The 113266-nt window shown below is 50.5% G+C and carries 116 protein-coding genes, 8 pseudogenes and 1 other annotated feature; of the genes and pseudogenes, 73 read left to right on the top strand and 51 right to left on the bottom strand.

All coding sequences use genetic code 11. The features are described 5' to 3' along the window. Positions 1–46 precede the first annotated feature (46 nt). Positions 47–874 (top strand): EamA family transporter, encoded by an 828-nt coding sequence (locus I6L74_RS20105; protein WP_059179165.1) that lies wholly within the window; start codon positions 47–49, stop codon positions 872–874. Between the two features lie 20 nt (positions 875–894). Beyond that, the gene (locus I6L74_RS20100) at positions 895–1785 is read left to right on the top strand and encodes an oxidoreductase (protein ID WP_059179164.1); all 891 of its coding nucleotides are present in this window, start codon (positions 895–897) and stop codon (positions 1783–1785) included. Between the two features lie 214 nt (positions 1786–1999). Here I6L74_RS20100 and I6L74_RS20095 read toward each other — a convergent pair whose 3' ends face one another. After that, a complete protein-coding gene (locus I6L74_RS20095; protein ID WP_059179163.1) occupies positions 2000–2296 on the bottom strand; it encodes a YciI family protein in 297 nt (98 codons plus the stop codon). Positions 2297–2517: 221 nt separating this feature from the next. Between I6L74_RS20095 and tonB the strand changes: the two genes are divergently transcribed. Beyond that, positions 2518–3237, top strand: a complete 720-nt coding sequence (gene tonB / locus I6L74_RS20090) for a TonB system transport protein TonB (protein ID WP_059179182.1) — start codon at positions 2518–2520, stop codon at positions 3235–3237. Positions 3238–3267: 30 nt separating this feature from the next. Here tonB and yciA read toward each other — a convergent pair whose 3' ends face one another. The 4 genes and pseudogenes from yciA to I6L74_RS21740 all read right to left on the bottom strand — a co-directional run. Then, entirely contained in the window at positions 3268–3666 is a 399-nt protein-coding gene (gene yciA, locus I6L74_RS20085) for an acyl-CoA thioester hydrolase YciA (protein ID WP_059179162.1), read from the bottom strand. Between the two features lie 123 nt (positions 3667–3789). Then, positions 3790–4329 (bottom strand): septation protein A, encoded by a 540-nt coding sequence (locus tag I6L74_RS20080; RefSeq protein WP_059179161.1) that lies wholly within the window; start codon positions 4327–4329, stop codon positions 3790–3792. A gap of 59 nt (positions 4330–4388) precedes the next feature. After that, the gene (locus I6L74_RS20075) at positions 4389–5132 is read right to left on the bottom strand and encodes a YciC family protein (protein WP_059179160.1); all 744 of its coding nucleotides are present in this window, start codon (positions 5130–5132) and stop codon (positions 4389–4391) included. A gap of 25 nt (positions 5133–5157) precedes the next feature. Beyond that, a pseudogene (locus I6L74_RS21740) lies at positions 5158–5253 on the bottom strand (YkgJ family cysteine cluster protein); the annotation flags it as partial. Positions 5254–5418: 165 nt separating this feature from the next. Here I6L74_RS21740 and ompW point away from each other — a divergent pair. Beyond that, the gene (gene ompW, locus I6L74_RS20070; RefSeq protein ID WP_059179159.1) at positions 5419–6054 is read left to right on the top strand and encodes an outer membrane protein OmpW; all 636 of its coding nucleotides are present in this window, start codon (positions 5419–5421) and stop codon (positions 6052–6054) included. On the opposite strand, the pseudogene I6L74_RS21555 reads toward ompW, so the two are convergent. Further along, positions 6051–6313, bottom strand: a pseudogene (locus I6L74_RS21555) (site-specific integrase); the annotation flags it as partial. The gene ompW and the pseudogene I6L74_RS21555 overlap by 4 nt on opposite strands. Positions 6314–6578: 265 nt before the next feature. On the opposite strand from I6L74_RS21555, the gene I6L74_RS20065 reads away from it, so the two are divergent. The 4 genes from I6L74_RS20065 to I6L74_RS20050 all read left to right on the top strand — a co-directional run bounded on the left by I6L74_RS20065 (position 6579) and on the right by I6L74_RS20050 (position 9164). Beyond that, on the top strand, positions 6579–7205 hold the full coding sequence (locus tag I6L74_RS20065; protein WP_059179158.1) for a YagU family protein: 627 nt from the start codon (positions 6579–6581) through the stop codon (positions 7203–7205). Positions 7206–7599: 394 nt separating this feature from the next. Then, positions 7600–7917 carry an ArsR/SmtB family transcription factor gene (locus tag I6L74_RS20060; RefSeq protein ID WP_059179157.1) on the top strand — a complete coding sequence of 106 codons (318 nt, stop codon included), beginning with the start codon at positions 7600–7602 and terminating at the stop codon, positions 7915–7917. Continuing rightward, positions 7914–8441, top strand: a complete 528-nt coding sequence (locus I6L74_RS20055) for a rhodanese family protein (RefSeq protein WP_059179156.1) — start codon at positions 7914–7916, stop codon at positions 8439–8441. The genes I6L74_RS20060 and I6L74_RS20055 overlap by 4 nt, the downstream gene beginning before the upstream one ends. Positions 8442–8663: 222 nt before the next feature. Further along, the gene (locus I6L74_RS20050) at positions 8664–9164 is read left to right on the top strand and encodes a GNAT family N-acetyltransferase (protein ID WP_059179155.1); all 501 of its coding nucleotides are present in this window, start codon (positions 8664–8666) and stop codon (positions 9162–9164) included. Between the two features lie 52 nt (positions 9165–9216). On the opposite strand, the gene I6L74_RS20045 is transcribed toward I6L74_RS20050, so the two are convergent. The 8 genes from I6L74_RS20045 to I6L74_RS20010 form a co-directional block, all read right to left on the bottom strand. Continuing rightward, entirely contained in the window at positions 9217–9531 is a 315-nt protein-coding gene (locus I6L74_RS20045; RefSeq protein ID WP_059179154.1) for a PTS sugar transporter subunit IIB, read from the bottom strand. 139 nt (positions 9532–9670) lie between these two features. Continuing rightward, positions 9671–9904 carry a sulfurtransferase-like selenium metabolism protein YedF gene (gene yedF / locus I6L74_RS20040; protein ID WP_059179153.1) on the bottom strand — a complete coding sequence of 78 codons (234 nt, stop codon included), beginning with the start codon at positions 9902–9904 and terminating at the stop codon, positions 9671–9673. Continuing rightward, a complete protein-coding gene (yedE, locus tag I6L74_RS20035; RefSeq protein ID WP_059179152.1) occupies positions 9901–11112 on the bottom strand; it encodes a selenium metabolism membrane protein YedE/FdhT in 1212 nt (403 codons plus the stop codon). The genes yedF and yedE overlap by 4 nt, the downstream gene beginning before the upstream one ends. Positions 11113–11315: 203 nt before the next feature. Further along, on the bottom strand, positions 11316–12125 hold the full coding sequence (gene trpA, locus I6L74_RS20030; RefSeq protein ID WP_059179151.1) for a tryptophan synthase subunit alpha: 810 nt from the start codon (positions 12123–12125) through the stop codon (positions 11316–11318). Beyond that, positions 12125–13318 carry a tryptophan synthase subunit beta gene (trpB, locus tag I6L74_RS20025; RefSeq protein WP_059179150.1) on the bottom strand — a complete coding sequence of 398 codons (1194 nt, stop codon included), beginning with the start codon at positions 13316–13318 and terminating at the stop codon, positions 12125–12127. The genes trpA and trpB overlap by 1 nt, the downstream gene beginning before the upstream one ends. A gap of 10 nt (positions 13319–13328) precedes the next feature. Beyond that, a complete protein-coding gene (gene trpCF, locus I6L74_RS20020; RefSeq protein WP_059179149.1) occupies positions 13329–14687 on the bottom strand; it encodes a bifunctional indole-3-glycerol-phosphate synthase TrpC/phosphoribosylanthranilate isomerase TrpF in 1359 nt (452 codons plus the stop codon). Between the two features lie 3 nt (positions 14688–14690). Then, a complete protein-coding gene (gene trpD, locus I6L74_RS20015) occupies positions 14691–16286 on the bottom strand; it encodes a bifunctional anthranilate synthase glutamate amidotransferase component TrpG/anthranilate phosphoribosyltransferase TrpD (RefSeq protein ID WP_059179148.1) in 1596 nt (531 codons plus the stop codon). Then, a complete protein-coding gene (locus I6L74_RS20010) occupies positions 16286–17848 on the bottom strand; it encodes an anthranilate synthase component 1 (protein WP_059179147.1) in 1563 nt (520 codons plus the stop codon). Before I6L74_RS20010 ends, trpD begins: the two co-directional genes overlap by 1 nt. 23 nt (positions 17849–17871) lie before the next feature. Then, positions 17872–17966: a sequence feature (Trp leader region), on the bottom strand. A gap of 159 nt (positions 17967–18125) precedes the next feature. Between I6L74_RS20010 and rnm the strand changes: the two genes are divergently transcribed. From rnm to rluB, 3 genes are all read left to right on the top strand, one after another. Further along, on the top strand, positions 18126–19010 hold the full coding sequence (gene rnm, locus I6L74_RS20005) for an RNase RNM (protein ID WP_096759586.1): 885 nt from the start codon (positions 18126–18128) through the stop codon (positions 19008–19010). Continuing rightward, positions 19007–19627: an L-threonylcarbamoyladenylate synthase gene (locus tag I6L74_RS20000; protein ID WP_059179126.1), complete on the top strand. Its 621-nt coding sequence runs from the start codon at positions 19007–19009 to the stop codon at positions 19625–19627. Before rnm ends, I6L74_RS20000 begins: the two co-directional genes overlap by 4 nt. Positions 19628–19726: 99 nt before the next feature. After that, entirely contained in the window at positions 19727–20602 is an 876-nt protein-coding gene (rluB, locus tag I6L74_RS19995; RefSeq protein ID WP_012017591.1) for a 23S rRNA pseudouridine(2605) synthase RluB, read from the top strand. Positions 20603–20637: 35 nt separating this feature from the next. Here rluB and cobO read toward each other — a convergent pair whose 3' ends face one another. Beyond that, positions 20638–21228: a cob(I)yrinic acid a,c-diamide adenosyltransferase gene (gene cobO / locus I6L74_RS19990; RefSeq protein WP_059179125.1), complete on the bottom strand. Its 591-nt coding sequence runs from the start codon at positions 21226–21228 to the stop codon at positions 20638–20640. After that, on the bottom strand, positions 21225–21986 hold the full coding sequence (locus I6L74_RS19985) for a YciK family oxidoreductase (RefSeq protein WP_059179124.1): 762 nt from the start codon (positions 21984–21986) through the stop codon (positions 21225–21227). Before I6L74_RS19985 ends, cobO begins: the two co-directional genes overlap by 4 nt. Positions 21987–22240: 254 nt before the next feature. On the opposite strand from I6L74_RS19985, the gene sohB reads away from it, so the two are divergent. Then, positions 22241–23284, top strand: a complete 1044-nt coding sequence (sohB, locus tag I6L74_RS19980) for a protease SohB (RefSeq protein WP_059179123.1) — start codon at positions 22241–22243, stop codon at positions 23282–23284. 45 nt (positions 23285–23329) lie between these two features. Here sohB and I6L74_RS19975 read toward each other — a convergent pair whose 3' ends face one another. Beyond that, positions 23330–23581 carry a YciN family protein gene (locus tag I6L74_RS19975; RefSeq protein WP_059179122.1) on the bottom strand — a complete coding sequence of 84 codons (252 nt, stop codon included), beginning with the start codon at positions 23579–23581 and terminating at the stop codon, positions 23330–23332. Between the two features lie 399 nt (positions 23582–23980). Here I6L74_RS19975 and topA point away from each other — a divergent pair, with 399 nt between their 5' ends. From topA to acnA, 6 genes are all read left to right on the top strand, one after another. Then, a complete protein-coding gene (topA, locus tag I6L74_RS19970; protein ID WP_059179121.1) occupies positions 23981–26578 on the top strand; it encodes a type I DNA topoisomerase in 2598 nt (865 codons plus the stop codon). Between the two features lie 186 nt (positions 26579–26764). Further along, positions 26765–27739 carry an HTH-type transcriptional regulator CysB gene (gene cysB, locus I6L74_RS19965; RefSeq protein WP_012017585.1) on the top strand — a complete coding sequence of 325 codons (975 nt, stop codon included), beginning with the start codon at positions 26765–26767 and terminating at the stop codon, positions 27737–27739. 338 nt (positions 27740–28077) lie between these two features. After that, positions 28078–28218 carry a YmiA family putative membrane protein gene (locus I6L74_RS19960; RefSeq protein ID WP_216979982.1) on the top strand — a complete coding sequence of 47 codons (141 nt, stop codon included), beginning with the start codon at positions 28078–28080 and terminating at the stop codon, positions 28216–28218. A gap of 2 nt (positions 28219–28220) precedes the next feature. Beyond that, on the top strand, positions 28221–28391 hold the full coding sequence (locus I6L74_RS19955) for a YciX family protein (RefSeq protein ID WP_096759585.1): 171 nt from the start codon (positions 28221–28223) through the stop codon (positions 28389–28391). 133 nt (positions 28392–28524) lie between these two features. Next, positions 28525–28623, top strand: coding sequence for a small membrane protein YmiC (ymiC, locus tag I6L74_RS21550; protein ID WP_337926255.1), 99 nt, complete (start codon positions 28525–28527; stop codon positions 28621–28623). Between the two features lie 163 nt (positions 28624–28786). Beyond that, a complete protein-coding gene (gene acnA, locus I6L74_RS19950; protein WP_059179120.1) occupies positions 28787–31462 on the top strand; it encodes an aconitate hydratase AcnA in 2676 nt (891 codons plus the stop codon). A 44-nt stretch (positions 31463–31506) separates the two neighbouring features. On the opposite strand, the gene ribA is transcribed toward acnA, so the two are convergent. Beyond that, positions 31507–32097, bottom strand: a complete 591-nt coding sequence (gene ribA / locus I6L74_RS19945; RefSeq protein WP_059179119.1) for a GTP cyclohydrolase II — start codon at positions 32095–32097, stop codon at positions 31507–31509. Between the two features lie 195 nt (positions 32098–32292). Here ribA and pgpB point away from each other — a divergent pair, with 195 nt between their 5' ends. The 5 genes from pgpB (at position 32293) to yciH (ending at position 35947) form a co-directional block, all read left to right on the top strand. Then, positions 32293–33066: a phosphatidylglycerophosphatase B gene (gene pgpB, locus I6L74_RS19940; RefSeq protein ID WP_059179118.1), complete on the top strand. Its 774-nt coding sequence runs from the start codon at positions 32293–32295 to the stop codon at positions 33064–33066. Between the two features lie 141 nt (positions 33067–33207). Next, positions 33208–33516, top strand: a complete 309-nt coding sequence (locus I6L74_RS19935; RefSeq protein WP_059179117.1) for a LapA family protein — start codon at positions 33208–33210, stop codon at positions 33514–33516. 6 nt (positions 33517–33522) lie between these two features. Next, positions 33523–34692: a lipopolysaccharide assembly protein LapB gene (gene lapB / locus I6L74_RS19930; RefSeq protein ID WP_096759529.1), complete on the top strand. Its 1170-nt coding sequence runs from the start codon at positions 33523–33525 to the stop codon at positions 34690–34692. 191 nt (positions 34693–34883) lie between these two features. Next, positions 34884–35624: an orotidine-5'-phosphate decarboxylase gene (gene pyrF / locus I6L74_RS19925; protein WP_072241864.1), complete on the top strand. Its 741-nt coding sequence runs from the start codon at positions 34884–34886 to the stop codon at positions 35622–35624. Next, positions 35621–35947: a stress response translation initiation inhibitor YciH gene (gene yciH / locus I6L74_RS19920; protein WP_059179114.1), complete on the top strand. Its 327-nt coding sequence runs from the start codon at positions 35621–35623 to the stop codon at positions 35945–35947. The genes pyrF and yciH overlap by 4 nt, the downstream gene beginning before the upstream one ends. Positions 35948–36045: 98 nt before the next feature. Here the strand turns inward: yciH and osmB are convergent, their stop codons facing one another. The 3 genes from osmB to I6L74_RS19905 form a co-directional block, all read right to left on the bottom strand. After that, positions 36046–36264 (bottom strand): osmotically-inducible lipoprotein OsmB, encoded by a 219-nt coding sequence (osmB, locus tag I6L74_RS19915; protein WP_059179113.1) that lies wholly within the window; start codon positions 36262–36264, stop codon positions 36046–36048. 259 nt (positions 36265–36523) lie between these two features. Further along, entirely contained in the window at positions 36524–37276 is a 753-nt protein-coding gene (gene yciT, locus I6L74_RS19910) for a DNA-binding transcriptional regulator YciT (protein WP_059179146.1), read from the bottom strand. A gap of 64 nt (positions 37277–37340) precedes the next feature. Beyond that, on the bottom strand, positions 37341–37523 hold the full coding sequence (locus I6L74_RS19905) for a YciZ family protein (protein ID WP_059179112.1): 183 nt from the start codon (positions 37521–37523) through the stop codon (positions 37341–37343). 193 nt (positions 37524–37716) lie between these two features. On the opposite strand from I6L74_RS19905, the gene I6L74_RS19900 reads away from it, so the two are divergent. Then, on the top strand, positions 37717–38586 hold the full coding sequence (locus I6L74_RS19900) for a crotonase/enoyl-CoA hydratase family protein (RefSeq protein ID WP_059179111.1): 870 nt from the start codon (positions 37717–37719) through the stop codon (positions 38584–38586). Here I6L74_RS19900 and pdeR read toward each other — a convergent pair. The 12 genes from pdeR to pspF all read right to left on the bottom strand — a co-directional run bounded on the left by pdeR (position 38583) and on the right by pspF (position 53086). Continuing rightward, the gene (gene pdeR / locus I6L74_RS19895; protein ID WP_059179110.1) at positions 38583–40574 is read right to left on the bottom strand and encodes a cyclic di-GMP phosphodiesterase; all 1992 of its coding nucleotides are present in this window, start codon (positions 40572–40574) and stop codon (positions 38583–38585) included. The two genes, I6L74_RS19900 and pdeR, sit on opposite strands and share 4 nt — an antisense overlap. A gap of 321 nt (positions 40575–40895) precedes the next feature. After that, positions 40896–42830: an exoribonuclease II gene (locus I6L74_RS19890; RefSeq protein WP_059179109.1), complete on the bottom strand. Its 1935-nt coding sequence runs from the start codon at positions 42828–42830 to the stop codon at positions 40896–40898. 88 nt (positions 42831–42918) lie between these two features. Further along, positions 42919–43920, bottom strand: a complete 1002-nt coding sequence (locus tag I6L74_RS19885; RefSeq protein WP_059179108.1) for a CMD domain-containing protein — start codon at positions 43918–43920, stop codon at positions 42919–42921. 172 nt (positions 43921–44092) lie between these two features. Further along, positions 44093–44881 carry an enoyl-ACP reductase FabI gene (fabI, locus tag I6L74_RS19880; protein ID WP_012017568.1) on the bottom strand — a complete coding sequence of 263 codons (789 nt, stop codon included), beginning with the start codon at positions 44879–44881 and terminating at the stop codon, positions 44093–44095. A gap of 229 nt (positions 44882–45110) precedes the next feature. Then, positions 45111–45872, bottom strand: coding sequence for a winged helix-turn-helix transcriptional regulator (locus tag I6L74_RS19875; protein WP_059179107.1), 762 nt, complete (start codon positions 45870–45872; stop codon positions 45111–45113). Further along, positions 45829–46482, bottom strand: a complete 654-nt coding sequence (locus tag I6L74_RS19870; RefSeq protein ID WP_082691924.1) for a helix-turn-helix domain-containing protein — start codon at positions 46480–46482, stop codon at positions 45829–45831. Before I6L74_RS19870 ends, I6L74_RS19875 begins: the two co-directional genes overlap by 44 nt. A gap of 258 nt (positions 46483–46740) precedes the next feature. After that, positions 46741–47547, bottom strand: coding sequence for a putrescine export ABC transporter ATP-binding protein SapF (gene sapF, locus I6L74_RS19865; protein ID WP_059179106.1), 807 nt, complete (start codon positions 47545–47547; stop codon positions 46741–46743). Between the two features lies 1 nt (position 47548). Next, positions 47549–48541: a putrescine export ABC transporter ATP-binding protein SapD gene (sapD, locus tag I6L74_RS19860; RefSeq protein ID WP_059179105.1), complete on the bottom strand. Its 993-nt coding sequence runs from the start codon at positions 48539–48541 to the stop codon at positions 47549–47551. Next, the gene (gene sapC / locus I6L74_RS19855; protein WP_059179104.1) at positions 48541–49431 is read right to left on the bottom strand and encodes a putrescine export ABC transporter permease SapC; all 891 of its coding nucleotides are present in this window, start codon (positions 49429–49431) and stop codon (positions 48541–48543) included. The genes sapD and sapC overlap by 1 nt, the downstream gene beginning before the upstream one ends. Next, positions 49418–50383 carry a putrescine export ABC transporter permease SapB gene (gene sapB / locus I6L74_RS19850; RefSeq protein ID WP_059179103.1) on the bottom strand — a complete coding sequence of 322 codons (966 nt, stop codon included), beginning with the start codon at positions 50381–50383 and terminating at the stop codon, positions 49418–49420. Before sapB ends, sapC begins: the two co-directional genes overlap by 14 nt. Next, positions 50380–52020, bottom strand: coding sequence for an ABC transporter substrate-binding protein SapA (sapA, locus tag I6L74_RS19845; protein ID WP_059179102.1), 1641 nt, complete (start codon positions 52018–52020; stop codon positions 50380–50382). Before sapA ends, sapB begins: the two co-directional genes overlap by 4 nt. Before the next feature lie 88 nt (positions 52021–52108). Next, a complete protein-coding gene (gene pspF / locus I6L74_RS19840) occupies positions 52109–53086 on the bottom strand; it encodes a phage shock protein operon transcriptional activator (protein WP_059179101.1) in 978 nt (325 codons plus the stop codon). A 174-nt stretch (positions 53087–53260) separates the two neighbouring features. On the opposite strand from pspF, the gene pspA reads away from it, so the two are divergent. From pspA to I6L74_RS19765, 15 genes and pseudogenes are all read left to right on the top strand, one after another. Further along, a complete protein-coding gene (gene pspA / locus I6L74_RS19835) occupies positions 53261–53929 on the top strand; it encodes a phage shock protein PspA (RefSeq protein WP_059179100.1) in 669 nt (222 codons plus the stop codon). Positions 53930–53983: 54 nt separating this feature from the next. Continuing rightward, positions 53984–54208, top strand: a complete 225-nt coding sequence (gene pspB, locus I6L74_RS19830; RefSeq protein WP_012017558.1) for an envelope stress response membrane protein PspB — start codon at positions 53984–53986, stop codon at positions 54206–54208. Next, positions 54208–54567 (top strand): envelope stress response membrane protein PspC, encoded by a 360-nt coding sequence (pspC, locus tag I6L74_RS19825; protein ID WP_059179099.1) that lies wholly within the window; start codon positions 54208–54210, stop codon positions 54565–54567. The genes pspB and pspC overlap by 1 nt, the downstream gene beginning before the upstream one ends. Before the next feature lie 14 nt (positions 54568–54581). Next, positions 54582–54803 carry a phage shock protein PspD gene (gene pspD, locus I6L74_RS19820; RefSeq protein WP_059179098.1) on the top strand — a complete coding sequence of 74 codons (222 nt, stop codon included), beginning with the start codon at positions 54582–54584 and terminating at the stop codon, positions 54801–54803. Between the two features lie 196 nt (positions 54804–54999). Next, positions 55000–56697, top strand: a complete 1698-nt coding sequence (locus tag I6L74_RS19815) for a sugar phosphorylase (protein WP_059179097.1) — start codon at positions 55000–55002, stop codon at positions 56695–56697. 15 nt (positions 56698–56712) lie between these two features. After that, positions 56713–58005: an ABC transporter substrate-binding protein gene (locus I6L74_RS19810; protein ID WP_059179096.1), complete on the top strand. Its 1293-nt coding sequence runs from the start codon at positions 56713–56715 to the stop codon at positions 58003–58005. A gap of 19 nt (positions 58006–58024) precedes the next feature. After that, the gene (locus tag I6L74_RS19805; RefSeq protein WP_059179095.1) at positions 58025–58906 is read left to right on the top strand and encodes a carbohydrate ABC transporter permease; all 882 of its coding nucleotides are present in this window, start codon (positions 58025–58027) and stop codon (positions 58904–58906) included. Further along, on the top strand, positions 58893–59735 hold the full coding sequence (locus I6L74_RS19800; protein ID WP_059179094.1) for a carbohydrate ABC transporter permease: 843 nt from the start codon (positions 58893–58895) through the stop codon (positions 59733–59735). The genes I6L74_RS19805 and I6L74_RS19800 overlap by 14 nt, the downstream gene beginning before the upstream one ends. A gap of 29 nt (positions 59736–59764) precedes the next feature. Next, positions 59765–60817, top strand: coding sequence for a D-guloside 3-dehydrogenase (gene ycjQ, locus I6L74_RS19795; protein ID WP_059179093.1), 1053 nt, complete (start codon positions 59765–59767; stop codon positions 60815–60817). 17 nt (positions 60818–60834) lie between these two features. Next, positions 60835–61623, top strand: coding sequence for a 3-dehydro-D-guloside 4-epimerase (ycjR, locus tag I6L74_RS19790; RefSeq protein WP_059179092.1), 789 nt, complete (start codon positions 60835–60837; stop codon positions 61621–61623). 11 nt (positions 61624–61634) lie between these two features. Continuing rightward, positions 61635–62693, top strand: a complete 1059-nt coding sequence (gene ycjS / locus I6L74_RS19785) for a D-glucoside 3-dehydrogenase (protein ID WP_436970126.1) — start codon at positions 61635–61637, stop codon at positions 62691–62693. Further along, positions 62687–64959: pseudogene (locus tag I6L74_RS19780) on the top strand (glycoside hydrolase family 65 protein). The gene ycjS and the pseudogene I6L74_RS19780 overlap by 7 nt, the downstream one beginning before the upstream one ends. After that, positions 64956–65636: a beta-phosphoglucomutase gene (pgmB, locus tag I6L74_RS19775; protein WP_059179090.1), complete on the top strand. Its 681-nt coding sequence runs from the start codon at positions 64956–64958 to the stop codon at positions 65634–65636. The pseudogene I6L74_RS19780 and the gene pgmB overlap by 4 nt, the downstream one beginning before the upstream one ends. A 9-nt stretch (positions 65637–65645) precedes the next feature. Next, positions 65646–66729: pseudogene (locus tag I6L74_RS19770) on the top strand (ABC transporter ATP-binding protein). A gap of 66 nt (positions 66730–66795) precedes the next feature. Continuing rightward, positions 66796–67710: an OmpG family monomeric porin gene (locus tag I6L74_RS19765; protein WP_059179089.1), complete on the top strand. Its 915-nt coding sequence runs from the start codon at positions 66796–66798 to the stop codon at positions 67708–67710. Between the two features lie 33 nt (positions 67711–67743). On the opposite strand, the gene I6L74_RS19760 is transcribed toward I6L74_RS19765, so the two are convergent. After that, positions 67744–68754: a LacI family DNA-binding transcriptional regulator gene (locus I6L74_RS19760; protein ID WP_059179088.1), complete on the bottom strand. Its 1011-nt coding sequence runs from the start codon at positions 68752–68754 to the stop codon at positions 67744–67746. Between the two features lie 153 nt (positions 68755–68907). On the opposite strand from I6L74_RS19760, the gene I6L74_RS19755 reads away from it, so the two are divergent. The 3 genes from I6L74_RS19755 (at position 68908) to tyrR (ending at position 73002) form a co-directional block, all read left to right on the top strand. Further along, the gene (locus I6L74_RS19755; protein WP_059179087.1) at positions 68908–70305 is read left to right on the top strand and encodes a YcjX family GTP-binding protein; all 1398 of its coding nucleotides are present in this window, start codon (positions 68908–68910) and stop codon (positions 70303–70305) included. After that, positions 70302–71351 carry a YcjF family protein gene (locus I6L74_RS19750; protein WP_059179086.1) on the top strand — a complete coding sequence of 350 codons (1050 nt, stop codon included), beginning with the start codon at positions 70302–70304 and terminating at the stop codon, positions 71349–71351. The genes I6L74_RS19755 and I6L74_RS19750 overlap by 4 nt, the downstream gene beginning before the upstream one ends. Positions 71352–71457: 106 nt before the next feature. After that, a complete protein-coding gene (gene tyrR, locus I6L74_RS19745) occupies positions 71458–73002 on the top strand; it encodes a transcriptional regulator TyrR (RefSeq protein ID WP_059179085.1) in 1545 nt (514 codons plus the stop codon). A 36-nt stretch (positions 73003–73038) separates the two neighbouring features. On the opposite strand, the gene tpx is transcribed toward tyrR, so the two are convergent. After that, complete coding sequence (gene tpx / locus I6L74_RS19740; RefSeq protein ID WP_059179084.1) at positions 73039–73545, bottom strand: thiol peroxidase; 507 nt, start codon at positions 73543–73545, stop codon at positions 73039–73041. Positions 73546–73640: 95 nt separating this feature from the next. Here tpx and ycjG point away from each other — a divergent pair, with 95 nt between their 5' ends. Beyond that, entirely contained in the window at positions 73641–74606 is a 966-nt protein-coding gene (gene ycjG, locus I6L74_RS19735; RefSeq protein ID WP_059179083.1) for an L-Ala-D/L-Glu epimerase, read from the top strand. Here ycjG and mpaA read toward each other — a convergent pair. Continuing rightward, the gene (mpaA, locus tag I6L74_RS19730) at positions 74597–75310 is read right to left on the bottom strand and encodes a murein tripeptide amidase MpaA (RefSeq protein ID WP_059179082.1); all 714 of its coding nucleotides are present in this window, start codon (positions 75308–75310) and stop codon (positions 74597–74599) included. The genes ycjG and mpaA overlap by 10 nt on opposite strands. A gap of 184 nt (positions 75311–75494) precedes the next feature. On the opposite strand from mpaA, the gene I6L74_RS19725 reads away from it, so the two are divergent. Then, positions 75495–77111 carry a peptide ABC transporter substrate-binding protein gene (locus I6L74_RS19725; protein ID WP_059179081.1) on the top strand — a complete coding sequence of 539 codons (1617 nt, stop codon included), beginning with the start codon at positions 75495–75497 and terminating at the stop codon, positions 77109–77111. A 168-nt stretch (positions 77112–77279) separates the two neighbouring features. Here the strand turns inward: I6L74_RS19725 and I6L74_RS19720 are convergent, their stop codons facing one another. The 3 genes from I6L74_RS19720 to I6L74_RS19710 all read right to left on the bottom strand — a co-directional run bounded on the left by I6L74_RS19720 (position 77280) and on the right by I6L74_RS19710 (position 80948). Further along, complete coding sequence (locus tag I6L74_RS19720; RefSeq protein ID WP_072241850.1) at positions 77280–77420, bottom strand: Ecr family regulatory small membrane protein; 141 nt, start codon at positions 77418–77420, stop codon at positions 77280–77282. Between the two features lie 74 nt (positions 77421–77494). Then, a complete protein-coding gene (locus I6L74_RS19715) occupies positions 77495–78727 on the bottom strand; it encodes a GGDEF domain-containing protein (RefSeq protein WP_059179080.1) in 1233 nt (410 codons plus the stop codon). Positions 78728–78818: 91 nt separating this feature from the next. Further along, complete coding sequence (locus tag I6L74_RS19710) at positions 78819–80948, bottom strand: putative bifunctional diguanylate cyclase/phosphodiesterase (RefSeq protein ID WP_059179079.1); 2130 nt, start codon at positions 80946–80948, stop codon at positions 78819–78821. 450 nt (positions 80949–81398) lie between these two features. On the opposite strand from I6L74_RS19710, the gene I6L74_RS19705 reads away from it, so the two are divergent. The 4 genes from I6L74_RS19705 to dbpA all read left to right on the top strand — a co-directional run bounded on the left by I6L74_RS19705 (position 81399) and on the right by dbpA (position 85540). After that, positions 81399–82553: a methyl-accepting chemotaxis protein gene (locus I6L74_RS19705; RefSeq protein WP_059179078.1), complete on the top strand. Its 1155-nt coding sequence runs from the start codon at positions 81399–81401 to the stop codon at positions 82551–82553. 144 nt (positions 82554–82697) lie between these two features. Further along, positions 82698–83681, top strand: coding sequence for a zinc transporter ZntB (gene zntB, locus I6L74_RS19700; RefSeq protein WP_059179077.1), 984 nt, complete (start codon positions 82698–82700; stop codon positions 83679–83681). Positions 83682–83955: 274 nt separating this feature from the next. Beyond that, complete coding sequence (ynaL, locus tag I6L74_RS21735; RefSeq protein WP_072241849.1) at positions 83956–84138, top strand: proline-rich small protein YnaL; 183 nt, start codon at positions 83956–83958, stop codon at positions 84136–84138. A 28-nt stretch (positions 84139–84166) separates the two neighbouring features. Continuing rightward, entirely contained in the window at positions 84167–85540 is a 1374-nt protein-coding gene (gene dbpA, locus I6L74_RS19695) for an ATP-dependent RNA helicase DbpA (RefSeq protein WP_059179076.1), read from the top strand. A 44-nt stretch (positions 85541–85584) separates the two neighbouring features. Here the strand turns inward: dbpA and ttcA are convergent, their stop codons facing one another. From ttcA to I6L74_RS19665, 6 genes and pseudogenes are all read right to left on the bottom strand, one after another. Then, positions 85585–86520, bottom strand: coding sequence for a tRNA 2-thiocytidine(32) synthetase TtcA (ttcA, locus tag I6L74_RS19690; protein ID WP_059179075.1), 936 nt, complete (start codon positions 86518–86520; stop codon positions 85585–85587). A gap of 49 nt (positions 86521–86569) precedes the next feature. Then, positions 86570–87808: a site-specific integrase gene (locus I6L74_RS19685; protein WP_059179074.1), complete on the bottom strand. Its 1239-nt coding sequence runs from the start codon at positions 87806–87808 to the stop codon at positions 86570–86572. Between the two features lies 1 nt (position 87809). Next, a complete protein-coding gene (xisR, locus tag I6L74_RS19680; protein ID WP_022651304.1) occupies positions 87810–88022 on the bottom strand; it encodes an excisionase family protein in 213 nt (70 codons plus the stop codon). 64 nt (positions 88023–88086) lie between these two features. After that, entirely contained in the window at positions 88087–88329 is a 243-nt protein-coding gene (locus I6L74_RS19675) for a DUF4060 family protein (protein WP_059179073.1), read from the bottom strand. A gap of 38 nt (positions 88330–88367) precedes the next feature. Then, on the bottom strand, positions 88368–89408 hold the full coding sequence (locus I6L74_RS19670) for a RecT family recombinase (protein WP_059179072.1): 1041 nt from the start codon (positions 89406–89408) through the stop codon (positions 88368–88370). 14 nt (positions 89409–89422) lie between these two features. After that, positions 89423–91858, bottom strand: a pseudogene (locus I6L74_RS19665) (RecE-related exodeoxyribonuclease); the annotation flags it as partial. A gap of 159 nt (positions 91859–92017) precedes the next feature. Between I6L74_RS19665 and I6L74_RS19660 the strand changes: the two are divergent. The 5 genes from I6L74_RS19660 to I6L74_RS21545 all read left to right on the top strand — a co-directional run bounded on the left by I6L74_RS19660 (position 92018) and on the right by I6L74_RS21545 (position 94680). Beyond that, the gene (locus tag I6L74_RS19660) at positions 92018–92557 is read left to right on the top strand and encodes a toxin YdaT domain-containing protein (RefSeq protein WP_059179071.1); all 540 of its coding nucleotides are present in this window, start codon (positions 92018–92020) and stop codon (positions 92555–92557) included. Between the two features lie 84 nt (positions 92558–92641). Next, the gene (locus I6L74_RS19655; protein WP_059179070.1) at positions 92642–93559 is read left to right on the top strand and encodes a replication protein; all 918 of its coding nucleotides are present in this window, start codon (positions 92642–92644) and stop codon (positions 93557–93559) included. Beyond that, entirely contained in the window at positions 93556–94245 is a 690-nt protein-coding gene (locus tag I6L74_RS19650; RefSeq protein ID WP_059179069.1) for a replication protein P, read from the top strand. Before I6L74_RS19655 ends, I6L74_RS19650 begins: the two co-directional genes overlap by 4 nt. A gap of 14 nt (positions 94246–94259) precedes the next feature. Continuing rightward, the gene (locus I6L74_RS19645; RefSeq protein WP_243398819.1) at positions 94260–94550 is read left to right on the top strand and encodes a hypothetical protein; all 291 of its coding nucleotides are present in this window, start codon (positions 94260–94262) and stop codon (positions 94548–94550) included. Continuing rightward, positions 94456–94680 carry a PerC family transcriptional regulator gene (locus tag I6L74_RS21545; RefSeq protein WP_367304373.1) on the top strand — a complete coding sequence of 75 codons (225 nt, stop codon included), beginning with the start codon at positions 94456–94458 and terminating at the stop codon, positions 94678–94680. The genes I6L74_RS19645 and I6L74_RS21545 overlap by 95 nt, the downstream gene beginning before the upstream one ends. A gap of 501 nt (positions 94681–95181) precedes the next feature. Here the strand turns inward: I6L74_RS21545 and I6L74_RS19640 are convergent. Together I6L74_RS19640 and darT are read right to left on the bottom strand one after the other, a co-directional pair. After that, positions 95182–96297, bottom strand: a complete 1116-nt coding sequence (locus I6L74_RS19640) for a macro domain-containing protein (RefSeq protein WP_059179068.1) — start codon at positions 96295–96297, stop codon at positions 95182–95184. Next, on the bottom strand, positions 96294–97625 hold the full coding sequence (gene darT / locus I6L74_RS19635; RefSeq protein WP_197717736.1) for a type II toxin-antitoxin system toxin DNA ADP-ribosyl transferase DarT: 1332 nt from the start codon (positions 97623–97625) through the stop codon (positions 96294–96296). The genes I6L74_RS19640 and darT overlap by 4 nt, the downstream gene beginning before the upstream one ends. Before the next feature lie 427 nt (positions 97626–98052). On the opposite strand from darT, the pseudogene I6L74_RS19630 reads away from it, so the two are divergent. The 12 genes and pseudogenes from I6L74_RS19630 (at position 98053) to I6L74_RS19575 (ending at position 104277) form a co-directional block, all read left to right on the top strand. Then, positions 98053–98251, top strand: a pseudogene (locus I6L74_RS19630) (DinI-like family protein). Positions 98252–98666: 415 nt separating this feature from the next. Further along, positions 98667–99269, top strand: a complete 603-nt coding sequence (locus I6L74_RS19625) for a DUF1367 family protein (RefSeq protein WP_059179066.1) — start codon at positions 98667–98669, stop codon at positions 99267–99269. Beyond that, a complete protein-coding gene (locus tag I6L74_RS19620; protein WP_072241846.1) occupies positions 99269–99475 on the top strand; it encodes a hypothetical protein in 207 nt (68 codons plus the stop codon). The genes I6L74_RS19625 and I6L74_RS19620 overlap by 1 nt, the downstream gene beginning before the upstream one ends. 2 nt (positions 99476–99477) lie before the next feature. Next, on the top strand, positions 99478–100083 hold the full coding sequence (locus I6L74_RS19615; protein ID WP_059179144.1) for a recombination protein NinG: 606 nt from the start codon (positions 99478–99480) through the stop codon (positions 100081–100083). After that, a complete protein-coding gene (locus I6L74_RS19610) occupies positions 100080–100220 on the top strand; it encodes a YlcG family protein (RefSeq protein ID WP_059179065.1) in 141 nt (46 codons plus the stop codon). Before I6L74_RS19615 ends, I6L74_RS19610 begins: the two co-directional genes overlap by 4 nt. After that, positions 100217–101032, top strand: a complete 816-nt coding sequence (locus I6L74_RS19605) for an antitermination protein (protein WP_059179064.1) — start codon at positions 100217–100219, stop codon at positions 101030–101032. The genes I6L74_RS19610 and I6L74_RS19605 overlap by 4 nt, the downstream gene beginning before the upstream one ends. Positions 101033–101372: 340 nt before the next feature. Then, positions 101373–101561 (top strand): annotated as a pseudogene (locus tag I6L74_RS19595) (lysis protein); the annotation flags it as partial. Between the two features lie 84 nt (positions 101562–101645). Then, positions 101646–101807 (top strand): hypothetical protein, encoded by a 162-nt coding sequence (locus tag I6L74_RS19590; RefSeq protein ID WP_156421717.1) that lies wholly within the window; start codon positions 101646–101648, stop codon positions 101805–101807. A gap of 100 nt (positions 101808–101907) precedes the next feature. Continuing rightward, positions 101908–102030 (top strand): hypothetical protein, encoded by a 123-nt coding sequence (locus tag I6L74_RS21585; RefSeq protein ID WP_255210204.1) that lies wholly within the window; start codon positions 101908–101910, stop codon positions 102028–102030. A gap of 347 nt (positions 102031–102377) precedes the next feature. Beyond that, positions 102378–103307: a hypothetical protein gene (locus tag I6L74_RS19585; RefSeq protein WP_128131052.1), complete on the top strand. Its 930-nt coding sequence runs from the start codon at positions 102378–102380 to the stop codon at positions 103305–103307. A 4-nt stretch (positions 103308–103311) separates the two neighbouring features. Continuing rightward, a complete protein-coding gene (locus I6L74_RS19580; protein WP_059179062.1) occupies positions 103312–103647 on the top strand; it encodes an STAS-like domain-containing protein in 336 nt (111 codons plus the stop codon). Positions 103648–103674: 27 nt separating this feature from the next. Continuing rightward, on the top strand, positions 103675–104277 hold the full coding sequence (locus tag I6L74_RS19575) for a hypothetical protein (RefSeq protein WP_059179061.1): 603 nt from the start codon (positions 103675–103677) through the stop codon (positions 104275–104277). A gap of 96 nt (positions 104278–104373) precedes the next feature. Here I6L74_RS19575 and I6L74_RS21730 read toward each other — a convergent pair whose 3' ends face one another. After that, the gene (locus I6L74_RS21730; RefSeq protein WP_436970143.1) at positions 104374–104649 is read right to left on the bottom strand and encodes a DUF6953 family protein; all 276 of its coding nucleotides are present in this window, start codon (positions 104647–104649) and stop codon (positions 104374–104376) included. Positions 104650–104657: 8 nt separating this feature from the next. Beyond that, positions 104658–104879: a YodC family protein gene (locus tag I6L74_RS19570; protein WP_059179060.1), complete on the bottom strand. Its 222-nt coding sequence runs from the start codon at positions 104877–104879 to the stop codon at positions 104658–104660. A 108-nt stretch (positions 104880–104987) separates the two neighbouring features. On the opposite strand from I6L74_RS19570, the gene I6L74_RS19565 reads away from it, so the two are divergent. The 3 genes and pseudogenes from I6L74_RS19565 (at position 104988) to I6L74_RS19555 (ending at position 107543) form a co-directional block, all read left to right on the top strand. Next, positions 104988–105995, top strand: a complete 1008-nt coding sequence (locus I6L74_RS19565; protein ID WP_059179059.1) for a terminase small subunit — start codon at positions 104988–104990, stop codon at positions 105993–105995. Then, positions 105973–107091 (top strand): annotated as a pseudogene (locus I6L74_RS19560) (terminase large subunit domain-containing protein); the annotation flags it as partial. The gene I6L74_RS19565 and the pseudogene I6L74_RS19560, both read left to right, overlap by 23 nt. Positions 107092–107141: 50 nt before the next feature. Next, positions 107142–107543, top strand: a complete 402-nt coding sequence (locus tag I6L74_RS19555; RefSeq protein ID WP_243398836.1) for a DUF8377 family phage-derived protein — start codon at positions 107142–107144, stop codon at positions 107541–107543. Here the strand turns inward: I6L74_RS19555 and I6L74_RS19550 are convergent. Further along, positions 107508–107870, bottom strand: a complete 363-nt coding sequence (locus tag I6L74_RS19550; protein ID WP_059179058.1) for a hypothetical protein — start codon at positions 107868–107870, stop codon at positions 107508–107510. The two genes, I6L74_RS19555 and I6L74_RS19550, sit on opposite strands and share 36 nt — an antisense overlap. Before the next feature lie 126 nt (positions 107871–107996). On the opposite strand from I6L74_RS19550, the gene I6L74_RS21525 reads away from it, so the two are divergent. Beyond that, a complete protein-coding gene (locus I6L74_RS21525; RefSeq protein WP_174521008.1) occupies positions 107997–109103 on the top strand; it encodes a tail fiber domain-containing protein in 1107 nt (368 codons plus the stop codon). On the opposite strand, the gene I6L74_RS19535 is transcribed toward I6L74_RS21525, so the two are convergent. After that, positions 109069–109776, bottom strand: a complete 708-nt coding sequence (locus tag I6L74_RS19535; RefSeq protein WP_072241844.1) for a phage tail fiber protein — start codon at positions 109774–109776, stop codon at positions 109069–109071. The genes I6L74_RS21525 and I6L74_RS19535 overlap by 35 nt on opposite strands. Before the next feature lie 130 nt (positions 109777–109906). Between I6L74_RS19535 and I6L74_RS19530 the strand changes: the two genes are divergently transcribed. The 4 genes from I6L74_RS19530 (at position 109907) to I6L74_RS19515 (ending at position 113048) form a co-directional block, all read left to right on the top strand. Beyond that, complete coding sequence (locus I6L74_RS19530; RefSeq protein WP_059179057.1) at positions 109907–110476, top strand: recombinase family protein; 570 nt, start codon at positions 109907–109909, stop codon at positions 110474–110476. Positions 110477–110628: 152 nt separating this feature from the next. Beyond that, complete coding sequence (locus I6L74_RS19525) at positions 110629–111048, top strand: translesion error-prone DNA polymerase V autoproteolytic subunit (protein ID WP_059179056.1); 420 nt, start codon at positions 110629–110631, stop codon at positions 111046–111048. A 3-nt stretch (positions 111049–111051) separates the two neighbouring features. Continuing rightward, positions 111052–112320: a Y-family DNA polymerase gene (locus tag I6L74_RS19520; RefSeq protein WP_059179055.1), complete on the top strand. Its 1269-nt coding sequence runs from the start codon at positions 111052–111054 to the stop codon at positions 112318–112320. 116 nt (positions 112321–112436) lie between these two features. Then, on the top strand, positions 112437–113048 hold the full coding sequence (locus tag I6L74_RS19515) for a hypothetical protein (RefSeq protein ID WP_059179054.1): 612 nt from the start codon (positions 112437–112439) through the stop codon (positions 113046–113048). Positions 113049–113266: the final 218 nt, after the last annotated feature.

Genomic DNA, 113266 nt, shown 5'->3' with positions numbered 1-113266 from the left:
CGACACTTCACTTTTAAAACAGGCATAGGTTGCTTAGCATCAGCCTATGCCAAGCCATATTATTTTCCTGACGCTATTCGCCGCTCTGCTGCATGCCAGCTGGAATACTCTGTTACGTGGGGCAACTGACCGATTATGGGCGATGACCATTATGTGCATGGCGATTGCCATGACCAGCGGCCTAATCGCACTGTTTGTGCCAGTGCCATCCACGGCCAGCTGGAAGTACGTGTTGTTTTCGGCGCTGCTGCATGTGGGCTATAACCTGTGTCTGATACGTAGCTATCAGAGCGGGGATCTCGGGCAATCCTATCCGATTGCGCGCGGCTGCTCTCCGCTATTGGTGACATGCGCGGCGGCACTCTTCGCCGGTGAAAAAATTGAACTGAATACGCTTGGCGGTATTACGCTGGTTTCCTGCGGTATTCTGATGCTCGCCATGAAGGGCTACAAACTGGCGATGCCGAATCTGAAATATGCGCTGGCAACCGGTGCTTTCATTGCCGCGTATAGCGTAGTGGATGGGATAGGTGTGCGATTGTCCGGCAATGCGCTCTCATACACCGTGTGGATGAGCGCCTTATGGGGAGGGCTGATGCCCGCACTCTATATCGCTTTGCGCGACAGAAGAAGTTTATTGCGCTGGCGGCCGGGTTTACCTCGTGCAGCGATAGGGGGCCTTGTCTCGCTACTGGCGTACGGGATCATTATCTACGCCATGTTGGGTGCCCCGATGGGCACCGTTTCAGCACTGCGCGAAACCAGCGTTCTCTTTGCCGCCATATTAGGTTACGTGTTCCTGGGCGAATCGCTAACGCTAAGAAAAACGCTTGCGTGCGTGGTTATCGCCACCGGCACGCTCATTATCGGTTAACGACATTGGGAGAATGCGACATGTCTGACAGTCCAACTATTGCCCTCATTGGTCCAGGCGCTATCGGTACGACTATAGCCGCGCTACTGCATGAGGTTGGCCGCAAGCCGTTACTGTGCGGACGTACATCCCATCCGAAATTAGTGCTGCGCTTCGATGAAGATGAAATTACCGTGCCGGGGCCAGTATTGAGCAACGCGGCGAATATCACTCAGCCGTGCGATCTGGTATTCGTTGCGGTGAAAGCGACCCAGACGGCATCGAGCGCAGGCTGGCAGGATAAACTGTGTGATGAAAACACAGTGGTCTGCGCGCTGCAAAACGGAGTAGAGCAGAAAAGCCAGCTGGAGCCCTATGTTAACGGCGCCACGGTCGTGCCTTCGGTCGTCTGGTTTCCTGCACAGCGTGAACCGGACGCTTCTGTCTGGCTGCGTGCAAAACCACGCCTGACGCTGCCGGATACGCCGCAGGCAAAAAGGATAGCTGATGCGCTTACTGATACACGTTGCACCGTCGAGCTTTCGGAGGATTTCACGTCCATCGCCTGGCGCAAACTGTTGCAGAATGCGGCAGCAGGTTTGATGGTACTCGCCAATCGCCGCGCTGGCATGTTCTCGCGGGAAGATATTACAGAACTGGCACTGGCTTACCTGCGCGAGTGTCTGGCGGTGGCACGTGCTGAAAAGGCGATACTGAACGATGACGTTGCGCGTGAAATCGTGGACGGTTTTCGTCGCGCGCCTGCAGACTTAGGCACTTCTATTCTGGCGGATCGTCAGTCTAACCGCCCGATGGAATGGGAGGTCCGTAACGCCGTGATCCAGCGGCTAGGAAAATTACATGGAATTCCTACGCCCATCAGTGACGTGTTGGTACCTCTGCTGGCGGCAGGAAGCGAAGGGCCTGGGTGAGGTTCCGCACTTTGGACTTAGCAAACAATCTCATCGCATTTGTCACGGGCTCAATGAACGCCGACCTTGTAAGCCCAGTTAAAAATAAAGCCCCGTCTATGCGGGGCTTCTTGTATCAATGTGATTAATGCGTGGCGCAGGCGTGAAATAAAGTCCTTTATTTCCGCTAGTTGATGTTTTTTAAAAAGCGCGTGAGGACGCTTTATTCACAACCTTAAAACACTTTCTTAAACGGGCGAACGGTGACTTTTGCGTAAACGCCTGCGGCGACGTACGGGTCGGCTTCGGCCCAAAACTGTGCTGCTTCCAGGGATTCGAATTCGGCAATCACCGTAGAGCCACTAAAGCCGGCCGCGCCGGGATCGTTGCTGTCAACGGCAGGCATTGGCCCTGCGGTGAGCAGTTTGCCTTCGTCGTGCAAAAGTTGCAGTCGCGCCAGATGCGCAGGGCGGACGGAAAGACGTTTTTCAAGAGAATCAGCAACATCCTCAGCGTAGATAACGTAAAGCACGGCGGAGCTCCTTAACCATAAAAAGTGGCATTTACGTTATGTGAAAGCAGCGATGACTGCAATGTAAAGATAACGACCTTGTTAAAACTGTAACAAACCGAGGCCAGGATACGCCGCTTGCGCACTTAAATTGCGAGAAGATGGAGTGTCTTATTGAATATGATTGCTATTTGCATTTAAAATCGGGGTCTGGTTTTTTAACTGTAACGATTATGACTTCGATGACCCTGAATTTACCTCGCCGCTTTCCCTGGCCGACGCTGCTTTCCGTTGTGATTCACGGTGCTGTTGTCGCGGGTCTGCTCTACACATCGGTACATCAGGTTATTGAAATGCCAGCGCCCGCGCAGCCGATTTCGGTGACCATGGTGACGCCCGCAGAGCTAGAGCCGCAGGTCGTCCCGCCACCACCAGCGCCTGTTGTTGAGCCGGAACCTGAACTGGAGCCGATCCCTGAGCCGCCGAAAGAAGCGCCAGTGGTGATCCACAAGCCGGAGCCAAAGCCGAAACCAAAGCCAAAACCAAAACCGGTTAAAAAGGTGGAAGAACGTCCAAAACGAGAAGAGCGTCCCGTTGAACCGCGTACGACGCAGACCGTGCAAAACACGGCGCCGGCGAAACCCGTGATGAATAACTCGCCGGCCACGGCAAAACCGGTCGTCTCGGCACCTTCTGGCCCGCGCGCGCTAAGCCGCAATCAGCCGCAATATCCTGCGCGTGCGCAAGCCTTGCGCATTGAGGGGCGTCTGCGCGTGAAGTTTGACGTCACGGCTGATGGACGCGTAGATAACGTGGAGATTCTTTCTGCCCAGCCTGCCAATATGTTTGAGCGCGAAGTGAAAGCGGCGATGCGCAAATGGCGATATGAAGCCGGGAAACCGGGAAGTGGATTGATTGTGAATATTGTGTTCCGCCTCAACGGCGGGGCGCAGATGGAATAGCAAAAAGCCTCCGCGATGGAGGCTTTTTTTTTATACCTGTGGAAGCAGGCGGGGTTTCCCGTCGTTATCCACCGCTACATAGATGAACAGCGCTTCAGTCGCCTTGTAGCGCTGGCCGATTGGCTCTGAGGCCACCTTTTTGACCCACACTTCAATATTAATGGAAACTGAGGTGTTACCGCGCTTGACGCAGCGGGCGTAGCAGCAGACCACATCACCCACCGCAACCGGACGCAAAAACGTCATCCCATCGACCCTGACCGTCACCACGCGGCCATGCGCGATCTCTTTAGCCAGGATCGCGCCGCCCATATCCATTTGCGACATTAACCAACCGCCAAAGATGTCACCGTTCGCATTGGTGTCGGCGGGCATTGCAAGTGTGCGTAAAACCAGTTCGCCCTGAGGGGCGTCATTCGTTGTTGTCATTGTAATTTATGCTCGTGACGGAAGACGACAGGCGGGATGCTACTATGATTTATACGCGGTGGGAAATACGAAAATCAGACGGGTATCAAATGGCCAGACGGCGTACCGTCTGGCATACAGGGATCAGTGCTTATCGTCCTGAGGCATGTGTTTGTAAATGTACACACCGCTGAGCAGGGTGAAAATCAGCGTCAGTGCCGTCAGACCAAACACCTTGAAGTTGACCCAGATATTTTGCGGCATCCAGAACGCAATATAGATATTCGCCAGTCCGCAAAGAATAAAGAATACAGCCCAGGCAATGTTCAGTCGCGACCATACTGCCTGCGGCAGGGTAATTTCTTTGCCCAGCATGCGCTGAATCAACGGTTTGTTCATGACCCACTGGCTGAAGAGCAGGGCACCGGCAAACAGGCCATAAATCACCGTCACCTTCCATTTGATAAATTCATCGTTATGGAAGAACACCGTCAAGCCACCAAACACGGCAACTAAGACAAACGTGATCAACGCCATTTTTTCGACTTTGCGATAGCGAATCCAGGTGTAGATCAGCACGACGGCGGTGGCGACGATTAAGGCGGTTGTCGCGGCGTAAATGTCGTACAGCTTATAGAATGCGAAAAACACGACAAGCGGTAAAAAATCAAGAAACTGCTTCATTCTTAGATTCCATTTTCTGCGTGGGGCAGAGCGCACGCTCGCACTCTGCCATCAGGATATTATTGGCGAATCAACGTATACAGGCGGAACAAGTAAACCAGTAATACGGCGGAGATCAAGTTACTGATGGTATTCGCAACCACCGCGCCAATGTTTGGCGTCAGCACAGCAAAATTCGGTGCAAACAGCAGCAATAACGTTTTTGCAAGCAGCCAGCCGATCACTGCAGGCGCAACCAGACGCATATTAGACCACGCCAGTTTTATGCTGCTGCGCATGGCGGTAAAAATCCCCATTTTATCCTGCACCAGCATCACAGGCGCAAAGGAGAGGATAATCGCCAACAGCACACCCGGCACCACAACCAGCATGATCCCTATTTGTACCAGTAAGGTGGTCAAAAAGATCAGGATGAACAGTTTAGGTAACACCGGCGCGCTGGCGCCGATAGCGCGCAGCGCGCTGACGCGTTGCCCCGCGGAAACCAACTGAACCATCAGCAATACTCCGCCCGCCATAATTGCGTTACCGATCAACCCGGAAAAGGTTGATGCCGCAGAGGCGCGCAGCAAAATCTGCTGCTGTTCAGGCGTCATGTTCTGCACCAGATCAAATAACCCTACGCTGCCAGCGAGATGGTCGCCCTGGCTGAGGCTGGCAATTTGCTCATCACTCGGTGAAAACGCATGGCCAAGCACGACGGTGATCAACGCGCAAAGCAAAGCGATCAGTAAAAAAGTAATGAACTGATTGCGGAAAAAATTCCCGGTGTCACGGTAGACGGACTTCGCCGTGATAGACATGCACTCTCCTTGAGTATTGCAGGTGTTAATAAGCGGGCAATTGTACCCTGGATAACTCTGTCGTGGCAGCACCATGACTTGTATGGAAAAGCATATCTTTGTAAAGCAAAGCGTATTGAGCAAATTTGACCTGATTGGCGCAATCAGGTTTCTCCATTTTTGTTAAAAATTAATCCAGATCAATAAATGTTAAATTGCTGAACCGAATGTGATCTGTGTTTGATCACTTCCTACTCATTTATAGTTATATTCTCCGCGCCAATAAAACCACAACGATGGAGCGGATATGAAAAAATTAGCAGTGGCAGCCCTGATCTTAAGCAGTCTCTCTGGTGGCGCTTATGCGCATGAAGCAGGCGAGTTCTTTATTCGCGCGGGTTCGGCAACGGTTCGCCCGACGGAAGGATCAGATAACGTATTAGGAAGTCTCGGGGGCTTTAACGTCAGCAATAACACGCAGTTAGGTTTAACGTTTACCTATATGGCAACGGAAAATATCGGTGTTGAGTTGCTGGCGGCTACGCCTTTCCGCCACAAGGTAGGAACCGGGCCGACGGGTAATATTGCAACCGTCCATCAGCTCCCACCAACGCTCATGGCGCAATGGTATTTTGGTGATGCCAATAGCAAGGCGCGCCCGTATATTGGCGCAGGCGTCAACTACACCACGTTCTTTGACGAGAAATTTAACGATAACGGTAAAGAAAATGGTCTGTCCGATCTCAGTCTTAAAGATTCCTGGGGCGCTGCGGGGCAGGTGGGACTGGACTATTTAGTCAATCGTGACTGGCTGCTGAACATGTCGGTCTGGTACATGGATATCGACACCGACGTGCGCTTCAAAGCGGGTGGCGAACAGCAAAGTGTCCATACACGACTGGACCCGTGGGTGTTTATGTTCTCGGCGGGTTATCGTTTTTAAATCTCATCTGCAAAACTGGTCGTTATACGGCCAGTTTTTTGCTTCTCTTGTCCACAGGTGTCGTGGTACATATTTGGCATTGATTGACCGGAATGACCACACAGTTATTGTGCGTTAATTCCCTGCTCACGGAAAAGGCGCTCGGACAAAGAGCGTTGCTCATGGAAGCTCGGCGCTATTCCTTTGCCTTCCCGTCATAATCACCGTCATCCCTCGCTTTGCTGAATGCAACCGTCAAAGAGCTTGGCTTGACCATGCCGCTATCACGAACTCACTGTCATGCATCACGCACCAGGCTCAATTTGCCTTGTGGTCACTATGATCAATTGCACGATCGGCACATCGACACGCTGGGTTCTGGATAATACTCGCCACAGGCAAAGCAACCCGTCCCAGCACGGGCTTCTTGTTTTGAAAGTAAATTTAATGAGATTGCCGTGAAAAGTGTGATCTGTATCAAAATGTGAATCGTCCAACTTAATGAATATTAAGGAACTGTAAATATTCATTTAAGTGGTGGAATTATGGCGGTAAAAGACTTTTTTGTGCAGACCGAACCTCGCAGACGGCGTTACGGTGTTGCATTGTTTATAGGGCTTATTTCAGGGGTGGTTTCGGCATTTGTGAAATGGGGCGCTGAAGTTCCCCTTCCACCGCGTAGTCCAGTTGATATATTTACCAGTGCGTGTGGACCTGAATCATTAATTCGGGCTGCCGGGCAAATCGACTGCTCCAGAAACTTCCTAAATCCTCCCTACATTTTTCTACGCGACTGGCTTGGATTGGTTGACCCTAATGCAGCTGTCTATACCTTTGCCGGGCATGCTTTTAACTGGGTTGGTGTAACGCACATTATATTCTCTACCGTGTTCGCCGTTGGGTATTGTGTCGTTGCAGAAGTGTTCCCTAAAATTAAGTTATGGCAGGGGCTGCTGGCCGGTGCGCTGGCTCAGTTATTTGTCCATATGATTTCATTCCCACTTATGGGCTTGACCCCACCGCTTTTCGACCTTCCGTGGTATGAAAACGTTTCTGAGATAGTTGGGCACTTAATATGGTTCTGGTCTATCGAGATCATTCGTCGTGACCTCCGAAACAGAATTACGCACGAACCTGACGCTGAAGTTTCTCTGAATTCGTCGTTCAGATAAACAAAGCAACAAACATTAAGAGCCCGCCAGAAGCGCGGGTTTATTCAAGGGCTGCCTACGGGCGGCCTTTTTATTTCCAGTATCTCAAGCAGAACGGCAAAGTCCTGGGCGTGGACAGCACACGAACAGCCAGTGGGCGCGAGGGTTTGAGGGCTTCCAGTCTGATACGCGGGGGATTATTGACCACGTTTGGAGCTCACTGTGAAGTTTATCGGGCGTTCTGATGCGGCCTGCACATCGTTACAAGCCAGATTAGCCAAATTCGTCGGTTTACCCGAAAGCCGGCTCACACCACAGACAGTACAGCGGCTTTGCATCGCTTGAGATTTTTCGATTGCGGACGAGTGTCTTTTGATTTAGAGTTTTCTAAATTTAGACAATTCTAAAGTTGAAAATGAAAAATACTCAGTTGCACCAATTGCAGGAAAGCGCCTCGCTGGCAACAACACTGCTTAAGTCGATGAGTAACAGCAAGCGACTATTAATCCTCTGCATTCTCATTGACAGGCCTGGCACCTCGTCAGGGGAGTTGGGGCAATTGACTGGCTTAACGCCCTCTGCAACCTCACAGCATCTGGCAAAGATGAAAGATGATGGTTTGATTGAGTCGGAGAGGGTGGCGCAACGCGTGAACTATTTCATCAAAGACCTGGCTGTTAAAAAAGTCATCTCTACCTTAAAAGACATTTTCTGTCCGGAGGACCTCAAATGATGCCTGAATCTGTATCACCGCTGGAAGCAAAAAAGCGTATTGAACAAGGGGCCTTACTCATTGATATTCGAGACCGTGCTGAATATCTGCGTGAGCACATACCTAATGCGCGCTCTGTGCCTCTTTCCGACATTGCGGAAGGTAAAAGAGTGGATGGCACAGAGCGACAGCCCGTTATTTTTCATTGTCAGTCAGGGATGCGCACGGCCCAGAACGCCACAACGCTCATCAACGCAGTAAATCCCGCGCCGGTTTTACTGATGACGGGTGGTATCAACGCGTGGAAGAGTGCCCAACTCCCCACGACTGAAGACAAAAGGCAGCCGTTGCCGATAATGAGACAAGTTCAGATCGTCGCAGGCACTCTCATTCTTACGGGCGTCGTATTGGGATACACCGTGAATAGCGGGCTGTTTTTACTGTCAGGCTTTGTCGGCGCGGGTTTACTGTTTGCCGGGGTGAGTGGCTGGTGTGGCATGGCAAGTTTACTGTTGAAAATGCCCTGGAACAGACCGGCGAAATAGCCATTGCCCACATTCCTTTTGATCAAGCTTGTTCAGTGTTTGTGATGGCCGTTTCAGGCACAGAGCTGTCATTAACAAGAACGATGCGCCGCATGTGGCTTCTCATCACTCTTCGTAATCAGCGGGGAGAGCGGTTAGATTAACCATACTGCGTGATTAAGCTCTCATGGGCTTTCGCTGAGTTTCTGTGTCTATGGCCTGGTTTTTTAAAGGAGAGCGAAAATGTCTGCGGATAATACCGTGAGTCTGCGATCAGCGGCGCAACATCGGCATATTGTCGAAAACCTTTTTCATTATTACGTTTACGATCTCGCTGAATATGGCAAATGGCCGTGCGGGAGTGACGGGCAATATAGCTATAACGCGTCGCTGTTGGACCCACACTGGGAGCGTAAAGACCACTGGCCGTTTCTGATTTATCACGCTGAGGAACTGGCGGGTTTCTGTTTGTTGCGACGCTATCCGCATAATCTTGAACGTTATGATATTGACCAGTTTTTCATCTTGCGCAAATTCAAAGGGATGGGCGTGGGCAAAGAAGCTTTTCGCCTTGCAGTGCAACATCGCCCCGGGCTTTGGCAAACCCGGGTGATGTTCGAAAACACCGCTGCACTGCAATTCTGGCGATCTGCTATTGGCTCAGTGAGTAAGGGTCATTTCGATGAACATATTTTACTGGATGATGCTTTAGAGATGCATTTCATTCTGTATGAGGTTCACTAACAGAGAAAACGGGTCTCACGGCGGCCTGTTTTCTCAGCATTTTGCCACTCTGTTACTGCGTCAGTTCCGGCATATTCTCAAGCGCAAACGCCAGCACTTTCTCACCATCCAGCGACGCAAACGGATAGCTTTCGATCACCGTCATGGGCAGTCCTTCAGCAATTTCTTTCCTTAGCTCCTCCAGTTTGTACTGAATATGGGGCGCGACTAAATAGGCGTCAAACGCCGGGGCGACGCTTGCAAAATTATCCAGACCGACGGCGCTGACCAGAATCTTAATGCCTTGTTCATCGGCAGAATGCTGCATTTTTTTAGCCAGAGACTGAGCGGTATTGCCGAACAGACAACAGATCAGTAATTTTTTCATTAGAATATCCTCATGGAAACTCAGGATACAGTATTCCCGCTCATCAAAAGAAAATGAGAGCTAACGCAATGTGCTGGTTGTTTTTTAGCCGTAACGGTGAGGGAAAACAACGCCCCGAGAGAGGGCGTTGTGTTGAGCGCTATTTCTGAATCAAATAACGAATAGTCGGGCCGTCCTGCTGAATGTCGAGGACGGTATATCCGTGGTTTTTCGCATCCAGCGGAATATTATTGATGGATTGGGGGCAATCGCTGACCACTTCCAAAATTTCCCCTTTCTTGAGCTGCGGCAACGCTTCGAGCGTGGCGACGGCAGGGTAAGGGCAGGGTTCACCCATCATGTCGAGGCGATAGTCGGGAACGATCTCTTTCATGCAGCATTCTCCTGTCTTTCAGATTGACGCGCTGCGCGGCGGAAAAAGCGTTTCTCCTGCGCGATAACCAGTAAAAACGCGATCAGGAGCAGGGCGTATGTCACCAGCAATCCGCCCAGGGGACCAAAGGTACTCAGCAGATTTACTTTATCCCAACTCGTCGCTAATGCGGGGGAAAGATCGTCCCAGTAGTACGCCAGAATCGTTGACCCGATGACGTTGCCGAGCCCCACCCACCAGTAATGCACCTGACCTTCAACTGCACGGTACATCCAGCCGGTTTCGCAACCACCCGCCAGCACAATGCCAAAGCCAAACAGCAGGCCGCCAATGACCGCATTTGGGCCAGCCCACATGATTTTGGGCTCAACGCCGAGCTGAACATAGCTAAAAATACCGATCGCACTTACGGCCATCCCGGCAATAATGGCTTTCGCCATCATCGTGCGGCCCGTGATCCACATATCCCGAAACGCGGAAGTAAAACAAATCTGCGCACGCTCGATCAATAACCCAAAGCCCACGCCGAACAGCATGGCCAGCCCGAGTTTTGGTTGATTCATCGCCGTACACAGCGCCCAGGCAACCATGGCGAAAAACACCAGCATACCCAGACGGAAACGGCGTCGTGCCTGATCGGGTTTTTGCGTCAGCGGTGAGGCTGCGCTGACTTTGGTCATTTTGACCGGAATGCGGAATATCGGCAGAAGCGTGAAGCGTGCGCCAAAGTACGAGCCGATGGCGGTCGCAACAGCAAAGAACCAGGCGTGAAGCGAAAACTGGGGAATGCCCGTGAAGAAGGCGGCCAGGTTACAGCCCATCGCCAGACGTGCGCCGAAGCCTGCGATAATCCCGCCCACAATCGCCTGTGCGATACGGATGCGGCTCCTGGGCATCCGCAGTTTGACGTTATTGGCCCATAGCGCGGCAGCAAAACAGCCGCCGAACATACCGATAATCATCATGCCGTCGATGCGTGTGAGCGGCGTGCCGTCCAGATGGATCAGCTTAAAGTAACCCCACTCTTCGGCGTGGATCCCGCCAAGCTGTAAAAGCTGTCCACCCCAGCGGGTAAACTCGCCCGTGACCGCCCAAAAGGTGCCGGTGATACCAAAATAGTAGGTAGAGAGGATCCCCGCAGCGATAACTGCAGGTACAGGGGACCAGAACTTAATCAGGTATGCCTGTTTGAAGTGTTGCCATGACATGTGTAAACCTCTGAACTCAGAAGGGGTTTGCGCGGCTGAGTGCCGGAAAGAAAACGGAATAATACGCTGCGGGGAATATTTGAAAAGCGAGGGCGTTCGAAAAGCTCGAACAGATCAATTCTGGTCTACCCCTTTTGCCCGCGTGCGCGGTACGAAAGCGGTAGTCAAGTTCGCCGCCCGGATGACGCCGGGCGGCGAGAGCCTTAGGCGTGGCGAGTCGCGGCTTTCATTACGGTGACAAAGTCGCGAAGCTCCGTCAGCATCTGATCGGGCTTATCGACGTTTTTCTCGATAATTTTCACAATCGCTGAACCCGAAATTGCACCCGCAGCATTAGCATCAATGGCGGCTGTCACTTGCTCCGGGGAAGAAATACCGAAACCCTGCAACGGCGGCGCGGCGTGGTATTCAGCCAGTTTTTCGACCAGGTGATGCAGCGGAACGGCCGCTTTATTTTCAGCGCCGGTCACGCCCGCGCGGGAAAGCAAATAGGTATAGCCGCGACCGTGAGAGGCAATCTGGCGCAGCAGTTCGTCATCGGCATTCGGTGGGCAGATGAAAATCGGTGCGATGTTGTGACGCATCGCCGCCTGTCGAAACGGCGCAGACTCTTCAATCGGTACGTCAGCGATCAGCACGGAATCCACACCGACGCGTGCGCACTCGGCGTAAAACTCATCGATCCCGCGGTTGAACACCAGGTTGGCGTACATCAGCAGGCCAACAGGAATGGTTGGGTATTTCTGACGAATAGTCGCCAGCATTTCAAAACACTGCGTTGGCGTCACACCGGATGCAAACGCACGCAGAGTTGCGCTTTGAATGGTTGGGCCATCTGCCAGCGGATCGGAGAAGGGGATCCCCAGCTCAAGCGCATCGGCACCGGCGGCAATCAGAGTGTCGATAATTTTCAGCGACTGCTCAGGCCCTGGATCGCCAAGCGTGACGAAGGGAACAAAGGCGCCTTCCTTGCGGGCTTTCAGTTCAGCGAATGCGTTATCGTAGCGTTCCATCAGATTTCCCCTCGTGCTTTCAAAATATCGTGAACGGTGAAGATGTCTTTGTCACCGCGACCGGAAAGGTTAACCACCAGTAACTGCTCTTTTTCCGGGGCCTCTTTAATCATTTTCAGTGCGTAAGCAAGGGCATGAGAAGACTCGAGTGCCGGGATAATCCCTTCGTTGCGGCACAGGGTTTTGAAGGCTTCCAGCGCCTCGTCATCGGTAATCGACACATAATCTGCGCGACCGATACTGTTCAGATGCGCATGCTGTGGCCCGACGGACGGGAAGTCGAGGCCTGCCGAGATGGAATACGATTCTTCGATCTGCCCTTCGTCGGTCTGCATCATCGGCGATTTCATACCGAAATAAATCCCCACGCGACCGTGCTTCAGCGGTGCGCCGTGCTCGCCGCTTTCAATGCCGTGACCGGCAGGCTCAACGCCAATCAAACCGACGCTGGTGTCATCAATAAAGTCAGCGAACATGCCGATGGCATTCGAACCGCCACCCACACACGCGATCACCGCATCCGGCAGACGGCCCTCTTTTTCGAGGATCTGCGCTTTGGTTTCTTCGCCGATCATGCGCTGGAATTCACGCACAATGGTCGGGAAGGGGTGTGGGCCCGCCGCCGTACCCAGCATGTAGTGCGCGGTATCATAGCTGCCAGACCAGTCGCGCAGCGCTTCGTTACAGGCATCTTTCAACGTCGCGGAGCCGCTGTGCACAGGAATCACTTCTGCACCCATCAAACGCATACGGAACACGTTCGGTGACTGACGCTCAACGTCTTTGGCACCCATATAGATGCGGCATTTCAGACCGAGCAGGGCGCTGGCCAGCGCCGACGCTACGCCGTGCTGCCCGGCACCCGTTTCGGCGATAATTTCCGTTTTGCCCATGCGTTTGGCGAGCAACGCCTGGCCGAGTACCTGGTTGGTCTTATGCGCGCCGCCGTGCAGCAAATCTTCACGCTTGAGGTACAGCGTGGTTTTGGTGCCTTCGGTCAAGTTACGACATTTGGTCAGCGCTGTCGGGCGACCCGCATAGTTTTTCAGCAGGTCGGTAAATTCGGCCTGGAAAGCCGGATCTTTCTGAGCGCTAACAAACGCCTCTTCGAGCTGGCGCAGGGCAGGCATCAGAATTTGCGGAACGTACATACCACCGAACTCGCCGAAATACGGATTTAATAGTGTTGTCATTTTCTCTTCCTTAATATGCACGCAGCGTCTTGAATACCGAGGCCAGTTTGCTGGCATCTTTGATTCCCGGTTGGGACTCTACGCCTGAATTGAAATCGAGACCTGCGCAGCCCGCTTTCGCGGCCTCTACGCAATTGTCGGGGCTTAAGCCACCCGCCAGCAGGACGTTATCCAGCTTCTCACCGTTCAGCAGCGACCAGTCGAAACGCTGGCCCGTGCCGCCCTGGCCGTTATCGAGCACGTACTTATCAACGTGATTCAAATCGCGAGGCGGTAAAGTGTTGCTTACGCTCTGCGCTTTCCAGATCTGGATCTGCGCAGGCAATGCCTGGCGCAGCGCGTCGATATAGTGCTGGTCTTCGCTGCCGTGCAGTTGAACGGCGGCGAGGGAGAGATTTTCGGCTTTTGCTACGACGTCCTCAACGGGCGCATCGCGGAACACGCCAACGTAGCTGAGCGGCGCGGCGGCCATCACGTCTCGTGCCTGGCTTTCTGAAAGAGTGCGCGGCGAGCCGTCAACGAAAATCAAACCGCCATAGATCGCGCCCGCTTCGAGCGCTGCCGCAGCATCCTGACCGCGAGTCAGACCACAGACTTTGTTTTCGCCCAGCAGCACGCGACGTACGGCGACGTTTAAATCCTCGCAGGACATCATAGCTGAGCCAATCAGGAAGCCGTTTGCGAAATGACTCAACTCGCGCACCTGAGCGTAAGTATTGATGCCCGATTCGCTAATGACCGTGACACCCGCACCCAGACGCGGAGCAAGCTGACGCGTACGGTTCAGATCAATGGACAGATCGCGCAGGTCGCGGTTGTTGATGCCAACGACGTTGGCCTCGAGCGCAATCGCGCGCTCCAGTTCTTCTTCATTACTCACTTCGGTCAGCACGCCCATATTCAGACTGTGCGCCACGGCTGCGAGCTGGCGATACTGTTCGTCATCCAGAACGGACAACATCAGCAGGCAGGCGTCAGCCTGATAAAAACGTGCCAGCCAGATTTGGTACGCGTCAATGATGAAGTCTTTGCACAAAATCGGCTGCGGCGCGATTTGGCTGACAATCGGCAGAAAATCAAAACTGCCCTGGAAATATTTTTCATCCGTCAGCACCGAAATGGCCGATGCGTGATGTTTGTAGACCTCAGCGATACGCGCAGGGTCAAAATCGTCGCGGATCACGCCTTTAGACGGCGAGGCTTTTTTGCACTCCAGAATAAAAGCGGTGCGAGCGCCCTTCAGGGCGTCATAAAAACGGCGGCTGCTTGGCACAACATCATTCTGAAAACTGGCCAGCGGTTGCTGTTCTTTGCGGGCTTCAACCCAGATGGCCTTATCGGCAACGATTTTTGCTAAAACGGTCTGCATTATTTACCCTCTTGCCGCAAGTGCGGTAACGCGGTCGTAAGCTGCGCCAGAACGCAATACGGCCATCACTTTCTGCGCGTTAACCTGGAGATCTTCTTCACCGTGTAAGCGCATCAACATCGCGACATTCGCGGCGACAGCGGCCTCGTGGGCGGCCTCACCTTTACCTTGTAGCAAGCGTGTCAGAATGTCACGGTTTTCTTCCGGTGTGCCGCCAGCGAGCTGTTCCTGGCGGTACGGCGTCAAACCAAAGTCTGACGCTTCTAACTGGTAGCTTTGGATTTCACCGTCGCGCAGTTCGGCAACCAGCGTTGAAGCATGAAGCGACACTTCATCCATCCCGCCGCTGTGAACCACGGCGGCACGTTGATAACCCAGAACACGCAGGGTTTCAGCAATCGGTAAAACCAGTTCAGGGCTGTAGACGCCAATCAGCGCCAGCGGCGGATGCGCCGGGTTGATCAATGGCCCAAGCACGTTAAACAGCGTGCGGGTTTTCAACTGCTGGCGAACCGGCATCGCGTGGCGGAAACCGGTGTGATATTTCGGTGCAAACAGGAAGCAGACGCCCAAATCGTCCAGCGCTTCACGCGAACGTTCAGCGTTCATCTCCAGGTTGATGCCAAAAGCGGCCAACAGGTCAGACGAACCCGAGCGGCTGGAGACGCTGCGGTTACCGTGTTTCGCAACTTTCATGCCACAGGCCGCTGCCACAAACGCGCTGGCCGTGGAGATATTGATACTGTTGCTGCCGTCACCGCCGGTCCCGACAATATCCGCAAACTGATAATCCGGGCGCGGGAAGGGGGCTGCATTTTCCAGCAGAGCGGTAGCGGCACCGGCAATTTCCTGCGGTTGCTCACCGCGCACTTTCATGCTCACCAGCGCGGCTGCCAGCTGTTCTGGCTTCAGCTCGCCGCGCACGACGGCGGAGAAAAGCTGGTGGCTCTCCTGCTGGGTGAGCGTTTGCGCCTGATACAGTTTTTCAAGAATCGGCTGCAGCGTATTGGTTTGCTCCAGTTTCTGTAGCGCCCAGTTCAGGGTTTGTTCCAGCAGGCGTGCGCCGTTGGAGGTCAAAATGGATTCCGGATGGAATTGCAGACCACATACGCGATCCGCATCGTGACGCACGGCCATCACCATGCCTTCGAAAGAGGCGTTGATCGTTAGACCCGCCGGAATGTTGCTGCCCACCAGCGAGTGATAACGCGCCACCGGGAGCGGGTTTGGCAGCCCGGCAAACATCGCCTGACCGTCGTGTTCAATGCTGGAGGCTTTACCGTGCAGGATTTCACCCGCCTGACCAACATAGCCGCCATAGGCTTCAACAATCGCCTGATGCCCCAGGCAAATCCCGATAATCGGCAGTTTGCCGCGCATACGGGTCAACAGCTCAGGCATACAGCCTGCTTCGCTTGGCGCACCGGGGCCTGGAGAAAGCATCAGCACCGGGTTTTGCATGGTTTCCAGACGTTCAATCAGCGTTTGCGCCGGGACATGATTGCGGTAAATCACCACGTTGTGGCCGTTTGCACGCAGCTGGTCTGCCAGGTTGTAAGTAAAGGAGTCGATATTATCGAGCAGCAGAATGTCAGCCATCAGAAAATCTCCTGTGCGTGATGTGCGGTGGCGATAGCGCGCAAGACCGCGCGTGCTTTACTGCGAGTTTCGTCAGCTTCAGACTGCGGAACAGAATCAAGAACGATGCCAGCGCCCGCCTGGACGGTGGCAATGCCGTCTTCGACATAGGCCGAGCGGATCACGATGCAGGTATCCAGATCGCCATGGGCGGTGAAGTAACCGACCGCGCCGCCGTAACTGCCGCGACGACGGCCTTCGGCACCCGCGATGAGCTGCATCGCACGCACTTTTGGCGCGCCGCTCAGGGTGCCCATATTCATGCAGGCGCGGTAGGCGTGCAGCGCATCGAGATCGTGGCGCAGCTCGCCCACCACGCGGGAAACGAGGTGCATCACGAAGGAGTAGCGGTCAACTTTGGTTAAATCCGCGACGTAACGGGTGCCCGGTGTACAGATGCGCGCCAGATCGTTACGCGCCAGGTCAACCAGCATCAGGTGCTCAGAAAGCTCTTTGTGGTCGGTACGCATTTCTAACTCGATGCGGCTGTCGAGATCGCGGTCCAGTGAACCATCCGCGCGGCGACCGCGTGGACGCGTCCCGGCGATCGGGTAAATCTCAATCTGACGACTGGTCGCATCGAATTTCAGCGAGCTTTCCGGTGATGCGCCAAACAGTGTGAAATCGTTGTCCTGCATAAAGAACATATACGGACTCGGATTGCTTTTCTTCAGCACGTCGTATGCGGCCAGTGGCGAAGGGCAAGGGAGCGAGAAGCGACGTGACGGCACCACCTGGAAAATCTCGCCTGCACGAATTTCTTTTTGCATCTGGCGGACAACCGCGCCGTACTGATCGTCCGTCTGGCTGACTTCACACTGCATGTGCTCGATACTTTGCACCGGTAACGCAGTGGGTTCTTCCGTCATCTGCTGTTGCAGCTGTTCGATACGTTGCTCAAGGCGCTGTTTTTCGGCAGTGGAAGGCGTGAAAAGACTGGCCTGAATGCGGGTGTATTTCTTCTGATGGTCAATCACCATCAGGGTCTCTGCCAGATAGAAGCAGTAATCCGGGCAGCGGTTGCCTTGCTCGGTTTCGGGTAAATCTTCAAATCCGGCAACCAGGTCATAGGCAAACAGCCCGCCAAAGAACATCGCTTCACGCTCGTTCTCAGGAACATCAACCAGATTTTGCAGCAAGCGGAACGCATCAAAAACGGACAGCGAGCACAGACGCGCATCTTCATCCAGCAGTTGGCTTACCGCAGGGAAGTGCAATGTACGGGATTCTGGACGTTTTTCATTTTCGATGCCCGCAGGCAGTGCGGCATCGAGCAGCGGCAGCAACGACGCGCCGTTCTCGGATAAAGCCTGAATAGTGACGGTGTCACCTAAAGCCGTAATCCGTAATGCGCTGTCTACCAGCAGCAGGCTTTTGAGGTCGTCTTTGCTGTCGATATCGGCGGATTCAAGCAGCAGCGTGGCAGGGCGTGCGCCGCAGACTTGCTGAAACAAGGCGGTAGGGTTATGGCGATAAATTGCTTCGCAGGTCAGCAACTCAAGTTTTGTTTTGGCTGTTTGCATATTGTTGTTCTCATATTCTGTTCATAAAAAAGCCCGCATAGTCGCGGGCCAGGTATCTGTTTTCGTAACGCACACGAATGACACTGCCCGATATTCAGGAAGTGCGCCACCAACCGTGCTGGGAGAAATGTGCTTTCATTTTCAGATACCTTCTTGAGTGAACTTTCGTACTAGTTAACTAGTTCAATGGGGCGTTGTCAACCCCTGATTTCAGAATTTCCGCGCAAGCCGTTATCATAGCCTTCTAAAATACGATAAACCTGTGATGGAAACCGCTTTGAGCGAGACAAAATACGCCGTGATTTATGATTTACACAGCCATACGCAAGCCTCTGATGGGCTGCTCACGCCTGAAGCGCTGGTCCACCGTGCCGTCGAAATGCGTGTGGGGACGCTGGCTATTACCGATCACGACACCACAGATGCTATTCCGGCAGCACGAGTGGAAATCGCGCGCAGCGGACTGGCGTTGAACCTCATCTCTGGCGTAGAAATTTCCACCGTCTGGGAAAATCACGAAATTCACATTGTGGGCTTGAACATTGATATTGCGCATCCGGCGCTGTGTGCCTTTCTGGAAGAGCAGAAAGAACGTCGTAACCAGCGCGCTGTATTGATCGGTGAACGACTTGAAAAAGCGTTGATCCCCGGTGCGCTGGAAGGCGCACAACGTCTCGCCAACGGCGGAGCCGTAACGCGGGGCCATTTCGCGCGCTTCCTGGTTGAGGCCGGTAAAGCCAGTAACTTTGCCGATGTATTTAAAAAATATCTCGCGCGCGGTAAAACCGGTTACGTTCCTCCACAGTGGTGTACAATAAAACAAGCTATTGATGTCATTCATCATTCTGGCGGAAAGGCGGTATTGGCCCATCCGGGGCGGTACAACCTGTCAGCTAAGTGGCTGAAAAGGCTGCTGGCTCACTTTGCCGAACTCGGCGGTGAAGCGATGGAAGTCGCCCAATGCCAGCAGGCTCCCAATGAGCGCACGCAGCATGCGGCATACGCCCGCCAGTTTGGTTTACTGGCTTCGCAAGGCTCTGATTTCCATCAGCCTTGCGCGTGGATTGAACTGGGGCGCAAGCTCTGGTTGCCCGCAGGCGTAGAGCCCGTCTGGCAGCTCTGGGAACAGCCACAGCAACACATTGAAGAGAGGGAAGTATGAGTCAGTTTTTCTATATTCATCCGGATAACCCACAGGCGCGCTTGATCAATCAGGCCGTTGAAATCGTTCGTAAGGGCGGCGTGATCGTTTATCCAACGGATTCCGGCTATGCGCTGGGCTGTAAAATCGAAGACAAAGGGGCGATGGAACGTATCTGCCGCATTCGTCATTTGCCGGATGGGCATAACTTTACCCTGATGTGTCGCGATCTCTCCGAAATCTCGACCTACGCCTACGTGGATAACGTCGCGTTTCGTTTAATTAAAAACAACACGCCGGGCAACTATACTTTTATTCTGAAAGGAACCAAGGAAGTGCCGCGCCGTTTGTTACAGGAAAAACGCAAAACGATCGGCATGCGCGTGCCCTCCAACCCGATTGCCCAGATGTTGCTCGAAACGCTTGGCGAGCCGATGCTTTCTACGTCGCTGATGCTGCCAGGCAGTGATTTTACGGAGTCCGATCCGGAAGAAATCAAAGACCGTCTGGAAAAGCAGGTTGACCTGATTATCCACGGCGGGTATCTCGGCCAGCAGCCGACAACGGTTGTTGATCTGACGGAAGAGGCGCCTGAAGTGATTCGTGAAGGCGTGGGCGACGTTAAGCCTTTCTTGTAAAGGTATAAGCAGATATACTACGCGGCCATCAAAATAGCGGGAAATCGCTTTTTTGACCCTAATTCGACGCCTGTGAAGGCGACACCTGAAGGATGCTCAATGAGCGAGAAATTACAGAAAGTGCTGGCGCGTGCTGGCCACGGTTCACGCCGTGAAATCGAAACTATTATCGAAGCCGGTCGCGTCAGTGTTGATGGCAAAATTGCCAAGCTGGGCGATCGTGTGGAAGTCGTCGCGGGAATGAAAATTCGTCTCGACGGCCACGTTATCTCGGTGAAAGAATCCGCAGAACAGATTTGTCGCGTGCTGGCTTACTATAAGCCGGAAGGCGAATTGTGTACCCGTAACGATCCGGAAGGACGTCCAACCGTATTTGACCGTCTGCCAAAACTGCGCGGGGCGCGCTGGATTGCTGTCGGTCGTCTGGATGTTAACACCTGCGGTCTGATGTTATTCACCACCGATGGTGAACTGGCTAACCGCCTGATGCACCCGAGCCGCGAAGTAGAACGCGAATATGCGGTGCGTGTCTTCGGCGAAGTTGACGAGCATAAACTGCGTGACTTATCGCGCGGCGTTCAGCTTGAAGACGGTCCGGCAGCCTTTAAAACGATCAAATTCACCGGCGGTGAAGGTATCAACCAGTGGTACAACGTCACGCTGACTGAAGGTCGTAACCGTGAGGTGCGTCGTCTTTGGGAAGCGGTTGGTGTGCAGGTTAGCCGACTGATTCGTGTGCGTTATGGTGACATTCTGCTGCCGAAAGGCCTGCCGCGCGGCGGGTATACGGAGCTGGATTTAACCCAGACCAACTATTTGCGTGAACTGGTCGAACTCAAACCAGAAACCACGTCGAAAGTGGCGGTTGAGAAAGATCGTCGTCGCGTGAAAGCGAATCAGATTCGCCGCGCGGTCAAGCGCCATAGCCAGGTGAGCCCGACTCGCCGTTCTGGCAGCCGTAACAACAACGGCTAAAAAAATAAACCCGGCATCGCCGGGTTTTTTCTTATTTAGTAGTCGATCCCAATCTGCGCTTTTATGCCCGCGTCAAACGCGTGTTTAACAGGGCGAAGCTCACTGACCGTATCCGCATAGTCCAGAATATCCCGGTGGCATCCGCGTCCGGTGACGATCGCCGTCTGGTGCGAAGGGCGGTTTTTCAGCGCAGTCAATACCGCTTCCAGTGAAAGATAATCGTAGGCCACCATGTAGGTGATCTCATCGAGTAACACCATATCGAGCTGCGGATCGGCAAGCATCCGTTTTGCGTGCTCCCACACGGCAAGACAGGCTGCAGTATCGCTTTCGCGATTTTGCGTATCCCAGGTAAAACCGGTCGCCATGACCTGAAATTCTACGCCGTGAGGCTCAAGCAAATTGCGCTCGCCGTTGGGCCATTCCCCTTTGATAAACTGCACCACTCCCACTTTCTGACCGTGCCCAACGGCGCGGGTGGCGGTCCCAAAAGCCGCCGTCGTTTTCCCTTTTCCATTTCCGGTAAACACAATGACGATACCGCGCTCGTCCTGGGCTGCAGCGACGCGGGCATCAACCTGTTCTTTCAATCGTTGCTGGCGTTGCTGGTGGCGATCTTCACTCATTGAGAAATTCCTGGCTTACGGCCCGGCTGGGCATCAAAGGTCATTCCGGTTTTACGACGACTATCATCGCCCATTAACCACAGATAAAGCGGCATAATATCTGCCGGCGTTTTGAGCTTTTGCGGGTCTTCCGAAGGGAAGGCGCTGGCCCGCATTTTAGTGCGCGTACCACCTGGATTAATGCAGTTGACCCGCAAGTGACGGCTTTGATATTCCTCAGCCAGTACCTGCATCATACCTTCGGTGGCAAACTTCGATACGGCATACGCGCCCCAATTTGCCCGGCCCTGACGACCCACACTTGATGACGTAAAGACCAGCGACCCGGAATCAGACTTGAGTAATAAAGGAAGAAGGGCCTGAGTCAGGAAAAAGGTACCGTTGATATTGACCTGCATAACCTGTTGCCAGATTTCGGCGTTTTGCTCATCCATGGGACGGACTTCACCGAGTAAACCGGCATTGTGCAACACCCCGTCAAGGCGCGGATAATCACCGGCAATGTGCTGGGCTAATTCGCGGCATGATTCTTGTGTGCAGGACAACAAATCCAGGCTGTACCAGCGAGCCGGCGCGCCGCTGATTGCGGCGATTTCGTCAGCCACACTGCGTAATTTATCTTCATTGCGGCCCAGCAGTACGATGGTGGCGCCGTAACGAGCATAGGTCAGCGCGGCTTCGCGACCAATACCGTCGCTGGCACCGGTGACAAGGATGATACGATTTTGCAGTAAATCTTTTTTCGGTTGATAGTGCACGGTGACTCCTGCGGCGCGGAACACATCGGCTGCGCCTGCTTTTTGTTCGCTTTTCGGTTTTATGCCCGAAACGGCGCATGATTTCAATCAGTCTACAGGAGAGAACGCTTCGAAATTAACAATTTGCAACTATTTCTACCATAATTGCCTGGTCCTGAAAGCCGCTCGCACGGGCATTGTTGCGAGCGAGACGCCTGACGAAGGCTGTTGTACACTGGTCGAGAAAGATTCGTGGTTAAATCAAGGTGGAACACGTGGAATTACTTTCTGAATATGGTTTGTTTTTGGCCAAAATCGCGACGGTAGCGATCGCTATTATCGCCATTGCGGTTCTGCTCGTGAATCTGACGCAGCGCAAGCGTCAGCGCGGCGAGTTACGTATCACCCGCTTAAGCGAGCAGTATAAGGAGATGCAGGAAGACATGTCGGTTGCGTTGCTGGATGGGCATCAGCAAAAGATGTGGCATAAAGCGCAAAAGAAAAAGCACAAGCTGGAAGCTAAAGCGGCAAAAGCGAACGCTAAACAGGCGCAACAGGAAGTCACCAAACCACGCGTGTATGTTCTGGATTTTAAAGGCAGTATGGATGCGCATGAAGTGTCATCGCTGCGCGAAGAGGTGACGGCGGTTTTGGCCGTGGCCAAGCCGCAGGATCAGGTCGTTCTGCGGTTAGAAAGCCCAGGTGGTGTTGTTCACGGTTACGGTCTGGCGGCCTCGCAGTTGCAGCGTTTGCGTGATAAGCAGATCCCGTTAACGGTAGCGGTAGACAAAGTGGCGGCGAGCGGGGGCTATATGATGGCCTGCGTAGCCGACAAAATCGTGGCGGCGCCTTTTGCGATCCTGGGGTCAATAGGCGTTGTCGCGCAAATCCCTAACTTCAATCGCTTCTTAAAAAATAAAGAGATCGACATTGAGCTGCACACTGCCGGGCAGTACAAACGGACGCTGACGCTGCTGGGTGAAAATACCGAAGAGGGCCGTCAGAAATTTCGTGAAGACCTGAATGAAACGCACCATCTTTTCAAGGATTTCGTGCATCGCATGCGTCCTTCGCTGGATATTGATCAGGTGGCGACAGGTGAACACTGGTACGGCATCCAGGCGCAGGAGAAAGGGCTGGTGGACGAGGTCGGCACGAGCGACGATTTGCTCCTGAGTCTGATGGACGGTCGTGAACTGGTCGGTGTGCGGTTTACCCAGCGTAAACGACTGTTAGATCGCTTTACGAACAGTGCCGCCGATAGCGCGGATCGTCTTTTATTGCGCTGGTTGCAGCGCGGGCAGAAGCCGCTGCTGTAAACAACGTCAAAAAGAAACGCGAGGCATTTGCCTCGCGTTTTACGTTTAATCGATCAGGTGATATTTCTCTGAGAGCGCGTGGGCCAGGTATTTGAACATGTTAAATACTGCTGTGCTCTTGGGGGTGGGTAGACCTTGCTCATCAAGAAAATACTCACCGCTGAACACCAGCACACCGTTACGTTGCTCAACGCCGGTGGCTTCAATACCTGCCAGGGTATCTTCGTGGTCACGAATCAGTTTGTTCGCTTCAACAAGCAACGTTTCACGATCGATGGGTTGGCTATTTTGCTGCATATTCCACTCCTTAAAAAGTGGCTTTAGTCTACGCCGGACACACTCCATGGGCAAATTTTCCCTGTAAATCGAGGGGCTACAGCGCAGGGGCAAAGTTGGCGTGATTTGTTTTTGCATGCTAATAAAGTTGCGTAACAGATTTTATCAGGTACAGTGTGCGCTTTCGTCAATCTGGCAACAGAATTGCTTGACATTCGACCGAAAGCTCGTCGCATAGTCATTTTGATGTAAGTAAAAATGCCCGATATCTCAATCACCTGGATGTTCAAATTTCGGCGTCTGGTAAGAAATAGGGTTGATATCCCCTGGTAACGATGCAATATAAAAAGCACGTCGCCAGTGGAAGGGGAATCAACGTGCGGCGTATTCCTGGAAGAATTAAATTAGGTAAAGGTGAATATGGGTAAAGCTCTCGTCATCGTTGAGTCCCCGGCAAAAGCCAAAACGATCAATAAGTATCTGGGCAATGACTACGTGGTTAAGTCCAGCGTTGGTCATGTCCGCGATTTGCCGACCAGTGGCTCAGCCAGTAAAAAGAGCGCAGACTCTACCTCCACCAAAGGGGCTAAAAAGCCTAAAAAGGATGAACGTACTGCGCTCGTCAACCGTATGGGTGTCGATCCATGGCACGAGTGGGAAGCACAATACGAAGTGCTTCCAGGCAAAGAAAAAGTTGTCAATGAGCTGAAGCAGCTCGCAGAAAAAGCTGACCACATTTATCTCGCAACCGACCTTGACCGCGAAGGGGAAGCCATTGCGTGGCACCTGCGGGAAATCATTGGTGGTGATGAAACACGCTACAGCCGTGTGGTATTTAATGAGATAACTAAGAATGCGATTCGTCAGGCGTTTGAGAAGCCGGGCGAACTGAATATTGACCGTGTAAATGCCCAGCAGGCGCGTCGTTTTATGGACCGCGTTGTGGGTTATATGGTCTCGCCACTGCTGTGGAAAAAAATTGCCCGTGGACTTTCCGCAGGGCGCGTTCAGTCCGTTGCGGTGCGTTTAGTTGTCGAACGTGAGCGCGAAATTAAAGCGTTTGTCCCGGAAGAGTTCTGGGAAATTGATGCAAACGTCACCACGCCTGCCGGCGACGCGCTGCCGCTGCAAGTCACTCACGAAAATGACAAACCTTTCCGCCCTGTTAACCGTGACCATACCATGGCTGCAGTTGCGCAGCTTGAAAAGGCGCGTTATCAGGTCGTTGAGCGTGAAGATAAACCGACCAGCAGCAAACCTGGCGCACCTTTCATCACCTCCACCCTGCAACAGGCGGCAAGTACTCGTCTGGGCTTTGGTGTGAAGAAAACCATGATGATGGCGCAGCGTTTGTATGAAGCGGGTTACATCACCTACATGCGTACTGACTCGACGAATCTGAGCCAGGACGCCGTCAGCATGGTGCGTGACTATATCGGTGAAAACTTCGGTAAGAAATATCTGCCGGAAAGTGCGAACCAGTACGCAAGCAAAGAAAATTCTCAGGAAGCGCACGAAGCGATTCGTCCTTCCGATGTGTCCGTTGTTTCCGAATCCCTGAAGGATATGGAAACCGATGCGCAAAAGCTTTATCAGCTGATCTGGCGCCAGTTTGTTGCGTGTCAGATGAATCCTGCAAAATATGATTCCACCACCCTGACAGTCGGTGCAGGTGATTTCCGTCTCAAAGCCCGTGGCCGTATCTTGCGCTTCGACGGCTGGACGAAAGTGATGCCTGCGCTACGTAAAGGCGATGAAGATCGTATTTTGCCACCGGTAAATAAAGGCGATGAGCTTGCATTGACTGAACTCATTCCTGCTCAGCACTTTACTAAGCCACCTGCACGTTTTAGTGAAGCTTCTTTGGTTAAAGAGCTTGAAAAACGCGGTATTGGTCGCCCGTCTACCTATGCGTCGATCATTTCGACCATTCAGGATCGTGGTTACGTCCGCGCTGAAAACCGTCGTTTCTACGCTGAAAAAATGGGTGAGATCGTCACAGATCGTCTGGAAGATAACTTCCGCGAGCTGATGAACTACGATTTCACCGCGCAGATGGAAGACCGTCTGGATCAGGTGGCGAACCATCAGGCTGAATGGAAAAATGTACTGGATAGTTTCTTCAGTGATTTTACCGAGCAGTTGGCAAAAGCCGAGAAAGATCCGGAAGAAGGCGGCATGCAGCCTAACCAGATGGTGCTGACCAGCATCGACTGCCCAACCTGCAGCCGTCAGATGGGTATTCGTACCGCGACGACCGGCGTGTTCCTCGGTTGTTCCGGTTATGCGTTACCGCCTAAAGAGCGTTGCAAAACCACCATTAACCTGGTGCCTGAGAATGAAGTTCTCAACGTTCTGGAAGGTGATGACGCCGAAACCAATGCGCTGCGCGCGAAGCGTCGTTGCCAGAAATGCGGCACGGCGATGGACAGCTATCTGATCGATCCGAAACGTAAATTGCATGTCTGCGGTAATAACCCAACGTGTGATGGCTACGAGATCGAAGAGGGCGAGTTCCGCATCAAAGGCTATGACGGCCCCATCGTGGAGTGCGAGAAGTGTGGTTCTGAAATGCACCTGAGAATGGGGCGTTTTGGTAAGTACATGGCTTGTACCAACGAAGAATGTAAAAACACGCGTAAGATCCTGCGTAATGGTGAAGTGGCTCCGCCGAAGGAAGATCCGGTCCCGCTGCCTGAATTGCCGTGTGAAAAGTCTGATGCCTATTTTGTTCTGCGTGACGGTGCTGCAGGGGTCTTCCTTGCTGCGAACACCTTCCCTAAATCGCGCGAAACGCGTGCGCCGCTGGTGGAAGAGTTATATCGCTTCCGCGATCGTTTACCGGAAAAGCTGCGTTATCTGGCTGATGCGCCACAGCAGGATCCGGAAGGGAATAAAACCGTTGTCCGCTTTAGCCGTAAAACGAAGCAGCAATATGTGTCTGCTGAGAAAGAGGGCAAAGCGACCGGATGGTCAGCATTCTTTATTGACGGGAAGTGGGTTGAAGGTAAGAAATAATCTTTCTTAACCTTAACTTACCTTTAAAGGGCCGGGATTCCGGCCCTTTTTTATTGCCCGCTTATTATTTTTTGTTCCGTACTATACAGTCAGGCTATAAATGATATAGTGGTTATAGTTAACTCCTTTCTTATTATTAAATCGTATTAAGCGATTGCCCGTGTACGCTAAATCGGATGGTCTGGCATGAAACTACAACAGCTTCGTTATATCGTCGAGGTGGTCAATCACAACCTCAACGTTTCTTCGACTGCAGAAGGTCTCTATACCTCTCAACCCGGCATCAGTAAGCAGGTCCGCATGCTGGAAGATGAGTTGGGCATTCAGATTTTTGCCCGCAGCGGTAAGCATTTGACGCAGGTGACGCCCGCGGGTCAGGAAATCATTCGTATCGCCCGGGAAGTGCTGTCAAAAGTTGATGCGATTAAATCGGTCGCTGGCGAACATACATGGCCTGATAAAGGGTCTCTCTATATCGCCACGACGCACACCCAGGCACGTTATGCATTGCCGGGTGTGATTAAAGGTTTTATCGAGCGCTATCCACGCGTCTCACTCCATATGCATCAGGGCTCACCCACTCAAATTGCTGAAGCGGTCTCAAAGGGCAATGCTGATTTTGCTATTGCCACTGAGGCGCTTCACCTCTATGACGATCTGGTAATGTTGCCGTGCTACCACTGGAATCGTTCGATAGTGGTAACACCGGATCATCCGCTGGCAGGGAAGGGATCGGTAACGATTGAAGAGCTGGCGCAGTATCCGTTGGTCACCTACACCTTTGGTTTCACCGGGCGCTCAGAGCTTGACACGGCCTTTAATCGTGCGGGCTTAACGCCGCGTATTGTTTTCACCGCCACGGATGCTGACGTGATTAAAACGTATGTGCGTCTCGGCCTCGGTGTGGGGGTGATTGCCAGTATGGCAGTAGACCCGGTTTCAGACCCAGATCTGGTTCGTCTGGATGCGCACGATGTCTTTAGCCATAGCACGACTAAAATTGGCTTCCGTCGCAGTACATTCCTGAGAAGTTATATGTACGATTTCATTCAACGCTTTGCGCCGCATTTAACGCGTGATGTGGTCGATACCGCCGTTGCGTTGCGGTCAAATGAAGATATTGAAGCCATGTTCCAGGATATTAAGCTCCCGGAAAAATAATGACATCCGGTATCTTCCCGCCCGGGAAGATACCGAAATAATGCCCTAAAGCTAAATTAGAATTATCATCATCTTCATTTGCTTGACTATATAACCGGATAAAGATTACCGGTTTATTGTAAAAACTGTCGCGAAATTGCGACAAAAGTAGAAAGTAAATTCCCACTTCGCAAATTCCTCGTTTCAATTATTTATTTCTGGTCAAAAGATTAACTAATTCCCTGGAAAACGTTCGTAAATTCACTAGCTTTTCGACTAAAGTTTCTTTAGGATTTATCTCAACTCATGATTAGTTGTACCGATTGTTTGGTATCAAAATGATAAGCGAAATCGATTGTATGAGGTTAGCAATGCCATCAGGAAGTGAAGAACCGCAGAGGGATTCCGCGTTTAAGCGTAAAGCCTGGCTGGCGGTGTTTCTTGGCTCCACCCTGTTCTGGGTGGTGGTGGCGTTACTGGTCTGGAAATATTGGGGATGATTATGGCGACTCAAATGCGTATCGAACCGGTGAAAAAATTGTGTCAACCTTGTGACAGTAATCTTGCCGCGCGTAAAGAGCCTACAACAAGCGTCCCAGACTCCTGGAAGCTTTCCGCTCAGCAGCAAGCGTTTATTGATACGTTCGCAGAAGACGAACCGAAGAAACAATAATTGATGCCTTGTCCTCCGGGTACTTTCAGGCAATGAACCGTGCACTTTTGTACTATTTAATAAATACACATCAGTAATAAATAATCGGGTAATACCCGATCGAGCAAATAAATATAAAGTCTGGTGTCAGATGATGAATACTCTACAAAACGTTAAATACTGGTCGTGGATGGGCGCGTTTACTGTCTCCATTCTGTTCTGGTGTCAGCTTATCTGGCTGGCCCTAAACTAAATCTAAAACCTCGCTGCGGCGAGGTTTTTTGTTTTATCTCAAGGCTGCCCTACAACCTGATTTGTCAATTTGGGTTGTTATCAAAACGTTACGACATCTTTGTGTTATCTTTAATTACGGCCCCGATGATTGTCGGGGTATCCCTGTAATTAAGGAGGAGCTTATGTCGTTCACCCTACGCGAAGCCTGTAAGGACACGTTGCAAGCCGAGAACAAGACCTATCACTACTACAGCTTGCCGCTGGCTGCCAAAACACTTGGTGATATTTCGCGATTACCTAAGTCACTGAAAGTCTTACTGGAAAACCTTTTACGCTGGCAGGATGAAGAGTCGGTTACCGCCGATGACATTCAGGCGCTGGCGGGCTGGCTGAAAGCCGCTCATGCCGATCGTGAAATCGCCTACCGCCCGGCCAGGGTACTGATGCAAGACTTCACCGGCGTTCCGGCTGTCGTTGATTTGGCCGCCATGCGCGAAGCCGTAAAACGGCTGGGGGGAGACACCGCCAAAGTTAACCCACTTTCTCCGGTCGATCTCGTTATCGACCACTCGGTGACGGTCGATCATTTTGGTGATGATGACGCTTTCGAAGAAAACGTCCGTCTGGAGATGGAACGTAACCACGAGCGCTATGTCTTTCTGAAATGGGGCCAGCAGGCTTTTAGCCGCTTTAGCGTGGTGCCGCCGGGTACCGGCATTTGTCATCAGGTCAACCTTGAATACCTTGGCAAGGCGGTCTGGAGTGAGCTCCAGGATAAAGAGTGGATAGCCTATCCGGACACGCTGGTGGGGACCGACTCCCACACCACAATGATTAATGGCCTGGGTGTGTTGGGATGGGGCGTTGGCGGTATCGAAGCTGAAGCGGCGATGCTGGGCCAGCCGGTTTCGATGCTTATCCCGGATGTGGTGGGATTTAAACTGTTGGGCAAGCTGCGTGAAGGTATCACCGCTACCGATCTGGTACTGACCGTCACGCAAATGCTGCGTAAGCACGGTGTTGTGGGCAAATTTGTTGAATTCTACGGCGATGGACTCGATTCATTACCTCTCGCCGATCGCGCGACAATCGCTAACATGGCACCCGAATATGGTGCAACCTGCGGCTTTTTCCCGATCGATGGTGTGACGCTGGAATACATGCGTTTGAGTGGGCGCAGCGACGAACAGGTCGCGCTGGTCGAAGCGTATGCCAAAGCCCAGGGAATGTGGCGCAACCCGGGTGACGAACCTGTATTTACCAGCACGCTGGAACTGGACATGGATGAAGTCGAAGCCAGTCTTGCAGGACCAAAACGCCCGCAGGATCGTGTTTCGCTGAATGATGTGCCAAAAGCCTTTGCAGCCAGTGCCGAGCTGGAGCTCAACACGGCGCAAAAAGATCGCAATCCCGTCAACTATGTTATGAACGGCCATCAGTATCAGCTTCCTGACGGTGCCGTGGTCATTGCGGCCATCACCTCCTGTACCAACACGTCGAACCCCAGTGTGTTGATGGCGGCGGGGCTACTGGCGAAAAAAGCGGTGACGCTGGGTTTGAAGCGCCAGCCGTGGGTAAAAGCCTCGTTAGCGCCAGGATCAAAAGTGGTTTCAGATTATCTGGCTCAGGCCAGACTCACGCCCTATCTGGATGAACTGGGATTTAACCTGGTGGGCTACGGCTGTACAACCTGTATCGGCAACTCGGGCCCACTTCCCGATCCGATTGAGCAGGCCATTAAGCAGGGCGATCTGACGGTGGGGGCTGTACTTTCAGGAAACCGAAACTTTGAAGGGCGTATCCATCCGCTGGTGAAAACCAACTGGCTTGCGTCACCACCGCTGGTCGTAGCCTACGCCCTGGCGGGGAATATGAATATCAATCTGGCGACCGATCCTCTTGGACACGATCGCAAAGGCGATCCGGTCTATCTGAAAGATATCTGGCCCTCAGCGCAGGAAATTGCGCGCGCGGTTGAGCAGGTCTCCACGGATATGTTCCGCAAAGAGTACGCGGAGGTGTTTGAGGGCACGCCTGAATGGAAAACCATCGAAGTGGAGCGGTCTGACACTTACGGCTGGCAGAACGATTCGACGTACATCCGCTTATCGCCATTCTTTGACGATATGGAAGCCGAACCAAAACCGCTGGTCGATATTCACGGTGCGCGGATCCTCGCCATGCTGGGAGATTCCGTGACGACCGACCATATTTCTCCAGCGGGGAGCATTAAGGCTGACAGTCCGGCCGGACGCTATCTCCAGGGGCGTGGCGTTGAGCGTCGCGATTTTAACTCCTATGGCTCGCGTCGCGGCAATCATGAAATCATGATGCGCGGGACCTTTGCCAACATTCGTATTCGCAACGAAATGGTCCCCGGTATTGAAGGCGGAATGACCCGCCATTTGCCGGGTAACGATGTCGTCGCTATTTACGATGCCGCGATGAAATACCAGCAGGAAGGCACGCCTTTAGCCGTGATTGCGGGTAAAGAGTACGGGTCTGGATCAAGCCGCGACTGGGCGGCGAAGGGGCCACGTTTGCTGGGCGTGCGTGTCGTCATCGCCGAATCGTTCGAGCGAATTCACCGTTCAAATCTGATTGGGATGGGGATTTTGCCGCTTGAGTTCCCACAGGGCGTCACGCGTAAAACGCTGGGATTAACCGGGGAAGAGAGAATTGATATCAGCGATCTGCAGAATGTGAAGCCGGGGGCTAACGTCCAGGTGCAACTTACGCGCGCTGATGGTCAAGCAGAAATGCTGGAATGCCGTTGCCGTATCGATACTGCGACGGAGCTAACGTATTACCAAAATGACGGAATATTGCATTATGTGATTCGTAATATGCTGAATTAATCGCATCGTAGCCCGGCAGTTTTCGCGCTGCCGGGCAACACGAATCATTCGCTAAGCAAATGGCCCATCTTTGCGGCTTTCGTATCCAGATAGTGTTCGTTTTTAGGATTACGTCCGACAATCAGCGACACGCGCTCAACAATATTGATCCCAGCTTCACCCAGAATTTCCACTTTACGCGGGTTGTTCGTCAGCAGACGAACCTCATCGACGCCCAGAAGTTTGAACATATCCGCGCAAAGCGTAAAGTCACGTTCATCAGCGGCAAAACCAAGCTGATGGTTAGCCTCAACGGTATCGTAACCCTGATCCTGTAGCGCGTAGGCGCGAATCTTATTCAGCAGGCCAATGTTACGACCTTCCTGGCGATGATAAAGCAGTATGCCGCGACCTTCTTCTGCAATATGAGAAAGTGCTGCTTCTAGCTGGAAGCCGCAATCACAGCGCAGGCTGAACAGGGCGTCGCCCGTCAGGCATTCTGAATGGACGCGAGCCAGTACCGGTGTTTGTCCTGAAATATCGCCAAAGACTAACGCGACGTGATCCTGCCCGGTTGCCACTTCTTCAAAACCCACCATCAGGAAATCGCCCCATGGGGTTGGCAGATTGGCTTCTGCCACGCGTTTAAGCTGCATGTGATTCTCCAGAGAATGCTGACACGTTTCGTGTCTTTCGCCCTTCGGCTTTCGTATCCTGCTATTTTGCCACAAGCTGTCAGTGTTCACCTAGTTGAGGCCACACTGTCCGCGCGTTAAACGCACAATCCGACATTTTCCCGCAAGGCATTTATTTCAGTTATGATTGTTGAGCTTAGCGAAAAAGGAGACATCATGCTTTCAATTGCTCGCCGCACGGCTGCTGGCGCCGCTATCTTACTTATTATGCCCGTTGCCGTCTGGGTATCAGGCTGGAGCTGGACCCCTGGACATCATGAGAGTTGGCTGAAAGCGCTCTACTGGATAACCGAAACGGTCACCCAGCCCTGGGGAATCATTACCCACGGTGTGCTTTGCGCCTGGTTCCTGTGGTGTCTGCGCTTTCGTTTGCGTCCGGCCATAATGCTTTTTGTGATTCTCGGTGTGGCCATTGTCGCCGGACAGGGCATCAAGTCATGGGTGAAAGACCGGGTGCAGGAGCCGCGTCCTTTTGTCGTCTGGCTTGAAAAAACGCATCATATTCCGGTAGATACCTTCTACAATTTAAAGCGTAAAGATCGGGGGCATCTGGTTAAAGATCAGCTTGCCGAGGAGCGGGATATTCCGAAATTCTTACGTCACCATTGGCAAAAAGAGACCGGATTTGCGTTTCCGTCGGGTCATACGATGTTTGCAGCCAGTTGGGCTTTACTGGCGGTCGGATTATTGTGGCCGCGTCGTCGTACTGTGACGATTGCGATTTTGCTTGTATGGGCCACAGCCGTCATGGGCAGCCGTCTGCTGTTGGGGATGCATTGGCCACGCGATCTGGTGGTGGCGACCCTGATATCCTGGCTGTTGGTGACGTTGGCCACCTGGATTGCCCAGCGGCTTTGCGGGCCACTTATGCCGCCTCCGGAAGAGAACAAAGAGATCGCAGAACGTCAGCAGGATGACCCTCAGGGTTGAAAATCGACGTTTTGCCCATAAATCCAGACAGGACGTACAATTTTTCCCATTCCACGCTCGCGGCTAAAATGGTAGTTTATAGGGCTGATTGCGGTGAATTGAACATTCTTTATTCGCTTAAACCACATAACGGGAAGTAATGTGAAATATTTACTCATTTTCTTACTGGTATTGGCGATTTTTGTCATTTCGGTCACATTGGGCGCGCAAAACGATCAGCTGGTTTCATTTAATTATCTGCTGGCACAGGGCGAGTATCGCGTATCGAGTTTACTTGCTGTCTTATTCGCCGCTGGATTTGCTATCGGCTGGTTAGTTTGTGGTCTCTTCTGGCTTAAAATTCGTGTTTCTCTTGCGCGCGCTGAACGCAAAATTAAACGTCTTGAAAATCAAATTGCACCTGCAACCGACGTTCCAGTGAATCCTGGTATGCCAGTCGCGAAGGAATAATCGAATATGCTGGAGTTGTTGTTTCTGCTTTTGCCTGTCGCCGCAGCCTATGGCTGGTATATGGGCCGCAGAAGTGCGCAACAAACAAAGCAGGATGAGGCTAACCGACTGTCCCGTGACTATGTTGCGGGGGTAAACTTCCTTCTGAGTAATCAACAGGATAAAGCGGTAGACCTGTTCCTCGACATGCTTAAAGAGGACACCGGAACCGTTGAGGCTCATCTCACCCTCGGAAACCTGTTCCGCTCGCGTGGCGAAGTTGACCGGGCTATTCGCATTCACCAGACGCTCATGGAAAGCGCTTCTCTGACATACGATCAGCGACTGTTAGCGGTTCAGCAGTTAGGCCGCGACTATATGGCTGCGGGTCTTTATGACCGTGCTGAAGATATGTTTAGCCAACTGGTCGATGAAACGGAATTCCGCGTCAGCGCTCTGCAGCAACTCCTGCAAATCTATCAATTGACCAGTGACTGGCAAAAAGCCATCGACACAGCCGAACGTCTGGTCAAACTGGGCAAAGATAAGCAGCGTGTCGAAATCGCGCATTTCTACTGTGAGCTTGCCTTGCAGCAGATGGCCGGCGATGACATGGATAAAGCCATGGCATTGCTGAAAAAGGGCGCTTCGGCCGATCGCAACAGCGCGCGAATCTCCATCATGATGGGGCGCGTGTTTATGGCGAAGGGCGAGTTTGCCAGGGCGGTGGAATGCCTGTTGCGTGTCATCGATCAGGACAAAGAACTGGTCAGCGAAACGCTTGAAATGTTGCAAACGTGCTATCAGCAACTCGATAAACCTGATGAATGGGTTGCCTTCTTACGCCGCTGCGTTGAAGAAAACACAGGCGCAATGGCAGAGTTAATGCTGGCAGACGTTGTCGAGCAACACGAAGGCAACGATACCGCGCAGGTCTACATTACGCGTCAGTTACAGCGCCACCCAACCATGCGTGTCTTCCACAAACTGATGGATTACCATCTGAATGATGCGGAAGAAGGGCGCGCGAAAGAGAGTCTGATGGTTCTGCGCGACATGGTCGGTGAGCAGGTGCGCAGTAAGCCTCGCTACCGCTGCCAGAAGTGTGGATTTACCGCGTATACGCTTTACTGGCATTGCCCTTCATGTCGCGCGTGGTCAACCATCAAGCCAATCCGCGGCCTGGATGGGCAGTGATATTTTTTTAAAACACCACGCTTTAGTTACAACATACTATTAATGACGATTTCATTCTTGCGGCACCGTGCGGTAGGCTGTCTGGCAGGAAAATAAAACGATTCTGTTCATTTGCGGTGCAGGCAGGTAGAATGCTCGCCGTTTATCTATCCCGCGCCAACTGCGGCGCCCATAGACGAAAAGGGCTGGTCATGACGTCTGTTGCATCCTCTTCTTCCCGCGTAGTTACCGAATCTCCCGTTGTTGTCGCTCTCGACTATAACAATCGCGATAGCGCACTTGCCTTCGTCGACCTGATTGACCCGCGAGACTGCCGTCTGAAAGTGGGCAAAGAGATGTTCACGCTGTTTGGACCGCAAATTGTTCGCGATCTACAGCAGCGCGGTTTCGATATCTTTCTTGACCTCAAATTCCATGATATTCCGAATACCACTGCGCATGCGGTTGCTGCCGCGGCAGATCTGGGTGTCTGGATGGTCAACGTACATGCTTCGGGTGGGGCGAGAATGATGACGGCTGCCCGCGAGGCACTCGTTCCTTTTGGAAAAGATGCGCCATTGCTCATCGCTGTGACGGTTTTGACGAGCATGGAAGCAAGCGATCTGCTTGATTTAGGCGTGACGTTGTCACCTGCGGATCAGGCTGAGCGTCTTGCGCGCCTTACGCAACATTGCGGCCTTGATGGGGTGGTGTGTTCTGCGCAGGAAGCTGTGCGGTTTAAATCTGCTCTGGGCAACAACTTTAAGCTGGTGACGCCAGGCATTCGCCCGCAGGGCAGTGAGGCGGGCGATCAACGCCGCATAATGACGCCTGAAGAGGCGCTCGCGGCCGGCGTAGATTATATGGTGATTGGCCGGCCAATAACGCAATCTGCCGACCCTGCGCTAACCTTAAAAGCGATTAACACTTCATTGGGCAAGGTGACAGGATGAGTGACTCTAACAGTCGTTTGGTTTATTCGACCGATAGCGGTCGAATTGACGAACCCAAAACCGTTGCTCCACGACCTAAAGGCGATGGCATCGTTCGTATTCAACGTCAAACCAGCGGCCGTAAAGGCAAAGGCGTTTGTTTGATAACAGGTATCGACGCGGATGACGCTACGCTTGCTAAGCTTGCCGCCGAGCTCAAGAAAAAATGTGGTTGCGGCGGGGCAGTTAAAGACGGCGTGATTGAAATACAGGGGGACAATCGCGATTTAATTAAGTCGCTGCTTGAAGCAAAAGGGATGAAAGTGAAACTTGCAGGCGGATAAATAATAAGCCACGGCAGAAACCGTGGCTTTTTGTATGAGCGTCAGTCAAACAACATCACGCTATGATAATCCAATATTGTCGCGGCAATATATCCGGATTATTTACCGACCTGGTGTCCAATAACACCACCTACGGCTGCACCACCTAATGTTCCGAGTGTGCTACCGTCCGTCAACACTGCACCGCCGAGAGCACCAGCACCAGCACCGATCGCCGTGTTTCGGTCGCGTTTAGACCAGTTAGAACATGCGCTCAGGGACATTGCGAGTGTGACTGCCAAAACTGCTGCTGTTAATTTTTTGCTTGTTAAGATCATAATACTTTCTCCTGAATAATCGATTCACGGAAATAAGTCTGTTAAGTATAGACAATATGAATACTTATGAATCTTTTTTCCGTGAAACCATGTCGCGCAGGTGGTTACAAAATCACGCAGGTGATAGTCACTTCCTGTTATATCGCTAATGATAATTGTAAGTTTTTGACCTATAAACAACAGGTAAATAGTCTTAAAGAATTGCTCGGAATTGTCTCAGAAGAAGAGGGCGCCCGGTTATACGGGCGTCTTAGAGGGGTCAGGCCGTTTTATTAACAATATCGACAATCAGACCATCGCTGACTAATTGTTCGCGGTGGGCCTCACTCAGGCGCTCATCCGTAATCACGCGGTTAAAGCGTGATACGGGGCCCATGGTGTAGGGGTGTACCGCACCAAATTTAGAGCTATCGGTCAACACAATGGCCTCACAGCCTTTTTCGAGCACGGCGTTGACCACGTCAGAACGCATCATATCGCGTCCGGTAAATCCCGTTTCAGCCTGCCAACCATCGATGCCAATAAATGCTTTGCTGAAGTGAACTTGCTGAACATACTGGCGGGTCAATGGACCAACCATGCTTTCACTTTTCTTCTGGTAAATACCGCCCAGCAAAATCACCTCGCAGGTGGTCTCTTTCAACAGATGGGCGATATAGCTGCTCACCGTAATTATGGTGACGTCTTTTTGTTCCGCCAGGGTTCGCGCCAAAAGGGCGTTGCTGCTGCCATTCTCAATGAACACGGTCTCGCCATTACTGACCAGCGACGCCGCAAACTCAGCCAACTGACGCTTGAGTGCGTAGTTGTTCATCATACGCGTTTCGACATCTTCACTGTCGAGCGGAACAGCATAACCGTGGGCACGCCGCAGATAGCTCTGCTTTTCCAGCAAGTTGAGATCCTGGCGGATAGTCACTTCAGAAACACCCGTCGTTTTAGCGAGCTCGACGACACTCATGCGTCCTTTGTCGATCACCATCTGCAGAATAAGTTGTTGTCGGGAATTCATAGCATCCATATTAAGACGGCCTGCGCCGCTGGTTAAAAATAAGTCTTATTTAAATGAGGGGAATTTACACTTCCCACGGCGCCTTTGGCTGAGCCGAATCAGGGGTATTTTCCGCGCTGATGTGATCCAGTAATTCGGATTTTAAAATCTCAAGATTACGAATGGCAGAGTGATAGTCGCCACCCACAAGGATATCCAGCACCGTATCAATGCGTTGCGCCACTTTCTGTGCGTCAATTTCAGACATGAAGTTCCCCATCAAGCGAAAAGTGAATAATTTCAATGATGCAGAAATTGGTCACAAAAGAGAAGGGAAAAAATGCGCTAACTAAATTACATAAATGAAAGTGATTAATTTGTCCTGCAGCGTACAGAGGCGATCGGGAGTGGATTAGTCTAAAACTGCGCGCAACGCGCTTTTTTATATGAGGAATTAGACTATGACAGTCATCGATCAAGCAACCTGTAAACTGTTCACCGACCCCGACCGTTTCACCCAACTCGCGGGATATTACGAGGAGGAAAGACGCACACTATGGATGATGCTCCGTGCCCAGCCACGTCCATGCTTTAACCATGCGTTAATTGAAGAGATCATGAATATATCGTGGCTGGTCAGGCAATCGGGCTATGCCGTGGATTTTTGGGTGACCGGTTCGCTTGTTCCCGATATGTACAATACCGGAGGCGATCTCCGTTTCTTCGTTGAATGTATCCAGAATGGCCGACGCGAAGCGTTACGCGCATACGCCCGCGCCTGTGTCGATTGCGTGCACGCGGCTTCTCGAGGCTTTGATACGGGCGCGATTACGTTAGCAATGGTTGAGGGCAGCGCACTCGGCGGAGGGTTCGAAGCGGCACTGGCGCACCATTTTGTGCTGGCGCAGCGTGATGCCCGGCTAGGTTTCCCGGAAATCGCGTTTAATCTGTTCCCGGGCATGGGAGGATACTCGCTGGTTGCGCGCCGTGCAGGCATGAAACTGGCCGAGGAACTTATCTATAAAGGTGAATCACACACTGCGGAATGGCATGAGCAATATGGGCTTGTGGATGTACTTTTCGAACCGGGTCACGGCTACCTGTCGACACGCACGTTCATCGATACGTTACAGCCAAAACTCAATGGCGTCAGGGCGATGCTGCGTGCGCGGCAGCGCGTGATGCAACTGCCTCGCAGCGAACTGATGGATATCACCGAAGACTGGGTCGATGCGGCATTTTGCCTGGAGCCAAAAGATATCGCCTACATGGAACGCCTGGTCATGCTGCAAAATCGCCACAATGCCGTTGGGATACGTAAAGCCAGCTAGCGCATTTTTTTTGCCTGGTAGCGCTTAAACCACCGCTCGAATGCGGCAGCGGGCATCGGCTTAGCAAACAGAAAACCTTGCCGTTCGTTGACGCCGTTCTTGGTCAGAAAGGCGTCTTCTTTTGTGCTCTCAACGCCTTCCGCAATAACCTGCAAATTCAACGCCTGAGCCACGGCCACAATGGCGCGCACCAGCGACTGGGAAATAGATTGTTTGTGAATATCACGCACAAACACCTGATCAAGTTTAATCGCGTCAATGGGGAAGCGAGCCAGTTGCGATAAAGAGGAATAACCGGTGCCGAAATCGTCAAGATGGATCTGTGCCCCAAGTTTACTGAATTGTTGAATAACCGACAGCGCCAGCTCTTCGTTTTCAATCAAACAGCTTTCCGTTAATTCCACATCGATCGGGCAATATTCAAAATTGAGATCTTTCAACGCCTGTTTTAAATCGCTGAAAATAGTCTGATCGGCGAGTTGACGCGCTGAAACGTTAACAGCGACGCGCAGGTTGATACCTTTGTCACGCCACTTCGCAACCTGACGCACTACGTCCAGCATGACCCAGCGGCCAAGGGGCACAATCAATCCGGATTCTTCAGCGTAGGAGATAAACTCAAGAGGAGGGATCAGGCCGCGTTCCGGTGACTGCCAGCGAACCAGCGCTTCCAGGCTTCTGACTTCGCCGCGCCATGTGATTTTGGGCTGATAGTGAATGAGGAGTTGATCCTTATCCAGGGCTTTACGCAGGTTGGTGTCCAGCCACAGATATTCAAAAACACGCTGGTTCATTTCCGGCGAGAAGACGGTGAATTTACCGCGGCCGCTTTCTTTTGCCGTATACATCGCGGTATCTGCGTTACGAATAATACTTTCACGATCCGTACCATGCTGCGGAGCAAGGGAGATGCCCAGGGAACAACCGGTATAAATCTCAATGAGACCGATACGGAAAGGTTGGCGTAACCGCGTCAGGATCCGCGATGCCATCGCCTCTAGCGTGCTCTGTGAGGTGTCGGTAGCCAGAACGATAAATTCATCGCCCCCGAGACGCGCCAGCATCTGGCCGTCGTCCAGACAGCTTAAAATGGCTAACGCGACAGCCTGCAGCAATTGGTCGCCAAACATATGCCCGTAAGCATCGTTTACCTTCTTAAAATTATCGAGATCGAGATAAACCACCCCGACCTGAGTGTCGCCGCGTTGAGAAATCGCGTCGCTGATTAATTCGTGGATCGCATTACGATTTGGCAGGCCTGTAATAGTATCCGTATTCGCCAGAACCCGAAGTCGCTCCTGCGCCCGACGTTCTTCCGTGATATCGGTGCCCGAGCAGATCAGGAAAATTTCATTTTTACCGCTGCCGCTGTGCACAAATTTATTTCTGAAGAGAAACAACCGCTGGCCTTTGCGCGTTTTGATCCAGCGCTCCACTTCATAGGAGCTGCCGTTACGGAAAAACCCTGAGATATTGCGCTTAGAGGCGGCTGCTTCACTGCGGCTCATGAAGAGTTTAAAGACGTTTTGTCCGATAACCTCCTGTTCTTTTAGACCCGTATATTCTTCGCTTAGGCGATTGAAGCGCTGAATATTGCCGTGCTGATCCAGGATAACAATAACGGAGTTCGCTTCAGAAACCACCTGTTCGGCGAAGGACAGGCTTTGCACCAGATCGCGCGCCACAGAAGGGGTGTCATTCCACGCTGACGCGGTGCCTGCCCACTCTTTTTTATTGATTTTGCGGCCGACGAGATGCACCGGTACGTCAGCACCATACAAAGAGAGGGTCATGGTGACGCTGGAGGTAATTACCGTCAGCTGACGAATAATGTCGGCTTGCTCGTCACTGAGAGGAATCACTTGCGTGATATCCGCATCTTCGCTTGCGGCCAGATGCAGAGCATTGCTGTCCGCTGCCAACCGCCACCAGGGACTGTGGGTGCCCATGTAACGAAACAGCAAATTTTGCTCCATATCGTCAATCATGCTTTCTCCAGTACCTGCTTAATAGCGCAAAATTATGCATCTGCATTCGACTTTTCCGTAGTAATGCAGCGGCATAACCGAAGTGAACTTATTGTTTTTTCCCTGAATTCTTATAGTAAAACGAGAAACGCTAAAAAGGATACATATGGATAAAAATTCCGGCCACCAAAGATGAAGGTTTTCTTTTACTGTAGATAATTGTGATAGTTTTTGCGGGGTTCAGGAGGAAAATATTAAGAAATAGTGATGAGGGCGTAATTTAGGGGGGAAATAAAAATATCGGCGATCCCAAAAGAGGAACCGCCGACATTTCAAAGGTTATCAGACGACAGGGCGCGCGATAATGCTGCGGGTTTCCATACGGACTTCCGCGATGTTCACATCAATCACATCGGTGACCTTATAAACCGTTTCACCTTTAATCTGCACAGAACCGTTTTCCTGGCTACACACAAGTTCATCACGGACAGCATGCAGGAAAGGCGCAGGGATAAAGGCAACGGCACCATTATCCACCAGCCGTACGCGCATACCGCCACGGCTGACGTCGATGATTTCAGCCGCAAAACGGGTATCCGTGCCGGCTTTGTCACTCAGGAAGCGCGCATACAGCCAGTCACCGACATCACGTTCAGCCATGCGATTCAGGCGACGGCGCTCAGCCATCTGTACAGTGGCTTCATCCTGCGGACGCGCAATCGTTTCGCCTTTCACGATCGCTTTCAGCAGACGATGGTTAACCATGTCGCCATATTTACGGATTGGAGAAGTCCAAGTCGCGTATGCTTCAAGGCCTAAACCAAAGTGCGGGCCCGGCTCGGTGCTGATTTCAGCATACGACTGGAAGCGACGAATGCGGCTATCGAGGAAACCTGACGGTTGCGCGTCAAGTTCGCGACGAAGTTTGCAGAATCCTTCCAGGGTCAGCACTTCCTGCGGATCAACGTGCACGTCGTGAGTTTTGAGCAAGGCAGCCAGCGCTTCGGTGTTGGCTGGGTCAAAACCGGTATGCACGTTATAAATGCCGAAGCCTAATTTGTCGCGCAGAACGCGGGCGGCACAAATATTGGCAGCAATCATCGATTCTTCAACAATGCGATTGGCGATGCGGCGCGGTTCGGCAACAATGTCCAGCACTTCACCTTTTTCGCCAAGCACGAAGCGATAATCAGGGCGATCCTTGAAGACCAGCGCATGGGTTTTACGCCATTCGCCACGACTCAGACAGGCGCGTTGCAGCAGCGTGATCTGTTGTGCAATGGCCTCGCTCTCTGGTTTCCAGTTGCCTGCGCCTTCCAGCCAGTCAGAAACGTCGTCGTAAGCCAGTTTGGCCTTTGACTCGATAGTCGCGGCGAAAAACTCAATGTCATCTTCAATCGTGCCATCGGCTGCGATAGTCATACGACAGGCGAGAACCGGGCGAACCTGATTTGCACGGAGCGAACAGAGATCGTCGGACAGCTCGCGGGGCAACATTGGGATGTTAAAGCCCGGCAGATAGTTCGTAAACGCGCGGACTTTGGCCGAATCGTCCAGTTTGCTGCCTTCTGCAATCCACGCGGTCGGATCGGCAATCGCCACGGTCAGATGCAGTTTGCCGTTATCGCCTTCCTCTACGTACAGCGCATCATCCATATCCTGGGTGCTGGCGCTGTCGATGGTGACAAAGTTCAGGGCCGTCAGATCGCGACGTTCCAGACCTTCATCCAGCATTTCGGTCGCCACGCCGTTCGGCGCTTCTTTTTCCAGGTTATGACGCGCAAGCGTCACCCACCACGGGACGAAATGGTCGTCGCCGTAGGTAATAAAATGGGTCAGATCGGCATAGAAACCGCGATCGCCTTTCAGGGGATGGCGACGCATCTGGGCAACGGCCCAGTCACCTTCTTTGAAATCGTGCTCGCAGTTACGATCCGCACGGCAAGGGATCGCATCTTTCAGCAGCGGATGGTCTGGAACAATAGAAAGACGGTCGTCTTTCTTGTGCACCTTCCCGACAAAACGGGTCAGGAAAGGCTCGATAAGTTCTTCTGGCTCGGCAGTTTCACGATCCTTTTGGGTGTGAATCACCGCCGTCACACGATCGCCGTGCATCACTTTCTTCATCTGCGGAGGCGGGATGAAGTAGCTTTTCTGCGCGTCGACTTCCAGGAAGCCAAAGCCTTTTTCCGTGGCTTTTACGACCCCTTCTGCACGCGGCGTCTGGGAATGCAGTTGCTGTTTAAGCTGCGCTAGCAGCGGGTTGTCCTGAAGCATAGTGTTCTATTTTCGTGGCCATTGAGCGGCTGACAGTTTTACGCGATTCTGCCTGGTACAGCAAGCGCTCTTTAGGTAATCAGTAAGGTTATTCGCCCGCGCGCAACGCGATTTTCAGGCGGTTAAGCCACCCGCAAAAAGCGGACCAGGTCAGCAAATTAATGGCATCAACAGCCGGAATCCCATCGTCAATGAGAGGTGTCAGTTGCGCGGCGCTGAAGCGGTCGGGCGAGCGTGTAAGTAAATCCACAGCAGCCGGAAGTGACGGGTGGTTTGCGTAGTACGCCGGTAAATTCTGAATGCCGCTTGTCAAAATCTCACCCAGGCAATCCAGTAATGCGGGCTCATGGCATAGCACCGGCGTGAGATCGCCGAGACAGGTTTCTGATTGCCAGCGAGCAAGCGATTCCAGCTGCTGCGCGCTCGCGTAGCGTAACTCTACGTTTGGGATAATCGATGCCCATTCGCTCATATTGATATCGTCGACTGGAGCATGAGGGGGAATGTGATGACCTGGCAACCAACGCACCGGGTGCCCTAGCAACGCCTGAAACGTAGCTACCACGCGAGCCTGAAAGCCGATAAAACCGATAATTTGATTGATCAGAATAACGTCGTAGGTCGTCAGACCCACTTCATCTAGCTGCTGCTGTGCCTTTGCATCGATAACGTCAGGTGAACAGGCAAGCTGGCGAGCATACTGAGTAATTTGGGCGAGACGTTGATTGCTTTCACGCGAAGAATCCGGACCCGGAAGCGGAGCCAGCAGGGCGGCATAATGATTACATAAGCGCTGGACGCCGCACGCCTGAGCGACAGTCAGCGCGGTACTTAAGCGGTCATAAGCGCTGAGCGTATGAAGACGACTCAGCGGAACCTGCCGTGGAAAAAGCCGCTCGCGTAATACCCGCGAAGGCGCTAACCAGCGTTCACAGTGCGTCACAATTTCATTCGGTAACGCTAAATCGAGCAAAAAACGGTCGGCGACATTAGCGGCCTCGGGAACCAACGGGAGAACGTCATCCGGACAGTGATTCGTCTGGGTTTCGTGATACCAGTGGCCTTTGCCGGAAAAACGGCGTTGTTCCATGTGCGTTCCTTGATCTCAAATGGCGATCAATATCCTGGCGCATGGCTAACGAGCGGAAAAATATTGTTAGGTGATAACAAATAGCAGAACGGAATAACGAAAGGGAAAACCGAGAATTGACAGGCACACAGCAGGGGGAAACTCTCTTCCCGTGAGGGAAGAGAGTTAAAGCTTATTTAATTTCCAGCTCGTTCATCGCAGCGATATTGAAACCGCCGTCAACGTGAACCACTTCGCCGGAGATGCCAGCAGAGAGGTCAGAGCACAGGAATGCCGCGGAGTTACCCACGTCTTCGATGGTAACGGTACGACGAATCGGCGTAACCGCTTCGCAATGCGCCAGCATTTTACGGAAATCTTTGATACCGGAAGCTGCCAGAGTACGGATTGGACCGGCAGATATACCGTTAACACGCACGCCTTCTGGACCCATTGCGTTCGCCATGTAGCGCACGTTAGCTTCCAGAGACGCTTTAGCCAGACCCATAACATTGTAGTTAGGGATAGCACGCTCAGCGCCCAGGTAGGACAGAGTCAGCAGAGCAGAGCCTGGATTCAGCATGGTACGGCACGCTTTTGCCATGGCCACGAAGCTGTAAGAGCTGATGTCGTGAGCGATTTTGAAGCCTTCACGGGTTACCGCATTCACATAGTCGCCGTCCAGCTGATCGCCCGGTGCGAAACCGATTGAGTGAACGAAACCGTCGAATTTTGGCCATACTTTTGCCAGTTCAGCGAACATACCGTCAATGCTTTCGTCTTGAGCAACGTCGCATTCCAGAATGATGCTTGAACCCAGCTGCGCGGCGAACTCTTCAACGCGGCCTTTCAGCTTGTCGTTCTGGTAGGTGAACGCCAGTTCAGCGCCTTCGCGGTGCATAGCCTGTGCGATGCCGTAGGCGATGGACAGTTTGCTGGCGACGCCAGTTACCAGAATGCGCTTACCGGAAAGAAAACCCATAGCTTTGATCCTTATAGTCATTGCTTACTTTGGCTTTGTATTCATATAGTTAGAAATCACATCGCCAGAATAAATAAATAGCAGGGCAGAATTATAGCCCACTATGCAGATGAAATGTCACCTGAATTTCAAAAGAGCCGTCAGGTTTCAGCTTTTAAGATAACGACATAACACGGCAGGATGATACCAGTAGAAAGGATCTGAACTGATCCAACCTCCCGCGCCGCGGTCAGTATTTTGCGGGAAGATGCTTAATCTCGCATAACCGCCCGTCCTTAATGACGATATATCCGCCCGTTTTTAACTCAGACAAGATTTTCATTATGCTGCTTCGGGAGAGATGTGTTTTATCGCGGATGTAGCGTTCAATCGTGACGTTTTCACGAAGGTGTGCGGGTTCGTGACTCAGTTCACGTAGCTGGTTACGAATCACTTCATACGCAGTGGGCGCACTCATTTGTTTGCTGTAGGAATAAAGCTTATTCGTGACAACAATCATATGCTGGGCCGCTATCTCCCAAAGACCATTATCAGAAATGTGCTGCTGCATCTCTGCTACGGTCAGCGTGGAGACTTTGCACGTTTCAGCCGTCACAAGAAAGGCGTCATGTACACCCAGACCAATGATTCCGGGTGCGGGTAGCGAGACAATGAGTAGTCCATCTGAAGAACGGTGTACTTCAATTGAGCCTGAATGAATCAAACGACATACCGGCTCATCGTTCTCAATGAGCCCCAGGCGTATCCCTTTGCGATAGGATTTTATTGGCGCAAAAGGCGTTAAGGATTCGACCAGTTGTTTGGCCCACGGAAATGGCTGGTTTAATGCAGGGGTTTCCAAAGGTTTTCCATCCTTAATATTAAACCTAATAAACATGTAATGATAAGAGTAGATAAATAGTTTGGAATTTACAACGTTTAAAAATAGGAAGAGTAGTTGATTTAACTCATATTTTTTCAGGCAGATAATTGATTTTTGCGAGCTTACCATTCTCTAGCTCAATGTGTCCGCCAGCACGAAGTGAAGAAAGTATCGACATAATTCCGCTGCGGGAAAGTAAGCACCTGTTTTGAATGTAATTGTAGGTTGATTCAGCATGACGGATTTTGGGTGACTCATTAATGAGCTCAATTAAAAGCGAGCGAACCGTTTCATACATTCCTGATTGTGACAGCCTTGTACAGTGCCTAAACAGACGTGCTGAGATGAAAATAAGCAACTGGGTCAACGATTCCCAGAGTGACTCTTTTTCAACAAAATGCATGGCACTTTCGAGCGAAAGCCTGCGAAGCACAGCGTCGGGTGACGGCCGGATACACAAGCGTGGATGCAGATTGCTGTTTAAGGTAAATCCAAAGACGAATGGGGCTGATTCGGTGTTGAGGGTAATGCCATCATCTCTGCGATTGATGATCACATGACCTTCTTCCAGCAAATAGCACTGTTTAGTATTGGCTCTGACAAAGTCGAGCGTGGAGAGTTTGTCGCCGGGAACAACCTTAGCGTGCGGGGACAACGTCTTGATTAAACGTAAAATATGATCCTGTGGTTTTTCCAAAGAAGATGAAAATAATGTGGGGTGGAGTCGAGATGAATTCATTTTTGTTCGCAATTAATAAAGTTAGGCAACTTATTAATTATCTCTAAAAATATTCATGTAGCATCATTATTATGAATCCGAAAATACACAGCGAACCTGTTGAATGCGTTAATCGTGCTGTTACGGAACCACAACATAAACATCCCCAGAGGAGCGGGAGGGGATTAAATTCACTCTTCCTGTTATTTTGTTATCACCAGTTATCATCTTCATGATGGCACCTGGAGATAACAAAAAGGCGGTGTAATCCGCCTTTTATTATTTATCTTTCCGCCACGCGTCTGCCGTTAATGCTTCGCCAAAATGTCCGGCAATCAATCGTTTCGTCAGGTCGTGAAGCGGAGAGGCCAAAACATCCGCAGTACTTCCACGCTCAACCACTTCGCCGTGATGCATCACCAGAACCTGATCGCTGATGTGTTTCATCATTCCTAAATGCTGTGTCACATAGATATAGGAGATCCCCTGTTTCTCCTGTAATTCCAGCATCAGGTTGATCAGTTGCGAACGCATCGACATATCCAGCGAAGCCAGCGCTTCATCGGCGATAATCACCTTCGGACGCAGGATAAGCGCACGCGCCAGCCCGAGACGCTGCTTCTGCCCTGGAGCCAGCATGTGCGGATAATAGCTGACATGATCGGGCAGCAAACCCACCATTCGCAGCGTTTCAATGATTCGCTTGCGGCGTGCCTCGGGTTCCAGATCCGTATTCAGGCGCAACGGGAAATCGAGAATTTGCGAAATGCGCTGCCGCGGATTCAGTGATGTCGACGGATCCTGGAAAATCATACGAATGCGCTGACTGCGGAATGAATAGTCACCAAACGACAAAAAATGATCGTCAATGAGCACATCGCCTGCGCTCGGTTCCACCATTCCTGCAAGCATTTTCGCCAGCGTCGATTTACCGGAACCGTTCTCGCCGATAATAGCCAGCGTCTGTTTTTCGCGCAGGGTAAAGCTGAGCGGTTTTACTGCCTCGACCGTCTGGCGATGAAACAGGCCAGTGCGATAGCGAAAGGTCTTACTGAGATTGCGTACTTCAAGCAATGTTTCGACCATTTCACTCTCTCTCCATGTTCAGCGGGAAATGACAGGCAAAAAGATGCGTTTTAGCGCCAGTCAACCGAGGCGTCTCAATGCATTTGCGCTGCGCATAAGGGCAGCGAGGACCCAGTCGACAGCCAATCGGCAGCGACTCCAGCAACGGAATCGCCCCCGGTAAAGTATTCAGACGGCTTTTATGCGGCATCGCGCTGCCAAAATCAGGAATAGCGCGGATCAGGGCCTGGGTATACGGATGGTGCGGCGCAGACACCAGATCTTCGCTGACGGCGGTCTCTACCGTCTGTCCGCAATACATCACGTCAATTTTATCCGCCCATTTACTCAGCATCTGCAGGTCGTGGCTGATCAGCAAAATGGTGGTGTTATTGTTCTGATTAAGGCGCGTCAGCAGGCGGAAAATTTGCGCCTGGGTGGTCGGCTCCATGGCGTTTGTCGGTTCATCGGCAATCAACATGCGTGGCTGATTGGCCAGCGCAATGGCGATCATCACCTTCTGACATTCGCCGTCGGTCAATTCATACGGGAAGCTGCGCATCGCGTCTTTATGATCTTTAATCCCGACGCGGTGCAACAGCTCAATAGCGCGGCGTTTACGCCAGCCCACGCGCTGCCACCAGCGGCCTTTATAGGTCCAGCCGGGAATATTCTGCATCAACTGTTTGCCGACACGTTCTGAAGGATCGAGACAGGATTGTGGCTCCTGGAAGATCATCGACACGTTATGACCCACCAGCTTGCGGCGCTCGCGTGGTGACAACCGTAGCAAATCGATATCGTCAAACCGCATGCGGTCGGCTGTCACGCGCCAGTTGTCCTTCGCGACGCCGCAAATGGCTTTGGCTATAAGACTTTTACCCGAGCCAGATTCGCCCACCAGTCCGCGGATTTCGCCTTCAGCCAGCGTAATACTCACGCGGTCTACGGCTTTCACCCAGCCCTCGGAGGTTTTGAATTCGATAGTGAGATTGCGGATATCCAGTAACGGCATTATTGCACCCCCGCATTAATCGCGTGGCGGATACCATCGCCCAGCAGGTTAATCAGCAGAACACTCACCATAATTGCAGCACCAGGTAGCATCACCGTCCACGGCGCAACATAAATTAATTCCAGCGCGTCGCCAAGCATCGCGCCCCATTCCGGGGAGGGAAGTTGCGCGCCAAGATCGAGAAAACCGAGCGCGGCGATATCCAGAATCGCCATTGAAAGCGCGCGCGTAATTTCCGTCACCAGCCCAGAGGCAATGTTCGGCATCACCGCAAACCACAAAATATTCATGGTCGTTGCCCCGTCGAGGCGTGCCGCGACCACATACTCTTTCTCGAGCTCATCATGAACCAGACTGTAAACTGAGCGAACCATGCGCGGGAGCAGCGCCAGCCAGACGGCAAACATCGCGTGAGAAAGATGCGGCCCAGCGAAGGCGACCACAATAATGGCCAGCAGCAGCGACGGGATCGACAGTAGCGTATCCAGAATATGATTCAGAACAGCCGAACGCAGACCGTGCGTAGCACCGGCAAAAATCCCGAGCGCCAGACCAAAAACGGTGGCGGCAAACGTCACAACAAATGCGCCGCCGACCGTCGGGGCGGCGCCGCTTAACAGGCGGCTCAACACATCGCGGCCTAAATCGTCGGTGCCGAGAAAGAAGGAAACCTCGCCATAGCGCGACCATGAAGGGGGCAGCAGCTGATAGCCAAGGAACTGCTGATCGAGTCCGTAAGGCGCAAACCACGAACCAAAAATGCACAGCAATGCCAGACCACCGCAGCCGTAAAGGCCGATCATCGCCGTGGTGTCGCCATAGAATTTGCGCCACACGGTGCGCAGAACACCGGGAGCGCGTTTTTCCCTGTATACGCTATCGTAAGGCATACCATTCCTTATGTTTCAGCGGGTTAGCCATAGCGCCCAGAATGTCGGAAATCACGTTGACGATGATCACCAGCGAACCGATGATCATCACCCCGGCAGAAATTGCCGCGTAGTCCTGCTGGCGAATCGCATTAATCATCCAGCGCCCCAGACCAGGCCAGCTAAAGACCATCTCGGTAATCATCGCTAGCGTCAGCATGGTAGAAAATTGCAGCCCCAGTTTTGGAATTACCGGCGGGAGTGCGTTATGGAGAACGTGGCGACGCAAAATGGTGAGTCGTGATAAACCGCGCGTGGCGGCCGCTTTTACATAGTTTTGATCGAAGACGTCTATTGTGCTGGTACGCATCAGGCGGATGACTTCCGTGGTCGGCGCAACGGCCAGCGTCAACACCGGTAATACCATGTGTCGCAGCGTGCTGATGATCATTTCATGACGCCAGATAGAGTCCGAAAGCCAGGCATCAATAATGGCGAAGCCCGTAATGGTTTTCACGTTATAAAGCAGATCAAAGCGTCCGGAAACCGGCAGCCAGCCGAGCGTGAGCGAGAAGAACAGAGTGAGAAGAAGCGCCAGCCAAAATACAGGAATCGAAAAGCCGAGCAGGGCGATTGCGCTGATCAATTTGTCCTGCCATTTGTTGCGCGTGATCCCCGCGAGCATACCGACCGGTATCCCCACCATCAGGGCAAAACCAAATGCCAGAATGCACAGCTCCATTGTCGCCGGGAAAACTTCTTTGAGCTGATCAGAGATAAGCTGACCATTAATGCTGGAAACGCCAAAGTCCCAGTGCAACACTCCGTTAAACCAGAACAGCCAACCATCCCACAGCGACGAACCCTGAAGCGGCGCATGTGGCGTAAAATAGCTCAGACTGAAACCAACAAACGTCAGAAGGAACAGCGTAATCGCCAGAAGCAACAAACGACGTAAGGTAAAAATAATCATGGTTTTTTCACCTCTTCCTTTTTCTCACGCGATACGCCCGCAAACGAAGCGTTGCCGAAGGGGCTAAGCACCAGGCCTTTAATATCGTAGCGATAGGCCTGCAGGCGCAGCGAAGAGGCTAACGGCAGCACCGGTAACTCTTTGGCCAGGATATTCTGTGCTTCATCGTAAGCTTCTATTCGCGATGCCAGTTGCTGAGACGACAGCGCTTTTTGCAGAACTGCGTCAAACTCCCGGTTACACCAGTGCGCAAAGTTGGTTTGTGACCGAATTGCCGCGCAGCTCAAAAGTGGGCGGAAGAAACTGTCGGGATCGTTACTGTCCGTAGACCAGCCGGATAACGTCAGGTCATGATTCATGTCCATTAACCGCGCTTCCTGGAAACGACCTTCGACGGGAACGATCACCACTTTAACGCCCACTTGTGCCATATCCGCCTGAATCAGTTCTGCGGTTTTTAAGGGGCTAGGGTTCCATGCCTGCGAACTGGTCGGGACCCAAAGCTGCAGCGTAAGATTCTCGGCACCCAGCGCTTTGAGCTGTTCGCGTGCTTTTGCGGGATCGTACTCAGTCACTTTTGCGTCACTATCATAGGCCCAGGAGGCGCGTGGCAAAATAGACGCCGCAGTCTCCGCTGTGCCGTAATAGATCGACTGCATCAGACGCTGATTATTGATAGCGAGCGCAAGAGCGTGACGAACCGCGGGATTATTCATCGGCGGTTTATCGGTATTAAATGCCAGATAGGCGATATTCATTCCCGGTCGCAAGGTCAAACGCAGACGCGGATCGTCGCGCAGGCTGGTCAACTGGCTAGCGGCTGGCCAGGCGAGGACATCACATTCGCCGGTAAGCAGTTTAGACAGTCGACCCGTCCCACCAGACCCCAGATCAACCACCACTTGCGGCATCAACGGCGTACCGCGCCAGAAATGTTCATGGCGTTGCAGGCGAATGTATTGACCGGCACGGTATTCTGCCAACTGGAAGGGGCCCGTCCCGACCGGCTGGCGGTCCAGTAATTCCTGATGATCCTGCTTCGTCAATTGCGCCGCATATTCAGCTGACATTACAGACGCGTAGTGCGTAGCCAGATGCCACAAAAAAGAGGCGTCAGGGCGCGTGAGGTTAAATTCAACCGTGTGATTATCCAGTTTGCGCACGCTTTTGACCGTGTCAGCAAACTGCAGACTGTCAAAGTAGGGGAAGCTTCCGCCGTTAACGTTATGCCAGGGATGATTGCGATTAAAAATGCGCTGGAAGGTAAAGACCACGTCATCGGCGTTCAATTTACGCGTGGGTTTAAACCAGGGCGTTGATTGAAATGCGACGTCATTGCGCAGATGGAAACGGTAAGTCGCGCCGTTATCCAGCACCTCCCAGCTGTCGGCCAGCTCTGAAACCAGACGATACGTATAGGGATCGACATCAAGCAGACGATCGTAAAGTTGTGCGGCAAGCGTATCGACGATCAGGCCGCTACCAGCTTTTTGCGGGTTGAACGTGTCGACTTGCCCGCTGACACAATAGACAAAACCACTGTCGCGAATATCAGGAGGCGTAGCCGGTTCAGGCGCAGCATAGACCAGGCGGCTAAACAGACCGAGTGCAATCAGGGACGATGAAACCAGACGCATAATTTTCAAGATTTTTAGATTCGATCTGCAAAGTGTATCGCACTTACCCTAGCTACGTAAAAATGTCTGCGGGTAAGTGCTGATAATGTCAGCGCATTTGATGCTTTTTGAGCAATGCCCTTAATTGATGGTAGGTCAGGCCCAGCAGTTCGGCTGCCTGTTTCTGATTATATTTTGCCGTTTTCAGGCTGTGTTCCAGCAACTGCTGTTCCTGAACATGCTGGAACTGGCGCAAATCGAGCGGCAAAGCTGGTGCATCCGTATTATGCGCAGGTTTAGGATTCACGGGAACGTTGCGATGGAAGGGGTCGATAATGATAGTGTCCAGCTCAGTTTCGCTGCTGGCATGGCGGTAAACAGAGCGTTCAACCACGTTTTTCAGTTCACGAATATTCCCAGGCCAGGCGTAACTGAGCAGCGTTTCACGCGCGTAGTCGCTAAAACCGGCGAAAAGCGGCAGGCCTAATTCGCGGCACATCTGAATCGCAAACTGCTCTGCCAGGAGCATGATATCGCCGCTTCGCTCGCGCAGGGGTGGCAACTGGACAACATCAAAGGCCAGCCTGTCCAGCAGGTCAGCGCGGAATTTTTCCTCCGCCACCATTTCCGGCAGGTTGGCGTTTGTCGCACAGACCAGGCGGACGTTCACCTGCAGAGGCTGGCTTCCGCCCACACGCTCCAGCTCACCGTACTCAATCACTCGCAGCAATTTTTCCTGCACCAGCATTGGGGCCGTGGCCAGTTCATCGAGGAACAACGTCCCGCCATCCGCCCGCTCAAAACGCCCCGGATGGCGCTTTTGCGCACCCGTAAAAGCGCCCGCTTCATGGCCGAACAGTTCGGAATCCAGCAAGTTCTCATTGAGCGCGGCGCAGTTGAGCGAAATAAACGGACCATCCCACCGCCCAGACAGGAAGTGCAGGCGGTTGGCGATCAGCTCTTTCCCGGTCCCGCGCTCACCAATGATCAATACTGGCTTATTGAGCGGTGCGAGCCGGGACACCTGTTCCAGCATCTCCAGAAAACTGTTGGCCTCACCAAGCAAATTATCTTTATATTCAGTCATGATGAAATTAACCACTCGTTAGCGATATTCACCAGGTGAGAGTAGGTTCTCGTTGCATTAAAATCAACCACAATCTTATAAATCAATAAGATATAAAGTTGGCATGGCATTTGTATTATCTGTTCAGCAGGGCATCGCCCGATAACAGAAATATGAAATGTGAGGATTCGAATTATGGGTATTTTTTCTCGTTTTGCCGACATCGTGAACGCCAACATCAACTCACTGCTTGAAAAAGCAGAAGACCCGCAAAAGCTGGTGCGTTTGATGATTCAGGAAATGGAAGACACGCTGGTTGAAGTGCGCTCTACATCAGCCCGTGCGCTGGCCGAAAAGAAACAGCTGTCACGCCGTATTGAGCAGGCCACCGCGCAGCAAAGCGAATGGCAAGAAAAAGCCGAGCTGGCACTGCGTAAAGAGAAAGACGATCTGGCGCGTTCGGCCCTGATCGAAAAGCAAAAGCTCACCGACATTGTTGCTACGCTTGAGCAAGAAATCACGCTGGTGGATGAAACATTGACCCGCATGAAGAAAGAGATCGCGGAGCTGGAAAACAAACTCAGCGAAACGCGCGCTCGTCAGCAGGCGCTCACGCTGCGTCATCAGGCGGCTAGCTCGTCTCGTGATGTTCGTCGTCAACTTGATAGCGGCAAAATTGATGAAGCGATGGCGCGTTTTGAATCCTTCGAACGCCGTATCGATCACATGGAAGCGGAAGCCGAAAGCCACAGCTTTGGCAAACAGAAAACGCTGGATCAGGAGTTTGCAGAACTGAAAGCGGATGATGCCATTGGTGAACAACTGGCTGCGCTCAAAGCAAAAATGAAACAAGACAACCAATAATAATTGAAGCGGCACCCTGGCGTGCCGCAACGCATCGTAAGACAAGGAGTACATATGAGTGCGCTATTTCTGGCTATTCCCCTGACCATTTTCGTGCTTTTCGTCCTGCCGATCTGGTTATGGCTGCATTACAGCAACCGTTCAGCCCGGGGCGATCTGTCACAAAGTGAACAGCAACGCCTGATGCAGCTCACCGACGAGGCGAAAAAAATGCGTGAACGTATCCAGACGCTGGAAGACATTCTCGACGCAGAGCATCCGAACTGGAGGAATGGTTAATGGCCGGACTTAATCTGAACAAAAAATTATGGCGTATTCCCCAGCAGGGGATGGTTCGCGGTGTTTGCGCAGGCCTGGCGCATTATCTGGATGTCCCGGTAAAGCTGGTTCGCGTCGTGACAGTGCTGTCGATTTTCTTTGGGCTGGCCTTCATTACCTTAGTGGCTTACATCATTTTGTCCTTTGTTCTGGATCCGATCCCGGACGGCGCGCTTTATTCAGATGAAGCGCCTACAAGCAGCGATCTGCTGGACACCGTGGATGCTGAACTGGCTGCCGGGGAGAAACGCCTGCGCGAAATGGAGCGTTATGTCACCTCTGATACCTTTACGCTCAGAAGCCGTTTTCGTCAGCTCTAACTGAGAGAAATAACATGAAATCAAACTGGCAACAGGCCGGTCAGAAAATGAAGCCCGGCCTGAAATTCGCAGGGAAATTCGTTTTACTGACAGCATTACGTTATGGCCCGGCAGGCGTAGCGGGCTGGGCGGTAAAAACGGTCGCCCGTAAACCCGTCAGAATGCTGCTGGCCGTTGCGCTGGAGCCATTGTTGAAGAAAGTCGCTAATCGTTTTTCACGTCGCTATTTTTCCTGATCCCACATTTTAATTGCTGCTTTCTTTTGCGAGAGAGCAGCAATTTCGTTATGTACGACACAACATGAGTTTCATCCTTTTTTTGCAACAGCTCACATTATTCGTTGACGCTCTATTTTTGATCTCTTTTAACCCCTTCGATTGCATTGACATAAAAATTCCATAAGCGTAAATTGCTTTTCGTGGGACCGCTACCATGGAAATCTTAATGGACGAAAAAATAGAGCATCTTATTAAACTGGTTTATGGCGAATCATTTTCTTTAGGACATTATGACATTCTTTATGAAAAGATTCGGAACGCCAGGGTTCTTATTACTGATAACCGTAAATCGACGTGGGATGAGCAGGGCGTCATATTAATAACGTATGCCGATCAGTTTCAAAAAAATGATCACAACGCATTGCCGATATTGACGCGATTCTATAATCGCTGGCTGTCATCTTACTTTTCGCATGTCCATTTATTACCGTTTTACCCCTGGTCTTCAGATGATGGTTTTTCTGTTGTGGATTATCACCGTGTCGCGCCAAAAACAGGTGAGTGGGGTGATGTAGCCGAACTCAAAAAATCAACCCACCTCATGTTTGATTTTGTCTGCAATCATATGTCGGCAAAAAGTCAGTGGTTTGAAAACTATTTAAATCAAAAGCCGGGATTTGAGGACTTTTTTATTGCTGTCGATCCCGATACTGATTTATCTGCCGTCTCGCGCCCTCGAGCCTTGCCGCTTTTAACGCCGTTTACGCTAGCGGATGGCTCAATCCGTCATTTATGGACGACGTTCAGTGATGACCAGATAGATTTGAACTTTGCCAGTCCGCAGGTCCTCATCGCGATGGTTGATGTCCTGCTGCACTATCTCATTGAAGGGGCAGATTACATCCGGCTTGATGCGGTGGGCTTTATGTGGAAAGTGCCGGGCACGACCTGTCTTCATCTGGAAAACACACACCGACTCATCCAGTTATTCCGTGCCATTACTGACGTCGTCGCGCCGGGTACGGTCATCATCACGGAAACGAACGTTCCGCATAAAGACAACATTTCCTATTTTGGTGATGGGTCAAATGAAGCTCAAATGGTGTATCAGTTCTCATTGCCGCCACTCGTGCTCCACAGTATTCACAGTGAAAATGTGCAGGCACTTTGCCAGTGGGCACAAACGCTTGAGTTGCCTTCGACTGAGACGACCTGGTTTAACTTTCTCGCTTCCCACGACGGTATTGGGCTAAACCCATTACGTGGTATTCTACCGGAAAAAGACATTCTGATGCTGGTCGAAAACCTGCAAAATGAAGGTGCGAAAGTCAACTGGAAAAATAATCCTGATGGCACACGAAGCCCCTATGAAATTAACGTCACTTATTTGGACGCGTTAAGCCCTAAAAATATTCACGATGATGAACGTATTGCCCGGTTCGTGCTCGCTCATGCGCTGTTATTAAGTTTTCCCGGCGTACCGGCTATTTATGTTCAAAGTATTTTGGGCTCGCGCAATGATTATGATGGCGTTGAAAGGTTAGGTTACAACCGCGCGATAAATCGACGCAAGTTTCAGGAGGGCGAAATTGATGCAGAGCTGGAAGATGCATCTCAATTGCGCACTAAGATCTATAACGCGTTGACTAGGATGATTGCTATTCGACGCCAGCAAGGTGTATTTCATCCAGACAGTAACGCTATTTTCTCGATGCCAAATGAACACGTTCTTAAATTAGTGCGAACCTCCGCAGTGGGTGAGAAAATAACAGCGTTTTTTAATTTTCAGAATAGGGTGCAAACTCTTTTTGACGATATACCTTCTGGAGTGGAACTCTTAACAGATTCCAATATTACTAACAGCGTATTGACGCTCAATCCATGGCAGGTGATGTGGATTAAACACCGTTAAAGGAATAATGAAAACATGAAAATCCCTAATATTGTGCTGATCTCGGCGCTGGTTTCGTGCGGCTTGTTATCCGGCTGCCGGGATGACAATAACACCGTTGTGACCATCGAATTTATGCACTCTTCTGTTGAGCAGGAGAGGCAAGCCGTTATTTCACAATTAATAGAACGATTCGAGAAAGAGAACCCTTTAATCAGGATCAAACAGGTTCCCGTTGAAGAGGATGCGTATAACACCAAAGTCATTACGCTTGCCCGTACGGGCGCGCTGCCCGAAGTTATTGAGGTGAGTCATGACTATGCCAAAGTCATGGATAAAGAGCAGCTTCTCGATCGCGATGCTATTGCTGAAACGGTCAAAGCGGTCAAAGAAAATACCTTCTACGACGGCATTATGCGGGTGGTTCGCACTGAGGATGGTAAAGCGTGGACGGGAGTACCTGTCAGCGCCTGGTTATCGGGTGTCTGGTATCACAAAGATGCGTTGGCTGCGGCGGGCATCCAGGAACCCCATACATGGGCAGAATTGCTGAAGGCGAGCCAGACGCTGACTGACCCGGCAAAAAAACATTATGGAATCGCGCTCCCGACGGCAGAAAGTGTGATGACCGAGCAGGCATTTTCTCAGTTCGCACTTTCGGGTGGGGCAAACGTCTTTGACGCGAGCGGCGCAGTCGTTCTTGATACGCCGGAAATGACAAAGGCGCTGACGTTTTATCGAGCACTAGCAGCGACAACTATGCCTGGTTCAAACGATGTTATGGAAATCAAAGACGCCTTTATGAACGGCTCTGCGCCGATGGCGATCTACTCCACCTACATTCTTCCTGCGGTATACAAAGAAGGCACACCCGCCAATTTGGGGTTTGTCGTGCCGACGGAGAAATCATCGGCGGTGTACGGCATGGTGACATCGCTCACCATTACCAATGGCCAAACCGAAGATGAAACCAAAGCGGCGGAGACCTTCGTCGCCTGGATGGAACAGGCTCAAAACGCGGCAGATTGGGTCATGATGTCACCCGGTGCGGCCTTACCTGTTAATAGGCTCGTGGTGGAAACAGCGACCTGGAAAAATAACGAAGTAATACAGGCCTTCGGTCAGCTGCCTTATGAATTGATCGCCCAGTTCCCAAATGTTCAGGTATTTGGCGCGGTAGGGGATAAAAACTTCACCCGCATGGGGGATGTGACGGGGTCAGGGATCATCAGCTCGATGGTGCATGACGTGACGGTTGGTAATAAAGATCTCACTTCAACATTGAGTGGTAGCCAGCAGCGCCTGGCCGATCTTATCTGTCAACGTTAGGCACATCGCGAAGGAAATGATGAAAATGACGTTATCTGGCCGTTCAGATATGCCTTTCGCCATGCTGCTGTTGGCCCCCAGCCTGATTTTGCTGGGGGGCCTGGTAGCCTGGCCGATGATCTCTAATATCGAAATCAGCTTTTTGCGATTACCGCTTAATCCGCGTGTCAGCGCAACGTTCGTGGGTATCAATAACTACATTCGCATACTGGGCGATCCTGCATTCTGGCATTCATTATGGATGACCGTCTGGTATACGGCGTGGGTGGTGATGGGAAGTACAGGACTCGGACTTGCCGTTGCGATTTTCTTTAACCGCGAGTTTCGGTTGCGTAAAACCGCGCGTTCGCTGGTGCTCCTTTCATACGTGACGCCGTCGATATCGCTGGTTTTTGCGTGGAAGTACATGTTCAACAATGGCTACGGCATCGTGAATTATCTCGGCGTTGACCTGTTGCATCTGTACGACCATGCCCCGTTATGGTTTGACAATTCGGGCAGCAGTTTTGTATTGGTGGTTCTGTTCGCGATATGGCGTTATTTCCCGTACGCATTCATCTCCTTCCTGGCGATTTTGCAGACCATCGATAAGTCACTTTATGAAGCGTCAGAAATGGATGGTGCGAGCGCATGGCAGCGATTTCGGATTGTTACGCTGCCCGCCATTATGCCGGTACTGGCAACGGTGATAACGCTACGCACTATCTGGATGTTCTACATGTTTGCGGATGTCTATCTCCTGACAACCCGCGTCGATATTTTGGGTGTGTATCTCTACAAAACGGCGTTTGCCTTCAACGACCTTGGAAAAGCCGCTGCGATTTCGGTGGTGCTGTTTGTGATTATCTTCGCCGTCATTCTGTTGACCAGAAAAAGGGTAAATCTCCATGGCAACAAATAAACGCTTATTAAATCGTACCGGGTTTTATATCGGGCTGGTGATCTTTCTGGTTGTGACGTTATTCCCCTTTTTCGTCATGTTGATGACGTCGTTCAAGAGCGCGAAAGAGGCTATCTCGCTACACCCGACTATTCTGCCGCAGGCATGGACCCTGCAGCATTACGTCGACATCTTTAATCCCCTTATTTTCCCCTTTGTGGATTACTTCAGAAACAGTTTAGTGGTTTCGTTAGGTTCATCGGTCATCGCCGTTTTTTTGGGAACGCTGGGTGCTTACGCACTTTCAAAGCTTCGCTTCAAAGGACGTATGACCATTAATGCCAGTTTTTATACCGTGTACATGTTCTCGGGTATTTTACTGGTTGTACCGCTGTTCAAAATCATTACCGCACTGGGTATTTACGACACGGAAATGGCGTTGATTATTACAATGGTCACGCAGACGCTACCCACTGCGGTATTCATGCTCAAAAGCTACTTCGACACCATACCGGATGAGATCGAAGAAGCCGCGATGATGGACGGTTTAAACCGTTTCCAGATCATCTTCCGTATTACGGTTCCACTCGCCATCTCCGGGCTAGTTTCGGTGTTTGTGTACTGCTTCATGGTAGCGTGGAACGATTATCTCTTTGCGTCCATTTTCCTCTCAAGTGCCAGCAACTTTACGTTGCCGGTAGGGCTTAACACGCTCTTCAGCACCCCAGACTATATCTGGGGACGGATGATGGCAGCATCGTTGGTGACGGCACTGCCGGTTGTCATCATGTATGCGCTTTCCGAACGTTTCATTAAAAGTGGTTTGACCGCCGGTGGCGTAAAGGGCTAAGGACGGTCATTTTTAACAAGGAGTCAGTGATGAAAAAGTTAGTCGCAACAGCGCCACGCGTGGCAATGCTCATGCCCTATGAGGATCGTCCAGTCGCAGCGAATGAAGTTAAAATTCGTGCTCGTTTTGGTGCGCCAAAACACGGCACGGAAGTGGTCGATTTCCGCGCCGCAAGCCCGTTTATCGATGAAGAGTTTAATACCGAATGGCAAATGTTTACGCCTCGTGCTGAGGAGGCCGCTCGCGGAATAGAGTTTGGTAAATTCCAGTTGGGCAACATGATCGTCGGTGAAATCATTGAGTGCGGCGAAGAGGTCACTGAGTATCAACGCGGTGATTCAGTCTGCTGCTATGGCCCATTGCAGCAGACGGTGATTGTCAATGCCGTCAACAATTACAAATTGCGCAAAATGCCGGAGGGGGCCTCGTGGAAAAATGCGGTCTGCTACGACCCGGCACAATTCGCGATGAGCGGCGTGCGCGATGCCAATGTGCGCGTTGGTGATTTTGTCGTGGTGGTAGGATTAGGGGCGATAGGCCAAATAGCGATCCAACTGGCAAAAAGGGCCGGTGCCTCAATTGTGATTGGCGTCGATCCTATCGAACACCGTTGCTTCATTGCCCGCCGTCATGGTGCTGACTTCTGCATCAATCCCATTGGCAGAGACGTGGGGCAGGAGATTAAAGAACTGACCGGCAAGCAGGGTGCTGATGTCATTATCGAAACCAGCGGTTTCGCCGATGCGCTGCAATCGGCATTACGCGGACTCGCCTATGGCGGAACAATCTCATATGTCGCCTTCGCAAAACCCTTCTCAGAAGGTTTCAACCTCGGGCGTGAAGCCCATTTCAATAACGCGAAAATCGTTTTTTCTCGCGCCTGTAGCGAGCCGAATCCTGACTATCCGCGCTGGAGCCGCAAGCGCATCGAAGAAACATGTTGGGAATTGCTGATGAACGGCTATCTCAACTGCGAGGAGCTTATCGATCCGGTGGTCAGTTTTGAAACCAGTGCAGAAAGCTACATGAAATATGTCGATCAACACCCCGAGCTGAGCATCAAAATGGGCGTTACTTTTTAAGCTATGGAGAGCTGAAAATGAAAATTGCAACACAAAACCAGGCATTTTTTCCGACGACGATTCTTGAGAAGTTCAAATACATCAAGGCCATGGGTTTTGACGGATATGAAATTGACGGCAAATTGCTGGTGGAAAATCTGGCTGAGGTAAAAGCCGCAATAAAAGCAACCGGCCTGCCAGTGACAACGGCATGTGGCGGTTACGAGGGGTGGATCGGTGATTTCATCGAAGAACGTCGCCTGAATGGCTTACAGCAAATCGAGCGGATTCTCCAAGCGCTGAGTGAAGTGGGCGGGAAGGGGATTGTTGTCCCAGCGGCCTGGGGGATGTTTACGTTCCGATTACCTCCGATGACTTCCCCACGCAGTCTTGAAGGCGATCGTAAAGCGGTGAGCGCTTCACTGCGTTGGCTGGATGCGGTGGCGGCTCGTACTGGAACAACCGTTTACCTTGAGCCACTTAACCGCTATCAGGATCACATGATCAATACCCTGGCGGATGCGCGCCGTTACATCGAAGAGAATGACCTTAAGCACGTTGAAATCATCGGTGATTTCTATCATATGAATATCGAAGAAGACTCATTGACCGGGGCGCTACATACCCACAGGGATCTTCTTGGACATGTGCATATTGCCGACAATCATCGTTACCAGCCAGGCAGTGGCACCCTCGATTTCGCAGCCTTATTCGCCCAGTTACGTGCGGATAATTATCAGGGCGTCGTGGTCTATGAGTGTCGCGTTCGCGCCGAAAACCCGGCGCAGGCGTATCAAGCGTCACTGAACTATTTACGCGACTGCTAAGGATGGCGAGCGTGATGAGTGCTTTAACACCTTCGCCTCTGCGTGTCGCCATTATCGGCGCCGGGCAAGTTGCCGATAAAGTGCATGCCTCGTATTACGCCACGCGAAACGATCTGCAAATGGTGGCTGTCATGGACAGCCACCTGGATCACGCGAAGGTGTTTGCGAATCGGCACGGAATAAAAAAGGCATATGAAGATCTGCATACCCTGTTACGTGAGGCGAAACCAGACATCGTCAGCGTTTGCTCACCGAATCGCTTTCATTTTGAACAGGTCATGGCAGCCCTGGCGGCGGGTTGCCATGTGATGTGTGAAAAACCACCCGCCATGAGTCCACAACACGCTGACGAGATGCGCATGGCAGCGCGAAAAGCGGGAAAAGTGCTGGCGTATGATTTTCATCATCGTTTCGCACAGGATACGCAATTACTGCGTGACGCAGTACAGAGTGGCACATTTGGTGAGATTTACGTCACCAATGCTCTGGCATTGAGACGCTGCGGTGTTCCCGGCTGGGGTGTTTTCACGAATAAAGTCTTACAGGGTGGTGGGCCCTTGATTGATATCGGTATTCACATGTTGGATGCCGCGATGTATGTCCTTGGATTTCCGAAGGTGAAATGCGTCATGGCACACAGCTTTCAACGTTTGGGAACAACTAAGAGCAGCGGTCAGTTTGGGGAATGGGATCCCAAAACCTATACCGTAGAGGATGCACTTTTCGGCACGATTGAGTTCTGCAACGGCGGGATTCTGCGCCTCGAGACCTCGTTTGCACTCAATATTCGCGAGCAATCGATCATGAATGTCTCTTTTTGTGGTGAGAAAGCAGGTGCAACGCTTTTCCCGGCACATATCTATAACGATGTTGGCGGAGAGTTGTGCACGCTTCTCCAGCGTGATGAAGCTGACGATCGGCGGCATATTCGTAGCATGGATGCGTTTGTCCGTCATGTTCAGGGGGAGCCCGTCATGATTGCCGATGCGGAGCAGGGACTGGTTATTCAACAACTTGTCGCTGCATTGTATGAATCATCGGAAAATGGGGAGCGGGTCGCATTATGCTAAATCTTTCCGTTCTTACTGAATCATCATTTGATCCAGAAAGGCTCAACAAATACGCCTCAATTATGTGCTGCAGCAATGGGTATCTCGGTGTTCGCGCCACCCATGAAGAGCATTACACGCAGCAAACGCGCGGTATGTATCTGGCGGGTTTATACCATCGTGCGGGGCGTAATGAGACCAATGAACTGGTGAATTTGCCCGATATTTTAGGTGTTGAACTCTATCTCGACGGCGAGAATTTTTCGCTGGTCAGCGGAACGATTTTGCGATGGGAGCGGGAGCTGGCATTTGCCAATGGTGAACTCCGTCGCTGCGTGATCTGGCGCTCATCGAAAGGAAAACGATATCGGATTAGCAGTCGCCGCTTTGTCTCAATGGATCAGCTGTCACTCGTTACTTTGCAATTTTCCGTCACACCGCTTGATGGTTCTGCGCAGATGAGTCTTACGACAGGAATTGACGCGACGCAAACGAACAGTGGCAGACAGCATCTTGATGAGGTCTCGGTTCGGGTGTTCGATCAGCAATATATTCAGGGCGTGTATGAAACCCAGGATCGCGCATCGGAAGTGGTCATATCGGCAAGCTGTCAGTTGGATAACCAAAGTGAAAGCTGGTTCACAGCGAAAAACAGGCGGTTAAATTGCCATCACTCGTTTGAGGCAGAAGAGGGGCAAAAGGTTACATTTGAGAAAATAGTATGGTCACGCACCGCAGCGATAAAACGCTCTCGCAAGCGTCATTTGCGCGAAACAATCTGCGCGATCTGACTGTTTATGCGGCGAAAGGATATGACGCATTATTGGAAATGACGACCTGTGCCTGGGAAAATATCTGGCAAGCCAGTCGTGTCACGGTGTGTTCCGAGCATACAGAGGATCAGCTCGCACTGGATTACGCGGTATGGCACCTGAATACCATGATGCCAGCGCAGGATGAACGTTGCAGCATCGGGGCTAAGGGACTCACAGGGGAAGGGTACAAAGGTCATGTTTTCTGGGATACCGAGATATTCCTGTTACCGTTCTATCTCTTTACCTCTCCACAACACGCGCGTCATTTACTGCGATACCGTTGGCTCAATCTACCCGGAGCGCGTGAAAAAGCGCGTCGAAATGGCTGGTCCGGCGCACTGTTCCCCTGGGAAAGCGCCAGCAACGGCCAGGAAGAGACACCTGAGTTTGCGGCGATCAATATCAGAACGGGTGTCAGGCAGAAAGTGGCCTCTGCTCTGGCGGAACACCACATCGCGGCGGATATTGCCTGGGCGGTAGTGGCTTACTGGCAGGCCACTCACGACAGTGTTTTCATGCGCAACGAAGGGCTCACGCTTCTTATCGAAACCGCGAGCTTCTGGATTGCCCGCGCGACTGAGATTAACGGTCGTCTGGAAATTCACGATGTTATTGGGCCTGATGAATATACCGAGCATGTGAATAACAATGCCTATACCAATTATTTGGCATGGTACAACGTTGCACATGCGCTGCAATTTCTGCGTCATTTTGAACGCAAAGATGAACGATTCACGCAGGCTGCACAGCACTTCCTGAAAAGATTGTGGCTGCCTGCGCCAAATCAAGCCGGTGTCATTCCTCAGGACGATACGTTCATGAGCAAGCCCACAATCGATTTGAGTCGCTATAAAAATACGGCAGGCAAGCAAACCATTTTGCTCGACTACTCCCGCTCGGAAGTCAATGAGATGCAAATCCTTAAACAGGCAGATGTTGTCATGCTCACCTATCTGCTGCCGGAGACGTTTACGCGTCCACAGTGTTTGGCAAACCTGACATATTACGAGCCCCTGACCATCCACGACTCCTCGCTCAGTCGATCGGTCCATTGCATTGTGGCCGCGCGTTGCGGGGAAATCGCCAGCGCTTATCAGTTCTGGCGAGAGGGCGCGGCCATTGATTTGGGCGACGAACCGCATAGCTCTGATGACGGAATACATGCTGCGGCAACAGGCGCTATCTGGTCCGGCGTTATTCAGGGATTCGCTGGCGTAACAATCGTTGATGGAGAGCTACACCTTTCACCGCGGTTGCCAGACCCATGGCAACGGCTGCAATTTCCCCTTAAATGGCGGACGGCCAATCTGAATATCATTGTTGAAAATCAAACCCTGTTGGTTAACACAACCGAACCCATCACGCTCACGGTGTGGGGTAAAACATTGACGATTGTAGATAGCCAAACGTTCTCGATTAATGATTTTTCTTTACCTTCGCATGGGACCGCTACCATGAGTGGGGAGGCATGATGCTCAAAGCGATCATTTTTGATTTGGATGGGGTGATAACCGATACGGCTCATCTGCACTTCCTCGCGTGGCGTGCGGTGGCTGCAAAAATAGGTATCACGATTGATGAAGGCTTTAACGCTGGGCTGAAGGGCATTAGCCGTATGGATTCATTAAAGCGAATTTTGCGACACGGCGGACTGGAAAATACCTTTAGCCAGGAAGAGTGCCGCCGGCTGGCGCTGGAAAAAAATGAGCGGTATGTGCAGTCGCTGCGCGGATTAAACAGCCATTCTCTTTTGCCTGGAATTGCACAACTCCTTGCCGATATCCGCACCGCCAACGTGCGCACTGGACTGGCATCCGTGTCGCTCAATGCCCCGGCGATTCTTGCATCGCTTGGCATTACCCATGCTTTTGATTTTTGTGCGGATGCTTCACTCATTCAACACTCAAAACCCCATCCAGAGATCTTTCTCGCGGCCTGTCGGGGTTTAGGTTTCAGCCCTGAGCAGGCTATGGGTATTGAAGACGCGCAGGCGGGCGTTGAGGCGATCAATGCAGCTGGAATGCTCTCTGTCGGCATTGGGGACGATCTCACCGATGCCGATTTAAAACTCTCTTCAACGGATGAATTGACCTGGCAGCGTTTGTCCGATTTCTGGGACGCGAAACGTGGCCCGCATGTGTGCTTATAAGGGGATCAAATGGCTCAGCTATCGCTAAAAAATATCCACAAAATCTATGATAACCAGGTTCATGTGGTGAAGGATTTTTGCCTCGAAATCGCGGATAAAGAATTTATCGTTTTTGTCGGGCCATCAGGCTGCGGTAAATCCACCACGTTACGCATGATTGCCGGTCTCGAAGAGATTAGCGCAGGTGAACTGGCGATTGGGGATGTGGTGATGAATGATGTTCCCGCCAAGGCGCGGGATATCGCCATGGTTTTTCAGAACTATGCGCTATACCCGCACATGACGGTTTACGACAACATGGCGTTTGGCCTCAAAATGCAAAAGATCGCGCCGAAGGTGATTGAGGAGCGGGTCAGCTGGGCCGCGCAAATACTGGGTTTACGTGACTATCTGAAGCGCAAACCGGGGGCGCTTTCTGGGGGGGCAGCGCCAGCGTGTGGCGCTGGGTCGCGCCATCGTGCGGGAGGCAGGTGTATTTCTGATGGATGAGCCGCTGTCAAATCTCGACGCGAAGCTACGCGTGCAGATGCGGGCAGAAATCAGCAAGCTTCATCAGAAATTGAATACCACCATGATTTACGTGACCCACGATCAGACCGAAGCGATGACAATGGCGACACGTATCGTGATTATGAAGGAGGGGATTATTCAGCAGGTAGGTGTACCAAAGGAGGTGTATAACGCACCGGCCAACATCTTTGTCGCGGGTTTTATTGGTTCACCTGCCATGAACTTTATTCGTGGTGCAATAGATGGCGGCTATTTTGTCACCGAAACGTTGCGCCTCGAAATACCAGCAGAAAAACTCGCGATACTTAATAAGAAGGGTTATCAGCGTAAAGCCGTCATATTGGGTATTCGCCCTGAAAATATAATAACCGCGCAAGAGTGCACAACAGCAATAAACGCGAAAGTGTGCGTGGCCGAGCTGACGGGTGCTGAATTTATGCTGTATGTCAATGTAGGCGGTCACGAGTTAGTGCTTCGGGCAGGAACAATACATGATTATCATTCTGGGGATAATCTGGCAATTCAGTTCGAAATGGATAAAAGCCATTTCTTCGATGCTGATACAGAAATTGCCATAAGATAAAAATAGTCAGTGACTGGAAAGCATTTTCCAGATTTTGTTGTTCTTATTTTATAAAGGAATATATTAATGAGTACTCTACTAAAAAGTGCTGCGCTTTTACTATGTGCGGGAGTAACGAACGTCCAGGCATCAGAGGAAGTTAAAAAATGGGATTTTAACATTGGTGCGATGTATGAAATCGAAAATGTCGAAGGACAGGGTGATGATAAAGATGGTTTGTATGAACCTTCCGTATGGTTTAATGCCACCTACGATGCATGGACGGTTTCACTGGCGATGTATCAGGAAGGACCCGTTGATTACAGTAGCATGACCCGAGGGACCTATTTTGATCGCCCTGAATTCGAGTTACGTTATCGTGTTATTGGCAGTGACGACTTTACGCTGGGCTTGACGGGGGGATTCCGCAATTATGGTTATCATTTTAAAGATGAGCATGGTGCGAAAGACGGTAGTGCAAATATGCAACGCTACAAAATCCAACCAGACTGGGATCTCAAATTGAGTGATGACTGGCGCTTTAACGGCTGGTTCGCGATGTATCAATTTGCAAACGATCTCGAAAAGACAGGTTATTCCGATAGCCGTGTCGAGACTGAAACCGGTTTTACCTGGACAATTAATAAGACTTTTTCTATTAAAACAAACTACTATTTAGAACGCGGCTTTAATATTGATGGTGGTCGCAATAATGGGGAGTTCTCAACTCAGGAAATTCGTGCTTATCTGCCTATTGCGATGGGGCAAACCACATTGACGCCCTATACCCGCCTTGGGTTGGATCGCTGGTCAAATTGGGACTGGCAGGACGATCCTGAACGTGAGGGCCATGATTTCAATCGCCTGGGCATGCTGTATGCGTATGATTTCGCCAACGGTCTCTCTATGACACTGGAATACGCGTACGAATGGCAAAACCATGATGAAGGTAAAAACGATCGATTCCACTATGCTGGTGTCGGCGTGAACTACGCATTTTAGTTGTGCTATTCCAGGGGCAATATGCCCCTGGATTTAGGCTACAGAGGCAGTTTGGGTGAAATGGGTTTCTACGATGACGCGCTGTGGCGCGGGTTTGCCAGCGATCCGTTTAAATAACACATCGCAGCTTTCTTCACCAAGCTTTCGTGTAGGGATATCGAAACCACTTGGCGCGGGTGTCAAAATCAGTGACAGCATAGGATCGGTGTATCCGGCAACAACGAGCTGTTCAGGTATCATTAGATTTAACTCATCCGCTGCGCGATACAGCGCCAGCAATTTCATACTGTCTGTGGCAAATACAGCGCGGGGCGCGCGCGCTGCGGAAAGTAATTTACACGCGGCGTCCAGCGCACTTTCATGCGTATAACCGCCGTCAACAACCCAATCACAATTAAGTGCAATATTATTATTTTCGAGACAGGTTTTATAACCCGACAGCCGATCAATTGAGACGAGATATTCAAGCGGAGCATGTAGGCAGGCGATATCGCGATAGCCTTGTTTAATAAATTGCTCGGTTAACATCATGCTGTCACGGAAATTATCCGTATCGACCGAGAAAATATTCGTGAAGTCACCTTCGACTTTGCCAATAACGACAACCGGAATTCCATACGCATCAAGTCTTGGGAAAAAGGCTTCATTGGCGGGTGAACTCAACATAATAATGCCTTTCACCATTTTCTGTTTAATTTTGCTTTCACATTTCTGTAAATCATCTTCACTGTTTTTGGATGTCTGTAAAATAACGTCAAAGCCTTCTTGTTCTGCTTTTGCGGTTATCGCGTGAAGAACATCTGAGAAGAATGGATTACCAGCGGTGGTCTTGGTTGAACGGGTGGAAATAACCATGATCGCATCGAAACCCGATGTCGTGAGGGCGCGGGCGAGTTTGTTAGGTTGATAATTTAATTCATCGATCGCTTTCAGCACTTTCTCTTGTGCTTCAGGAGAGATATTCGTTTGTTTATTCAGAACGCGGGACACGGTTGATTTTGATACACCGGCAACACGTGCAATATCATAAATTGTGGGTGACATACACCTGACAACTCCATCGTAGCGGTAATTTCATTATATTACGGCAGAAAAATGGGGAATGACAGTCAGATTGAATTGAAAATCAACGATCTGCCCCAATTTATTGTATTCTGAAGTCAATATCGACAGTCTTCGGGGCAAAACAGGATGGCGATGAAGAGATTTAAAAATGAATTGAATTCACTGGTCAACAGAGGCGTTGATCGCCATTTGCGTCTGGCGGTCACGGGCCTGAGTCGCAGCGGTAAAACAGCATTTATTACGGCGTTGGTTAATCAGTTACTCAATCTACATACTGGCGCTCGTCTGCCCTTGCTGAGTGCTGCGCGAGAAGAACGTTTACTCGGGGTAAAACGTGTTCCACAGCGCGATTTTGGCATCCCACGTTTCACCTATGATGAAGGGCTGGCGCAGCTTTACGGCACGCCGCCCTCATGGCCGACCCCCACGCGTGGCGTTAGCGAAATACGTCTGGCGCTGCGGTTTCGCTCGAATGATTCTTTGCTCCGGCATTTCAAAGATACCTCGACGCTGTACCTTGAAATCGTCGATTATCCTGGCGAATGGCTGCTGGATTTACCAATGCTGGCACAGGATTACCTGAGCTGGTCTCGCCAGATGACGGGGTTGTTGCAAGGCCAACGTGCGGAATGGTCTCTAAAATGGCAGGAATTGTGCGCCGGTCTGGACCCGTTGGCTCCCGCAGATGAGAATCGGCTGGCTGCGATTGCGCAAGCCTGGACCGACTATCTCCATCAGTGCAAAAAAGAGGGTTTGCATTTCATCCAACCGGGTCGTTTTGTGCTGCCGGGTGAGATGGCAGGGGCGCCTGCGCTGCAGTTTTTCCCCTGGCCAGATGTCGATGCCTGGGGAGAATCGAAGCTGGCGATGGCCGATAAAAATACCAACGTCGGTATGCTTCGCGAGCGTTTCAACTATTACTGCGAGAAAGTGGTGAAGGGGTTTTATAAAAATCACTTCCTGAAATTTGATCGCCAGATTGTGTTAGTGGATTGCCTGCAACCCCTTAACAGCGGACCACATGCCTTCAACGATATGCGCCTGGCACTCACGCAGTTGATGCAAAGCTTCCACTACGGACAACGCACGTTGTTTCGCCGACTGTTTTCTCCGGTCATCGATAAGCTCCTGTTCGCCGCCACCAAGGCCGACCATGTGACTGTCGATCAACATGCCAATATAGTTTCGCTGCTGCAACAGTTGGTTCAGGACGCCTGGCAAAATGCGGCGTTTGAGGGAATCAGCATGGATTGTCTCGGTCTGGCCTCCGTTCAGGCGACGCAAAGCGGCCTGATTGACGTCAATGGCGAAAAGATCCCGGCGCTGCGCGGCAACCGTCTGAGTGACGGTGAACCGTTGACGGTTTATCCCGGTGAAGTCCCTGCGCGTTTGCCTGGGCAGGCCTTCTGGCAAAATCAGGGATTTCAGTTCGAAGCGTTTCGCCCACAAACAATGAATGTTGACCAGCCGTTGCCGCACATTCGGCTGGATGCGGCGCTGGAGTTTTTGATTGGAGATAAATTGCGATGACGGAACCCTTAAAGCCACGTATTGATTTTCCCGGCACGCTGGAGCAGGAGCGTGCCGAAGCCTTTAAAGCGGCTCAGGCGTTTAGCGGGCCGGAAGCCGATAATTTTGCGCCCGCCGTGACGGAAGAGTTGCTGTCTGATGAAGGGCCAGCCGAGGCTGTCGTGGAAGCAGCGCTGCGCCCGAAACGCAGCTTATGGCGGAAGATGGTCACGGCAGGGCTGACGTTATTCGGTATCAGCGTTGTCGGCCAGGGCGTTCAGTGGACCATGAATGCGTGGCAAACGCAGGACTGGGTGGCGTTGGGCGGTTGTGCTGCCGGGGCGCTCATTATCGGTGCGGGTGTCGGTTCTGTCGCGACAGAATGGCGTCGCCTGTGGCGTTTACGCCAGCGAGCGCATGAGCGTGATGAGGCGCGTGATTTATTACACAGCCATGCCACCGGAAAAGGGCGCGCCTTTTGCGAAAAATTGGCGAGCCAGGCGGGCATTGATCAGTCGCACCCCGCGCTTCAGCGTTGGTATGCCGCGATCCATGAAACGCAGAGCGATCGCGAAATCGTCTCGCTCTACGCCTCTATTGTCCAGCCAGTGCTTGATTCTCAGGCGCGTCGGGAGATAAGCCGGTCTGCGGCGGAGTCCACGCTGATGATCGCCGTCAGCCCTCTGGCGCTGGTGGATATGGCTTTTATCGCGTGGCGAAATCTGCGACTGATTAACCGTATTGCCACCCTCTATGGCATTGAGCTCGGATATTACAGCCGCTTGCGCCTGTTCCGTCTGGTGCTGTTGAATATGGCTTTTGCCGGCGCCAGTGAACTGGTACGCGAAGTCGGGATGGACTGGATGTCCCAGGATCTGGCCGCAAGGTTATCCACCCGAGCGGCGCAGGGGATTGGCGCAGGGCTGCTGACGGCGCGATTAGGCATCAAAGCGATGGAGTTGTGCCGTCCCTTACCCTGGCTAGATGATGATAAACCGCGGCTTGGGGATTTCCGCCGTGAATTGATCGGTCAGCTGAAAGAGGCATTGAGCAAAAAGCCGCTGTAAACGCCTAAAAAAGCACCTCGCTGTCAATATTTGTTGACAGCGAGCTTCCAGCCAGACGATATCTGACTTATTATTTAAAGCTACTGGCTTAGAGAGTGAATTTCCCATGCGTCTGGAAGTGTTCTGTCAGGACCGTATCGGTCTGACCCGCGAGTTACTCGATCTCCTTGTTTTGCGTGACATTGATTTACGCGGCATCGACATCGATCCCATTGGACGAATTTATCTCAATTTTGCCGAAATCGAATTCAATACCTTTAGCAGCCTGATGGCGGAAATCCGCCGTATCGCTGGCGTTACGGATGTGCGTACCGTTCCGTGGATGCCATCAGAGCGTGAACATTTGGCGCTCAGCGCGCTGCTCGAAGCGATGCCAGAGCCCTTTTTATCATTGGATTTGAAAGGCAAAGTAGAGCGAACCAACCTCGCGAGTTGCCAGCTGTTTGGCCAAAGCCAGGAAAAACTCAGCAACCATCTTGCTGCACAGCTGATCGCGGGATTCAATTTTCAGCGGTGGCTCGACAGCAATCCGCAGAGCACGCTTAGCGAACATGTTGTCATTAACGGCCAAAATTTCCTGATGGAAATCACGCCGGTTCATTTGCAGGGCGAGAACGACGCGGCGGTACTCACGGGGGCGGTGATCATGTTGCGTTCCACCATTCGTATGGGCCGACAGTTGCAGAATCTTTCCAATCAGGATGTGGGTGCATTTAGCCAGATGATTGCGGTCAGTCCGAAGATGCGACACGTGGTCGATCAGGCGCGTAAACTGGCGAATCTCACCGCACCGCTGCTCATTACTGGCGAGACAGGCACCGGCAAGGATCTGCTGGCCCATGCGGTTCACACGGCCAGCCCGCGAGCGGCGAAACCCTATCTGGCGCTAAACTGCGCATCCATTCCCGAAGACGCTGTTGAAAGTGAACTGTTTGGACATGCCCCAGAGGGCAAAAAAGGTTTCTTCGAGCAGGCCAACGGCGGTTCCGTTCTCCTGGATGAAATTGGCGAAATGTCACCGCGTATGCAGGCCAAACTGCTGCGCTTCCTCAATGACGGCACGTTCCGCCGGGTGGGGGAAGATCATGAGGTACACGTTGATGTCCGTGTGATTTGCGCCACGCAGAAAAATCTTGTTGAACTGGTTCAGAAAGGGGTGTTCCGCGAAGATCTCTATTATCGCCTGAACGTGCTGACGCTGAACATTCCGCCGCTACGCGATTGTCCACAAGACGTTATGCCGCTCACCGAACTGTTTGTGGCGCGTTTCGCAGACGAACAGGGCGTACCGCGTCCGAAGCTCTCTGCCGATCTGGGTACGATGCTGACGCGCTATAACTGGCCGGGGAATATCAGGCAGCTGAAGAATGCGGTATATCGCGCACTGACCCAGCTTGAAGGATATGAATTACGTCCTCAGGACGTCCTGCTGCCAGATTATGATGCCGGAACCCTGGCGGTTGGCGAAGAAGCGATGGAAGGATCGCTGGACGATATCACCAGCCGTTTTGAGCGCTCTGTCCTGACCCAGCTTTATCGCAACTATCCCAGCACGCGTAAACTGGCGAAACGGTTAGGTGTTTCGCATACGGCGATCGCCAATAAGCTGCGCGAATACGGTTTGAATCAGAAGAAAACAGAAGAGTCATAAAAGTAGAAAGCCTCCAGATGGAGGCTTTTTTTTCACTCACGCTTTTAACACGTCCAGCGCAGCGGTGTAATCCGGTTCGTTGGTGATTTCGTTGACCAGTTCACTGAAAACAACGGTGTCGTTTTCATCGATGACCAGTACGGCACGCGCAGTCAGGCCTTTCAGAGCGCCTTCTGCGATCCCTACGCCGTAGTTTTCGAGGAAATCCGGGCTACGCAGGGTGGAAAGGGTGATGACGTTGCTCAGACCTTCTGCACCGCAGAAGCGGGACTGGGCGAACGGCAGGTCAGCGGAAATGCACAGCACTACGGTGTTGTCCATTTCAGTCGCCAGCTGGTTAAATTTGCGCACGGAGGCTGCACAAACGCCGGTATCAATGCTTGGGAAAATATTCAGAACTTTGCGTTTGCCAGCAAACTGGCCCAACGTTACATCAGACAGGTCTTTCGCTACGAGGGTAAAAGCCTGCGCTTTGCTGCCAGCCTGGGGAATAGAGCCTGCAACAGAAACTGGGTTGCCCTGAAAATGAACGAGTTGTGTCATAGATATCTTCCTGTTTACAAATAGTTAACGTCGTAGGTAGTGTATGACATCAGCAGATAACACGGCAAACCAAATTTGCCTTACAGGAGCGAGTGATGAGAAACGTCAAGGTCTATGAAGAAGCATGGCCATTGCATACCCCGTTTGTGATCTCTCGTGGCAGTCGCAGTGAAGCGAGCGTCGTGGTTGTTGAAATTGAAGAAGATGACATAAAGGGCATCGGGGAATGCACACCCTATCCGCGCTATGGCGAGAGTCTCGCATCGGTTATGGCACAGGTCATGACAATCCTGCCCGACCTCGAAAGAGGCCTGACGCGTGAGGCTTTGCAACGTCTTTTGCCCGCAGGTGCAGCGCGTAACGCCGTGGATTGCGCACTGTGGTCGCTTGAGGCGCAGAAAAATCACCAGACTATTTCCGGCGCGGTAGGTGTGGTGTTACCGCAAACCATTGTCACGGCCCAAACCGTCGTTATCGGTGAGCCCGAACAGATGGCCGCCAGCGCAAAAGCACTGTATGAGGCTGGCGCGCGTTTGCTGAAGGTGAAAATAGACGATCATTTAATCAGCGAACGTATGGTGGCGATTCGTGGTGCGGTCCCCGATGCGACGCTGATTGTTGATGCCAATGAATCCTGGAAAAGTGAAGGATTGGCTGCTCGCTGCCAGTTGCTCGCGGATCTGGGGGTGGCGATGCTTGAGCAGCCATTACCGGCGCAGGATGATGCGACGCTGGCGAATTTCATTCATCCGCTGCCCATTTGCGCGGATGAAAGCTGCCATACTCGTGAAAATCTGACGAGCCTGAAGGGGCGTTATGAAATGGTTAACATCAAGCTTGATAAGACGGGCGGCTTAACCGAAGCGTTGGCGCTGGCAAAACAGGCGCGTGCAGAGGGCTTTGCACTCATGCTGGGCTGTATGCTTTGCACCTCACGCGCCATTACGGCTGCGCTTCCGCTGGCGGAGCAGGTCAGCTTTGCCGATCTTGATGGACCCACCTGGCTCGCGGTGGATGTTTCACCGGCGTTGAATTTCACCACCGGTACGCTTCATCTCTGAGATTGCCAGCGCAGTAGGCTCGTCATAGCCTCCAGGTATTTCTCGCTCGCGTCGTCAGAGGAGACGGGCGGGAATTCCGCTGTGATGCAATGGAGCCCGAGATCCGCGCACCAGCTGCCAAATGAGCCGGGCGTTTCGTATCCCACGCTCGTTACCAGCGGTAGCGAAAATGCGTCCGCCAGCCACTCGCCTAACGCCGTGTGACGCGGATCTTCGATGCAAGCCAACGGGTCGTGAAACGAAACGACCCATGCGGGATGAAGGTGATGAATGAGCTGACACAACGCTTGAGTTTCCGGTTCTGAGCCGGGCTTATCGCCGGTCAACAGCACCACGTCTCGTTCTTCTGCGGCACTGTTCCAGCGGTATACCGTTTCGCCTGCTCGCCAGTTGGCCGCAGGGAAATTACGATTGAGATCGACACCGCGCGCGTTGGCGCGCAATCCCAACTGGCAGCCATCTGGGTTGACCGTCAGCACCACATGGTGACGACGTCGCTCAGGGGCCAGCGTTCGTAGCGCGCAGGAGAGCGTCACGATCGATGAATTTTCATCCCCGTGCGTACCCGCAATAATTAATCCACTGTGACGATCGGCCTGTGGGGCGGGGAACCAAATCAGTGGCGCGCCCAAAAACGAGCGGCCATAGTGTTCGGTCCCACGTGGAAATACGCCACGTTCCGTTCTGGGGCGGTTGGGTGACATAGGAAATCCTGATAAAGGGCTTATAACTGCCAGTGTTGTGTAAAACTCACGGTTAATCAAATAGTTTCAGCATGAGGAGAATTTAGCCAGATATCACCTTTACGCGGTAAGAAGTTTGCATTTCTCTGTTTTGAAACAAATAATTACGCATCTGCTCGTCACCGATCATTTTAAAGGGGATCTTATGAAGCATCCTGTCTCGCTGCTCTGTACCGCACTTTGGTTGTGCGGACTCTCATCTTATTCTTATGCGGCTGATGTTCCTTCGGGAACCGTGCTGGCACAAAAACAGGAGCTGGTGCGTCATATCAAAGATGAGCCAGCATCGCTCGACCCGGCGAAGGCCGTAGGTTTGCCCGAAATTCAGGTTATCCGGGATCTGTTTGAAGGCCTGGTGAATCAGAATGAAAAGGGCGCGTTGATTCCTGGGGTGGCGTCAAAATGGCAAAGTAATGACAACCGCACCTGGACGTTTACTTTGCGCGATAACGCTAAGTGGTCTGATGGCACTCCGGTGACGGCAGAAGATTTTGTTTATAGCTGGCAGCGTCTCGTCGATCCTAAAACGACCTCGCCGTTCGCATGGTTTGCGGCGCTGGCGGGGATCACGAATGCGCAGAACATTATCGATGGTAAAGCACTGCCGAATTCACTGGGCGTGGCGGCTGTTGATGCCAAAACGCTACGCGTACAGCTGGATAAACCGTTGCCGTGGTTTGCCAATCTGACGGCGAGTTTTGCTTTTTATCCGGTTCAGAAAGCCAACGTCGAGGGCAATAAAGACTGGACTCGACCTGGTGCGCTGGTCGGTAACGGGGCATATGTTTTAAAAGACCGCGTGGTGAACGAAAAACTGGTTGTTGAGCCCAATACCCATTACTGGGACAACGGCAAGACGGTGCTGCAAAAAGTGACGTTTGTGCCGCTCAATCAGGAATCATCAGCCACGAAACGTTATCTGGCAGGGGATATTGATATCACCGAATCGTTCCCCAAAAATCTTTACCAGAAGCTGCTGAAAGACATTCCGGGGCAGGTTTATACACCGCCACAGCTTGGCACATATTATTATGCGTTTAATACCCAAAAAGGACCGACTGCGGACTCGCGCGTGCGTCTGGCGTTGAGTATGACGATTGACCGGCGGATCATGGCAGAGAAAGTCCTGGGAACCGGTGAGAAACCGGCCTGGCATTTTACCCCTGATGTGACGGCAGGTTTTACGGCTGAACCGTCACCGTTTGAGCAGATGTCGCAAGCAGAGCTAAACGCGCAGGCAAAAATGCTGCTTCAGGCCGCAGGCTATGGTCCTCAGCGCCCGCTTAAACTTACTCTGCTGTACAACACGTCTGAAAACCATCAAAAAATCGCGATTGCGGTGGCCTCGATGTGGAAGAAAAATCTGGGCGTAGACGTGAAGTTGCAAAACCAGGAGTGGAAAACGTATATCGACAGCCGCAATACCGGTAATTTCGACGTGATTCGCGCCTCCTGGGTCGGCGATTACAATGAGCCTTCAACGTTCCTGTCGCTGCTCACTTCAACGCACACAGGTAACATCTCACGCTTTAACGATCCGGCTTACGATAAAATCATCAATCAGGCGACGCTGGAAACGACGGTAAAAGCACGGAATGCGGATTACAATTCAGCAGAGAAAATCCTTGCTGAAAAAGCGCCTATTGCACCCATTTATCAATATACCAATGGGCGTTTGATTAAGCCGTGGGTGAAAGGTTATCCGATAAATAATGCGGAAGATGTGGCTTATAGCCGGACGATGTATATCGACAAACACTAATTTATCAGCCGGAAAAAATAAAAAAGCCCGTCAGAGAACGGGCAACATAAGCCAATGATTAATACTGTGTTAACCCATCACGGAGGGTAACCATTGCTATATTATGCGTTGTTTTCTTGTGGTTAAAGCGCACAATTACAGTAGTTGAAACAATGGGTTATACGTGCATCATGGCGCATAGATCGCAGGGTAAAGCCAGTTTTCCAGAAACGCTGCTAAATGCCACATCTGGCCGCTAAAAATAAACCACAAGCCAAATATAATAATCAGTAAAATAATTAGGATGAGTATGACTTCTGTTTTTTCCATAGCAAAAGCTACCCACCTGAAATCCGTTAATCTAGCGGGGCATTGTAACGAGGCTTTAATCAATACTCCAGTTCTTAGGCTGCCAAAACTTTATTGCGTCCATCATTTTTAGCGCGATACAGCGCATCATCAACCCGTTTAAAAAGCTCATCAATGCTTTCATCAGAATTGTGGCGTGCCACGCCAATACTCACGGTAAAGCGGGGCAGACCGGGAATCGCGATGCGTGCAACCGCCGCGCGAATGGTTTCGGCAACCTGCATTGCGACATCCAGTGGCGTGCGCGGTAACAGAATGACAAACTCTTCTCCGCCCCAGCGGAACACATAATCGTCCTTCCGGCTGCATGCTTCGAGCGTACGCGAAAGCGAAATCAAGACTTCATCGCCTTTCAGATGCCCGAAAACATCATTGATGTTTTTAAAATGGTCGGTATCAACCAACAATAAGCTGAACTGGTTCTGAACAGGTAAAAACGACGGGTTGGTTTGCTCGGTGATGCGGTAAAATTGTCGACGATTAAGCAGACCTGTCATCGAATCTCGCATCGCGGCGTGTTCCAGCTCCTGCTCTAACCGCTTCTGTTCGGTGATATCATGAACGATACACAGCATCAATTTATCGCCATAGATTTCAATCGGGCCGGCGTAAGTTTGAACATGGCGGGTTGAACCATCTGCGAGGCGGTGAACAAAATTAAGCGGTTTATGCCCGCCGGGAAGGCGCGCAACCTCATTCATGATCGGTAAAATGTCGCGGCCTAGCGTGTTTATTTCCCAGGTGTGTTTGCTGCATATCACATCATGGGTGTAGCCGTAGAAATTCAGGGCTGCCAAATTGGCGTCCACAATTTGACCATCACGCGCGGTATCAATCAGCAACATTGGGGCGCTGTTTGTCAGAAAAAAACGGGCGTAAAAACCCTGTTTTTTGCGCTGATAATTCGCCGATCGACTGGCTTTAAGTCCCGACGATATTTGAGACGCAATGCCCTCAAATATAATCACATCACCCATGTTTTCGTCATGGGCAAGTGACAGGCGAGAGCTTAGCGTCGTTTCTTGCTGGTCGCGCCAGACGGTCCAGACTTCGATGATATCCAGGTCAGATTTAAGGTCCGGGACATACATAGAAAGCTGATGCTGCGCATTTGCTGAAAAAACCCCGTTACGCATATCGTTGAGCGTTTTATTCATCATCAAGGCAGTCGCCGTGACGTTGGCGAATATAACCTGCTCAGAAACGGATGAGACTATCCAAACGGGTGTTTTGATAAAATTGAGCGCTTCGTAGCTGGGTAGCGACATAGATTGTTCCCATTCATCAGTACCGCTGCCTGATGTCCACGACGGAATGTTCACGCGTGGGCTTATTTAAAACATACTCTACTTCATCACATCAGGCATGGTTTTTTTGTGAATTGTGGGGGAGTTCCATGTGATTTTTACCAATGGGTATAATTTGTTTATCGGACTTGTTTTGTAATACCAGCCAGGGAACTTGTTCAGCAGGAAGAGGACGAGAAAAATAATATCCTTGCAGATAATCACACCCCAGATTCGCCAGTATCTGCTGCTGTTCAGCAGTTTCAATACCTTCCGCAACCACGACCATATCCATGGTGCGGGCCACGTTGATTATTGTTTCGACAATTTTCTGGCTTTTATTGTTATCCAGCATGCTATCGATAAACGTTTTATCAATTTTCAACTCTTTAGCAGGAAGCACGTTTAACATGAGCAGGTTAGAATACCCCGTGCCGAAATCGTCGATAGAGACTGTAACGCCAGCATGACTAAAGGCATTTAACAATTCGACGCTACGTTCAAGATTTTTAAGCGCGGTACTTTCGGTGACTTCAAGAATCAGCCGTGAAGGTTCAAGATTATATTTTTGAATGGTCCCCGTGATTATCTCAAATATATCCTGTTGCTCAAATTGAACAGGGGACAAATTAAATGAAAGCGTCCACTGACCGAAGCCTTGCTCGGACCAGAATCGCAGTTGCCTGCAGGCCTGTTCGATCGCCCAAACGCCAACGGGAATGATTAAACCTGTTTTTTCGAGCGAGGATAAAAAAACCGCAGGCAGAAGCACACCTTGTTCAGGGTGATGCCAGCGAATCAGGGCTTCAAAACCGTGAATCTCGTTAGCGTCGGCAAGATAGGTGGGTTGATACCAAAGCTCAAACTGTTCGCGCTCAAGCGCCTGGGTAAGATCCTGCAGGAATGCGGGTTCCGCCGTGATACTTTTCGACATCTCCGGACGGTAAACTGCCCAACCGTTACGCCCCCCTTGTTTGATGTGGTACATCGCTGCATCGGCCGTAAATTTGAGTTCATGAAGCGTTTCGCCGTGCTGCGGGTAGAGGCTTACGCCGACACTTAAGGTGACATTGATTGCATGGCCACCGATCGCAAAGGGGCGTCGAATCTCATCCAGAAGGGTCATTGAAAGCGTCGTTATCTTTTCGTCATCACAGTCGGGTACAAGCAGGATGAACTCATCACCGCCCAGCCTGGCGAGGGTCATACCCGTTCCCAGCCGGGCAGTAATGCGCTGAGCAACGTTGATTAACAGCTCATCGCCCACCTGATGCCCCCAGGCGTCATTGATTAGCTTGAAATGGTCGATATCAAGAAACATAACGGCAAACTGTTTTTTATTCAGCAACGAGGTGTGAAGACAGTCCTGGAGGCTGATATCCATTTGATGGCGATTGGCAAGGCCCGTCAGAACATCGAACCGTGCCTGCAGCGCCAGCTGAGTATTCAACTGACGCAAATTATCGGTCAGGCGCTGAGTGCGGAAATGAGAGTCCACCAGTGAAATGATGAGCATAATCCCCAGTAAAACCAACGTCGTGGACGACACCCAGATTGAAAGATCCAGTTCGCCTACACCGCCAGACATTGTGTGTACGCCATGCTGAAAGTCGGCCGCGCTCATTCCGGTGTAATGCATCGCGCAGATGGCCACCCCCATCACGATAGCGGCCGCGATACGGTTGATAAACACACCTTTATGTCTGTGGCGTAAGTGGAAAGCGAGCCAGAGTGCGGCACCTGAAGCCACGATTGCAATCAACACCGAAATCAGGACGATGGTCATATTCCAGATAATTTGATCGTGGAACATTAACGCGGCCATCCCGATATAGTGCATAGCAACGACGCCTGCACTCAGTATCAGAGTGGAAAAAAACCATCGTAAAAGAGAAAGGGCATTACCGGGTACCGCAATATGGATAGCGCAGGTGGCGGCCAGTATAGCGACGCCAAGCGAGGCAGCGGTGAGCCAAAAATCATAGCTCATGGCCATCGGCATTTTCATCGACAGCATTCCGATGAAATGCATGGACCAAACGCCAATTCCCAGGGTGATACCGCCAGCCATCTGCCACCAGAACGCCGCTTTCCGGCTTGCACCCGAGATTTTCCCTGCACTGTCTAATGCCACAAATGACGCGATAAAGGCCACCAGAAAAGAGATGGCGATAAGGACAGGGTCCCAGGACACATCCAGCATTATGTCATCCCACGCAAAAAAAAAGTATGAGTTCATTCGGTGCACGAGTCAACACCGCCATGCTTACTTTAACTAATTCCAAGATTAGTTGCTTATCTAAAATCAACAACAAACAGGTTAATATTTTGCACCATAAAAAACCTGCAGAATATATCCTTCTATTTTCATTTTAGCGATGCTACATGATGTTAATGATTAGTTTCATCTGCTCTTAATAAAGCGCTTTTGATTATGAGAGAGTCTGGCTGAAGAATCTTTCGTTATCATCTTAAATAATGCTTCGGCAGCATATTTGGTTTGGGTTGGAATATTTTAAAGGTCATTATCTCGACTTAACGCAAATCAATGACTTCAGCATGCAAATAACAAAACCCACTAAAAATAGGTGGAAAAAGAAAGGGTGAATGCTATAAACATAATACCTCTCCAAAACGCTGCGTGGGATCAATTATGCTGAGAAATATTAGCGTAAGGACTTTTATTATTTACTTTTTGATGGTTGTGCTTTTAATGATTGACGGGTTGGTTTTGGTTTTATCAAAAAGCACAACACTTTTTATTGCAGTTAATATTGTTAATGTTCTTGCGGTTTTGTTGCTTTGGTCGTATATGACAAAATATCTTGTGACTCCCATCAATACGGTGAAAAAAAGTATTGAAGAAGTCACGTCAGGTAACCTCTCTGTTTCCATTCCTGAATTTGGTAATAACTGTGCCGGACGATTAATTCCGGGTATCAATAGTTTATCCAGCAATATCGCCACACTTGTTCGCGAGATCAGGGCATCGTCGCATACCGCGATGACCTTATCTGAGCAGTTGTCAGCCCGTAGCGCCCAACTCTCAGTTAAAACGGAGCAGCAGTCCGCATCACTGATCCAGACCGCCGCCAGCATGGAGCAAATGGCCGCGAGCACCCGCAACAATGCAGACAATACCCGGCTGGCCAGCGAGCGCGCCAATCTCGCGACAGTCCAGGCGCGTAAGGGCGGGGAGTTAATGGGGCAAGTTGCCCACAATATGCAATCCATCACCGAATGTGCCCAGCAAATGACGGAAATCATCACGCTGATTGACGGCATCGCTTTCCAGACAAATATTCTGGCGCTGAACGCGGCGGTAGAGGCCGCCAGAGCGGGCGATCATGGCAAAGGTTTTTCAGTGGTGGCCGGAGAGGTGCGTAATCTTGCGCACCGTAGCGCTGAAGCGGCAAAAAGCATTAAATCGCTGATCGATGTCACCAGCAATAATGTTACTCAGGGTGTGACGGTCGTGTCGGAAGCGGAAAAGAACATGCACGAAATTGTTAACGGTTCCGGGCATGTTAGCAAACTGATGGATGAGATTTCGGCGACGACCGCCGAGCAAGAAAAAGGGATCACGCAAATTACGCAGGCGCTTTCCGAGCTTGAGCGCGTAACTCAGAGCAACGTGGCGATGGTCGATGAGCTATCGGGTTCATCAGATGTGCTGAAAAACCAGGTCATCGAGCTACAGACGCGTACCCGGAACTTCAGACTGGAAGAAAAAGATGAATTTACGGGCCAGGAACGGCAACGTTCTCCCTCAGCAATCTTCCCTCGACGAGCCGAACAAGTGTATTAATTAAGAAAAGCCTGGTTCGCCGGGCTTTTTTACGTTTTGAGAAACAATTTATCAGTAGATTCAGCGCGCTGGCACGCTTAAATGTTGAATAACATTTTGTGACCGCTAGACTGACAACCATGATTGTGAAATGGTGGAGGCGCTGTGGAAGGCATTAAAGGATCCGAAGTTAACGTTCCCGACGCGGTGTTCGCGTGGCTGCTTGACGGTAAGGGTGGGGCGCAACACCTGGAAGATAATGATGTTATCGACAGTGAACATCCTTGCTGGTTACATCTGAACTATACCCATCCTGACAGTGCGCAATGGCTGGCTTCAACCCCGTTGCTTCCTAATAACGTACGTGATGCCCTGGCGGGCGATAGCATGCGTCCTCGGGTGAGCCGTCTTGGCGATGGCACCCTTATTACCCTGCGCTGTATTAATGGCAGTACCGACGAACGCCCCGATCAGCTGGTGGCCATGCGCCTCTATATGGACGAACGCCTGATTGTGTCTACGCGTCAGCGTAAAGTGCTTGCGCTGGATGACGTGGTCAATGATCTGAAAGAAGGTACCGGGCCTGCCGACTGCGGTGGCTGGTTGGTCGATGTGTGCGATGCGCTGACCGATCATGCGAGTGAATTTATCGAAGAGCTGCACGATAAAATTATCGATCTCGAAGATAATTTGCTCGATCAACATATTCCTCCGCGTGGATCTCTGGCGTTGCTGAGAAAACAGCTGATTGTGATGCGTCGCTATATGACGCCGCAGCGCGATGTTTATGCTCGCCTGGCCAGCGAACGTCTGAACTGGATGACCGACGATCAGCGGCGCAGAATGCAGGATATCGCCGATCGCCTGGGCCGAGGTCTGGATGAAATTGACTCCTGTATTGCCCGTACGGCGGTGATGAGCGATGAAATTGCGCAGGTGATGCAGGAATCTTTGTCGCGCCGCACCTACACCATGTCGTTAATGGCAATGGTCTTTTTACCCAGCACATTTTTGACCGGACTCTTTGGCGTCAACTTAGGCGGCATTCCAGGCGGCGGTTATCAGTTCGGCTTTTCGGCTTTTTGCATCATGTTAGTTGTTTTGATCGGGGGTGTTGCGTGGTGGTTGCATCGTAGTAAATGGCTGTAAGTTTACGTTTTTTTCACGCCGGGCATGCTTCAAAACGCTATTTTATTTGAGCAAAGTCAAAAAACGTTTACCCCTTTCGGTGCACTATTACTCCCGCAGGTGAATGCAACGTCAAGCGATGGGCGTTGCGCTCCATATTGTCTTACTTCCTTTTTTGAATTACTGCATAGCACAATTGATTCGTACAATGCCGACTAAATTAGTCGGCTTTTTTTTGCCTGAAGGATCTCAGCGTCTACCCTAAAAGAGTCAAGCCGATAAACTGGAGGGTAACATGAGTGCATTATTAGCCTTGCTCCACGGGCAAACGCCGCCATCCGATTCCATCCCCACTGAACCGGTGCCAATCCCCGATCCTATTCCTCGTCCGCAACCCATGCCGGACCCACCGCCAGATGAAGAACCGATTAAATTGTCGCATCGGTCACGGAGATCTGCGAGGATACGCGCCAAATGACTGTGACTTTTTACCTCGAGACTACATTGTGACCGCTTTTTCTACTCTGAACGTTCTGCCTGCCGCCCAACTCGATAATCTTAACGAGTTGGGTTACCTCGCGATGACCCCTGTACAAGCAGCCGCTCTTCCGGCGATCCTGGAAGGACGTGACGTTCGCGTGCAGGCCAAAACCGGCAGTGGGAAAACGGCCGCATTTGGTCTTGGGCTTTTACAGCAAATTGATGCGGGTTTATTCCAGACTCAATCGCTTGTGCTATGCCCGACGCGTGAGCTAGCCGATCAGGTGGCCGGTGAATTACGCCGTCTGGCGCGCTTTCTGCCGAACACTAAAATTCTGACGCTGTGCGGCGGCCAACCGTTTGGCGCTCAGCGCGATTCGCTCCAGCATCCGCCGCACATTATTGTCGCCACACCAGGGCGTTTACTCGATCATCTGCAAAAAGGCACGGTTTCGTTAGATGCGCTGCAAACGCTGGTGATGGACGAAGCCGATCGCATGCTGGATATGGGCTTTAGCGACGCGATTGACGAAGTGATCCGTTTTGCCCCGGCCACGCGCCAGACGCTGCTTTTTTCTGCCACGTGGCCAGAGGCGATTGCCGCCATCAGCGGACGCGTTCAGCAAAATCCGGTCACTATCGAAATTGATTCGGTTGATGCCTTGCCATCCATTGAACAACAATTCTATGAGACTTCGCAAAAAGGCAAAATTCCGCTGCTGCAAAAGCTGCTGAGTCAGCATCAGCCCGCATCTTGCGTCGTTTTCTGCAACACCAAAAAAGATTGTCAGGCCGTCTGTGAAGCGCTTGAAGAGGCAGGGCAGAGTGCACTGGCATTGCACGGAGACCTGGAACAGCGCGATCGCGATCAGACGTTGATTCGTTTCGCCAACGGCAGCGCGCGAGTATTGGTCGCGACGGATGTTGCCGCGCGCGGTCTGGACATCAAATCACTGGAGCTGGTGGTTAACTTCGAGCTGGCGTGGGATCCGGAAGTGCATGTTCACCGCATTGGGCGTACCGCGCGTGCGGGCAACAGCGGTCTGGCGATCAGCCTCTGCGCACCAGAAGAAGCCCAGCGTGCCAACATTCTGTCAGAAATGCTACAGCTGAAACTGAACTGGATGAGCGCGCCGAATAACGTGGGTATTGTCCCCCTCAAGGCAGAGATGGCGACGCTGTGTATCGATGGCGGCAAAAAAGCCAAAATGCGTCCAGGTGATGTATTAGGCGCGTTGACCGGGGATATGGGCTTTGATGGCGCGGATATCGGCAAAATCGCTGTGCATCCCGCGCATGTCTATGTCGCGGTGCGTCAGTCTGTGGCGAATAAAGTCTGGAAGCAGTTGCAGAACGGTAAAATCAAAGGCAAAACCTGCCGGGTTCGCTTGCTGAAATAAGCCTTAAAAAAGCGTCTCAGATGCGCTATCTGAGACGCCATATGTTACTTCACTTCTACGATATTCAGTCTCATCTCATCAAGCTGTGAATCATCTTCTTCCGGCTGCCAGCCAGCAGGCTGCATCGGGATATCTTCACGGTCAAATGCCAAATCGCCACCCGCTACAACTTCCGAGCCGTGCTGAATGCCTTTGAAATCGAACAGCTCAACATCACTCAGGTGTGAAGGGACGACGTTTTGCATCGCGCTGAACATGGTCTCGATACGTCCAGGATAACGCTTATCCCAGTCGCGAAGCATATCGCCGATCACCTGGCGCTGTAGGTTTGGCTGCGAACCGCACAGGTTACAAGGAATGATCGGATACTCACGCGCTTCGGCAAAACGCTCAATATCTTTCTCACGGCAATACGCCAACGGGCGGATAACAATGTGCTTTCCATCATCGCTCATCAGCTTCGGTGGCATTCCTTTCATCTTGCCGCCGTAGAACATGTTCAGGAACAATGTCTGCAGAATATCGTCGCGGTGATGGCCCAGTGCGATTTTGGTCGCGCCCAGTTCTGTCGCAGTACGATAAAGAATGCCGCGGCGCAGGCGGGAGCAGAGAGAACAGGTCGTTTTGCCTTCCGGAATTTTATCTTTAACGATCCCGTAGGTATTCTCTTCGACGATTTTATATTCCACGCCCTGTTGCTCAAGGTATTCCGGCAGAATGTGCTCAGGGAAGCCTGGCTGTTTCTGGTCCAGATTAACGGCCACCAGAGAAAATTTCACCGGTGCGCTTTGCTGCAGATTGCGCAAAATCTCCAGCATCGTGTAACTGTCTTTACCCCCTGAAAGGCAAACCATGATGCGGTCACCTTCTTCAATCATATTGAAGTCAGCAATCGCCTGGCCCACGTTGCGGCGCAGACGCTTCTGTAACTTATTCAGGTTGTATTGCTCTTTCTTTGTATTTGATTGATTTTCTTGCATTTATTACTACCTTCGGAGCCAGTAGGGGCATAATAGGGGCAAAAATTTTTCAGCGTGCTAGCTTATCGTTAAGCATCAGCACCTGTTCGCCATTCATTTCTTCAATCCACGCACCGTAGACTTCATAAACCATTTGCGCGTTTTCATGCCCCATCTGGCTGGCTATGAAAGACGGGTTAGCGCCGGCAGATAAAAGCCAGCAGGCAAAAGTATGCCGCGTATGGTACGGATTCCGGCGGCGAATACCAGCACGTTTTACAGCTGCGTTGAATCTCGCACCGATGCTCGATAAAGAGTAGTAGGCTTTCTGTTCTCCTTTGCGCATCCGGGGTATGAAAACGAATCGCAGGCTTTGATGTTCCACTGCGCCATACTCGCGATGATTAAAGACAATTTCGGTTTTAGGCTGTAGCGCTGTCAGCTTGCGCTGTGCTTTCAAGGCTTCAAGTGCCGGCTCTAGTAGGGTGATAACCCGGTTACCTGCTTCGGTTTTTGGTGGGCCGAACATGCCCAACGCATTAAGATTGCGCTGTATATGAGCCGTACCTTTTTCCCAGTCGATATCTTCCCAGGCAAGAGCTGCAAGCTCCCCATGACGGACACCGGTATAAACTGCGAACGTCCACATATTGAGGCTCTGGCCACGCTCGGATTCCGCAAGCAAACTAAACTCCTGCTTCGTTAAAGGATCCGGTTTTACTTTCCCTTTGTGTAGTTTCTTGATCCCTTCAAAGGGCTTGCCACTGATAAAGCCAGATTTGTATGCAAACCGAAGCAGGGAGCACAGTAGCGATATATAGTTGTTCACGGTACGCACAGTGCGTCCCTGTTTGTTGCTTCTGGGATTTGCCAGGTAAAGTGTCTCACCGTTCAACAGTTCCTTCCTGTATTTCAGAATGTCACTGTGGCGTATAGTTGAAACAGGCGTATCTCCGTTGATGATGTGCATTAACGTACCGAGTTGTGAGCGCGTCTTACGCATCGTGTTCGCGCTAATTTCTGTTTCTTTAATGTTCGTCCACAGTTCACACAGCTCTGAAAAGGTTTGAACTGAAACAGTGGTTACGGTTTTTTTTGCTCTGGAAGATGAAGGAAAGCGCTGGTGGTAATCAAACTCTCCAAGGTTGATCTCGCTAACGATCACAGCCCGAAGATTCCCGGCTTTTTTGATGTTCGCCGGGGTGTTAATCCAACCTTTGAGAATTTCGCGGCAACGCTTTCCCCGGTACATAAACCAGATACAAATCTTATTGTTTCTGATTTCAACACCTGTAGGCAAAGCTTCCATCTTACGCATCCCTTATTAACTGATTAATTCTCGGATAGTTATACCAGGTTGTGCCGCGCAAGGTTTTTTCCCCAGAAGGCGATATCCGTTTAAAATGGACACCTTCCACCCAGCAACCCTGACGATACTTCTCAATCTGTCGTTGGGTCAGGCCTGTTTTTTCTGTGAGCCTTGCGCCAACAACCCATTCTTCGTTAAAAATTACCTGCGACATGGTTCACCTCAGGTAACCGGCATGAGTATAGATATGCCGGTCTTTAGTCGTTGATATTTCAGTTTCAGTTTGCTTGGCCGGGCTGGGAACGTAGCCGGCGCATGCCAGTCATTGCTGTAGCTACATAGCTCGCCTTACGATTCACCACTTCAACCCAAACTTTCACACCTTCAACTCTCACGGTGTAGGTCTCTTTCATCTTGCTTCGCCCGTAATCGCCGTAACGTTGTTGGTGGGCTGCGAGCGCGATGTCACATGCCTGGCGAGCCAAAGGGGATTGCCTACTACCTCGATTGATCAGTCGCATATTGTCTCCTTTAGGGAGGGTTTCCCCTCCCGATCTCCCTAAGCCACGTATTCCGGTTTCATATCCGCCAGGGTGATGCTGAACTGCTCATGCAGTTCTTCGCCCAGATGACGTTTCGCCGAAGCCAGCACGCGCTCAGCTTCCCCGAACCGCTCAATCGCTTCGGGAGCATCTGATGGCGGCAAGGAATTGATAGCCGCTTCGACTTTGTTTCGTGCATCCACAAGGTAGTAACGCTTCACTGCTTTGTTCTTTAGCTCGGTGAACAGGGCGGAACCCAGCGTTGCTTTTACGCTTTCGATATCAACCCGTAACGCTTTGGCGCTATCAACGTCCTGTGCAGCATCGATGCGGTCGCGAAAATCATCAGCCAGGGTATCGATGTTGGCGGCCGATTCCTGCGCGATGTGAGTGGTTGTTACGTTGTCACCTGAAAGGTCGCTGAGGCTAACTCTTGACGGTGCTGGGTTAATTTCCCTCTCAGCACGCTGCTCAACTTCATCCGGACTATAGACGCCGAGGATCACCTCAGGGCAGTAGAGTCGCGCCCAATACTTAACGGCCAGATATGCGATCTGTTGCTTTGGTGCTGTCTTCCAAAGCGGTGAATTACGTGTGGTGATATCCGCGAGGTAAATAGGCTCACCCCAAGTAATGTCCTCTTCACCGCGGAGAACCGCACCAACTTTGATAAACAGGCCTAATTCATTGCGACCTTCTTTTTGTCCCGCAATCTGCTCCCAATCACCGCCGTATTTATAATGGAAGCGGCCAACGATGGCGCTGGAGCTGGATATAACTGCATTAACTAACTGAGCTTCGTAACCTAGCACGCCGTTCACCAGATGTGTTTTCTGTGCAACTGCGTAGGGGTTCATGCCCCATTGCATTGCCTGCATCACGATTGCCATGCAGTCGGCAGGTTTTCCGGCCAGGTGTTTAGGAACGGTGACGGCGGACTGTGCCATCAGCTCAGCGAACGAGGTTAGTTGACCCAAAGCTTGCACGTTAAACACTGCATTGCTGGCAGAAATGGTGTTGGGTGCCTGCTCAGTCGTAATGATATTGGTGTTTTGCATAGTCAGTTCCTCCATTAAGCCAGACGCAGCGCTTCAAGGCGGCGCAGGTCGAAGTCGTTCAGTTCGTCGGTGTAATCGGCGGTGATCGGTGCTGGCCATTCACCTGTGTCGAAGCCGGTAGCGATAGCGCGCATAGATTTGCGGTACTCAAGCATGCCCAGTTCCAGAAGTTCTGCGGAAGCTTCGATGATGGCGATCCAGTGGTAGTTCTCGTCTTTGTTGACGAAAATCCAGAAGAACTGATCCAGACCTGCGGTCTCGCAGTACATTGCGGCGCTCAAGTGGTAATCACGGTCGATGATTTCGCGGTGAAGTTTGGTGCGAAGTCCTTCCTGCTTAACGTTCCACATGCTGATGGTTTTCAGGTCAGCGCCAATACGCACGCCGTCTATATCGATCTCGAGGTCAGGGCGGACACGCACTTCCAGGCCGGTTTCATCGTCAAAGCCAAAGTAGCTGACTTCAACTGCACGGCTCGGGTGCTGGAGTAGCATGCCAGCGGTCGGGTGGGCCAGAAGGGCCGACTGAATGGCCAGCGCGGTCGCCAGCTGCTGGCGCGTCACTAGAATCTTGTCGCCCGGGTTGTCGCGCCATGCATCCAGGAGTTCGTCGGCAAACACGGCATCCGGCTTAACAGATTTCACCGCCTGAATCAGATCCGCTTTGGTGCCGGACACTTTCAGTGGCGCAGGTTTCTGCGCTTCCTGTGCCACTAGGTCAGGGGCGATGATTGCCAACTGCTCTAGCAGAGCGTCACGGCTGCCACTGGTTTTAACCGGCACGGGCAGGGTGGCGTTGTGCTCTTTGATGCATGCCTTCATTGCCGTTGCCGTCTGCTTCTGATCTGCCTCGATACGCTGGAAGTCAGCCGGCAGCGCCATGTAGCTCTGCGCGGTTTCCTCCAGGCTCGCGCCCAGCGGCAGTTGTGCGGGTAGCGTGGAGTTGTACTCTTCCAGCAGCGCTTTGATATCGTCTGCACTCAGCAAGATTGGAAGACTGGCATTATGCGCATCGATAAACTCACGCAGAGTGCCGGCGGTAGTGAACGCACCTACTGGGATCTCCGGCTCCACGCTGAATTCTTCTTCGAGGTTTTCAGGCTGCAGCGCCAGTGCATGAACCAGGTTACCCATATCCAGTACTTTGGACGGCGCTCGCTGGATAGTCTTGGCGACGTGGCGCGCGTTGAAATACATCAGGCTCACACGGGCATCTTTAACCTGCGTGCTGCTGATCCCGTTCGCTGCGTGATAAACGTTGTTTGGTAAACCTTCATAACGACCCGGTTCGAAGTAGGCAGGGTATTCTGCAGCTGGTTCGTCCCGCTGCACTTCCGGCTCATTTTGTTTCGGTTCTGGCACTTTCTGGTGTGCAGAATCGCTATTCTGGCTGGCTGAATCCGTTATTTGGTTTCCACCTATCGGTTCTTGGTTAGCGAGACTTGGTGCGGCAGCGGCTAGTATCTCTGCCGGCGCTACGGTAACTGCTTGAGTATCATCTGCATCAACGCCTTCGCCTGGTTGTACCGGATCAGTATTTTCGACTTTCTCTGGCTGAGTCGATTCCATCTGCACATCGCTGGTGGTCTCCGTTACGTTTTCCATTTTTACGACTTCATTTGAGGAGGTATTGATGACCGGGTCGTTATTTCCACCCGTCAAACCTTCGATGGAGAACATGCCGCTGCCGAGATTCTCAACCTGTGGCTGTTGTGCTGCCGCTTCAGGTTCTGCCACTGGCGCAGGCAGCGTCAGTAACTCAACTGCGGAATTAAATTCAGTCGTCATCGTCTGGCAAACAAACTCGAGGTGCGCAGCTGGTGTCAGGTGGATATTTTCCGGCGCGATGCGAACCAGGTTGAAGACTGCTGTGCGGTTAACTCCCAGCACGCCCGGCTGATTACGAAGGATATTGCTCCATGATTTCCACGGTTCCTCTTTCTTCGTAACGATATCTTTTGCGCGGCGCAGGATGCTGCCTGGGATCTCAAAGTGGTTGAAGTCCATTGGCAGCAGGGCGCAGGCAATCTCAAGATCGAGGGTGTCGAGTGTATGGTGTGCGCCTTCACCACGATCGGTGACATACCCGCTATCGGCATTCGTACCGGAATCGGTGCGCTGAACATTGCTAATGCGATTGCCAGAGGCCCATTCGCGTACAAGAATGCCGCGGTCAACGTGGTCGGTTGCAAACCAGATGGTGAGGAAATGGATCAATGTTGCTAGTTCGGAACGCTTTTCCTGTGGAAATATGCTTTTAACGGCGTTTACCGCTTTCCAGATGGTGCATTCGTTCGCGGTTTTGAACCCATCTACGTTTTCAGCGGCAAGAAGTAAGTTCTGTACGTAGCTGTTATCCACATCCATGGCCAGTCGTTGAACTTCATTTTTAAATTCGGCATCGATGTGATACGCGTATTCTTTTTCAGCTAGAAATTCCGCCAGTATTTGGATCAGATCGCATACGGTAATCGCCGTGCTTCACCAGAAAAAGCATTTGCTATCGAAGCAGCTACGCAATGTTTTAAGCGGCACGCGCCAGTGCTCAAAGAGAGCTTGGTATTCACCAAACAGCGTAATAGTGCGGCTTAAATTCTTATGGGAGTGCATATGACATTACTGATGTATCAACACAATAACGGATTCGTCTTGGCTCCGATGATAAACCGTTCTCAACCTACTCATTGCCAAAAACAAGATTTGATTCGTGATGCGGTGCGCGCTTGGGCAGCTACAGCGGGCCAAGATGTCGTATCAGCCTACATCGTTGAGGAGTGGAGACGACAGGGGGGAAATAGTATCGAATTTCCAGAAGACATAAGTCGCGCCCGGCAGAAGTTGTTCCGATTCTTAGACAACCGTTTCGACTCCGAACAGTATCGTGAAAATGTTAGTCAAATGACGCCAGCAATCATGGCCGTGCTGCCGACCGAATATCGCACTTATCTAATCGGCGCCGATTGCAAGTTGTCACGACTGGCAAAAGCCGAGAAAGAAGTCGCTGAAGCAAAACAGGCAATTATCCTGGACGCTCCTGAGCATCAGAAGCTGAAAGAGGTAAGCGAAGGTATCGCATCACTATTCCAACTTATGCCAGAGCAAATTGGACCATTGATGGCGATGGTTACATCAATACTGGGGGTCATGTGACGACTTCTAAAATGGCGAAAGCCGGTCTGCGCGAACAGAACCGACTTTCAGGTGCAAAAACTAAGCGTGATTGCGGAGTCGAGTATGTCAAATACCGCTGAAATTATCAATTTTCCCAACAGAACCGAACAACCGGGAGGTCGTATGGCCGACCTGTCGAATGGGTACACCAAGGTAGCTAACGAGATCCAACAGCTCAAACCTCGCCTGAGATTATCTGGTCGAGAATGGCAGTGTTTTGAGGCGGTTATTTGGCTAACCTACGGCTGGAACAAGAAGCAGGACCGCGTCACGAACACGGTGATCGCCGAGCTCACAGGGCTGAGTGATTCGCACGTTTCTGATGCTTTAAAATCACTCGCAGAACGCAAAATTATCTTTAGCAAAAAGCAGGGCGTGATGAAAACTGTCGGTATAAATACTGACCTTTCTGCCTGGATTTTGGACAAACCGAAAACGGGAAAACTCTTCCCGAAATCGGGAGAAGTGTTACCGGAATCGGGAAAAACCTTCCCGGAAACGGTAGACACCCAAGACTATAACAAGAACAGTATTAAAAGATCCTCGTCTCGGAATTCTGAAGAATCCCGAAACCAGAAAACTCAAGAGTTTCTCTCTCGCCACCCTGAAGCTGCCGATGGGATATACACGCCGGCAGGTAAATCATGGGGATCGGCAGACGACCTCAAGGCTAGTCACTGGATTTACGACAAGCTTCTCACCTTAAACGCATCGCTATCTGAGCCAAAATGGGCTGAATGGGCAAACACCATCAGGCTGATGCGTGTCCAGGACAATCGTACTCACTACGAAATCTGTGACCTGTTCCAGTGGGCCAACCGGGACGAGTTCTGGAAAGACAACATTCTGAGCCCTTCGAGTCTGCGTAAGCAGTGGGATCAACTCACTACTAAACGGCTGCGCGCGACCGGAACGGCAAGCGCAACCCGGGCCACTGTCGACCTACATAACACCGACTGGATTGACGGGGTGCTGGAATGAAAAACCTTGCCGAGGGTATTCGCAATTTTGACAAAGAACAGGCATGTCGTGTGGCGCATAACCTGCCGGAGCAATATACCGAGCGTGAACAAACGCAGCAGGTGGCGCAGATTATCAACGGGCTGTTCGTACAGCTGGCAGCCGCGTTTCCGGCAAGCCTGGTTAATCGCAGCCAGGAGGACGTAAACGAAATTCGCAGGCAGTGGGTGCTGGCGTTCAAAGAAAACGGGATCACGACAATGGAACAGGTTGACGCCGGCATGCGTGTAGCTCGCAGCCAGGAGCGCCCATTCCTGCCGTCACCTGGCCAGTTCATCAAGTGGTGTAGGGAAGGGCGCTGCGTACTGGGGATCACCATCGCTGACGTGATGGCTGAATACTGGAAATGGCGCAAGCTTGTGTTCCGATACCCCAGCGGCGAGCAATATCCATGGCCTCAACCGGTTTTTTACCACATCTGTCTTGAGATGCGCCGCCGCGGAACTGATGGGCAGCTCAGCCACATAGAGCTTGAGCGTGAGGCCGGCGATATTCTGTATGGGTGGGAAAAGCGAGTGTTGGCTGGGAAGCCGATCCCACCTGTTCGTCGGTCGCTAGCAGCTCCAGTGGCATCGAAAGGGCCAACTCCGGCGCAGTTGCTAATGGAAGAGTACAAACGCCGCAAAGCGGCAGGTTTAATTAATTAATCGAGTATTGACCAATGACGAAATCCATAACCCAAAAAGAACAGGTGGCAATTTTTGACTGCTACAAACCTAACTGTGCAGTTGGTGACGTTTCCAAGGCGCTTGATAAACATGGCGCCACCGCTGGGAAGTTACTGAGAGAGTTAAGTGATGAAGGGATATTAAACCGAACTCGTAACAGCGTTCAGTTTACTTATTCGGCCGCCCCTGATGCGGATATTCCTGAGGTGGTCCTTCCGTGCATGGTTGAAAAAAAGCGATCCTTTCAGGATGCAGGCTGCCGAGCAAAAAGCGAAGGAGTTTGAGGCAAAGGGCCTGTGGCGACATGCTGCAGCTGTGTATGCGGATATGTTTGGGAGCGGCGGGAGTACTGTTGAAGTTGCCCGTATTGCCAAGCATCGCAAAGACTGCCTGCGGCAGGCGGAGAGGGCGTAGCTGATGCCGAGAAACACATATTGAGCTGATGAGATAATATTGGTGAATCCAGACTAACGATGTCGTAGAGAAGGTTAGGCTGATTCAGCCTAATACAGATAAATATATGCGTATCGCTTGACAGGGGTATAGATGGGCCAACTTTCACGGATAGCACATGGTATTGCCTTCGAACAAAGGCTCAGTTTATAAGGTTGATAATACCTTAAAATCATAGGTAAATGCCGCTTTAAGTCGACATTTTTCTATGCTATGGAAATACGTATAGTAAAGTATTAATGAGTTAATTATATATAAAACTTATGCAATAACTTAAGTATCACTTAAAAATTAACTAGCTCGTTAGAGCGTGTCGTGTCCTTCATTTTACAAAGAAAAATAGGGTAAGTGCAAGGGTTAAGAAAAGCACAGACTGGAAAGAGCAAATTGAATGGGGGCCCTTGTCGTATATTAAGAATTTCAACTACATCCTTGTATAATTAATTGGCTTGGAATGTCCGGTTAAATTACATTGTATAAGCCATGTTCATCTATCGCTTTCGACATGATTGTATTTGCTGCCTCAATGTCAAGATCACTTGTTTCAGAAATTAAGAAATATGAGTCAACCTTATTTTGAAGAAAGACTTTCTTATGTTTCATAATCCATTGTAATTTGCTTGTGGTAAATAACACTTTTTGTGGCAATAATATGCGACTTAAAACTGAAGGTAAATACTCAATTTTATTAAACTGAATAAATGGATCTCCGAAAGAAAATATTGTCAACTGGCTTAAACTCCCATGCAAATTCATTTTTTCAGCAGATTTAGCGATTCCGCTTGGTAAAAAAACTCCCGTTCTAATACCTTTTTTTAATGCAGTGAGCGCCATTTTTTTGTCGAATGCGCTTCCGCCAAAAAGCAATGAATATCCTTTGTTAGCAGAAATTTCAATAGTATTGAGAATAACTTGTTTCTCTAAATCAGTAGGCGATGTGCTTGAAATTATCGAAAGATCAAAATCTGTAAATAGCTGCCCAGTAAAAAATAGTGTTTTATTTGAGATGGTGGCAAGTTTTTCTGGGAAATGTTTTTCATCTTTTCTAATTTCGGATACGTTTAAGTCTCTTAATGTTGGATAGCTTTGGGATGGAAGAATTTTATCTCGTTTAGTAGTTTTTGAAGATTGGGGGCTGAAGACTAAAATTTCATTCACATTCTCAGAAAGAGAATCCTCAATCATTTTCTTTACTACTTCCCAATCAAGTCCACCGTGACCACAACCGAGAGCCGGAAGAGTGATGACTTTTCCTTGGTTGCTTTTTAAATAATTGGAAAGCCAAAGTAGACCTTTTTCAATATATTCGTATTTAGATTTATTTCTCCAATGGTCCTTTGTAGGGAAGTTGATGATTTCAATTTCCTTACCATTTGTGTCAGTACTTCTCCAGACTGCTGGCTTACCTGGAGATATTTCTCCTTTTTTACACTGTATTACGTACTCACTAAACATTTCGGGGTATTTATTTTTAAAGGCAAATGCAACCCCAGCTCCCATAACACCAACACAGTTAACTGTATTGATTCTTATGTCAGCTTGAAAATCAAAAAAATCACCATCAACGAATCTAATCATATTGTCTCCTCGAGATGATTATACATCCTTGCTCTTAATTCTTCAATTTGAACTTTGTGACAATCTACCCGTCCTGGAAAAATTGAATTGATATCGCATTTTGCAATTAGTATTAACATATCTACGTCAGATTTGATTTTTATAATATTTTTCATCTGGTCTTCATTTCTTCCACAGAAAATAATGTCGCCAACTAGATCATCGTAAACCACTAACGTCACGATTTGCCGAATTTCCTTATTCGATAACCCACCTATTTCATTACATAAAATTCTTTTAAGCATAGGGAGTGATTTAATAGGATGAGTATCGTCTACTTTTTGTATTTGATTTGGCCATCTAGTTTTTGGACCTTTGCCAATATCATGGAAATATGCAGCTAATGTTATAACCTGTCGTTCTCTTTCTGATAGGATTTCATATTCATGCTCCATTTTTAGTAAGCTTACAACACTTCTGGTGTGAGTCCCGACATCTTCCCGGTGAACAGTATTGTCAGTTTCGAGTCCATTTATATCGGATAGCTCTTTTATACAGTCAAAATCATGATTGATTGCGTTTAAAGCATCGTTTAGATTTTCGTAAGAAGGGTGTGAAGGTTTATTTTCTTTTATGAATTTGATAGTGCTTTGAGTTTCTTTTAAAAGAATTATCGGACCAGAAACGATATTTATTTTTCCAGCTACGTTCAAATCATGGAAATAATGGTCATCAAATGATCGCCAGTCATCACGAACCTCTAAATGGTGAAGCCCATTATTAGTCAATAGGTTACTTACACACTGTTTGATTTCAGCATCCCAAACGACGATATATGAAATGTCACTTATTAAAACTCTATTGTGGATAAGCAACTCTGCCATTTTTTGCTGTTTTAAAGAATCTGGTTTTGGAACCCAAATTTGTCTAGTAATTATATCCCAGTTTAACTCTTTTAAATCAGCGGGATCGGAATAAAAGTCCGGCGGTGTTAGAGTATTTGCGGAAAAACTTGTAAAAACAACGGAACTTTTTTCAACAACCTCTATTGGTACAGCAAGATAAATTATTCCTTCCTGATCAATATTCTTGTTTTTGATGACGTTAAGAAGCATTGGAGATCTTTTTGTAAAATAAAAAGGTACATAATCATGCACGACACCACCAGGGCCGCAAGGAACTCTCATTTCGCTGCGGCGATGTTGAATATCATTGTTTGCTATATTTTCATGAGCAAGATTTTGTTTTTCTTTATTATTTGTGCTGAGCAAGCCATGCTTTATAATTTGTTCTAAATTCGTAAAATATGTAAAGTGGTAAACATATTTACCCGAGAATCTTGTGTCCATTATCCACATGCTCCTTAATGTATGGTGAGTTAATTACATATTACACGGTAATTTTTGGTGAGTTAGATACATCAAATTTTGATTTTTTAGATTACTTCAAACTAAACAACACGGTTGAATACCAATATACATTTTGTGTAATCTTTTGCAATTAGCATATAAAGAAAATTGTGACTTCCGTATCAGGTTCAGAAAGAATATTTTGTACGCCCCTAACCTTAAATGGTTAACTTAGTTTGATTCATGGTGCAAATGATCTTCATCAGCTTCGCGCACGCAATGATTGGCTACATCAAAGAATCTCATTTTGCTTGACTGATCATTCAGCATTTATAGCTGGATTAACATTTCATGCGGTTAAGCCGCTTATCAAAAACTTTCAATATTGAACTGTATAAACGCACAGTAATAGTGCGCGAAGGGAAAAATGAAAATTGAGTTAACCATTGATCGCATTAAGAAACTTCCTGATGGAGCAATACCCGCTTTAGAGGCGGAGCTACTACGTCGTCTCAGTAAGGATTTTTTCAGATTGCACGCTGACCATCAAACGCGCCAGCAGTGATGGCCTTACCGTTTTTGGAGGTGATAAAAAAGTAGTTGAAGATATTCTTCAGAAAACGTAGGAAAGCGCCGACGAGTGGTTTTATTGATCGCGTGAATTTTATAGGGGCAGTTTCGAAGAGTCTCGCTGTTTGCGTTAGCTTGACTGCCCTTAATAACTATTAACGGCATCAATATGTCGCTCTCGGGGAAATAGTGAGTAGTTCCGATACCTTAACAGCAGATGACCAATGGTACGACGTGGTCAGAAGGGCAGATAATACAGTTATCTACAGCTTCCCGGGAGACGGAAGATATCTGGTTTATCGCGTAAATGGATTGGTTTCAATGCGTCCAATACTTGAGGACGAGGAAATCTTTACCCTGAATGGGTTTATGCAGTTTGCTACACGTCTTGGCTATCGACTCATCCCGCCGTCTGATATTATTCACTCATAGGCCTGAACAACCTATACCTGATGCGCCACGGAGAGAACCATGGCGCACGAATTACAACTCATCAAGCATCACTCAGGAATTCTGATCCCGGCGACGCCCGAGACCAGCGATATCCTGCAATCAAAAATCAGACTCGGCGACGTATTGGTTGCTGAGTTCACGCGGGTTCGCAACCCGGCATTTCACAGGCGCTTCTTCGCACTCCTTAACCTTGGCTTTGAATACTGGGAACCAACCGGCGGGGCGATCTCGTCCAACGAGCGCAGGTTGATCACCGGCTACGCCAAATTTCTCGCGTCATACGCCGGGAATGAAACGACGTTAATCGATGCCGCTGAACAGTATCTCGAGCAAATCGCAAGCCGGCGTGTCACGAACGGAATTAGCCTCTGTAAGTCGTTTGATGCGTACCGGTCCTGGGTAATCGTCGAAGCAGGGCATTTCGACACCATTCAACTGCCTGACGGCACGCTCCGCAAGCATCCCCGCAGCATATCCTTCGCCAACATGGACGAAGTCGAGTTCCAGCAGCTCTACAAAGCAGCACTCGATGTCCTTTGGCGCTGGATTCTGTCGCGCTCTTTCCGCAGTCAAAGCGAAGTCGAGAACATCGCCGCGCAGCTGCTTGGCTTCGCAGGGTGATGGGGATGAAATTTACATGGTTCCATCACACCCAGTGCAGCACAGAGCAAGCAGATGAACTGCTGGCTCAATACCAGCGACGCGGCGTGCGCGTTGAACGTAGCCTCAACCCCGATTACATCACCTGGACTGTTAGCGTCAGGTTGCCGGAAAGCAAAAATCCACCGCGCGCCGATCGCCGATGGCAGAGCCGGATGTGGGGGTGAGCGTGGCTAAGAGACCCCGTCGTAAGTGTACGAACAAAGATTGTCGCCAGTGGTTCCATCCTGTGCGTGACGGTCAGATCGTTTGCTCGTTTGACTGCGCCAGCGCGGTTGGAAAAGAACAAACTCAAAAGCTGAGAGAGGCCGTGCAGCGCAAGGAGCAAAAGCAACAGCGGGAAGTGGAGAAAGCAGGGCGCCAGCGCCAGGCGGAACGCCGACAAGCGGTGAAGCCAATCAGCTATTTCATCCGCCAGGCTCAGCAGGCATTCAACGAGTATATTCGGTACCGGGATCGCCATCTTCAGTGCATCAGTTGCGGTCGCCACCATGACGGCCAGTATCATGCTGGCCACTTCCGCACAACCGGCGCCAATCCCGAGTTGCGTTTCAACGAGGACAACTGCCATCGCCAGTGCGCCCCCTGCAACAATCATCTGTCAGGAAACCTAATCGCCTATCGACCCGCCCTGATTCGCAAAATAGGTCAGGCGCGTTTTGACGCCCTTATGGGTCCGCACGAACTACCGAAATGGAAACGCGAAGACTACGTCCGGAAACGAGATGAGTACCGCGCAAAACTCAAAAAGCTTAAACAGCAGGAGGCCGCATGAAACCCGAGCTGATTGAAACACTCCGGACACGCTGGCAGCGCCTGCGCATTTTCCGCCGGCTGGGTTCCGTGCTGGTGGACTACCGCATACTTCGTAATTTTATTCGCATATACCAGATGGCAGGAGCTGCAGTATGAATCTCGAAAACACTGTTAAGTATCACTTCGCAAAATCTACGCTGATTGGCGACTCACCGTGCGCAACTGCTTCGGACTCGCTAACAGGTACGGATATTATGGCCGCTATGGGTATGACGCAGGAACACGCAGCCATGGGGTACAGTGCTTTTCTCGGTAAAATGGGCATAAGCAATAATGACCGGGAGAGGGCGATCGAACTTCTGGCCCAATACGCGCTGACCAAATGCGACAAGGTAGCAGCGCTGCGTAAGCTGGATAACGGGATTAAGCCTCTGGTGATGCGGCAGTTGGCCATGTTTGCATTCGAGGATTACTCGCGCAGCGCTGCAAGCGTAAAGCCGTGTGAATGCTGCTCTGGCAAGGGTTTTATCGAGGCCGATGTGTTCACGATGAAATCGCACTACACCATGAGACTTCCCCAATTCGCCAAAGACCTTAGGCAATCCCCGAGCGATTTTGAAGTTAAGCGGCAGGTCAAAGAGGTAGCTCGTGTTATCTGCTCAGCCTGCAACGGTAAGAAACTCATTAGTTGCGCCTGCAACGATTGCCAGGGGCGCGGTAAGTCCGTCGATAAGAAAATGACTGAGAAGCAGGGCGTACCGGTTCTGGCGAACTGTAAGCGTTGTAACGGCAGGGGTTACGAACGGATTCCATCAACTCAGGCTCATGCAGCTATCTGCCAGATAACGGATGCAATCAGCCTGGACTCCTGGAAGAAGTCAGTTAAGCCATTCTACGACGAGCTGATCACGAAATTCGATATTGAAGAAGCATGGGCTGACGCGCAGCTTAAGCAGATAACAAAGTAGTGCGATATTTTATCGTAAGCTATTTACTTTTCCCGAAACTGTGTTAATTTTGGTCCAACGATGGGTTATTGCCTTCGTTTAAAGCCCTGCGGTTAACCTCGTGGGGCTTTTTTATGCCTTCGCAAAGAGTTCTTGCTGCCCTGGGCAACCAGAGTTATCTGTATGTCACGCAACTCAAAAAAGGTTAAAAGACATGCTAAATCAGAAGGATATGAATGAAACGGCAAGGGCAGTTTTCAACGAACTCAGCGAAAGGCCAGCTACGGCTGGGGAGATTGCACAGAATACCCATCTGACTCGAGAACGTTGCCAGTTGATACTTACGCAATTGGTGATGGCCGGGTTGCACGTCAACGCCAACTGCCCCGCGAACGGAACGACCAGCACCGGCGGCATGGGCGATGCTTCCGGCTCCCGACTTACTGACGCCGCTGAACGAGATTATTTCACCCTTAGAGAAAGAATCATCACAGTGACGAAGCAGGTTGGCTATCTGCAGGAATACATCAAAGAACAGTGCATAAAATAAAAATGAAGATAGGGCATTGAAATCGATAAGATTAATCCCAATTAAATTATTGCACATTCTCGTGCTCATTATCAGGGGTTAGCCATGAGCTACATTGTTTATCTTGAGAATTCCGGTGAGGCTTTTTTCACCATTGATGCCGATGAGGCAAAAGAAGAAGGCGGTCAGGTTTTGTTCTACAAAGATGGAACTGTTGTTTCACGCATCGACACGAGCGATGTTCGTACCTATTTGCCTAACGGCTAAAAATTTCTCGCCTAAATTAGGGCGAGTTACCATCTCAAAGGCCACCTGCGGGTGGCTTTTTTCATGTCTGCATCCAAAAAAACGGATAAAGAGGCCCTCAATGTCCGACATCTATCAAATCACGCTAACCACCAAAACAGGCGAAACCTTCGCGGGTAAGATGTCACGACGTCAGCCGTGGCTGGTGAACGGCTTTGTGCTGCTGACAACTGAGTCGGTTTAGACCAGCATTTCGCTCGGGCTTAGTTTGCTATGGTTAGCACGACTAAGCCGACCGTTAACTTGAGCTTTTCGAGATTCCGCTATTGGCGAACCTGACAATGCACACAACTGCCCGCAATTACTGACCCGCTGACCTACGAGGCCAGTCTGGAGTTAAACGCTCAACTCTACGCGGCGTTGGGGTAGGGCAATCTGGATAAAGCGGCTATCAGCAAATTTGAAAAAGTACGTTACAGCAACAGTTTGCTGCAATAGCTATTGCATATGTAAATGATTGTTTTTAAATAAATGATTTCGTTGTAATATTCAACATGAAATGGATAGTGTTTTATCTTAAGGAGTTGACAATTGTTCCGAAATTTAGCCGCTCCAGAAATGCTCTGCATAACGGATAACACACACCGTGAAGACTCTCTTTGCTACATAAGAGATATCATAGATTGTGTTCACACGAAGCGCTTGGCTGTGCATATCGATCTTTCTAACATAAAATATGCAAGTGCTGCAGCATCGGTGTTGCTTTTTGCTGTTTTGAATAGAGCGTATTTTGTCATCGGGCAAAGCTTGCGTGTTCGATTTTCGTTCCCTAAAAAGGAGACGAATCTCCAAGGACATCGTTGCATAGTCAGCACCGGGTTAGCGAGGGCATTGGTCGCAAATACCCATGAAAAACTGTATGCTTTAGTGCAACAGGAGAGATATTTTCAGTCCTCAGTAACACCTGAACTGGCACTATCAACCACTATGACAATGCTTCAAAAAGCAGCCGTTTTGGATGAAACTCAAGCGACATTACTCATGATGGGTATGAATGAGGCGATGTTAAACGTGAGAAACCATGCCTATGAGCATGACTATTATACAAATAGTACCCAGTTAATGGGCGGAAAGCGTTGGTGGCAATGCGCTTGGTTTGATCCCGAGCAAGATAGGGTTGTTTTCATCATATGTGATCTCGGCATGGGCATCGCTCAATCCTATCAGGGTGAAGAGATAGATTCTATTGCACAGTTTATACTTGAACAAAACCTAGTTTCTGAAGCTCTAACTAGTGGTAAGTCAAGATTTCGTGAGCCCAATAGAGGCAACGGTTCAGAGGATATCAAACGTCCTATTGCGCAGGGTACGACTAAGTATGAGAAGCTAATGGTGTTCTCCGGTGGAAGTTTGTACGAGATGGATTCAGACCTATCCGAGACACGAGCCAGAATTGAAACGCTGAGACCTAGAATTCCTGGCACTATCATACTTTGGGCACTGACTCCTAATAGAGGGTAGAGTTATGAAATTCATTAATGTAGCTAAAGATTTTTCTAAAACTCCGTTTGGACGATTCTCAACTGATGGTCCCAATAATGGTGAAAAATTCCGAAAAGAGCATCTCGTGTCAGCGTTTTCTACAAGTGATGCTGAACAAGTTATAGTAGATTTTGATGGTATCTCTTTAGTCATCGGTTCTTCTTTTTTTGAAGAGGCGTTCGGGGGATTGGTTCGTTTAGAAAACATGGATAAAGTTAACTTATTGAATCGTTTAGTTATTAAAGCAAGAACTCCAATTTATGAAATTCAAATTAGAAAATTTGTCAAGGCGGCAACGCCGCAACTTAAAGAAGCCTAAGCATCCACGTTAAATTTAGGAATTGAAATGAGTTTAAGTGATGTTCAAAGCTATGCTTGGATTATAAGTTTGAGTAGCTTAGGAGCAGTTTTCATTGGTTGGAAAGTGGTTTATCGTAATGCTAAAAAGATATCAACAAGAACTGAGAGTAAATCGATAACAGACCATCTAATAAAATTATGTAACGAAATCATTGATTTAAGCGTTTCATTTTGGATGAAGGAAGATGATGATGATCGAAAGGAATCACTAAAATTTTCTCTCGCGGTTAGCGCGAAATCTACTCAGATTGGCGATTTTTTCGAAATATTAGCCAATAGGGGTATCACAATTGATAGTGAATTTCTGGCTGATTTTACTTCAGCTGCTACTCTTGATTCCGAGAGAAAAAGTGGCTTTTCTGACGATGAAAGAGCAGAGAAATGTCAAGCCTGTGTAGATCATGGCATGAGTTTAATTTCGCATATATACAAGAAATTTGAAGTAAAATACCCTCCTCAAAAAGATCTTAAAATCAGTGAGATAGATTATTATCTTGAGCATTTTGAATCATACTGCCATGGCTGCTCCAAGCCATACATTGATAAGGGCATTGAAAACGGCAAGGCTGATAAAGTGCTCACAAATTGAAGGTCGAGATAATTTTCGATGCTATCCATTTTTGCTTTAGCAATTTGAGCAAACTTTAAGTGTTTCACACAATGAAGGGCGATCTCCGCCCTTTTCTCAACCGCGAGCGTCTCGACCTTGTTCGTCTTCTTGAACACGGTATCGCCAATACATTTCCGTTCTAACCCAAACAATATCTTCGCCGCTATCAACTCTAAACCTATTTATCACCTTCGTTGAAAGCGCTTGGTTGCCGTCCGCATTTTCTCTTAGATGTTGCTCATTTCCAAATTTGACCAAATAATCAACAACGTCCTGTTGGTACAAACAACCATCTTTTTGCAATGTAGAAAGCATCCATTTTGTAACATCAGCAACAGTTAATGCAGAGATTGATTGGGTTACGGCTTTGGGGTGAATTTGTCTAAGGATTCTTCAGGAAATAGTCCGCTATCTAACTTTTTGCCAGCGAACCATTGGCAACGATAGTTCCCGTTAAAAACTCCCGTGTTTGAATTTGTGATTTCTTTTTCAACAGTCATGGCGGGGCCGCCAGACCTTAAAACTACTTGATCCCCTTTTTTGAATTTTGCCACAGGGATTTGAGAAGGTGCTTTAGCCATCTTGATTCCTCATTGCTTTGGCGATTTGCCAATGAATAGATGGTGACATTCGATGTTGTTATCAAGAGTAAGGTTTTGATGGACATCACAAATTAGAAGGAAAAACCCATGGCAAAACCGGACTGGGGCGAGCTTCAGCAACGATTCCTGTCCGAGCATGCCGCAACCGGCGTATCACCGAAGGAATGGTGTGAGGCGCAGGGACTGAACTACGCTACTGCCCGTCGATATATAAAAAAACCTGCTGCGCAAAGTGCGCAAACACCTGCGCAGAAACAAATGCGCACTGCGCAGAAACAAATGCGCACTGCGCAGAAACAAATAAGCGCAGAAGAGCTGCTGGACATAAAACTCAGTTCGAAGGTAAAGCGCTTCATTGCTGAGTACCTTAAGGACAACAACGCCACCGCTGCCGCTGCACGTGCTGGTTACAGCGACCCAAACTACGGTCGTCAGCTCATAGCGAATCCTAACGTTGCGCAGGCTATTGCGCAGCAGCAAAAGGCCTCCATTGCGCGCACGCTCGGCAGTGCCGACGAGGTTCTCGCGCAGATGTGGCAGCTCGCCACCTTCGATGCAAACCAGCTATCACAATACCGCCGCGGCGCATGCCGTTATTGCTGGGGCTTCGGTTACCACTACCAGTGGCGCGATGCAGTTGAGTTTGAAGAGAAGCGGCTTGAATCTACAGACCGCGATAAACCGGAGCCAGTCGATGTGGGCGGTTATGGCTATGACCATAATCGAGAGCCAAACTCAGCCTGCCCGCGATGTAACGGCGATGGCATTGGCCAGCCTTACTTCCCTGATACGCGCAAACTCCCGGCGGTTTCCCGGCTCGCATACTCCGGCGTGAAGGTTGGCAAGAACGGCGTTGAAATCACTGCCATCAGCCGTGAGCGCATGTTTGAAGCGGTGATGAAGCGGCTTGGCCTAGCGGGTAGCGAGTTCGCGCAGCGCCTGCAGCAGATTGAAATCGACCGCCGGCTACTGGAGATTGAGAAACTCCGCAAAGAGCTGGCCGGTGACGGTGAGGACGAAGAACCAACCCCAGTGCAGATCAACATTAACGTAGTGGACGCGAGGGCAGACGATGGGGATCAGCCCGACACTTAACATTCCTCAGGCGCGCTTCCTCGCGATGCAGCACAAATTCAAAGCCTACGTTGCCGGGTTCGGTTCCGGTAAGACATGGGTAGGTTGCGGTGGTATCTGCAAGGGAATGTGGGAGTTTCCGAAGATTAACCAAGGCTACTTCGCGCCGACGTACCCGCAGATACGCGACATCTTCTATCCCACCGTTGAGGAAGTGGCCCACGACTGGGGCCTGACCGTCAAAATCAACGAGGGAAACAAGGAAGTCCATTTCTACGAGGGGCGACGCTATCGCGGAACAACGATCTGCCGCTCGATGGAGAAACCCGGCTCAATAGTCGGCTTCAAAATCGGAAATGCGATGGTGGATGAGCTGGACGTCATGCCGGCGGCAAAAGCGCAGCAGGCATGGCGAAAAATCATCGCGCGTATGCGTTACAACGTTCCGGGTCTGCGAAACGGTATTGATGTCACCACAACACCGGAAGGCTTCAAGTTCGTCTATCAGCAATTCGTGAAAGCGGTGCGGGATAAGCCTGAACTGACAGCCCTGTACGGACTGATTCAGGCCAGCACGTTCGACAATGCGAAGAACCTCCCTGACGATTACATTCCGTCGTTGCTCAGCTCATACCCGGACGAGCTGATCCAGGCCTATCTGCGGGGCAAGTTCACGAACCTCAACAGCGGGACGATTTACCACACCTTCAACCGAAGGCTGAATAACTGCGCTGACGAGATTCAGGACAACGACCCGCTGTTTATTGGCATGGACTTCAACGTGGGGAAAATGGCCGCGATTGTTCATGTGAAACGCAACAGCCTGCCGCGCGCGGTTCGTGAGCTGGTGAAGGTCTACGACACGCCAGCAATGATTAAGCGCATTCAGGAGGAGTTCTGGCGCTACGAGGACGGTCGTTACGTGAAAAGCCGGGAGATTTATATCTATCCGGATGCCTCCGGCGACTCCCGCAAATCGCAGAACGCCAGCAAGACCGATATAGCTCAGCTTAACGACGCCGGATTCAGCGTCATTGTCGATGATGCCAACCCGCCGGTGAAGGACCGTATCAACTCGATGAACGCCATGTTCTGCAACGCTAACGGTGAACGCCGGTAAGGTGGCTGCAACTGGGCACGAACAAATACGGTTTTCCTGGTGCTGATATGCTGGAAGATAATGCGGGTAGCATGATACGAACTGCGCGCAATATTGGCATCCAGAGCGGTTATCTCGATGTGTTTGACAGTGCTGGCAACCTTATCTGGAGCGCTGCTTCAGCCTCGAAGATGCCAAGAGTCGTTGGTTTTTTTGACGTGCCAGCGAACTATGACCTGCAGAACAATACCTTTTCAGTGAGTCTCAGCTTCACTCCCTGGATTCTGGTAAACAACTGCCCGGGAAACCTCAGCGATGATGGTACGGTTGTCGGGTATTCAGGTGTGGTGCTCAAATGGACTGGCTCTCAGCTGCAGGGCAGATATATTTCAAAAAATCAGCGCAGCTGGAGCCAGACGTTTCAGGGGCGTGGGTTAAGAATCCCCATCGCTCAGTTTGTGGGTATTTGATGCTGGAGGGACGCGAGGGTAATGAGTTGCAATCATATTTTGCTTCACGCCCTTTGCTGAATTAAAACGATAAACAATATCGAGCATATCCGTTTTTTTATAGCAAATATTAGGCAGTCGTTTATTTACATGGCGGCTAAATAGTCCATTGCTGCTGTCTGAAATAACTTCCATTTCTCTGGTGGCACAGTCGATATTTACGTGGATATCACCCCCTAGGGATAAACGAGCGGCATCAACCGGATAATCCATCTGGAATGCGTAATCTGTCTGTTTGTCTGTACATCCAGCCAGCAGCAAAAGCACTGCAGCAAATAAAAGCTTCATCTCAACATTCCTGTAAGTGCGGGGATTTCCATTTTATTAGGGTTTAAAAATTAGTCAGATTGATATGAGCGATCAATTTTACTTTATTGATCGCTTTTAACGATCGTTATTATCGTGAGGTAGTTCATGCTTTATAACAGTGGCAATATCGCAATTAACGGAAATACCGTAACCGGCACTGGCACAAACTGGACGGCACCCGCTAGCCAGGTTCGCGCTGGCCAGACGATTATCGTCATGTCTAACCCGGTACAGATGTTTCAGATCATCACCGTTAACAGCGCAACATCACTCACTGTTACACCCGCGGCGTCACCGGCGCTGACCGGTCAGAAATATGGCATCCTCGTTACAGATGGCCTTTCAGTCGATGGACTGGCACAAAGCATTTCGCAACTGATCAACGAATACGATGAGAATATTGGTGCGTGGGAGAGTTTTGCCAGCACGACCGCGAATCAAAACGTGACCGTGACGATTAACGGTGTGAGCGTAACGATTCCCGCTATCGGTAAATTTCTGCAAAAAGGGTCGAATGGGGCACTCCCGATTAACCAAGGTGGTACTGGCGCAACGACCAAAGAAGACGCTCGCACAAACCTCGGTTTGGGAGACAGCGCGACGAAGACCGTCGGAACCGCTACAGGGAACGTTATGCAAGTGGGGGCTTTCGGTTTAGGCTCTCTTCAGCAAAACAAGCCAAATGATGCAAGTGCATCGTTTATCAGTGATGCCGATGGTAATACTGTCTGGGCTCCCGCAAATGGTTGTGGTTACCAAAGCTCTTACACTATGCAGCGAATTGCTCAAATGTGGGTAACGTCTAACGGTGCGGGTTACAGCCGTTTTTTAACAAATACTAATCCTCAGACGCCGAAAACAGATGTGCCTTGGACAGTTTTTCAGGCGGCGGGAACTTCTGACATCAACTTCAAAAAGGTGACAGGGGAACTTGATTTAAACGAGTCTCTATCCAACATAGAGACAATGGATTTCAAAACCTTCTATTACCTTGCTGATGAGGATAAAACGGTTCGCCGAGGAGTCATTGCTCAGGAGCTCGAAAAAGTAGATCCCCAGTATGTTCATTCATCTGAAGAATCAGGGAAAATGACACTCGACCTTAATCCATTGGTACTCGATGCGCTTGCTGCGATTAAAGCACTGGCAATCCGTGTTCGCGAGTTAGAAGCAAACGCTACCACGACGGAGGCTGAATCATTTTTTGGTTAAAGTTTGAATCGTCAGGCATCTCGACCCTTATGGAAACAAACTGATCCGGCGGTATATCGATCGGGTCACCGTCGCTTATACCTTGCAGTTCGTTTCTGGCGAATTTAGGTGCAGCTGGATATGTGCGATGGAAAGTTTTTACCAACACAGAGCCATCGGCATTTACCTCATAGTCTAACCAGATGAGAGGTTGCTTATTGCGGTCAGTAGGTATTTCAAAACCACCATCTATACCGCCCCACGCAGCGTCTGCATTCATCCCCATACAACCTTCGATTAGGTACAGACCAACTGCTAGACGCGAAGCAGTGCAGCCGTCCGATTCATCGTTTACCACGTAACTGCCATCATGGCTTATTTGAACAACTGGAGAGGCAGCTTTAAGTGTTCCGTCGCTGGTTCTAGTAGTGTTAGCTGTAGAATACAGTTCTGACCAGACACCACCCTGATAATTGCCGTAGGTACGAATAAAACCACGGGCCTTCCCACCCGCAGTCATTGCCAGATCGGAACCGTATGATCCCTGGGGAATATGAAGTACTGTTACCCCAGTTGTGCCGGCTGGGTTGTAATCGGCTGCACCCTGTATTGAAAGTAAGGATGAAACCGAATTCCCAGTCGAATCCATATACTGAGTATTTTGAACTCCCAGCCCGAAAGCCCCCACTTGCATAACGTTCCCTGTAGCGGTTCCGACGGTCTTCGTCGCGCTGTCTCCCAAACCGACGTTTTATATAATCATTTTTAGCCGTGTAGCTGATAATCAATCCTCATTTTTCGATGATTAAAGGCGATTGAAAAACATGCTAATTGGCTATGTAAGGGTGTCAACTAATGACCAAAATACCGATCTGCAGCGGCAGGCACTTGAACGGGCAGGATGCGACCAGATATTCGAAGAAAAAATGAGCGGGACGGTGGCTAATCGCCCAGTAATAAAAAAGCTGCTTCGGACGTTAAACGAGGGCGATACACTGGTGGTCTGGAAGCTGGATCGACTGGGCCGAAGTATGTGGAATCTTGTACTTTTGGTAGACGAATTGCGGCAGCGCGGAATTCATTTCCGTAGCCTCACTGACAGCATCGACACTTCCAGCCCGATGGGCCGATTCATATTTCACATCATGTCAGCACTGGCGGAAATGGAAAGAGAGTTGATTGTTGAACGCACCCGGGCAGGATTAGCAGCAGCGCGCGAAAATGGGCGGATAGGTGGCAGGCGTCCAAAACTCTCCCCGGAGCAATGGGCACAAGCTGGACGACTCGTTGCTAACGGCATCGACCGTAAGCAAGTCGCTTTAATTTACGACGTAGCGGTCTGCACACTGTACAAAAAATTCCCGGCAGGAAAGCCGGATGGCGCCGAACTTTAGGCGGGCGGAAAAATTTACAAAAACATATTTGTCGATGCAAGAGAAGGTTACGAGCAAACAGCTTAAGCATTAATCAGCCGGCTTCACAGTGCACCTTGATCAGAATTTTCCATTCAACTACTGTATATAAAAACAGTATCGAGGCGTGCATTATGAAGTTGTACAGACCAGCAGAGTTACGTGAAGTCATTGCCATCCCGCTTTTCAGCGACTTAGTGCAATGTGGGTTTCCCAGCCCGGCAGCGGATTATGTCGAGCAGCGTATCGATCTCAATGAATTAATGATCCAACACCCAAGTTCAACCTACTTCCTGAAGGCTGCCGGGGACTCTATGATCGATGCAGGAATTGGTGATGGTGATCTGCTGGTGGTTGACAGTTCCATTACAGCAGATCATGGAGATATCGTGATCGCCGCAGTGGAAGGGGAGTTCACGGTTAAGTGTCTGCAGTTGCGGCCGCGGGTTCAATTAAATCCAATGAATGGCGCATATAGTCCGATCATTATCGGAAGCGAAGACTCTCTCGACGTGTTCGGTGTTGTGACGTTCATCGTAAAATCGGCGAGTTGAAGTATGTTCGCGCTCTGTGATGTGAATTCCTTCTATGCATCATGTGAAACGGTATTTAGACCGGATCTGAGAGGTCGGCCAGTTGTCGTTCTCTCGAATAATGATGGCTGCGTGATAGCCCGCAGTGCTGAGGCCAAAGCGGCAGGAATAACGATGGGGGAACCTTTCTTCAAGCAAAAGGAGTTATTCCGGCGTGCTGGCGTGGTTTGCTTCAGCAGCAATTACGAGCTTTACGCTGATATGTCGAACAGGGTAATGACGACGCTTGAGGAAATGAGCCCCCGCGTCGAAATTTACAGTATCGACGAAGCTTTTTGCGACCTGACAGGTGTTCGCAACTGCCGTGACCTGTCGGAGTTCGGCAAGGAGATTCGCGCTACGGTTCTGAAGCGTACGCACCTGACTGTCGGGGTTGGTATCGCGCAGACGAAAACCCTCGCCAAGCTAGCAAACCACGCCGCCAAGAAATGGCAGAGGCAGACTGGTGGGGTGGTTGATTTGTCCAATATCGATCGGCAACGTCGGTTATTGGCTATTGTGCCTGTTGAGGATGTATGGGGCGTTGGTAGGCGCATCAGTAAGAAGCTGAACGCCATGGGCATCAAAACGGCTCTGGACCTCTCTGAGCAGAGTACATGGATTATTCGAAAGCACTTTAATGTCGTCCTGGAGCGAACTGTCCGAGAACTGCGCGGCGAACCATGTCTGGATCTGGAGGAGTTTGCCCCAGCAAAGCAGGAAATTGTCTGCAGCAGGTCGTTCGGTGAACGCGTTACCGAATACGAACAGATGCGGCAGGCTATTTGCAGCTATGCGGCGCGTGGTGCTGAAAAGCTTCGCGGCGAACACCAGTATTGCCGTTTTATCTCTGCATTCGTGAAGACGTCACCTTTTGCCCTGAACGAGCCTTATTACGGTAACAGCGCTTCAGTGAAGCTTCTCACCCCCACTCAGGATTCCCGCGACATCATCAACGCCGCGGTAAAGTGCCTGGACAAAATCTGGAAGGATGGTCACCGATACCAGAAGGCAGGAATCATGCTTGGGGACTTCTTCAGCCAGGGCGTGGCTCAGCTCAACTTGTTCGATGAAAACGCGCCGCGGGCCGGTAGTGATAAACTGATGGAAGTTCTGGATCAACTCAATGCCAGAGACGGCAGAGGAACATTGTATTTCGCAGGGCAGGGCATTCAGCAGCAATGGCAGATGAAGAGGGAGATGCTTTCGCCGCGGTACACTACTAGGTTTTCAGATCTTGTTAAGGTTAGATAAAATATTTTGAATGTCTTAGTCCGCGATGTATCTGTAGGAGATTTTTTACTATTTAGTGATATATTCCACATTCGAAAGTAACTTATGTAAAGTGAGTAAATTTAGGGGTTATGTTAATGGCACGAAGCTATCCCACTGATTGGGCAAAATTTTGCGATATTGAAGAGAAGCACAAAGGTTTCACTTATTACAAATTAAATTCCAAAGCGAAAGTTGGTGACGTAAGCAGATTTGCTGCGAGATATGCCTTGGCAAAGGATTTTAAGAACATATCTGTTGATAATTCCACTGCGGATACAACGCTTGGTTACGAAGCATTGATGAAAGCTTTACTTGCTTGGAGTGTATCAGAAGCATACTACAAACTGTTGTCAGTAAATGTCGGAAAATATAAATATTTAACTTTCACTAATTCGGAAATAACAAAAATAAAATCTTCTCTTAATGCGACTGGTAGTGATTTAAATACATTCTTTAATTTTGTAAAGGTTCGTTGTGAAAAAAAACTCAGGCGTAGCATAAACAAATTCTTGGCGGGTGGAGATTGTGAGCCGTTGGTTCTCTTAGCCACTGTTCGCCATGTTTTTAGTCATGGTGATCTGAGTGCTAATGTTGAAGGTGTAAAACCAAAATCAGTCAATACAATTGTAGAAGTTTTAAAAAATACAATTTTAGAGAAAATTGATGCTGAGTTTACGTTGTTAGTGAAGAGGCATCCAAATTATTGATGGCGTTTTTAGGTGCGTCAAATTATATTTTTAAATGCTTAATCCACGCCGCTATATATTGAAGTGTGGCGGCAGTTAGGTTTATTTAACAGTAAAGAGGGCAGTTTTCCTAATTGCTAGGTTACAGCGTATAGAAAGAGAAATAATTATGTATAATTCAAAAAGATTCAGAACAATAAACATTGAATCAATACTGCTATTTCCGCTTATCACGGCCG

Source organism: Lelliottia amnigena (assembly GCF_019047465.1).
Lineage (GTDB): Bacteria > Pseudomonadota > Gammaproteobacteria > Enterobacterales > Enterobacteriaceae > Enterobacter > Enterobacter amnigenus.
Note: the sequence above shows the minus strand (reverse complement) of the source record. Positions and strands in the feature narration are given on the sequence as shown.

Excerpts from the sequence above, each read along its gene's own strand:
- I6L74_RS20105 (WP_059179165.1), top strand. The coding sequence starts at position 47 with ATGCCAAGCCATATTATTTTCCTGACGCTATTCGCCGCTCTGCTGCAT.
- I6L74_RS20100 (WP_059179164.1), top strand. The coding sequence starts at position 895 with ATGTCTGACAGTCCAACTATTGCCCTCATTGGTCCAGGCGCTATCGGT.
- tonB (WP_059179182.1), top strand. The coding sequence starts at position 2,518 with ATGACCCTGAATTTACCTCGCCGCTTTCCCTGGCCGACGCTGCTTTCC.
- yciA (WP_059179162.1), bottom strand. The coding sequence starts at position 3,666 with ATGACAACAACGAATGACGCCCCTCAGGGCGAACTGGTTTTACGCACA.
- I6L74_RS20080 (WP_059179161.1), bottom strand. The coding sequence starts at position 4,329 with ATGAAGCAGTTTCTTGATTTTTTACCGCTTGTCGTGTTTTTCGCATTC.
- I6L74_RS20075 (WP_059179160.1), bottom strand. The coding sequence starts at position 5,132 with ATGTCTATCACGGCGAAGTCCGTCTACCGTGACACCGGGAATTTTTTC.
- ompW (WP_059179159.1), top strand. The coding sequence starts at position 5,419 with ATGAAAAAATTAGCAGTGGCAGCCCTGATCTTAAGCAGTCTCTCTGGT.
- I6L74_RS20065 (WP_059179158.1), top strand. The coding sequence starts at position 6,579 with ATGGCGGTAAAAGACTTTTTTGTGCAGACCGAACCTCGCAGACGGCGT.
- I6L74_RS20060 (WP_059179157.1), top strand. The coding sequence starts at position 7,600 with ATGAAAAATACTCAGTTGCACCAATTGCAGGAAAGCGCCTCGCTGGCA.
- I6L74_RS20055 (WP_059179156.1), top strand. The coding sequence starts at position 7,914 with ATGATGCCTGAATCTGTATCACCGCTGGAAGCAAAAAAGCGTATTGAA.
- I6L74_RS20050 (WP_059179155.1), top strand. The coding sequence starts at position 8,664 with ATGTCTGCGGATAATACCGTGAGTCTGCGATCAGCGGCGCAACATCGG.
- I6L74_RS20045 (WP_059179154.1), bottom strand. The coding sequence starts at position 9,531 with ATGAAAAAATTACTGATCTGTTGTCTGTTCGGCAATACCGCTCAGTCT.
- yedF (WP_059179153.1), bottom strand. The coding sequence starts at position 9,904 with ATGAAAGAGATCGTTCCCGACTATCGCCTCGACATGATGGGTGAACCC.
- yedE (WP_059179152.1), bottom strand. The coding sequence starts at position 11,112 with ATGTCATGGCAACACTTCAAACAGGCATACCTGATTAAGTTCTGGTCC.
- trpA (WP_059179151.1), bottom strand. The coding sequence starts at position 12,125 with ATGGAACGCTACGATAACGCATTCGCTGAACTGAAAGCCCGCAAGGAA.
- trpB (WP_059179150.1), bottom strand. The coding sequence starts at position 13,318 with ATGACAACACTATTAAATCCGTATTTCGGCGAGTTCGGTGGTATGTAC.
- trpCF (WP_059179149.1), bottom strand. The coding sequence starts at position 14,687 with ATGCAGACCGTTTTAGCAAAAATCGTTGCCGATAAGGCCATCTGGGTT.
- trpD (WP_059179148.1), bottom strand. The coding sequence starts at position 16,286 with ATGGCTGACATTCTGCTGCTCGATAATATCGACTCCTTTACTTACAAC.
- I6L74_RS20010 (WP_059179147.1), bottom strand. The coding sequence starts at position 17,848 with ATGCAAACAGCCAAAACAAAACTTGAGTTGCTGACCTGCGAAGCAATT.
- I6L74_RS20000 (WP_059179126.1), top strand. The coding sequence starts at position 19,007 with ATGAGTCAGTTTTTCTATATTCATCCGGATAACCCACAGGCGCGCTTG.
- rluB (WP_012017591.1), top strand. The coding sequence starts at position 19,727 with ATGAGCGAGAAATTACAGAAAGTGCTGGCGCGTGCTGGCCACGGTTCA.
- cobO (WP_059179125.1), bottom strand. The coding sequence starts at position 21,228 with ATGAGTGAAGATCGCCACCAGCAACGCCAGCAACGATTGAAAGAACAG.
- I6L74_RS19975 (WP_059179122.1), bottom strand. The coding sequence starts at position 23,581 with ATGCAGCAAAATAGCCAACCCATCGATCGTGAAACGTTGCTTGTTGAA.
- topA (WP_059179121.1), top strand. The coding sequence starts at position 23,981 with ATGGGTAAAGCTCTCGTCATCGTTGAGTCCCCGGCAAAAGCCAAAACG.
- cysB (WP_012017585.1), top strand. The coding sequence starts at position 26,765 with ATGAAACTACAACAGCTTCGTTATATCGTCGAGGTGGTCAATCACAAC.
- I6L74_RS19960 (WP_216979982.1), top strand. The coding sequence starts at position 28,078 with ATGAGGTTAGCAATGCCATCAGGAAGTGAAGAACCGCAGAGGGATTCC.
- I6L74_RS19955 (WP_096759585.1), top strand. The coding sequence starts at position 28,221 with ATGGCGACTCAAATGCGTATCGAACCGGTGAAAAAATTGTGTCAACCT.
- ymiC (WP_337926255.1), top strand. The coding sequence starts at position 28,525 with ATGAATACTCTACAAAACGTTAAATACTGGTCGTGGATGGGCGCGTTT.
- acnA (WP_059179120.1), top strand. The coding sequence starts at position 28,787 with ATGTCGTTCACCCTACGCGAAGCCTGTAAGGACACGTTGCAAGCCGAG.
- ribA (WP_059179119.1), bottom strand. The coding sequence starts at position 32,097 with ATGCAGCTTAAACGCGTGGCAGAAGCCAATCTGCCAACCCCATGGGGC.
- pgpB (WP_059179118.1), top strand. The coding sequence starts at position 32,293 with ATGCTTTCAATTGCTCGCCGCACGGCTGCTGGCGCCGCTATCTTACTT.
- lapB (WP_096759529.1), top strand. The coding sequence starts at position 33,523 with ATGCTGGAGTTGTTGTTTCTGCTTTTGCCTGTCGCCGCAGCCTATGGC.
- pyrF (WP_072241864.1), top strand. The coding sequence starts at position 34,884 with ATGACGTCTGTTGCATCCTCTTCTTCCCGCGTAGTTACCGAATCTCCC.
- yciH (WP_059179114.1), top strand. The coding sequence starts at position 35,621 with ATGAGTGACTCTAACAGTCGTTTGGTTTATTCGACCGATAGCGGTCGA.
- osmB (WP_059179113.1), bottom strand. The coding sequence starts at position 36,264 with ATGATCTTAACAAGCAAAAAATTAACAGCAGCAGTTTTGGCAGTCACA.
- yciT (WP_059179146.1), bottom strand. The coding sequence starts at position 37,276 with ATGAATTCCCGACAACAACTTATTCTGCAGATGGTGATCGACAAAGGA.
- I6L74_RS19905 (WP_059179112.1), bottom strand. The coding sequence starts at position 37,523 with ATGTCTGAAATTGACGCACAGAAAGTGGCGCAACGCATTGATACGGTG.
- I6L74_RS19900 (WP_059179111.1), top strand. The coding sequence starts at position 37,717 with ATGACAGTCATCGATCAAGCAACCTGTAAACTGTTCACCGACCCCGAC.
- pdeR (WP_059179110.1), bottom strand. The coding sequence starts at position 40,574 with ATGATTGACGATATGGAGCAAAATTTGCTGTTTCGTTACATGGGCACC.
- I6L74_RS19890 (WP_059179109.1), bottom strand. The coding sequence starts at position 42,830 with ATGCTTCAGGACAACCCGCTGCTAGCGCAGCTTAAACAGCAACTGCAT.
- I6L74_RS19885 (WP_059179108.1), bottom strand. The coding sequence starts at position 43,920 with ATGGAACAACGCCGTTTTTCCGGCAAAGGCCACTGGTATCACGAAACC.
- fabI (WP_012017568.1), bottom strand. The coding sequence starts at position 44,881 with ATGGGTTTTCTTTCCGGTAAGCGCATTCTGGTAACTGGCGTCGCCAGC.
- I6L74_RS19875 (WP_059179107.1), bottom strand. The coding sequence starts at position 45,872 with ATGGTAAGCTCGCAAAAATCAATTATCTGCCTGAAAAAATATGAGTTA.
- I6L74_RS19870 (WP_082691924.1), bottom strand. The coding sequence starts at position 46,482 with ATGAATTCATCTCGACTCCACCCCACATTATTTTCATCTTCTTTGGAA.
- sapF (WP_059179106.1), bottom strand. The coding sequence starts at position 47,547 with ATGGTCGAAACATTGCTTGAAGTACGCAATCTCAGTAAGACCTTTCGC.
- sapD (WP_059179105.1), bottom strand. The coding sequence starts at position 48,541 with ATGCCGTTACTGGATATCCGCAATCTCACTATCGAATTCAAAACCTCC.
- sapC (WP_059179104.1), bottom strand. The coding sequence starts at position 49,431 with ATGCCTTACGATAGCGTATACAGGGAAAAACGCGCTCCCGGTGTTCTG.
- sapB (WP_059179103.1), bottom strand. The coding sequence starts at position 50,383 with ATGATTATTTTTACCTTACGTCGTTTGTTGCTTCTGGCGATTACGCTG.
- sapA (WP_059179102.1), bottom strand. The coding sequence starts at position 52,020 with ATGCGTCTGGTTTCATCGTCCCTGATTGCACTCGGTCTGTTTAGCCGC.
- pspF (WP_059179101.1), bottom strand. The coding sequence starts at position 53,086 with ATGACTGAATATAAAGATAATTTGCTTGGTGAGGCCAACAGTTTTCTG.
- pspA (WP_059179100.1), top strand. The coding sequence starts at position 53,261 with ATGGGTATTTTTTCTCGTTTTGCCGACATCGTGAACGCCAACATCAAC.
- pspB (WP_012017558.1), top strand. The coding sequence starts at position 53,984 with ATGAGTGCGCTATTTCTGGCTATTCCCCTGACCATTTTCGTGCTTTTC.
- pspC (WP_059179099.1), top strand. The coding sequence starts at position 54,208 with ATGGCCGGACTTAATCTGAACAAAAAATTATGGCGTATTCCCCAGCAG.
- pspD (WP_059179098.1), top strand. The coding sequence starts at position 54,582 with ATGAAATCAAACTGGCAACAGGCCGGTCAGAAAATGAAGCCCGGCCTG.
- I6L74_RS19815 (WP_059179097.1), top strand. The coding sequence starts at position 55,000 with ATGGAAATCTTAATGGACGAAAAAATAGAGCATCTTATTAAACTGGTT.
- I6L74_RS19810 (WP_059179096.1), top strand. The coding sequence starts at position 56,713 with ATGAAAATCCCTAATATTGTGCTGATCTCGGCGCTGGTTTCGTGCGGC.
- I6L74_RS19805 (WP_059179095.1), top strand. The coding sequence starts at position 58,025 with ATGAAAATGACGTTATCTGGCCGTTCAGATATGCCTTTCGCCATGCTG.
- I6L74_RS19800 (WP_059179094.1), top strand. The coding sequence starts at position 58,893 with ATGGCAACAAATAAACGCTTATTAAATCGTACCGGGTTTTATATCGGG.
- ycjQ (WP_059179093.1), top strand. The coding sequence starts at position 59,765 with ATGAAAAAGTTAGTCGCAACAGCGCCACGCGTGGCAATGCTCATGCCC.
- ycjR (WP_059179092.1), top strand. The coding sequence starts at position 60,835 with ATGAAAATTGCAACACAAAACCAGGCATTTTTTCCGACGACGATTCTT.
- pgmB (WP_059179090.1), top strand. The coding sequence starts at position 64,956 with ATGATGCTCAAAGCGATCATTTTTGATTTGGATGGGGTGATAACCGAT.
- I6L74_RS19765 (WP_059179089.1), top strand. The coding sequence starts at position 66,796 with ATGAGTACTCTACTAAAAAGTGCTGCGCTTTTACTATGTGCGGGAGTA.
- I6L74_RS19760 (WP_059179088.1), bottom strand. The coding sequence starts at position 68,754 with ATGTCACCCACAATTTATGATATTGCACGTGTTGCCGGTGTATCAAAA.
- I6L74_RS19755 (WP_059179087.1), top strand. The coding sequence starts at position 68,908 with ATGAAGAGATTTAAAAATGAATTGAATTCACTGGTCAACAGAGGCGTT.
- I6L74_RS19750 (WP_059179086.1), top strand. The coding sequence starts at position 70,302 with ATGACGGAACCCTTAAAGCCACGTATTGATTTTCCCGGCACGCTGGAG.
- tyrR (WP_059179085.1), top strand. The coding sequence starts at position 71,458 with ATGCGTCTGGAAGTGTTCTGTCAGGACCGTATCGGTCTGACCCGCGAG.
- tpx (WP_059179084.1), bottom strand. The coding sequence starts at position 73,545 with ATGACACAACTCGTTCATTTTCAGGGCAACCCAGTTTCTGTTGCAGGC.
- ycjG (WP_059179083.1), top strand. The coding sequence starts at position 73,641 with ATGAGAAACGTCAAGGTCTATGAAGAAGCATGGCCATTGCATACCCCG.
- mpaA (WP_059179082.1), bottom strand. The coding sequence starts at position 75,310 with ATGTCACCCAACCGCCCCAGAACGGAACGTGGCGTATTTCCACGTGGG.
- I6L74_RS19725 (WP_059179081.1), top strand. The coding sequence starts at position 75,495 with ATGAAGCATCCTGTCTCGCTGCTCTGTACCGCACTTTGGTTGTGCGGA.
- I6L74_RS19720 (WP_072241850.1), bottom strand. The coding sequence starts at position 77,420 with ATGGAAAAAACAGAAGTCATACTCATCCTAATTATTTTACTGATTATT.
- I6L74_RS19715 (WP_059179080.1), bottom strand. The coding sequence starts at position 78,727 with ATGTCGCTACCCAGCTACGAAGCGCTCAATTTTATCAAAACACCCGTT.
- I6L74_RS19710 (WP_059179079.1), bottom strand. The coding sequence starts at position 80,948 with ATGCTGGATGTGTCCTGGGACCCTGTCCTTATCGCCATCTCTTTTCTG.
- I6L74_RS19705 (WP_059179078.1), top strand. The coding sequence starts at position 81,399 with ATGCTGAGAAATATTAGCGTAAGGACTTTTATTATTTACTTTTTGATG.
- ynaL (WP_072241849.1), top strand. The coding sequence starts at position 83,956 with ATGAGTGCATTATTAGCCTTGCTCCACGGGCAAACGCCGCCATCCGAT.
- ttcA (WP_059179075.1), bottom strand. The coding sequence starts at position 86,520 with ATGCAAGAAAATCAATCAAATACAAAGAAAGAGCAATACAACCTGAAT.
- I6L74_RS19685 (WP_059179074.1), bottom strand. The coding sequence starts at position 87,808 with ATGGAAGCTTTGCCTACAGGTGTTGAAATCAGAAACAATAAGATTTGT.
- xisR (WP_022651304.1), bottom strand. The coding sequence starts at position 88,022 with ATGTCGCAGGTAATTTTTAACGAAGAATGGGTTGTTGGCGCAAGGCTC.
- I6L74_RS19675 (WP_059179073.1), bottom strand. The coding sequence starts at position 88,329 with ATGCGACTGATCAATCGAGGTAGTAGGCAATCCCCTTTGGCTCGCCAG.
- I6L74_RS19670 (WP_059179072.1), bottom strand. The coding sequence starts at position 89,408 with ATGCAAAACACCAATATCATTACGACTGAGCAGGCACCCAACACCATT.
- I6L74_RS19660 (WP_059179071.1), top strand. The coding sequence starts at position 92,018 with ATGACATTACTGATGTATCAACACAATAACGGATTCGTCTTGGCTCCG.
- I6L74_RS19655 (WP_059179070.1), top strand. The coding sequence starts at position 92,642 with ATGTCAAATACCGCTGAAATTATCAATTTTCCCAACAGAACCGAACAA.
- I6L74_RS19650 (WP_059179069.1), top strand. The coding sequence starts at position 93,556 with ATGAAAAACCTTGCCGAGGGTATTCGCAATTTTGACAAAGAACAGGCA.
- I6L74_RS19645 (WP_243398819.1), top strand. The coding sequence starts at position 94,260 with ATGACGAAATCCATAACCCAAAAAGAACAGGTGGCAATTTTTGACTGC.
- I6L74_RS21545 (WP_367304373.1), top strand. The coding sequence starts at position 94,456 with ATGCGGATATTCCTGAGGTGGTCCTTCCGTGCATGGTTGAAAAAAAGC.
- I6L74_RS19640 (WP_059179068.1), bottom strand. The coding sequence starts at position 96,297 with ATGATTAGATTCGTTGATGGTGATTTTTTTGATTTTCAAGCTGACATA.
- darT (WP_197717736.1), bottom strand. The coding sequence starts at position 97,625 with ATGGACACAAGATTCTCGGGTAAATATGTTTACCACTTTACATATTTT.
- I6L74_RS19625 (WP_059179066.1), top strand. The coding sequence starts at position 98,667 with ATGGCGCACGAATTACAACTCATCAAGCATCACTCAGGAATTCTGATC.
- I6L74_RS19620 (WP_072241846.1), top strand. The coding sequence starts at position 99,269 with ATGGGGATGAAATTTACATGGTTCCATCACACCCAGTGCAGCACAGAG.
- I6L74_RS19610 (WP_059179065.1), top strand. The coding sequence starts at position 100,080 with ATGAAACCCGAGCTGATTGAAACACTCCGGACACGCTGGCAGCGCCTG.
- I6L74_RS19605 (WP_059179064.1), top strand. The coding sequence starts at position 100,217 with ATGAATCTCGAAAACACTGTTAAGTATCACTTCGCAAAATCTACGCTG.
- I6L74_RS19590 (WP_156421717.1), top strand. The coding sequence starts at position 101,646 with ATGAGCTACATTGTTTATCTTGAGAATTCCGGTGAGGCTTTTTTCACC.
- I6L74_RS21585 (WP_255210204.1), top strand. The coding sequence starts at position 101,908 with ATGTCCGACATCTATCAAATCACGCTAACCACCAAAACAGGCGAAACC.
- I6L74_RS19580 (WP_059179062.1), top strand. The coding sequence starts at position 103,312 with ATGAAATTCATTAATGTAGCTAAAGATTTTTCTAAAACTCCGTTTGGA.
- I6L74_RS19575 (WP_059179061.1), top strand. The coding sequence starts at position 103,675 with ATGAGTTTAAGTGATGTTCAAAGCTATGCTTGGATTATAAGTTTGAGT.
- I6L74_RS19570 (WP_059179060.1), bottom strand. The coding sequence starts at position 104,879 with ATGGCTAAAGCACCTTCTCAAATCCCTGTGGCAAAATTCAAAAAAGGG.
- I6L74_RS19565 (WP_059179059.1), top strand. The coding sequence starts at position 104,988 with ATGGCAAAACCGGACTGGGGCGAGCTTCAGCAACGATTCCTGTCCGAG.
- I6L74_RS19555 (WP_243398836.1), top strand. The coding sequence starts at position 107,142 with ATGCTGGAAGATAATGCGGGTAGCATGATACGAACTGCGCGCAATATT.
- I6L74_RS19550 (WP_059179058.1), bottom strand. The coding sequence starts at position 107,870 with ATGAAGCTTTTATTTGCTGCAGTGCTTTTGCTGCTGGCTGGATGTACA.
- I6L74_RS21525 (WP_174521008.1), top strand. The coding sequence starts at position 107,997 with ATGCTTTATAACAGTGGCAATATCGCAATTAACGGAAATACCGTAACC.
- I6L74_RS19535 (WP_072241844.1), bottom strand. The coding sequence starts at position 109,776 with ATGCAAGTGGGGGCTTTCGGGCTGGGAGTTCAAAATACTCAGTATATG.
- I6L74_RS19530 (WP_059179057.1), top strand. The coding sequence starts at position 109,907 with ATGCTAATTGGCTATGTAAGGGTGTCAACTAATGACCAAAATACCGAT.
- I6L74_RS19525 (WP_059179056.1), top strand. The coding sequence starts at position 110,629 with ATGAAGTTGTACAGACCAGCAGAGTTACGTGAAGTCATTGCCATCCCG.
- I6L74_RS19520 (WP_059179055.1), top strand. The coding sequence starts at position 111,052 with ATGTTCGCGCTCTGTGATGTGAATTCCTTCTATGCATCATGTGAAACG.
- I6L74_RS19515 (WP_059179054.1), top strand. The coding sequence starts at position 112,437 with ATGGCACGAAGCTATCCCACTGATTGGGCAAAATTTTGCGATATTGAA.